This is a genomic window from Rhodococcus sp. 21391, assembly GCF_016772255.1.
Taxonomy (GTDB): Bacteria; Actinomycetota; Actinomycetes; order Mycobacteriales; family Mycobacteriaceae; genus Rhodococcus_F; species Rhodococcus_F opacus.
In genome coordinates this window covers 114830-227434 of the sequence record NZ_CP063783.1, presented here as the reverse complement: position 1 = coordinate 227434, position 112605 = coordinate 114830, and the positions used below count along the sequence as shown (strand labels likewise).

106 protein-coding genes and 25 pseudogenes (1 of these 131 running past the window's edge) are annotated in these 112605 nt (G+C 66.1%); 62 read left to right on the top strand and 69 right to left on the bottom strand.

Annotation, left to right across the window (positions count from 1 at the left end; genetic code table 11):
- The gene (locus GO592_RS43205) for an IS3 family transposase (RefSeq protein WP_237737277.1) occupies positions 1–987 on the top strand (it extends 467 nt beyond the left edge of the window). Within the gene, positions 1–987 belong to an annotated coding region that runs on past the window's edge; the region does not span the whole gene.
- Between the two features lie 12 nt (positions 988–999).
- On the opposite strand, the gene GO592_RS43200 is transcribed toward GO592_RS43205, so the two are convergent.
- Positions 1000–1947 (bottom strand): Lsr2 family DNA-binding protein, encoded by a 948-nt coding sequence (locus GO592_RS43200; protein WP_202715293.1) that lies wholly within the window; start codon positions 1945–1947, stop codon positions 1000–1002.
- Between the two features lie 576 nt (positions 1948–2523).
- On the opposite strand from GO592_RS43200, the gene GO592_RS43195 reads away from it, so the two are divergent.
- Both GO592_RS43195 and GO592_RS46860 read left to right on the top strand, forming a co-directional pair.
- Positions 2524–3972, top strand: coding sequence for a patatin-like phospholipase family protein (locus GO592_RS43195; protein ID WP_007298114.1), 1449 nt, complete (start codon positions 2524–2526; stop codon positions 3970–3972).
- A 27-nt stretch (positions 3973–3999) separates the two neighbouring features.
- Positions 4000–4194, top strand: a complete 195-nt coding sequence (locus GO592_RS46860; protein WP_039951636.1) for a hypothetical protein — start codon at positions 4000–4002, stop codon at positions 4192–4194.
- Positions 4195–4895: 701 nt separating this feature from the next.
- On the opposite strand, the gene GO592_RS43185 is transcribed toward GO592_RS46860, so the two are convergent.
- Complete coding sequence (locus tag GO592_RS43185; RefSeq protein ID WP_082324938.1) at positions 4896–7745, bottom strand: FAD-binding and (Fe-S)-binding domain-containing protein; 2850 nt, start codon at positions 7743–7745, stop codon at positions 4896–4898.
- Between the two features lie 52 nt (positions 7746–7797).
- Here GO592_RS43185 and GO592_RS43180 point away from each other — a divergent pair, with 52 nt between their 5' ends.
- Positions 7798–8529 (top strand): GntR family transcriptional regulator, encoded by a 732-nt coding sequence (locus tag GO592_RS43180; RefSeq protein ID WP_007298117.1) that lies wholly within the window; start codon positions 7798–7800, stop codon positions 8527–8529.
- Positions 8530–8568: 39 nt separating this feature from the next.
- Here the strand turns inward: GO592_RS43180 and GO592_RS43175 are convergent.
- The 14 genes and pseudogenes from GO592_RS43175 to GO592_RS43110 all read right to left on the bottom strand — a co-directional run.
- A pseudogene (locus GO592_RS43175) lies at positions 8569–9215 on the bottom strand (integrase); the annotation flags it as partial.
- A 142-nt stretch (positions 9216–9357) separates the two neighbouring features.
- Positions 9358–9882, bottom strand: coding sequence for a hypothetical protein (locus GO592_RS43170; protein ID WP_007298119.1), 525 nt, complete (start codon positions 9880–9882; stop codon positions 9358–9360).
- 52 nt (positions 9883–9934) lie between these two features.
- Positions 9935–10582: a hypothetical protein gene (locus tag GO592_RS43165; protein ID WP_007298120.1), complete on the bottom strand. Its 648-nt coding sequence runs from the start codon at positions 10580–10582 to the stop codon at positions 9935–9937.
- Entirely contained in the window at positions 10579–11286 is a 708-nt protein-coding gene (locus GO592_RS43160; RefSeq protein WP_039951640.1) for a hypothetical protein, read from the bottom strand. Before GO592_RS43160 ends, GO592_RS43165 begins: the two co-directional genes overlap by 4 nt.
- Positions 11287–11334: 48 nt before the next feature.
- Entirely contained in the window at positions 11335–11868 is a 534-nt protein-coding gene (locus tag GO592_RS43155) for a hypothetical protein (protein ID WP_007298122.1), read from the bottom strand.
- 10 nt (positions 11869–11878) lie between these two features.
- Positions 11879–12532 (bottom strand): hypothetical protein, encoded by a 654-nt coding sequence (locus GO592_RS43150; protein ID WP_007298123.1) that lies wholly within the window; start codon positions 12530–12532, stop codon positions 11879–11881.
- Complete coding sequence (locus tag GO592_RS43145; protein ID WP_005570098.1) at positions 12529–12984, bottom strand: hypothetical protein; 456 nt, start codon at positions 12982–12984, stop codon at positions 12529–12531. Before GO592_RS43145 ends, GO592_RS43150 begins: the two co-directional genes overlap by 4 nt.
- A 106-nt stretch (positions 12985–13090) precedes the next feature.
- On the bottom strand, positions 13091–13504 hold the full coding sequence (locus tag GO592_RS43140) for an SCP2 sterol-binding domain-containing protein (protein WP_005253633.1): 414 nt from the start codon (positions 13502–13504) through the stop codon (positions 13091–13093).
- A 263-nt stretch (positions 13505–13767) separates the two neighbouring features.
- Positions 13768–13944 carry a hypothetical protein gene (locus tag GO592_RS43135; protein ID WP_007298125.1) on the bottom strand — a complete coding sequence of 59 codons (177 nt, stop codon included), beginning with the start codon at positions 13942–13944 and terminating at the stop codon, positions 13768–13770.
- Positions 13945–14066: 122 nt separating this feature from the next.
- A complete protein-coding gene (locus GO592_RS43130; RefSeq protein ID WP_007298126.1) occupies positions 14067–15053 on the bottom strand; it encodes a dihydrodipicolinate synthase family protein in 987 nt (328 codons plus the stop codon).
- A 220-nt stretch (positions 15054–15273) separates the two neighbouring features.
- Positions 15274–16089 (bottom strand): 3-(cis-5,6-dihydroxycyclohexa-1,3-dien-1-yl)propanoate dehydrogenase, encoded by an 816-nt coding sequence (gene hcaB / locus GO592_RS43125; protein WP_007298127.1) that lies wholly within the window; start codon positions 16087–16089, stop codon positions 15274–15276.
- A gap of 5 nt (positions 16090–16094) precedes the next feature.
- Positions 16095–16367 carry a hypothetical protein gene (locus GO592_RS43120; protein WP_005253629.1) on the bottom strand — a complete coding sequence of 91 codons (273 nt, stop codon included), beginning with the start codon at positions 16365–16367 and terminating at the stop codon, positions 16095–16097.
- A 13-nt stretch (positions 16368–16380) separates the two neighbouring features.
- Entirely contained in the window at positions 16381–16899 is a 519-nt protein-coding gene (locus GO592_RS43115; protein WP_007298128.1) for an aromatic-ring-hydroxylating dioxygenase subunit beta, read from the bottom strand.
- Between the two features lie 3 nt (positions 16900–16902).
- Complete coding sequence (locus GO592_RS43110; RefSeq protein ID WP_007298129.1) at positions 16903–18309, bottom strand: Rieske 2Fe-2S domain-containing protein; 1407 nt, start codon at positions 18307–18309, stop codon at positions 16903–16905.
- A gap of 229 nt (positions 18310–18538) precedes the next feature.
- On the opposite strand from GO592_RS43110, the gene GO592_RS43105 reads away from it, so the two are divergent.
- On the top strand, positions 18539–18934 hold the full coding sequence (locus tag GO592_RS43105) for an SCP2 sterol-binding domain-containing protein (RefSeq protein ID WP_007298130.1): 396 nt from the start codon (positions 18539–18541) through the stop codon (positions 18932–18934).
- A gap of 470 nt (positions 18935–19404) precedes the next feature.
- Here GO592_RS43105 and GO592_RS43100 read toward each other — a convergent pair whose 3' ends face one another.
- Together GO592_RS43100 and GO592_RS43095 are read right to left on the bottom strand one after the other, a co-directional pair.
- The gene (locus tag GO592_RS43100) at positions 19405–20076 is read right to left on the bottom strand and encodes a V4R domain-containing protein (RefSeq protein ID WP_007298131.1); all 672 of its coding nucleotides are present in this window, start codon (positions 20074–20076) and stop codon (positions 19405–19407) included.
- On the bottom strand, positions 20073–20762 hold the full coding sequence (locus tag GO592_RS43095) for a GntR family transcriptional regulator (RefSeq protein ID WP_007298132.1): 690 nt from the start codon (positions 20760–20762) through the stop codon (positions 20073–20075). The genes GO592_RS43100 and GO592_RS43095 overlap by 4 nt, the downstream gene beginning before the upstream one ends.
- 476 nt (positions 20763–21238) lie before the next feature.
- Between GO592_RS43095 and GO592_RS43090 the strand changes: the two genes are divergently transcribed.
- Both GO592_RS43090 and GO592_RS43085 read left to right on the top strand, forming a co-directional pair.
- Positions 21239–21499 carry a rubredoxin gene (locus GO592_RS43090; RefSeq protein WP_007298133.1) on the top strand — a complete coding sequence of 87 codons (261 nt, stop codon included), beginning with the start codon at positions 21239–21241 and terminating at the stop codon, positions 21497–21499.
- A complete protein-coding gene (locus GO592_RS43085) occupies positions 21496–23301 on the top strand; it encodes an FAD-binding protein (protein ID WP_007298134.1) in 1806 nt (601 codons plus the stop codon). The genes GO592_RS43090 and GO592_RS43085 overlap by 4 nt, the downstream gene beginning before the upstream one ends.
- A gap of 24 nt (positions 23302–23325) precedes the next feature.
- On the opposite strand, the pseudogene GO592_RS45670 reads toward GO592_RS43085, so the two are convergent.
- The 5 genes and pseudogenes from GO592_RS45670 to GO592_RS43065 all read right to left on the bottom strand — a co-directional run.
- Positions 23326–23688, bottom strand: a pseudogene (locus GO592_RS45670) (hypothetical protein); the annotation flags it as partial.
- 159 nt (positions 23689–23847) lie between these two features.
- A pseudogene (dmpG, locus tag GO592_RS43080) lies at positions 23848–24633 on the bottom strand (4-hydroxy-2-oxovalerate aldolase); the annotation flags it as partial.
- Positions 24615–24827, bottom strand: a complete 213-nt coding sequence (locus tag GO592_RS45665) for a hypothetical protein (RefSeq protein ID WP_007298137.1) — start codon at positions 24825–24827, stop codon at positions 24615–24617. The gene GO592_RS45665 and the pseudogene dmpG (GO592_RS43080), both read right to left, overlap by 19 nt.
- 448 nt (positions 24828–25275) lie before the next feature.
- Positions 25276–26238: a 3-carboxyethylcatechol 2,3-dioxygenase gene (locus GO592_RS43070; protein ID WP_007298138.1), complete on the bottom strand. Its 963-nt coding sequence runs from the start codon at positions 26236–26238 to the stop codon at positions 25276–25278.
- Between the two features lie 54 nt (positions 26239–26292).
- Entirely contained in the window at positions 26293–26805 is a 513-nt protein-coding gene (locus tag GO592_RS43065) for a flavin reductase family protein (RefSeq protein ID WP_007298139.1), read from the bottom strand.
- A 438-nt stretch (positions 26806–27243) separates the two neighbouring features.
- Between GO592_RS43065 and GO592_RS43060 the strand changes: the two genes are divergently transcribed.
- The 7 genes and pseudogenes from GO592_RS43060 to GO592_RS43030 all read left to right on the top strand — a co-directional run.
- Positions 27244–27879 (top strand): GntR family transcriptional regulator, encoded by a 636-nt coding sequence (locus GO592_RS43060; protein ID WP_007298140.1) that lies wholly within the window; start codon positions 27244–27246, stop codon positions 27877–27879.
- A 572-nt stretch (positions 27880–28451) separates the two neighbouring features.
- The gene (locus GO592_RS43055; RefSeq protein ID WP_007298141.1) at positions 28452–29312 is read left to right on the top strand and encodes an alpha/beta fold hydrolase; all 861 of its coding nucleotides are present in this window, start codon (positions 28452–28454) and stop codon (positions 29310–29312) included.
- Positions 29309–30805 (top strand): 4-hydroxyphenylacetate 3-hydroxylase family protein, encoded by a 1497-nt coding sequence (locus tag GO592_RS43050; RefSeq protein ID WP_007298142.1) that lies wholly within the window; start codon positions 29309–29311, stop codon positions 30803–30805. Before GO592_RS43055 ends, GO592_RS43050 begins: the two co-directional genes overlap by 4 nt.
- Positions 30802–31566, top strand: coding sequence for an SDR family oxidoreductase (locus GO592_RS43045; protein WP_007298143.1), 765 nt, complete (start codon positions 30802–30804; stop codon positions 31564–31566). Before GO592_RS43050 ends, GO592_RS43045 begins: the two co-directional genes overlap by 4 nt.
- A gap of 10 nt (positions 31567–31576) precedes the next feature.
- Positions 31577–32056: a cupin domain-containing protein gene (locus GO592_RS43040; protein WP_007298144.1), complete on the top strand. Its 480-nt coding sequence runs from the start codon at positions 31577–31579 to the stop codon at positions 32054–32056.
- A 7-nt stretch (positions 32057–32063) separates the two neighbouring features.
- Positions 32064–32945, top strand: coding sequence for a VOC family protein (locus GO592_RS43035; RefSeq protein WP_007298145.1), 882 nt, complete (start codon positions 32064–32066; stop codon positions 32943–32945).
- A gap of 476 nt (positions 32946–33421) precedes the next feature.
- Positions 33422–33664: pseudogene (locus tag GO592_RS43030) on the top strand (phosphoadenosine phosphosulfate reductase domain-containing protein); the annotation flags it as partial.
- A gap of 291 nt (positions 33665–33955) precedes the next feature.
- On the opposite strand, the gene dmpG (GO592_RS43025) reads toward GO592_RS43030, so the two are convergent.
- Genes dmpG (GO592_RS43025) through GO592_RS43015 form a run of 3 tightly spaced genes read right to left on the bottom strand, consistent with a single transcriptional unit; the run spans position 33956 to position 36791 of the window.
- Positions 33956–34984, bottom strand: coding sequence for a 4-hydroxy-2-oxovalerate aldolase (dmpG, locus tag GO592_RS43025; protein WP_007298147.1), 1029 nt, complete (start codon positions 34982–34984; stop codon positions 33956–33958).
- Positions 34981–35964 carry an acetaldehyde dehydrogenase (acetylating) gene (locus GO592_RS43020; protein ID WP_007298148.1) on the bottom strand — a complete coding sequence of 328 codons (984 nt, stop codon included), beginning with the start codon at positions 35962–35964 and terminating at the stop codon, positions 34981–34983. Before GO592_RS43020 ends, dmpG (GO592_RS43025) begins: the two co-directional genes overlap by 4 nt.
- A 5-nt stretch (positions 35965–35969) precedes the next feature.
- Positions 35970–36791, bottom strand: coding sequence for a 2-keto-4-pentenoate hydratase (locus GO592_RS43015; RefSeq protein ID WP_039951648.1), 822 nt, complete (start codon positions 36789–36791; stop codon positions 35970–35972).
- 148 nt (positions 36792–36939) lie between these two features.
- On the opposite strand from GO592_RS43015, the gene GO592_RS43010 reads away from it, so the two are divergent.
- The gene (locus GO592_RS43010; RefSeq protein ID WP_007298150.1) at positions 36940–37707 is read left to right on the top strand and encodes an IclR family transcriptional regulator; all 768 of its coding nucleotides are present in this window, start codon (positions 36940–36942) and stop codon (positions 37705–37707) included.
- A gap of 446 nt (positions 37708–38153) precedes the next feature.
- Here the strand turns inward: GO592_RS43010 and GO592_RS43005 are convergent, their stop codons facing one another.
- Positions 38154–38384, bottom strand: a complete 231-nt coding sequence (locus GO592_RS43005) for a hypothetical protein (protein WP_007298151.1) — start codon at positions 38382–38384, stop codon at positions 38154–38156.
- A gap of 637 nt (positions 38385–39021) precedes the next feature.
- Here GO592_RS43005 and GO592_RS43000 point away from each other — a divergent pair.
- Positions 39022–39243, top strand: coding sequence for a hypothetical protein (locus GO592_RS43000; protein WP_007298152.1), 222 nt, complete (start codon positions 39022–39024; stop codon positions 39241–39243).
- Positions 39244–39528: 285 nt separating this feature from the next.
- Here the strand turns inward: GO592_RS43000 and GO592_RS42995 are convergent, their stop codons facing one another.
- On the bottom strand, positions 39529–40611 hold the full coding sequence (locus tag GO592_RS42995) for an IS630 family transposase (protein WP_109335496.1): 1083 nt from the start codon (positions 40609–40611) through the stop codon (positions 39529–39531).
- Between the two features lie 294 nt (positions 40612–40905).
- Between GO592_RS42995 and GO592_RS42990 the strand changes: the two genes are divergently transcribed.
- Positions 40906–41553 carry a ScbR family autoregulator-binding transcription factor gene (locus GO592_RS42990; RefSeq protein WP_007298977.1) on the top strand — a complete coding sequence of 216 codons (648 nt, stop codon included), beginning with the start codon at positions 40906–40908 and terminating at the stop codon, positions 41551–41553.
- A gap of 423 nt (positions 41554–41976) precedes the next feature.
- On the top strand, positions 41977–42153 hold the full coding sequence (locus tag GO592_RS42985) for a hypothetical protein (protein WP_157234286.1): 177 nt from the start codon (positions 41977–41979) through the stop codon (positions 42151–42153).
- Positions 42154–42193: 40 nt separating this feature from the next.
- On the opposite strand, the gene GO592_RS42980 is transcribed toward GO592_RS42985, so the two are convergent.
- The 6 genes from GO592_RS42980 to GO592_RS42955 form a co-directional block, all read right to left on the bottom strand.
- Complete coding sequence (locus GO592_RS42980; RefSeq protein ID WP_007298976.1) at positions 42194–43840, bottom strand: flavin-containing monooxygenase; 1647 nt, start codon at positions 43838–43840, stop codon at positions 42194–42196.
- A 151-nt stretch (positions 43841–43991) separates the two neighbouring features.
- Positions 43992–45137, bottom strand: a complete 1146-nt coding sequence (locus tag GO592_RS42975; protein ID WP_007298975.1) for an acyl-CoA dehydrogenase family protein — start codon at positions 45135–45137, stop codon at positions 43992–43994.
- Between the two features lie 148 nt (positions 45138–45285).
- Positions 45286–45936, bottom strand: a complete 651-nt coding sequence (locus tag GO592_RS42970) for a helix-turn-helix domain-containing protein (RefSeq protein ID WP_039952089.1) — start codon at positions 45934–45936, stop codon at positions 45286–45288.
- A gap of 21 nt (positions 45937–45957) precedes the next feature.
- Entirely contained in the window at positions 45958–46065 is a 108-nt protein-coding gene (locus GO592_RS42965) for a sigma 54-interacting transcriptional regulator (protein WP_109336064.1), read from the bottom strand.
- A 307-nt stretch (positions 46066–46372) separates the two neighbouring features.
- Positions 46373–46537, bottom strand: a complete 165-nt coding sequence (locus GO592_RS42960; protein WP_157234285.1) for a hypothetical protein — start codon at positions 46535–46537, stop codon at positions 46373–46375.
- A 373-nt stretch (positions 46538–46910) separates the two neighbouring features.
- The gene (locus GO592_RS42955; RefSeq protein ID WP_157234284.1) at positions 46911–48539 is read right to left on the bottom strand and encodes a long-chain fatty acid--CoA ligase; all 1629 of its coding nucleotides are present in this window, start codon (positions 48537–48539) and stop codon (positions 46911–46913) included.
- A gap of 201 nt (positions 48540–48740) precedes the next feature.
- Between GO592_RS42955 and GO592_RS42950 the strand changes: the two genes are divergently transcribed.
- The 4 genes from GO592_RS42950 (at position 48741) to GO592_RS42935 (ending at position 52433) form a co-directional block, all read left to right on the top strand.
- Positions 48741–49640 (top strand): SMP-30/gluconolactonase/LRE family protein, encoded by a 900-nt coding sequence (locus GO592_RS42950; RefSeq protein WP_007298973.1) that lies wholly within the window; start codon positions 48741–48743, stop codon positions 49638–49640.
- A gap of 2 nt (positions 49641–49642) precedes the next feature.
- Positions 49643–50617, top strand: coding sequence for an NAD(P)H-dependent flavin oxidoreductase (locus GO592_RS42945; protein WP_174705516.1), 975 nt, complete (start codon positions 49643–49645; stop codon positions 50615–50617).
- 20 nt (positions 50618–50637) lie between these two features.
- Entirely contained in the window at positions 50638–51522 is an 885-nt protein-coding gene (locus GO592_RS42940; RefSeq protein WP_007298971.1) for a crotonase/enoyl-CoA hydratase family protein, read from the top strand.
- Between the two features lie 431 nt (positions 51523–51953).
- The gene (locus tag GO592_RS42935) at positions 51954–52433 is read left to right on the top strand and encodes a hypothetical protein (protein WP_039952090.1); all 480 of its coding nucleotides are present in this window, start codon (positions 51954–51956) and stop codon (positions 52431–52433) included.
- Between the two features lie 250 nt (positions 52434–52683).
- On the opposite strand, the gene GO592_RS45655 is transcribed toward GO592_RS42935, so the two are convergent.
- Both GO592_RS45655 and GO592_RS45650 read right to left on the bottom strand, forming a co-directional pair.
- Complete coding sequence (locus tag GO592_RS45655; protein WP_237737287.1) at positions 52684–52836, bottom strand: hypothetical protein; 153 nt, start codon at positions 52834–52836, stop codon at positions 52684–52686.
- 199 nt (positions 52837–53035) lie between these two features.
- On the bottom strand, positions 53036–53386 hold the full coding sequence (locus GO592_RS45650) for a hypothetical protein (RefSeq protein ID WP_007298969.1): 351 nt from the start codon (positions 53384–53386) through the stop codon (positions 53036–53038).
- Between the two features lie 500 nt (positions 53387–53886).
- Between GO592_RS45650 and GO592_RS45645 the strand changes: the two are divergent.
- From GO592_RS45645 to GO592_RS42910, 5 genes and pseudogenes are all read left to right on the top strand, one after another.
- Positions 53887–54293, top strand: a pseudogene (locus GO592_RS45645) (ExeA family protein); the annotation flags it as partial.
- A gap of 196 nt (positions 54294–54489) precedes the next feature.
- Positions 54490–54840, top strand: a complete 351-nt coding sequence (locus GO592_RS42925; RefSeq protein ID WP_007298967.1) for a type II toxin-antitoxin system RelE/ParE family toxin — start codon at positions 54490–54492, stop codon at positions 54838–54840.
- Positions 54837–55142, top strand: coding sequence for a helix-turn-helix domain-containing protein (locus GO592_RS42920; RefSeq protein ID WP_007298966.1), 306 nt, complete (start codon positions 54837–54839; stop codon positions 55140–55142). The genes GO592_RS42925 and GO592_RS42920 overlap by 4 nt, the downstream gene beginning before the upstream one ends.
- A 421-nt stretch (positions 55143–55563) precedes the next feature.
- Positions 55564–55773: a hypothetical protein gene (locus GO592_RS42915; RefSeq protein ID WP_007298965.1), complete on the top strand. Its 210-nt coding sequence runs from the start codon at positions 55564–55566 to the stop codon at positions 55771–55773.
- 225 nt (positions 55774–55998) lie between these two features.
- Complete coding sequence (locus GO592_RS42910) at positions 55999–56283, top strand: hypothetical protein (RefSeq protein WP_007298964.1); 285 nt, start codon at positions 55999–56001, stop codon at positions 56281–56283.
- Between the two features lie 267 nt (positions 56284–56550).
- Here GO592_RS42910 and GO592_RS42905 read toward each other — a convergent pair whose 3' ends face one another.
- Together GO592_RS42905 and GO592_RS42900 are read right to left on the bottom strand one after the other, a co-directional pair.
- Positions 56551–57138: a hypothetical protein gene (locus GO592_RS42905; RefSeq protein ID WP_007298963.1), complete on the bottom strand. Its 588-nt coding sequence runs from the start codon at positions 57136–57138 to the stop codon at positions 56551–56553.
- Positions 57139–57722: 584 nt separating this feature from the next.
- Positions 57723–57989, bottom strand: a complete 267-nt coding sequence (locus GO592_RS42900; RefSeq protein WP_157234283.1) for a hypothetical protein — start codon at positions 57987–57989, stop codon at positions 57723–57725.
- Between GO592_RS42900 and GO592_RS42895 the strand changes: the two genes are divergently transcribed.
- Positions 57988–58479 carry a hypothetical protein gene (locus GO592_RS42895; protein WP_157234282.1) on the top strand — a complete coding sequence of 164 codons (492 nt, stop codon included), beginning with the start codon at positions 57988–57990 and terminating at the stop codon, positions 58477–58479. The two genes, GO592_RS42900 and GO592_RS42895, sit on opposite strands and share 2 nt — an antisense overlap.
- Before the next feature lie 226 nt (positions 58480–58705).
- On the opposite strand, the gene GO592_RS45640 is transcribed toward GO592_RS42895, so the two are convergent.
- Entirely contained in the window at positions 58706–58957 is a 252-nt protein-coding gene (locus GO592_RS45640) for a hypothetical protein (RefSeq protein WP_237720511.1), read from the bottom strand.
- A 73-nt stretch (positions 58958–59030) separates the two neighbouring features.
- Between GO592_RS45640 and GO592_RS45635 the strand changes: the two genes are divergently transcribed.
- The 4 genes from GO592_RS45635 (at position 59031) to GO592_RS42875 (ending at position 62982) form a co-directional block, all read left to right on the top strand.
- A complete protein-coding gene (locus GO592_RS45635) occupies positions 59031–59165 on the top strand; it encodes an excalibur calcium-binding domain-containing protein (protein WP_237720510.1) in 135 nt (44 codons plus the stop codon).
- Between the two features lie 621 nt (positions 59166–59786).
- Positions 59787–60362, top strand: a complete 576-nt coding sequence (locus tag GO592_RS42885; protein WP_007298959.1) for a TerD family protein — start codon at positions 59787–59789, stop codon at positions 60360–60362.
- 107 nt (positions 60363–60469) lie between these two features.
- Positions 60470–61612 carry a DUF475 domain-containing protein gene (locus GO592_RS42880; protein ID WP_237737286.1) on the top strand — a complete coding sequence of 381 codons (1143 nt, stop codon included), beginning with the start codon at positions 60470–60472 and terminating at the stop codon, positions 61610–61612.
- A 185-nt stretch (positions 61613–61797) separates the two neighbouring features.
- The gene (locus GO592_RS42875) at positions 61798–62982 is read left to right on the top strand and encodes a TerD family protein (RefSeq protein WP_202715312.1); all 1185 of its coding nucleotides are present in this window, start codon (positions 61798–61800) and stop codon (positions 62980–62982) included.
- Positions 62983–63466: 484 nt separating this feature from the next.
- Here GO592_RS42875 and GO592_RS45630 read toward each other — a convergent pair whose 3' ends face one another.
- Complete coding sequence (locus tag GO592_RS45630; RefSeq protein ID WP_007295665.1) at positions 63467–63955, bottom strand: Lsr2 family DNA-binding protein; 489 nt, start codon at positions 63953–63955, stop codon at positions 63467–63469.
- Here GO592_RS45630 and GO592_RS45625 point away from each other — a divergent pair.
- Positions 63924–64160 carry a hypothetical protein gene (locus GO592_RS45625; RefSeq protein WP_007295664.1) on the top strand — a complete coding sequence of 79 codons (237 nt, stop codon included), beginning with the start codon at positions 63924–63926 and terminating at the stop codon, positions 64158–64160. The genes GO592_RS45630 and GO592_RS45625 overlap by 32 nt on opposite strands.
- A gap of 65 nt (positions 64161–64225) precedes the next feature.
- Here the strand turns inward: GO592_RS45625 and GO592_RS46855 are convergent.
- Positions 64226–64297: pseudogene (locus GO592_RS46855) on the bottom strand (Lsr2 family DNA-binding protein); the annotation flags it as partial.
- Between GO592_RS46855 and GO592_RS45615 the strand changes: the two are divergent.
- Positions 64266–64514, top strand: a complete 249-nt coding sequence (locus GO592_RS45615) for a hypothetical protein (protein ID WP_007295663.1) — start codon at positions 64266–64268, stop codon at positions 64512–64514. The pseudogene GO592_RS46855 and the gene GO592_RS45615 sit on opposite strands and share 32 nt — an antisense overlap.
- A gap of 26 nt (positions 64515–64540) precedes the next feature.
- On the opposite strand, the pseudogene GO592_RS45610 reads toward GO592_RS45615, so the two are convergent.
- A pseudogene (locus GO592_RS45610) lies at positions 64541–64669 on the bottom strand (Lsr2 family DNA-binding protein); the annotation flags it as partial.
- 1382 nt (positions 64670–66051) lie between these two features.
- On the opposite strand from GO592_RS45610, the gene GO592_RS42865 reads away from it, so the two are divergent.
- Both GO592_RS42865 and GO592_RS45605 read left to right on the top strand, forming a co-directional pair.
- Positions 66052–66300: a maleylpyruvate isomerase N-terminal domain-containing protein gene (locus GO592_RS42865; protein ID WP_237720336.1), complete on the top strand. Its 249-nt coding sequence runs from the start codon at positions 66052–66054 to the stop codon at positions 66298–66300.
- Positions 66267–66392, top strand: a pseudogene (locus tag GO592_RS45605) (signal protein PDZ); the annotation flags it as partial. The gene GO592_RS42865 and the pseudogene GO592_RS45605, both read left to right, overlap by 34 nt.
- 91 nt (positions 66393–66483) lie before the next feature.
- Here the strand turns inward: GO592_RS45605 and GO592_RS45600 are convergent.
- Together GO592_RS45600 and GO592_RS42855 are read right to left on the bottom strand one after the other, a co-directional pair.
- A pseudogene (locus GO592_RS45600) lies at positions 66484–66675 on the bottom strand (trypsin-like peptidase domain-containing protein); the annotation flags it as partial.
- Between the two features lie 378 nt (positions 66676–67053).
- Positions 67054–67982: pseudogene (locus GO592_RS42855) on the bottom strand (ferritin-like domain-containing protein).
- A gap of 334 nt (positions 67983–68316) precedes the next feature.
- Between GO592_RS42855 and GO592_RS42850 the strand changes: the two are divergent.
- The gene (locus GO592_RS42850; RefSeq protein WP_007295660.1) at positions 68317–68847 is read left to right on the top strand and encodes a helix-turn-helix domain-containing protein; all 531 of its coding nucleotides are present in this window, start codon (positions 68317–68319) and stop codon (positions 68845–68847) included.
- A gap of 12 nt (positions 68848–68859) precedes the next feature.
- On the top strand, positions 68860–69429 hold the full coding sequence (locus tag GO592_RS42845; protein ID WP_007295659.1) for a PIN domain-containing protein: 570 nt from the start codon (positions 68860–68862) through the stop codon (positions 69427–69429).
- 264 nt (positions 69430–69693) lie between these two features.
- Here the strand turns inward: GO592_RS42845 and GO592_RS42840 are convergent, their stop codons facing one another.
- Complete coding sequence (locus tag GO592_RS42840) at positions 69694–70113, bottom strand: hypothetical protein (RefSeq protein WP_202715311.1); 420 nt, start codon at positions 70111–70113, stop codon at positions 69694–69696.
- A gap of 1351 nt (positions 70114–71464) precedes the next feature.
- Positions 71465–72073 carry an Rv1733c family protein gene (locus GO592_RS42835; RefSeq protein ID WP_007299853.1) on the bottom strand — a complete coding sequence of 203 codons (609 nt, stop codon included), beginning with the start codon at positions 72071–72073 and terminating at the stop codon, positions 71465–71467.
- Between the two features lie 451 nt (positions 72074–72524).
- Here GO592_RS42835 and GO592_RS42830 point away from each other — a divergent pair.
- From GO592_RS42830 to GO592_RS42775, 13 genes and pseudogenes are all read left to right on the top strand, one after another.
- Positions 72525–74137, top strand: a pseudogene (locus tag GO592_RS42830) (CYTH and CHAD domain-containing protein).
- A gap of 123 nt (positions 74138–74260) precedes the next feature.
- Positions 74261–74375 (top strand): annotated as a pseudogene (locus GO592_RS42825) (universal stress protein); the annotation flags it as partial.
- A 351-nt stretch (positions 74376–74726) separates the two neighbouring features.
- Positions 74727–75005: pseudogene (locus GO592_RS45595) on the top strand (erythromycin esterase family protein); the annotation flags it as partial.
- A 153-nt stretch (positions 75006–75158) separates the two neighbouring features.
- Entirely contained in the window at positions 75159–75278 is a 120-nt protein-coding gene (locus GO592_RS45590) for a universal stress protein (RefSeq protein WP_237720574.1), read from the top strand.
- Positions 75224–75670: pseudogene (locus tag GO592_RS46850) on the top strand (hypothetical protein); the annotation flags it as partial. The gene GO592_RS45590 and the pseudogene GO592_RS46850, both read left to right, overlap by 55 nt.
- 17 nt (positions 75671–75687) lie before the next feature.
- Positions 75688–75984 carry a universal stress protein gene (locus tag GO592_RS45585; protein WP_007299850.1) on the top strand — a complete coding sequence of 99 codons (297 nt, stop codon included), beginning with the start codon at positions 75688–75690 and terminating at the stop codon, positions 75982–75984.
- 37 nt (positions 75985–76021) lie between these two features.
- Positions 76022–76270, top strand: a complete 249-nt coding sequence (locus tag GO592_RS42805) for a hypothetical protein (RefSeq protein WP_005568244.1) — start codon at positions 76022–76024, stop codon at positions 76268–76270.
- Entirely contained in the window at positions 76258–76764 is a 507-nt protein-coding gene (locus GO592_RS42800) for an MgtC/SapB family protein (RefSeq protein ID WP_007299848.1), read from the top strand. Before GO592_RS42805 ends, GO592_RS42800 begins: the two co-directional genes overlap by 13 nt.
- Positions 76761–77225 (top strand): DUF4010 domain-containing protein, encoded by a 465-nt coding sequence (locus GO592_RS42795; RefSeq protein WP_007299847.1) that lies wholly within the window; start codon positions 76761–76763, stop codon positions 77223–77225. Before GO592_RS42800 ends, GO592_RS42795 begins: the two co-directional genes overlap by 4 nt.
- Before the next feature lie 133 nt (positions 77226–77358).
- Positions 77359–77694, top strand: a pseudogene (locus tag GO592_RS42790) (universal stress protein); the annotation flags it as partial.
- A 273-nt stretch (positions 77695–77967) separates the two neighbouring features.
- On the top strand, positions 77968–78204 hold the full coding sequence (locus GO592_RS42785) for a universal stress protein (protein WP_237720575.1): 237 nt from the start codon (positions 77968–77970) through the stop codon (positions 78202–78204).
- A 423-nt stretch (positions 78205–78627) separates the two neighbouring features.
- Positions 78628–79275 carry a response regulator gene (locus tag GO592_RS42780; protein ID WP_007299845.1) on the top strand — a complete coding sequence of 216 codons (648 nt, stop codon included), beginning with the start codon at positions 78628–78630 and terminating at the stop codon, positions 79273–79275.
- A 9-nt stretch (positions 79276–79284) separates the two neighbouring features.
- Positions 79285–81005 (top strand): annotated as a pseudogene (locus GO592_RS42775) (GAF domain-containing protein).
- Between the two features lie 619 nt (positions 81006–81624).
- On the opposite strand, the pseudogene GO592_RS42770 reads toward GO592_RS42775, so the two are convergent.
- Positions 81625–81739, bottom strand: a pseudogene (locus GO592_RS42770) (thiol reductase thioredoxin); the annotation flags it as partial.
- Positions 81721–83088: pseudogene (locus GO592_RS42765) on the bottom strand (AAA family ATPase); the annotation flags it as partial. The pseudogenes GO592_RS42770 and GO592_RS42765, both read right to left, overlap by 19 nt.
- Here GO592_RS42765 and GO592_RS42760 point away from each other — a divergent pair.
- Positions 83054–83275: a hypothetical protein gene (locus tag GO592_RS42760; RefSeq protein ID WP_007297721.1), complete on the top strand. Its 222-nt coding sequence runs from the start codon at positions 83054–83056 to the stop codon at positions 83273–83275. The pseudogene GO592_RS42765 and the gene GO592_RS42760 sit on opposite strands and share 35 nt — an antisense overlap.
- Positions 83276–83289: 14 nt before the next feature.
- On the opposite strand, the gene GO592_RS42755 is transcribed toward GO592_RS42760, so the two are convergent.
- The 5 genes from GO592_RS42755 to GO592_RS42735 all read right to left on the bottom strand — a co-directional run bounded on the left by GO592_RS42755 (position 83290) and on the right by GO592_RS42735 (position 89702).
- Entirely contained in the window at positions 83290–84096 is an 807-nt protein-coding gene (locus GO592_RS42755) for a family 1 encapsulin nanocompartment shell protein (protein ID WP_007297722.1), read from the bottom strand.
- On the bottom strand, positions 84093–85145 hold the full coding sequence (locus tag GO592_RS42750; RefSeq protein WP_202715310.1) for a Dyp-type peroxidase: 1053 nt from the start codon (positions 85143–85145) through the stop codon (positions 84093–84095). Before GO592_RS42750 ends, GO592_RS42755 begins: the two co-directional genes overlap by 4 nt.
- A gap of 727 nt (positions 85146–85872) precedes the next feature.
- Positions 85873–87135 carry an ATP-binding protein gene (locus GO592_RS42745; protein ID WP_039951368.1) on the bottom strand — a complete coding sequence of 421 codons (1263 nt, stop codon included), beginning with the start codon at positions 87133–87135 and terminating at the stop codon, positions 85873–85875.
- A gap of 744 nt (positions 87136–87879) precedes the next feature.
- Positions 87880–88299, bottom strand: coding sequence for an Hsp20/alpha crystallin family protein (locus tag GO592_RS42740; protein WP_016884958.1), 420 nt, complete (start codon positions 88297–88299; stop codon positions 87880–87882).
- Between the two features lie 251 nt (positions 88300–88550).
- On the bottom strand, positions 88551–89702 hold the full coding sequence (locus tag GO592_RS42735; protein WP_237720435.1) for a serine hydrolase domain-containing protein: 1152 nt from the start codon (positions 89700–89702) through the stop codon (positions 88551–88553).
- A 521-nt stretch (positions 89703–90223) separates the two neighbouring features.
- Here GO592_RS42735 and GO592_RS46845 point away from each other — a divergent pair.
- Positions 90224–90526: pseudogene (locus GO592_RS46845) on the top strand (transposase); the annotation flags it as partial.
- A 309-nt stretch (positions 90527–90835) separates the two neighbouring features.
- On the opposite strand, the gene GO592_RS42730 reads toward GO592_RS46845, so the two are convergent.
- Positions 90836–91321, bottom strand: coding sequence for an Hsp20/alpha crystallin family protein (locus GO592_RS42730; RefSeq protein ID WP_050998625.1), 486 nt, complete (start codon positions 91319–91321; stop codon positions 90836–90838).
- Positions 91322–91770: 449 nt separating this feature from the next.
- On the opposite strand from GO592_RS42730, the gene GO592_RS46840 reads away from it, so the two are divergent.
- The 4 genes and pseudogenes from GO592_RS46840 to GO592_RS42720 all read left to right on the top strand — a co-directional run.
- Positions 91771–92037: a biotin/lipoyl-containing protein gene (locus tag GO592_RS46840; protein WP_420228099.1), complete on the top strand. Its 267-nt coding sequence runs from the start codon at positions 91771–91773 to the stop codon at positions 92035–92037.
- Positions 92010–92264 (top strand): annotated as a pseudogene (locus GO592_RS46835) (2-oxo acid dehydrogenase subunit E2); the annotation flags it as partial. The gene GO592_RS46840 and the pseudogene GO592_RS46835, both read left to right, overlap by 28 nt.
- Before the next feature lie 79 nt (positions 92265–92343).
- Positions 92344–92622: pseudogene (locus tag GO592_RS46830) on the top strand (2-oxo acid dehydrogenase subunit E2).
- A 66-nt stretch (positions 92623–92688) separates the two neighbouring features.
- Positions 92689–92929: pseudogene (locus GO592_RS42720) on the top strand (acyl carrier protein); the annotation flags it as partial.
- 158 nt (positions 92930–93087) lie between these two features.
- Here GO592_RS42720 and GO592_RS42715 read toward each other — a convergent pair.
- A pseudogene (locus GO592_RS42715) lies at positions 93088–93736 on the bottom strand (response regulator transcription factor).
- Positions 93737–93830: 94 nt separating this feature from the next.
- A complete protein-coding gene (locus tag GO592_RS42710) occupies positions 93831–94874 on the bottom strand; it encodes an Acg family FMN-binding oxidoreductase (RefSeq protein ID WP_007297761.1) in 1044 nt (347 codons plus the stop codon).
- A gap of 562 nt (positions 94875–95436) precedes the next feature.
- On the opposite strand from GO592_RS42710, the gene GO592_RS42705 reads away from it, so the two are divergent.
- The gene (locus GO592_RS42705) at positions 95437–95682 is read left to right on the top strand and encodes a hypothetical protein (RefSeq protein ID WP_007297762.1); all 246 of its coding nucleotides are present in this window, start codon (positions 95437–95439) and stop codon (positions 95680–95682) included.
- A 346-nt stretch (positions 95683–96028) separates the two neighbouring features.
- Here GO592_RS42705 and GO592_RS42700 read toward each other — a convergent pair whose 3' ends face one another.
- From GO592_RS42700 to GO592_RS42690, 3 genes and pseudogenes are all read right to left on the bottom strand, one after another.
- The gene (locus tag GO592_RS42700) at positions 96029–96469 is read right to left on the bottom strand and encodes a DUF1931 family protein (RefSeq protein WP_007297763.1); all 441 of its coding nucleotides are present in this window, start codon (positions 96467–96469) and stop codon (positions 96029–96031) included.
- A gap of 13 nt (positions 96470–96482) precedes the next feature.
- Positions 96483–98206: pseudogene (locus GO592_RS42695) on the bottom strand (FAD-dependent oxidoreductase).
- Positions 98184–98453, bottom strand: coding sequence for a ubiquitin carboxyl-terminal hydrolase 14 (locus tag GO592_RS42690; protein WP_202715315.1), 270 nt, complete (start codon positions 98451–98453; stop codon positions 98184–98186). Before GO592_RS42690 ends, GO592_RS42695 begins: the two are co-directional and overlap by 23 nt.
- Before the next feature lie 111 nt (positions 98454–98564).
- Here GO592_RS42690 and GO592_RS42685 point away from each other — a divergent pair, with 111 nt between their 5' ends.
- On the top strand, positions 98565–99965 hold the full coding sequence (locus tag GO592_RS42685; protein ID WP_007297767.1) for an IS1380 family transposase: 1401 nt from the start codon (positions 98565–98567) through the stop codon (positions 99963–99965).
- 164 nt (positions 99966–100129) lie between these two features.
- On the opposite strand, the gene trxA is transcribed toward GO592_RS42685, so the two are convergent.
- The 9 genes and pseudogenes from trxA to GO592_RS42640 form a co-directional block, all read right to left on the bottom strand.
- Positions 100130–100582, bottom strand: a complete 453-nt coding sequence (gene trxA, locus GO592_RS42680; protein ID WP_007297768.1) for a thioredoxin — start codon at positions 100580–100582, stop codon at positions 100130–100132.
- A gap of 14 nt (positions 100583–100596) precedes the next feature.
- The gene (clpB, locus tag GO592_RS42675) at positions 100597–103230 is read right to left on the bottom strand and encodes an ATP-dependent chaperone ClpB (protein WP_202715309.1); all 2634 of its coding nucleotides are present in this window, start codon (positions 103228–103230) and stop codon (positions 100597–100599) included.
- Positions 103212–103541, bottom strand: a complete 330-nt coding sequence (locus GO592_RS42670; protein ID WP_009479959.1) for a chaperone modulator CbpM — start codon at positions 103539–103541, stop codon at positions 103212–103214. The genes clpB and GO592_RS42670 overlap by 19 nt, the downstream gene beginning before the upstream one ends.
- Complete coding sequence (locus GO592_RS42665) at positions 103538–104464, bottom strand: DnaJ C-terminal domain-containing protein (protein ID WP_202715308.1); 927 nt, start codon at positions 104462–104464, stop codon at positions 103538–103540. The genes GO592_RS42670 and GO592_RS42665 overlap by 4 nt, the downstream gene beginning before the upstream one ends.
- A 6-nt stretch (positions 104465–104470) precedes the next feature.
- Positions 104471–105031: a nucleotide exchange factor GrpE gene (locus GO592_RS42660; RefSeq protein WP_007297862.1), complete on the bottom strand. Its 561-nt coding sequence runs from the start codon at positions 105029–105031 to the stop codon at positions 104471–104473.
- A gap of 8 nt (positions 105032–105039) precedes the next feature.
- Positions 105040–106920 (bottom strand): molecular chaperone DnaK, encoded by a 1881-nt coding sequence (gene dnaK, locus GO592_RS42655; protein WP_202715307.1) that lies wholly within the window; start codon positions 106918–106920, stop codon positions 105040–105042.
- 3 nt (positions 106921–106923) lie between these two features.
- Positions 106924–107427: a general stress protein gene (locus tag GO592_RS42650; protein ID WP_007297288.1), complete on the bottom strand. Its 504-nt coding sequence runs from the start codon at positions 107425–107427 to the stop codon at positions 106924–106926.
- Between the two features lie 856 nt (positions 107428–108283).
- Positions 108284–108500, bottom strand: a pseudogene (locus tag GO592_RS42645) (Hsp70 family protein); the annotation flags it as partial.
- 3 nt (positions 108501–108503) lie between these two features.
- Positions 108504–109010, bottom strand: a complete 507-nt coding sequence (locus GO592_RS42640) for a general stress protein (RefSeq protein WP_007297289.1) — start codon at positions 109008–109010, stop codon at positions 108504–108506.
- A gap of 566 nt (positions 109011–109576) precedes the next feature.
- On the opposite strand from GO592_RS42640, the gene GO592_RS42635 reads away from it, so the two are divergent.
- The 3 genes from GO592_RS42635 to GO592_RS42625 are packed head-to-tail and all read left to right on the top strand — an operon-like array spanning position 109577 to position 111428.
- On the top strand, positions 109577–110461 hold the full coding sequence (locus tag GO592_RS42635) for a universal stress protein (RefSeq protein ID WP_032491937.1): 885 nt from the start codon (positions 109577–109579) through the stop codon (positions 110459–110461).
- Positions 110462–110472: 11 nt separating this feature from the next.
- Complete coding sequence (locus tag GO592_RS42630; RefSeq protein ID WP_007297291.1) at positions 110473–111087, top strand: hypothetical protein; 615 nt, start codon at positions 110473–110475, stop codon at positions 111085–111087.
- A 50-nt stretch (positions 111088–111137) separates the two neighbouring features.
- Complete coding sequence (locus GO592_RS42625) at positions 111138–111428, top strand: hypothetical protein (protein WP_007297292.1); 291 nt, start codon at positions 111138–111140, stop codon at positions 111426–111428.
- 537 nt (positions 111429–111965) lie between these two features.
- Here the strand turns inward: GO592_RS42625 and GO592_RS46825 are convergent.
- Positions 111966–112097, bottom strand: a complete 132-nt coding sequence (locus GO592_RS46825) for a hypothetical protein (protein ID WP_007297293.1) — start codon at positions 112095–112097, stop codon at positions 111966–111968.
- Between the last annotated feature and the right edge of the window lie 508 nt (positions 112098–112605).

The window sequence follows — 112605 nt, the reverse complement described above, 5'->3', positions numbered from 1 at the left end:
TCGACGAGAACAGCAAGCGCAGTGACCGGTGTAGTCCGATCGACCGCGGTCCGGCGTCGCGCCGCAGCCGCCGCACCGGCACCTTCTGCTCGAGCCCGACCTACGCATCCGCCGGCGAACAAGCTCACCCCGATCGAACGCCGCCGCATCCTCGACACACTCAACAGTGACCGGTTCGTCGATCAGGCGCCGCTCGAGGTGTACGCGCAACTCCTCGACGAGGGCGTCTACCTGTGTTCGGTGTCGACGATGTACCGCGTCCTGCGGGAGAACGCACAGGTCAGCGAACGCCGCAGGCTCGCCCGGCACCCGGCGAGAACCTGCCCGGAGCTGGTCGCGACCGCCCCGCGGCAGGTGTACTCGTGGGACATCACGAAGCTCGCCGGGCCGGACAAGGGCCGCTACTACGACGCCTACGTGATGATCGACATCTACTCGCGGTACATCGTCGGTGTGCACGTCCACGCACACGAATCGGGTGTGCTGGCACGGGAGTTGATGGAGCAGATCTTCGCGGTGCACGGCATTCCGCAGGTCGTGCACGCCGACCGTGGCACGTCGATGACCAGCAAGTCCGTCGCGTCACTGCTGTCGGACCTCGAGGTTACCCGCTCGCATTCGCGGCCGCGGGTCTCGAACGACAACCCGTATTCGGAGGCGGTGTTCAAGACCCTCAAGTATGGACCGAATTTCCCCGAACGGTTCGGATCACTGGGTGAAGCAAGGGAATTCATGATGCAGTTCACCGAGTGGTACAACCACGAGCATCGCCACACCGGCATCGGGCTACACACTGCCGCCGGCGTCCACTTCGGTTTGGCGGCGGCGAAGGCCGCCGAACGTCGGCAGGTACTCGAGGCGGCACGGGCCAGGCATCCGTACCGCTTCGGCACCACGACCACACCGAAGATCCTCGACCTGCCCGACACCGTCTGGATCAACCGCCCCGCCGACGATACTGCGGAGGCCGAAACGTCAGCCGCTTAACACCCGGTGGACTCAACTCCCTTGACAAGTTCCGACAGCCGGCAACTTTGCCGCAGCGTCATGGAAGGCACGCACGATTGCGGCCGAAATCCGACCGCGGAAGGACACTTCACGGCCCTCCTTGATCGCCCACTCTCGAATCTCCTTGGCCGTCTTCTTCGCCGGAGCCGTGCCCGCCGCCGCTCCCTCCACCGGAGCCTCCTCCTCGACAACCTTCTCCGCGGCCTTCATCTCCCCGGCAGTCTTCCCCGCTGCTGTCTTCCCCGCTGCCGTCTTCTTCGCCGGAGCCGTACCCGCCGCCGCTCCCTCCACCGGAGCCTCCTTCTCGACGACCTTCTCCACGGCCGTCTTCTTCGCAGTCGTCTTCGTCGGCCCTGTCGTCTTCACCGGAGACTTCTTCGCGGCCGTTTTCTTCGCGGGAGCCTTCCCCGCGACTATCTTCTCTGCGGCCGCCTTCTTCACCGGCGCCGCTTTTGCCTGAGCCTTCGTCGCCTGAGCGTCATGGAAAGCTTGCTCGATCTCGGCCGAAATCCGGCCGCGGGGAGACACTTCGCGACCCTCTCCGATCGCCCACTCTCGAATCTCCTTGGTCGTCGTCTTCGCCGGAGACTTGCTCACCGCCGGTACCTTCGTGGCGACAATCTTCTCCACAGTCGTCGACTTCGCCCCTGCCGCTTTCGCCGGAGACTTCCTCGCAGACGCCTTCTTCTCAGACGCCTTCTTCGCAGCCGTCTTCTTCGGCCCTGTCGTCTTCGCGGCCGTCGTCTTCGCGGCCGTCTTCTTCGCCGGCGCCGCTTTTGCCTGAACCTTCGTCGCCTGAGCGTCATGGAAAGCTTGCTCGATGTCGGCCGAGATGCGACCGCGGGGTGACACTTCGCGACCCTCTCGGATCGCCCACTCGCGGATCTCCTTGGTTGTCCCCTTCGCCGAACCTTCGGAATTTCTCGGTGATACCGCCATCGTGCTCTCCTTCTACGTCAGGGCAATCGTCGAACGCACACAGTAACGGCAGGCTCGTCCCGGAAATGAGGAAGCTCACCGGACTAACAATTCACCGTCTCAAGACATTGTCCATGTGGGCAGAGCAAACAAGATCCTCGTCGAGCTCAAAATCAATCGCACCGAGCTTCATGCAGGACGAGCACGACTCACCCCGACAGGGACTATTCTCCACCGAAATCCCGAAATTCCTTCGGCAGCTGCAGTATTGGAGTGGTCGACACTGCCGAGTCCGGTGTTCACGGTGCCGAGCAGGGTGTGCGCCTGACGGCCTTACACCTACTCACCGAAGACTGTGCCGCAATTCCGGCGGTGCAGCGCCTCCCGGACTCGGGTCACAGCGGCACCGAACCTTACCTCGCGAAGGCCGCGCGCCGGCCACATCCCCAGCAGCCCGGAGAACACCGCCGTGGCCGTGCCACCACACTCGGAGTGTGGTCACCCACAGCCGGCATCATTCTCTTCCGCACCGCACTCACACGGTTCACCCGAAACCGACTGCGGCGGCGTGCACGCAAGTGATGAAGGGGATCGACGATGGAACCGCACGAACCGCACAACCTCAATCCAGGGCCAGGCCCCGATCCGTCCCGGGTCGCCGTGGTGGTCGCCGGTGCCGGAGCGCGCGGAGCCTACGAGGCCGGCGTTCTGTCCGTCGTCGTGCCATTCCTGCGCGCGGCCGGCATCACACCGGATCTGTTCATCGGCACCAGCGCCGGAGCGATCAATGCGACGCTGTTCGCCGCCGGCGCCCACCTGCCAGCCGACGAGCAGGCCGCCGCCGCCCTCGCGGTCTGGCGGAGCGTGGACATCGACGACGTGTTCCGGCCACTGATGTACAGCGGACCCGCCACGATCGCACGCTGGACCGGTCAGCTCTGCGGAATACCGGGGATTCGCCTGACGAGTCTGGTCGACACCACGCCACTGGCCCGGACCGCCCACCGATTGGTCGCCTGGCGACAGCTCGCAGCGAACCTCGACGACCGACGGACGTCGCTGGCGGTGGTGACTACCTCGGCCGCCGACAACCGGACGGTGGTCTTCGTCGATAGGAACGGTGCCGACCCGCTCCCGCCACCGGACGCCAACCGCGCGATCGACTACCGCGATGTGCGGGTCACCGCCGAGCACGTCCGGGCCTCCGCCGCGATTCCGGCACTGTTCCCCGCGGTCGAAGTATCCACCCCCAACGATGCGCGAGGCTGGTACGCGGACGGTGGGATCCGGCTCAACGCCCCACTCAAACCGGCGCTGTCCCTGGGCGCGCACAAGTTGGTCGTCGTCGCCACCCACCCGGCGGTCTACCCCCCAGTGCCCAACACCGGCGAGGAGCCGGGACCACCGGATGTCGACGACATGGTCGTGCGGGTGCTCGATGCCGCTCTGGTCGATCGGATGGTCGAGGATCTGCGCACCCTCGGCAAGATCAACGAACTCGTCGCCGATGGTCGCCGGACCGGCACCACCACTACGTCGATGTGCCCTACCTGTTCTTCGGCCCCGAGACGCGCGGTTGCCTCGGCACCCTCGCCGCCGAGACATTCGACGACCGGAACCGGTGGCCGGCCGGCGCATGGCGCATGCTTCGCAATCCGGACCTACTTCTCCTGGGACGACTGCTCGGTGGCGACGGCGCCCGCCGCGGAGACCTCCTCAGCTACCTGCTCTTCGACCGCGGATTCATCAACGCCGCAATCTGTATGGGACGACGGGACGCACACCTGCTCCTGGCAGGCACAGACCAACCACCCTGGCTCACCGGAGCGCCGAAGCACGTCCCGCCCCAGCGGATCTCCGTCCACGCCGCAATGCAGACGCACGGCGCAGGAATCGGCGCCGAGACCACCGACACTGCCTGATCGGATCCTTATCTGCTCGCACTTCCCGGCGAGGTCGACCTCGGGCGCGGCGGTCGCGTCGCGGACGGTGGCCACGAACTGTGCCAGCTGGCCGGCGCTGACCGTCATGTCCTCGGTTCCGTAGTTGTCGCCCCCAGGCTCGCCGCCGTAATTGAGCGCGAACACGCAGTACCCCGCGGCGGCCAGTCGCGGACCGAGCGCCGCCCAGTCCGAGTACGCGTTCGAGTCCGTGCCGTCCACCAGCACCACTGGTCTCGGATGCACGGCGGTGGGGGTGCAGGTGAAGTCGTTGACGCCGGGCGGAACCGATCCCGGGTGCTGCCGCGCGTACCGGGCGGCATCGTGATGCGTAATGTGGGCGGGACCGGCTCGGTCCGGGACCTGCCACACCGAAATCGCCCCGGGTAGGTCCGGAACCTCCTCCGCCGCCGCGACCGGCGCCCAAAGAACGCTCATCGCCAGCCCCATGCCCAACGCAGCGCCCGCGCGGCCGTTCACCTCGTCTGTCGATGTGCCCGCATCCTGTCGCCCCCTGCCCTACATTCGCGACCCGAATATTCGTGCCGACAAACCTAAGCACCGCTGAACCGAATCAGCTCCGGGGACAGTGTGGAATATGTTGAGCGCAAACACCATTAGGTCGAATCGTCCAGTTCCGCTGGGTCGCGTCGACCGGAGCGCCGGGGTCCCTCGCTCCCGTGCTGCTCTTCCTGGTGCCCGCGTTCGTGTTGCTGGTCAACTGCCACACGATCGACTCCCGGCACCGCCCGAGGAGAATACGATCCGGATGCCCCGGGAGTGCCTTATGGCGCGACCGAGGTCCGCAGGATGCCCGACGGCGTCGGTCTCAGGACGCGGCTCAGCTGATCGAGCGGCACCGGCGTTTCGACCACTTCGTCCCACGGGTAGGTGTGTCGGGTGGCGTCGAGGAATCCGACAGCCTCGGCGAGGTGCCGAGGCTCGTAACTGTGACGTTATTCGATGGAAGTGGGCCGAGTGTGAGGGTCATGTCTCACCCGCCGCCACCCTTGTGTGCACCCCCGGGGGTCAGTCCCGTCGGCGCGCAGCGTCGGCGTCGAGCTGCGCGGCGAGCAATTGCGCCAAGTGGTCACCGCGACGATCGGTCAGATCCGACAACTGGGTCCGGCAGGAGTAGCCGTCGGCCAGGATCGTGGTGTCCGCGTCCGCCCCGGCCACGGCGGGCAGGAGGTGCTGCTCGGCGACCGCCACCGACACCTCGTAATGCCCCTTCTCCACCCCGAAGTTGCCGGCCAATCCGCAGCATCCGCCCAGCCGCTGAACCTGCGCGCCTGCCCTCTCGAGAAGCTGAGCGTCCGGACTCCATCCCATCACCGAATGATGGTGGCAGTGCGGCTGCGCGACAACGGACTTGCCTTCGAGAGACGGCGGTTCCCACCCTCGGTCCGTCAACAGTTCCGCGAGGGTGCGGGTTGCGTCGGCGACCGGTTCGGCCGCCGACCTACCGAGCAGTTCCGCGGCGTCCGAGCGCAACACACCCGTGCAGGACGGCTCCATTCCGACGATCGGAATTCCGGCCGCGGCACTACCGGACAGTGCATCCACGGTGTGGCCGAGGATCTTCTTCGCCGCGGTGAGCTGCCCGGTGGAGATCCAGGTGAGCCCGCAACACTGCTGCTTGTCGGTCAGTTGCGGCCGGTAGCCGGCGGCCTCGAGCACCTGCACCGTGGCGTGCCCGACCTCGGGGGTGAAGTAGTTGGTGAACGAGTCCACGAACAGCAGCACCGGGTCACCGGTCGTGACGCGGTCGTTCTCCGTGGCCTTGAACCAGGACCGGAACGTCTGCTTCGCGAACGGTGGGATGGTGCGGCGCTCGTCCACTCCGGCCGACGACAACGCCAGCGGTCCGATGCCGGGAACGCGCATCGCGGCGTTGACCAGACCGGGCGCGTGGCTGGCGATCTTCGCCCAGCGCGGAAGCCATCCCAGCGAGTAGTGCGAGGCGGGGCGGATGCGGCCCTTGTAGCTCTGGTGCAGCACTTCGGATTTGAACGCGGCCATGTCGACACCGGTCGGGCAGTCCGAGGAGCACCCCTTACAGGACAGACACAGGTCGAGGGCGTCGTGAACCTCGGGCGATCGCCAGCCACCGTCGATGTCGGTGCCGTTGATCATCTCCTGCAGCACGCGCGCCCGGCCGCGGGTGGAGTCCTTCTCCTCCCGGGTCGCCTGATACGACGGACACATCACTGCCCCGGTGGCGGTGTTGTCGGCCCGGCATTTTCCGACGCCGGTGCAGCGGTGCACCGCCTGGGTGAAATCTCCGTCGTCGTGGTGGTAGGCCAGGGCCAGGTTGCGGCGCAGGAGTGGGGCTGCGGGAATGCGCAGGTCCGCGTCGACCGGGTGGGGGTCGACCACCACTCCGGGGTTGAGGATGTTGTCCGGGTCGAAGACGTGCTTGACGGCAGCAAAGAGTTTCATCGCGTCCGGTGAGTACATCAGCGGCAATAGTTCGCTGCGGGCGCGGCCGTCCCCGTGCTCACCGGACAGGGATCCGCCGTAGCCGGCGACGAGTGTGCTCGCCGCGACCAGGAAGTCCCGGAAGATGCCGTCGCCGCCGGGCTTGTCGAGCGGCCAATCGATGCGCACGTGCATGCATCCGTCACCGAAGTGCCCGTACGGCAAGCCGGTGACGCCGAATTCGTCCATCAGGGCGTCGAAGTCGCGTAGGTAGTTGCCCAGCATGGCCGGTGGCACGGCCGCATCCTCCCATCCTGCGTGTGCGGGAAGGCCGGCAGGACTGCGGCCGGCCAGTCCGGCACCGTCGGCGCGAATCCGCCACAGCTGGGCGGTGCGGCCCTCGTCGGTGACCACGAGGCTGTCCACGGCTCCGCAGTCCCGTCCGACCTGCCGGGCCCTGGCGATCGTCTCGTCGAGGTCGTCGCCGACGACCTCGACGAACAACCAGGCCGCCCCCGCAGGCAACGGCGGAACCGCATCCGGGCCGCGGCGCTCGCGCACCACCTCGACGATCCGGGAATCGATACCCTCGCAGGCGGTCGGATCGAACTTCAGCACCAGCGGGGTCGCGTCACCCGCCGACGCGATGTCGGCGTACCCCAGCACGACCAGGACGCGGTGGGCGGGCTCGGACACCAAGCGGACCGTCGCGCGGGTTGCCACCGCGAGGGTGCCCTCCGTGCCGACCAGCATGCGGGTCACGTCGAACCGATTTTCCGGCAGCAGGTGTTCCAGGGCGTATCCGGACACCTGACGGCCGAATTGCCCGAGCTCGGTGCGAATGGTCGCCAAACCGGCGCGGGTGACCTGCTGTAGTGCACTCAGCGCCGGGGAGGCCGTCACCTCGCCGGCCGAACCCAGTTGCAACGACTCCCCGGTCCCGGTCAGAACGTGCAAGCCCTTCACGTTGTCTGAGGTCCGGCCGTATCCGAGCGTGCGCGAACCGCAGGCATTGTTTCCGATCATGCCGCCGATGGTGCAGCGAGTGAACGTCGATGGGTCGGGCCCGAATCGTAGGCCGTGCGGTGCAACGGCCTGCTGCAGCACCGTCTGAATCGTGCCCGGCTCGACGGTGGCGGTCTGTGCGTCCCTGTCGATCGACAGCACCCGGTTCATGTGCCGGCTGAAGTCGAGAATCAGTCCCGTCCCGACGGCGTTACCTGCAACGGAGGTGCCGCCACCGCGAGAGGTCAGCGGCACGCCCTCTCTGCGGCACACCGCGAGGGCGGCAGCGACCTCGTCGGCATGGCGCGGCCGCGCGACGACCAGCGGTCGCACCCGGTACAGGGACGCATCGGACGAATAGGCAGCGCGGGTGGTGCCGTCGGAGAGAACATCGCTCACTCCCGAACTGCGCAGCTCAGCGGCCAGTGATTCAGCGGAGATCATTCGTAGCATGCTACATGCACCTAGCATGCTACGAACAGCCCCGTGTTGTTACAGTGATCGGGTGGCAGACGAAGCGCTCGAACTCGAACCGCTCACCCCGTTCGCGGGACGACGGATGGAGCAGGCGATCGCGGCGGTGCGGGCGGCCATCGACGACGGCCGCATGAAACCGGGAGTGAAGTACTCGGTCTACCAACTCGCCGAGGGTCTGGGCATCTCCCGAACCCCGGTGCGGGACGCTTTGCTGCGCCTGGAAGAAGTGGGAGTCATCAAGTTCGAAGCACGCCAGGGCTTCCGCATTCTTCTCCCCCAGCCGAAGGAGATCGCGGAGATCTTCGCAGTCCGGTTGGCCCTGGAACTACCCGCGGTCCGCAAGGCCGCAGCCGTGGCCGACCCCACGCTCTCGGATGCACTGCAGCGGCAACGACGCCTGATGCAGGACGCCGCCGCCGGCGGCGACGAACACGAGTTCGCCCATCATGATCTCGGGCTTCACGACCTGATTCTCGACGCCGCCGACAACGCCCGAGCCCGCGCGATCGTCAAGACCCTTCGCGAGACCACCCGGCTGCTCGGGGCCAATACCGCCGACAAGACCAGAACACTCACCGACATCGACGACGAGCATGCACCCATCATCGATGCCATCATCGCCGGCAATCCAGTCGAGGCAGAGGCGGCAATGCGGGCACATCTGGAGAACACAGGAAGACTGCTGGTGACACAATCTATCCGCAGCGTTGGCGACCCGGGCCTGTCCACGGAAGAGATCTGGGCTACCGTCAATTCCTGACGGTAGCCGTCCCCAGACGGGGCCTACCGTCCCGCGACCGTGCCCGGTCTGGCGCATGATCGCGTGCGCGGCGGCGCCGGTGCGGAAGGCCTGGGTGACGAAACCCGGCCCGCAGCGAGTGCCCACCGAGTTGGGCGACGATGTTCTCGTCGTACCCGGCCTGGGCGGCGCGGCGGCGGATTGCCGCATGCACCGACGCCCGGACAGGGCGGTGCCCCCGAGGCTGCCATTCTTGCGGATCGACCGGAACAACGGCGACCGGGCCCTCATCCGCGGCAGCGCGCCGCGGCAGACTTGGTTGTCGAACGGCGGTGCGGTGCGCAGCAACCGGATCACCCCGGGACGGTTGGCGGTGTCGAAGGCGGCCCGACCTGCGCCCACCGGAAGTGTGCGCACGGTGGGCCACTGGGGCGCGAGGTGGTGAACGGCAGCGCCTTGACCGCTCCGGCGCCCTCCTGGTCGGTCTTCGATTGGCGCAGGCGGATGTCGATACCGTCGAGCCGGTGCACGCTGATGTCGCCGCAGTTCAGGGCGACGAGTTCGCTGCGCCAGAAGGCGCCTTCGAACCCCACCAAAATCAGGGCACTGTCACGCCGCTCGTACACCTCGGCCGCCCAGCCGGTAACAGCCCGCCGGACCGCGGAGACGATGGTGACGATGTCGTCGCCCAGCAGCGGCGCCCGCGGAATAGGTTGTGAGCGTATTGATTCGAGGATGCGCTCCTGCGCGACGAGCACGGGAGAGGGGCGCACACTCGCTTCACCGGGGATGCCTACCGCAGAAGCCGGTGAGCGCGACCTCTCGGACTGCGTATCGGATCGTCGGACCTCAGTTTCCTACTTTCGGCAGGGGGAGCGCGATGCGCAGTTTCGAGTCGATCGTCTGGCTGAGGGCGAGTGATTGGTCGAGCAACGGGCCCAAGGCTTGAACCTTCGTATCGGCCGCGGTCAGGGTGTTCACGATGTCCGCGGCCGGGGCGGCCGCCGCGTTCGCCTGATCGGTCGCGGACTGGCCGGCATCGATGATCCCGCCGAGCGGGGCGTCCGCGGACTTCAAGGCGTCCCCCAGAGACTGCAAGTGATCACCGAGCGAACCCAGAGTCTGGTCGGCTCTGGCGAGGGAGTCGAGTACCCCCACCACCTGGGGTAAACCCTCGTGGAGGGCCTGATCAGCGGGGGGCAACTGCTGCGCACCGTCCAGTGCCTGGTCGGTGGTGCCATCGACGATCTTCGCTTGTACCACTCCTTCTTTGAAGATGTCGTTCGAGATACTCAGATCGCGCGTCACGATCAGAATGCCAGCGAGAACCGCAATGGTAAAGGACAGGGCGATCGCCCAGGAGAGCCGAAACATCAAGTTCTACCTTTCACTCGCTCAGTGGTCGGCCACAAGCCGGTGCGGGCGGTCATGAGGGCGGTGCGGGTGCGACACCAAGGGCGGGGAGGTTCAGGTCATTGACCGGGGGGCCGATTACCGCGAGGAGGGGGCCGAACTCCTGCACGTGTGCGGCCTCTTCCCGAACGATTGCGAGGGTCGCAGAGATGGCGGAGGCTTTCGGGCCGAGCGCACCGAGGGATCCCTGGACGGTGGTCAGTCCGTGGTTGATCGCCTCCAGCTGGGTGGTCACCGATCCCACCGCAGTGGACAATCCGGCCACCGTCGGGCTCGCGGTGTCGGCACGACCGGTCACCTTCACGATGAGGTCGGGCAGAGGCGCCGCGATCTCGCTGACGGTACCGGTGGAGGCGTTCAGTGTCTTGGCTTGACCGGAGAGTTCGCTGGCCTTGTCGGTGAGTCCTTCGAGATCGTTCGCGAGCGGCGTCAGGGTCTGGATGTCGGAGGCCAGACGCGCGTGCTTGGGGACGAGAATCCCGGTCAGGGTGTCGAATTGGCCTGCGGAATCGATCAGCTCGAGACTGAGTTTCGACGGCCGCCCCAGCGGATCGCTCACATCACGCAGCGCGGGAAAGAACCCGTTGAGGGCGCACAGAACGACCGCCGACCCCGCACCCAGCACGAGTACGATCGCGGTCCACAACTTTTTGGTGATCATCGGTTCCCTCCGGGGGCAGGAATGAAGGCGTCGGTGGCGGGAACGAGCGCGAGCTTGTTCGTCGTGCGGGTGAGTTCCGCGTTGAGCTGGTTCACCAGGTCGAGTGCCTGGGTGAGTTCGTTGTCGACGCCGGTCACGGTCGTGTTCGCGCCTGCCGATATCTGGTGCAGGGAGGCCGCCGAGCCCTGCAATGTGGTGGCGACCCCCTCGAGCTGGCCGGCGATCTGTGTGTCACCTTGGCCGGCGGCGAGCAACGTGCGCGCGTTCGGCAGGAGGGCGTCGAGGTGGTCGACGTCGGTCGCGGTCGCAATGTTGAGCTGGGTCAAGACTCCTGTCAGTTCGTCGAGTTGTTTGCGGGCGGTGGCGGGCGCGGTCAGGTCCGCGCGTTGGGCGAAGAAGTCGTTGGTGAGGCGGAAGTTGTCCACGACGGTGCGCGCGCTGTGTTGCACCTGCAGCCCCTTGTGGATGGAGGCCACCACCAGTGCGAACAGGACGACGGCGATGACCGCGGCGAGGCGGCCCAGCCACTCGGTTGCCACCGAGAACCCGGTCGCGTCGGGGATCGCGGGCACCAGCACATCCGGCCGATGCGGCTTGGTGCCTTTCCGGTAGGGCAGCGCCGCCGCGGGCACATCGAATCGCTGATATCTGGTCAGGCCTCGGGGTGGGAAGGCGTCGGGAGGTAAATCGTTGCGCTGCTGCATATCACGTCCAGTGGAAGTAGTGTCGGATCGTCGACGGTGAAAGGGTGCTCAGCCGGGAAGTGGAAGCATCTGGTTGATCGTTTTCGCCGCCTCGACCGAGACCCTCAGGTCACTCACCAGCCCCTGCACGATCACCAGCAGCTGGTTGCCTTGCTCCCCGAACGCTTCCGCGGAGGACACCAACGGGAGCACGGTGTTCTGGACCTCGCCGAGGATGGACTGGATGTTGGTGAGCTGATCGTTGGTCATCTGGGCACCCGAGGTGCTGCTGGCCAGCATCGCCGCCGCCGGGGCGATCGCCTCATCCAACTTCGTCAGCAGTGGACCGAGCGCGGAGGTGGCATCGAGCGCGGTCTGTGCCGTGTGGGTGAGCTCGGTCAGTTGCCGGAGTTGGCCGGTCACTTTGTCGTTGACGTCGACGATGTCCTGGGAAGCGGCGATGCTCGTCACGTTGGCGCGCTGCTGGTTGTCGAGGCGGGTGTTCAGGTTGAACACCACGAACGTGAGCAGGCCGAGTACACCGACCGCCACGATCGCCAGAACCATCCGGGCGGGACCGCCGCGGCGTCCGAAGAAAATCACAGAACTTCTCCTATTTTCCTGACAGGTCGTTCGCGGATTCCTCCGCGGAGACCCGGGCATCGTGCACCTTCGCCGCTGTCGAACGGGCGTCGTCGAGGATTGCCCCCAACGTGGCGCTGTCGGCCGCGAGGGCCGCGGTAGCGCCGTCGACGGGAGGCTGCAACGAGTTGATGTGCGTTGTCAGAGTGTCGAGGGAGGCGACGAGGTCGGTCACGTTCGCGCCGGCCTGATCGAGCGTCGCCTGCACATCGCCGCTGATCTGACCGGTCAAGGTATGGAGCTCGGTAGTGACGGTCGCATCGGTGATGAGAACACTCGCGAGCGCGGTCTTCATCTTCTCCAGCGACGCGAACGCGGACAGGGTCACCTTCTCGTGCTCGACGATCTTGTCCAGCGCAGGGTTGTAGTTGCCGGCGGATACCACCGCCTGGTCCAGGCGGTAGGGGGTGGCGGTCAGGTTGTAGATCCGCGGGCCCAGGTAGAACACCGAGACCGGGATCAGGGCGAGCAGGAGCAACCCTCTGACGATGTTCGTGGCCTTCGACGCCCGAGGCGGTCCCCCGCCCTGCACGACGTCGTCGTCCGCATAGGGCAATTCGAACTGCATCGTCCGGTCCTCGGAGGCGTGACTGGCCGGGCGGCTGCGGCCCGAGAGCGAGGTCATGGTTCGATCACCGAGACCAACGCAATGGTGCGCAGCGCGGTCACGGTGTGGGTGAGCAGACCCTTCACGACGAGCTTGTGCTTCAAGATTTCCCCGAGCACCGTCATGCCCCGGCCGGTGAAGAAGCCCACCGGGATGAGCCCGCCGGCCTTCATCGGCAACTGTGACACATCCAGGATCTGATCGACGGTGGCGATGACGGTCACGGCTGGTTTCCCGACGACGTCGTTGTAGACGACCGCCTCGTCGGTGCCGAACACGATTGTGCAGGCGCTGTCGGTGTCCGTGCTGATAATGGAGACCGGTCGAGCGATCTTGCGTGCGAACTTGATTCGCGACGGAAAGTTCTCGAGGTTCTGCCCGAGCAGCATCCCGACGATGTTGGCGACGCCATTCGCGTCCTCACCATCGAACAAACTGACTGGGTACGTGCCGGATTCAACAGTAGTCATGAGGTGGGCCTTTCAGAGCAGGGTGACGGCGTTTCGTGCGGTCCTGCACGGACGACTCACCCGGATGAGGGGTCGGGCGCGTGCCCCGTGCGAGAGTTTCGTGGGATCAGACGTCCCAGTCGGTGGGGACCTGACCCCAGGTAAGCAGGAAGTTGTTGAGTGCTCCCGCGTTCTCGATCGCCGCGGACATCGGGCCCTTGGCGAACTTGATCTGCCCCTTCATCAGCAGCTTTCCGCCTTCTTCCTTACCCGCGGCGGCGGCCTGCCAGGTCTCGAGGCTGCCGTTGATGATCAGCCACAGCTCACTCTCGTCGAACGTCCGCGGCGTAAACGAGACGACCTTGCCCTCTTTGAATTCGAGATGGCAGGCGACATCGTCCCGGCCGATGACGCCGAATTCCAACTTGTTGGTGAACGTGTCAGGATCCTTGAAACCCTCGTACACCGCATCGTTGGCATTGACCGCGTCGAGTGCTGCGTCACACCACTCCTGTGAGAAGAGCTTCAGCTTGTCGGTCATCGATCCAATCTCCTTGTCCTTGATGGCCAGCGCGGCAATTACGCTGGTCGTGCTGCGCGGATTGTGCGGACCTGCCGTGCCACCGAAGGGGACACAGCGCCTCCCTGGACCCACCGTTCAATCACCCTGAGACCGTTCATACCAGCGGAGGCATCACGGCCTCGACCTTCTCCGTCCAGCTTGAGCATCGCCGACCAATTGTCGCGATCCAGGCAGTGGTCGGCGTACTGGGTCGTGCTGTTCGAACTCGGAAGGTCTATCTCTCAATCGACGATGGACACAGGGCCCTCCTGCTGTTCGCTCGCAGCCATGGCCACCCATCTCGTAGTGGCCTGCGCGACCGCGATATTCGTGAGCATGCGTTGGATCGTCTCCGTGAAACGGCGGGGCGTCAGCAGTCTGGCGCATGCGATCGCAGCATGAAGGATGAGTACGGGCATCTATCGAACCTTCCAGGCTTTCGGCGAGGTCCCGAGTCGAGGCATCGGTTACGTCGCGAACGCGGTATCTGCTGGGGGAAGCTGGACCAGGCGTACCATTAAAGAACCTCTAGCACGGGCCGCTAGTTCGTGGTGGTGATTTCGTCGACGAGACGGCGCCACCGACGTCCGTTTTCGCGCGCCCCCTCGGCATAGGCCTCGGGTGCTGTCAGAAATGGGGGACGGGCGGGCCCGGCGTTGATGTAGCCAGCCTCGTCGAAGCGGAGCTTCTCCAGGGTGACGTTGTACTTGGAGAACTCGGGGAAGTTGGTACGGGCGAGGAACGGCTCGTAGGTCCAGTCGATCCGATGGGTCAGATGTCGCGCCTCATCGAGGTTTCCGGACGCGAGTGCGTCCCGGAGGGCGAGCACGGGCTCCGGGCCGCACAACGCGCTGCTGCTCCAGCAACCAAGCGCCTCGTCCGGGTAGAGGGTGTGGGTCGCCAGCCAGTCGCTTTCGAGCGGCAGCAGCCGCATCTTGCCGTCGACCGCGGCGATGTCCACCGCGAATTTCGGGGTGACCGCAATGTATTTCGCGCCGATGACCTGGGGCAGCGTGGCGAGCTCGGCGTAGACCGGTGATGGGATCGGCCCTTTGAATGCTTCAGGGTTGTCGTAGAGCACGATCGCCATGTCGGGGAACGTGTCGGCGATATCGCGGTAGAAGGCGGCCATCGTGTCGGCGCCGAGTCCGCCCCACATCGGACGACCGAGGAACACCCCCTGGATCCCGAGACCTTCCAGGAAGCGGATCCGGTCGACGGTGTCACGGGTGTTCAGTGTGGTCGCCCCGATGAACAGCGGCAGGTCGGGGGCGACCTCGGACACGACTTCGGACACGCGCCGTGTGAATGCCTGCCACTCGGTGAGGGTCAGGGTTGCCATCTCGCCGAGCGTGCCGTTGGTGATGATGCCGTCGACGCCGTCGGCGATCAGCCGCCGGATCATCCGGTCCGTCTCCTCGAGGTCGACCGTGTCGCGCCCGGTGAGCTCCCCCGCGCCGGGGAGGGCCGGGGTCGGCGTGACCGCGACGACGCCGCGCAGGTCATTGACTCCGAACTTCTGTGCCATGCCATCTCCGATGTGAAGGTGTCGTTTCCAATGTCGTCGTTGACGTCCTAACGGTTCGGGACGCGCCCCTCCACGGTGGCCGCTGAAGGTCAGGAACGGCCGGGCTGGGCAGGAATGATCGCAGCGGACACCAGCCCGACGGCGGGGACCGTCACCGGGCTGGTGGACGTCCGAACCCGTCACGGCGCGTGGGAGGAGTGGCCCGCCCACGCGCCGACCCTCACGGCGCGAGACCCGCCATCCGCGTCATACCGCGGACCCCGAGACCGCCGTCGCTGTTGATGATGGTGCCGGTCACCGCCGGGGTACGCTCCCGCGAGGCGAGAAGCGCGTATGCCCATGAGTGATCCTCAGGCTGGGCGACGATGCCCAGCGGATTGATGCCCTCGATCAAACCCTCGATGTCCGGCACGTCCTTGAGACGTTGGCCCTCGTTGGCCAGAGCGGGGATGCCGCGCAGCTCGGTGATGGTGCCGCCTGGTGCCACGCCGTTGACGCGCACCTTCGGCGCCAGCTCGTACGCGAGCTCGGTCACGAGGCCGCGGACGGCGAACTTCGACGACACATACAGCGGGCCGCCGCCACCGGGGTAGAACGCAGCGTTGGAGAGGGTGAGGATGATGTCGCCCTCGTTCTCGATCAGCTCGTCGAGCGCCGCCTTCACGCTGAGCAGGTTGCTCTTGACGTTGACGCCGAAGAGTTGATCGAACGCCTCGCTGATCTTGTCCTTGGGCAGTTGCGGAATCTCGGTGAAGTAGTCGAATACGCCGACGACGCAGACGAGCGTGGTGAGCGGCCCGAACGCGTCCACGACGTCGGCGACGGCGCGTTCGTTGTCGGCCATCGACGTGGCGTCGCCTTCCGTCACCACGACGGCGTCGACGGGCAGTGCGTTACGCAGGTCCTTCACCTTCTCCGGGGAGATCTCGAGGATCCCCACTTTTGCACCCTGTTGCACGTAGAGCTCGACCACAGCGCGGCCGATACCCGATCCGCCGCCGGTGACGAGCGCCACCTTGCCGTCCAGGAATCCCAAGGGAATCAGTCCTTTCTGAATAGAGCCGACAGGGGGCTCGCTTTGAGTTCCGAGCCCGGTCCGTAGGGCGTGTCGAGCAGCGCCGAGTACATGTCCGGCGTCTGCCAGGTGAGGCTCTCGAGTTGCAGCGGATCCAGATGGGTCTGGAATCCGAGGCGCGGCGAGGTGATGACGAGACGCTCACCACTGCCGGTGCGGGTGTAGCCGACCTGGATCACCGTGAACTCGTTGGCGATCTGGATTATCGGTTCTCCGCGGTCGTTGTGGATGATGCTCATGTAGGCTCCTCCGTCACATGATCAGGGCGAGGTTGTGTGTCATTATCGTGGTCTGATCAAGCAGCACAACACGTTTGGCGAGACGGAAGCCGTCGCCCGCGCGCCGGAGCACGTCCTTACGCTCGCCCGAGAGGACGTCGTAGGTAGCAACGTCACCGCGGGTGCGGTAGAGCAGCAGGTTCGAGGTGACCTCGAACTCGTCCTCGCTATCGCCCGGCGCGACTTGAACGTTGGTGACGAAGTGCCGTGAGCGCGACGGCGGGTCCTCTGCCCACGCGTACTCGGTCTCGAGGCGCAGCACCCGCATCTCCATCGAGTCCGCGTCGTCGTCCATGTGGGCCATTCCCTCGACGACGTCGGTCACGGCCTCACGCTCCCGGGTGACCCTCAGGGGCACAATGTAGCTCAGGTCCTCGGCGACGAGGTCCAGCCATTCCCGGTACTTACCGGCGTCGAGCAGCCCGGCCTCCATGTAGAGCCATTCGGTGATCTCACGGACGGTGGTGTCCGAGATCTGTGTCTGCGTACTCATGGCCTACGCCTCCGCTTTCGCTGGGGTCTTGGGGGCGGCCGGCGCCGACGTCTCCGCCTTGCCGTTGCTGTTGCTGTTGCCGGCGTGCAGCGGTGTGTCCGCGAGCATGAGCTGCATCCAGTATTCGAGGAAGTTGCGCTGGTTGGCCTCGGCGTAGTCCAGCGGGTAGGCCTCCCCGGGTCCGGGCCAGTTCGGGTCGGGCTCGAGAACGCCGCGCCCCATCTGGTAGTTGAGCTCCCCTGTCTTGGCGAACTGACCACCCAGAACACGGGTGATACTGCGCCAGTTCTCGGCGTCGTCCTGTTCGAAGGCGCCGGAGATCCCGAAGGTGCGCAGGTAGGCCTTGTAGCTCTCGTCCTTGAACCAGTCGGGCGCCTCCTTTTCGACGAGGAAGAACGACATCACCTCCATCTTGTCCGGTCCGAGCGGGTGCCACAGGCGCAGCGTCAGGAACGGCGTCGGCGGGGAGAGGTGATCCTTGGCCATCAGGAAGTTGCCGATCGACAGATTCGGGAACACGGTGCCATGGATGAAGGCATTGGGCCGGAAGATCTCGACCTGCTCCGGCGTGAGCCGACGCCCCAATTCCTCGACGATGTTCTCCGGCATGCCCATGAACTCCGGCAGCGGCATACCCGGCGGCGGACCGATGATGCCCAGGCCGTGACCGTGCTCGGTGTGGACGTGCTCTCCGTAGAGCGCGAACTGCGGGTCGGGCGGGGCGAGCCCCAGCTCGACCATCGAGCGGTGGGTCATCATGGTGTGGTAGGCGTCGCCGACGAAGTTGTCTGCGCCGAGCTTCCAGTTCGCGTCGACCACCCACCGCTGCGGGGCGCCGACGACCTGCAGCCCGGCGTCACTGCGGTCCAGAACAATATCGAGGTAGAACTTCATATCGCCGAGGTAGTCCTCCAGCGAATCGGCGTTCGGGTCCAGCGAGCCGAAGATCAGGCCCTTGTAGGTGGCCAGGTTCGGCATCGGCCGCAGGTTCCAGTCGGACTTCTTCAGCTGATTGCCGTACGCGTCCTTGCCGGCCGGCACGCCGACCAGACTTCCCGTGTTGCTGTAGGTCCAGCCGTGGTACGGGCACCGGAAGTGCGAGGCGTTCCCCATCTCCGCGCGGCACACCTGCATACCGCGGTGGCGGCAAGCGTTGAGGTGCCCGCGGATTTCGCCGTCCTCGTCGCGGCAGACGATGAACTGATCCTCGGAGATGTACCGCACGACGTAATCGCCGCGCTCGGGGATCTCACTCTCGTGCGCGAGAAAGACCCACGCGTGACCGAAGACCCGCTCGCGCTCGACGTCGTGCACCTCGGGATCGTTGATGATCGAGGCGGGGACGGTCCAGTCGGACTTCACGTCGTGCAAACCCTTCTGGAGGGTCTGCCGGAGTTCGTTGCTCAGCATGCTTTCGGCTTTCTCGAGTCAGACATTCTCTTTCTCCTTCTGGAAGTGCGGGCCTACGAACCCTGAAAGTGCGAGCCTGCGAAGCTAATTCGATCCCGCGCAAAGCCAGCCACTTGACTGACGTTCTAACATGTTAGTATCTTTGCTCACATCGGTCAACATAATTTTGTGTCGCAGGTCACCGACGACCGGATTGTGTGTCGTGGGCCACCAACAAGGAGAGCGCAACATGACAACACCCGTCCTTTCACCCGAGTGGATGCAGACATATGGCGAGCTGTGGAACAACACCGAGGCGACACGCCAGGGACTCAAGAAACTGAGCATGGTCATCGAGTACCGACTCGCCGAGGACGAGAGCCGCGCAGGTCAGATCCAGGTGGTTCTCGGCGAGGTCGTCCGGGCGGGCGCCCCGGCTGACGGCGTCAAGCCCGAGTTCGTGCTGACAGCCAATACGGACACCTGGCAGCGCCTCGGCCTGGGCGAACTCCCGGCAGCCAAGGCGATGGTCACCCGCGAGGTCAAGTTCCGCGGCCCCATGGCGGTCGCTATGGCGAACCTTCCCTCCCTGGAAGCAGCGATGAAGATGATGGGCCAGATCGACGGCACCGACTGGTCGGTGTAACCGGAAAGCCTCGCGCACGAGGGTGAATGTCCGCCCTGCATCGAGCATCCGACGCCGCCGCGGAACAACAGATGAGGACCGTCCCGGTCGACGTGCGACCGGGACGCCGCCCTGGGCTTGGTCACATCATCAGCATTGGACATGCGCGGGTCGTGTACGGACGGCACTCCACCGATGATGCCGAGGGCGCGTTTCCTCGCCCTGCCGCAGCGAGATTGGGACCCGCTGCCGCCCTTGATCATTCCAACCTGAAGCGACGGGCGGGCCGTGCGGACCTCTCGTGGCGTAGCGCGTGCCCGTGCTCGTCGGCTGCCCACATCGTTCGTCTTTCCCTGGCGCGCGCCGCGGTTGGACGCTGCTGCGTCAGGGTGAAAGGCGTGTGGTCAGCGCCAGTACCCAGGGCTCGCAAGAACTGCGGCGCGCGCAAGGGGGGTCGCCGCTCGTCAGCCGGCGACCTTGCCGACGCGTCGTCAGACGGACGCGGCGCGGGGCATACTGGCCGGCATCACTTTGTACTGCTTGGTCGGGCGGTGCAGGCGCGGATCGCGCATCCACAGCGACACACGATCGCGGTGGGCCATCGCGAAGCGGCAGTACGACACACCCTCTGCCCGACAGGCGATCTCTTGCACATCGATTGGGAGCCCTGTCGCCTCCGAGGCCCAGCCCGCGGCGTATCCCGCCTGGAGATGGCAGGCCCGGCCGCGGTGCCCGTCGTTCAGCACCTCCCGCGCACTGAACGAGTTGTCCGACTCCCACAGCACGAGGAAGTCCTCGTCGAGCTTGGGCTCCCATAGCAGCAGTTGCACGTCTCCGTAGCCCGCCCATGCGAAGTGAAACGGGCCGGTAAGCACGCGATACTGCGGTTCGGTCATGCCGATCTTGCGGTCCGCGAAGAACGCCGCCGCGTGGCTGAGCCCGATGAGACGACCGAACCGGTACATCACCGCGGGTGCCAGCTCGGCACCGAGGATCTCGACCAGCTCGCGCGGCAGGTCGCTGGCCACGACGTGGGTCGGGACCAGGGCGTGTGGAACGCCGGCGAGCGACACCTGGGCATGGCCCGGGTCGCGCGTGAAGCGCTCCTGGTACTCACACATGTCGTCGAGGGCACGAGCGATCAATGCCGACAGCTGTGTCATGGCTTCTCTCCTCCTCGCTGCGGGGCGGCACCCTCCAGGTAGACGACGAAGCGGTCGCCGCACCGACGGGTGTGCTGCTCTGCGAGGGTCCGGGCACGCTTGGCGGTACGTCGCTCGAGCGCCTCGAAGATGGCCCGATGCTCGGTTCTGGATTCCGTCATCGACTCCCCCATCTGGTCGCCCGTGAACGGAAGCCGCGCAAGCTGATAGCGCAGCAGTGACCACACGCCCTCGACGGTCTGGATGAGCCGCGGCATGCCGCTACCCTCGATGATCTTCAGGTGGAACTCGTAGTTGAGGTCACCGTAGGCCACTTCGTCCCCATGATCAATGGCCGCTTCCATCCGCTCGAGCACGCCACCGAGCTCAGCGAGCTGCTTGGCGCTCATCGCTTTGGCGGCCACCTCGGCGGCAAGGCCCTCGAGCACGCCACGTATCGCGAACAGCTCGGTGACGGTCGTGGAACTCGGCCGAACAACCCGACACCCGACCTGGGGGATGATCTCCACGAGTCCCTCTGACTCCAGCCGCTTGAGGGCCTCGGACACCGGCGTGCGACTGATCTGCAGCTCCTCGGACAGAGCGTAAGTCGAGAGCGTGTCGCCCGGCTGCCAGCGACCGCGGAGGATCTCCGCGGTGAGCTGCTCATACGCTTGACCGCTTCGATTGAGGCGCTGACTGACCATGGGATCCTAGGTGTGCGAAGTGATCGATTCACTCCAGTGTATTGCACCGGTGGACGCGCAGCCGATCCGACTAGAATGTTACTACGCTAGTTGGGTACGGTTGATGCCACTGCGGTGTGGTGGATTACCCGAACCCATGCCGACGGCTTGGCCGACACCATGAACGGAACACGCGCCGGAACATCAAGCTCTGCAACGCTTCTTCGATAGGCCGCGCCGCTACGGACAACCGAGCCGAGGGTGCGTGGCGGGGTGTGATCTCGCCGAGGCCAGGTGATCGAGGGCCCCCCGGGTGATCGACGTCCGCGAGCAAGCATCCGTGCGCCCGCCGGCACCGCCGCACGATGCCTGCCGAGTCCCCACCCCCGATCCGTGGACCAGCCGTGTCCACCGATGGGGAGGTCTGTGGCAAACCGCCTTCCACTATGTCCAATAGCGCGCTAGCATACTAGTATCAAACGCACCGTGGAGGGTTCATGAAGATTCTGATCGCGACGGACGAGACACAGGCGGACCCGGCAACCGAGCTCTGGATCTGCGAGGTCTGTGAAGACGTGTACGACCCCCAGCTGGGTGACCCGGACGGTGGCATCCCCCCGGGAACTGCCTTCCAGGACATCCCCGACGACTGGGTCTGTCCGGTCTGTGGGGCGCGCAAGAAGGAATTCCGGAAGCTCAGGCCGGGCGAGGAATACCAGGATGTGAGCGAAGACCTCGTGACGGGAGAGCAGGGATGAGCACTTCCGGCCGCGTCCTCGTCTGCCTCAAGCAGGTACCCGCCCCGGGGGTGGTCGCCTTCGACGAACGCACCAAGCGCATTCGCCGCGATTCCGGCGCCGCGATCACCAACCCCGCCGATCTGTGTGCTCTCGCGCACGCGCTGTCGCTTCGCGACGCGCTCGGCTGGGAGGTGGCCGTCGTCACCATGGGGCCGCCCGCCGCCCAGGCCACCCTCGTCGACGCACTCCGCCGAGGCGCCGACCGCGCCGTCCATCTTCTCGACCGGCGTTTCGCTGGCGCCGACACGCTGGCGACGGCGCGCGCGATCACCCGGCTCGTCGAACGTGAAGCGCCGGACCTCGTCCTCACCGGCCGCTGGACGCTTGACGGCGCCACCGCACAGGTCGGGCCGCAGGTCGCCGAACTGGCCGGGCTGCCGCAACTCACGCAAGTCGTGGCGCTGCACACCGGCGACGACGGTCGCCTCCGGGCCGAGGTGGAAACCGACGTCGGCACGGAGGACTGGGCCATCGAGCTGCCGGCGTTGGTGTCGGTCGGACGTGGAATCGAGCCGCCCTGGGTCGTCGACGCCGCCGACGCCACGGCCATCGAGACGGTCACCGCCGATGATCTCGGAGGAGGGCCCCGCGACTTCGGGACCCGCGGCTCGCCGACCTTCGTCGTCGAGATCCGTCCCGGCCGCAGCATGCGCTCCACGGAGCACGGCGCCGACGCCCCCGCCGCCGCCAGCATGCTGGCCGCCGCGTTCGCGGCGGCCCGCGAGGACCTCTGGCCCGCGACCTACGCTGCCGGTCCGGCATCCCCGGCGCGGGAGATCTGGGCGGTCGCCGAGCCGCTGCCGGGTGGCGGGCTGCACCCCACCAGCCTCGAGGCCCTCGCCTGCGCCCGCTCGATCGCTGCCGAGCTGCACTCCACGACCGTTGCCGTCCTCCCCGGTGCGCACAGCAGCGACGCGCCGCGCGTCCTGCACGCGCACGGGGCGGACCGGGTGATCGTGCTCGGTGACGCCGGGCTCGAGGAGTACGCCACGGAGCCGTTCACGAGCGCCCTCAGTGCGGCGATCATCGCCGGCTCGCCGTTCGCGGTGATCGCCCCGTTCAGCGCCCGGGGGCGCGACTACGCGCCGCGCGTCGCGGCCCGGTTGGGCCTCGGGCTCACCGGGGATTTCGTCGCGCTCGAGGTACGCGGCGCGGACAGCGACGACCCGGACCTGCTCTGGCTCAAGCCGGCGCTCGCGGGGAGCGTGCTCGCGCCTGTCATCGCGCACACCACCCCATCGATGGGCACACTGCGCCCCGGATCCTTCCCGGTCGCCGCCGTCCGAGACGAGGGCGATCCGCAGGTCGAGGTCCTCGAGCCGGCCGCCAAGGCCGCCGACGACCGGTGCACGCCGATCGAGCGGCGCGTCGAGAATCCCGACGCTCCCCATCTGACAGCGGCGCGGGTGGTCATCGGCCTGGGCCCCGGGCTCGACGCGGCGACGCGCCGGGCGGCCGAGCGGTTGGCTCAGGCGACTGGCGGCGCGGTGGCGGCCACCCCAGCGGCGGTGGCCGCGGGCGACGCACCGCGGCAGATCGAGATCGGGCCACTCGCCCGCACGATCGCCCCCTCGATCTATCTGGGCCTGGGGAGACACGACCCCGGGACCCTCCGTGCGGTGACCGGAGCCGGGCAGATCGTCGTGGTGGACCCCGACGCCAAGCTCGACGAACTGTCCGGCCTCGCCGACGCAGTCGTCACCGCGGATATCGAACCGGTACTTGGTGATCTGTTGGAGCTTGTCGCGGCGGTGCACTAATCCCTCCTCCGGAACTGGCTCACCGTCCCGGTCGGCGCCGGTGAACGGATCGGGCAGCATCGCCAGCCACTTGCGCAGCAGCGCGTCGAGCCGTGCCCCGGTGAGCCGGTCGCAGATCGCCTGCAGCGCGGCCGGGTCGTCGACCGCGGCGAACGCGTTGTCGAGTGCAAGTGCGGTGAACCCGAGCCCGGCCCTCGCGGCCTGACGCTGGGCCCAGTGGCGGCCGTTGATACAGAGTTTGGCGTTGCAGGGGAAGGACGAGCAGAACTCGAGGAAGAACGGGCCGAAGTCGGCGGCGACGCAGTAGAAGTAGTAGTGGTTGACCATGCCGGTGGACCTGACGATCCACGGATAGCTCCGACCGTCGGCGTCGCGGCTTTTCTCGGTGATGGTGGGCTCCGGTGGGTCGGGCGGCCAGTAGGCCCACCAACCGCTACGACGATTCATACACCCAGATCGCCACTACGACCAGGGTCACCACCCCGACCCGCCGGTGCCCCTGAGCGCAGCCGCCATCACACGACTCGTCGGGCGGGCGAAGCCCCGTTAGGTCCAGGCCGAGAGGTCGAGTGCGATGTCGACGATCATGTCTTCTTCACCGCCGACGAGTCCGCGCCGCCCGACCTCGACGAGGATTTCGCGGGTGTCGAGTACGTAGGTGGTGGCCGCACGCTCCGCGTGCCGGAGGAAGCTGCAGTAAACGCCCGAGTAGCCCAAAGTGAGTGTCTCCCTGCCCACTTGCACCGGACGGTCCTGCAGCGGCCGGACGATGTCGTCAGCCGTGTCCTGCAACTTGAACAGGTCGCCGGTGTGCTTCCATCCGGTCAGGTCTGCGACGGCGATGAACGCTTCGATGGGGGTGTTGCCCGCTTCGAACTCCTTGCCCGGCCAGGGATGCGTCGACCCTGGCAGCTCCTTCCTCGACCGCAACCACGGAGTTAGCCACGGACAGTGTCAGATTCTGGTGTGCGTGGATTCCGATCTCCGTCTCGGGATCGAGGACCTCTCGGTAGGCGCGCATCCGCGCTCGTATGTCGTTCATGGTCAGACGGCCACCCGAGTCGGTGATGTACACGCAGTGCACGCCGTAGGCTTCCATCAGCTTGGCTTGCTCGGCGAGGTGCGTCGGTGACGCCCTGTGGCTCATCATCAGAAACCCGGAAACGACCATGCCCAATTCTCGTGCCGCGCTGATGTGCTGCGCGGAGACGTCCGCCTCGGTGGCGTGTCTGGCGACGCGGACCGATCTCACGCCGAGTGAATGCACGAGCTTCAGATCGTCGATGTTCCGATACCAGGCAGCAACAGTGTGGTCAGCCGCGCCGTCGTGACAGCTTATTCCCGTACCCGGCGAGTCTTTCTGCGTTCGCGATGTGCGCTACAGCTGAGGTGACGTCGAAGACGATGTCGATGTCTTCGAAGCCGGGCATGCCGATGAGACCGTCGACACCGGCAGCGGTAGCGGGCACTCCGAGACGGGTAGCCCGGGCCAGTCCGCCGGATCCGGCCCACGGCGGCTGCAGCATCCTCGATGGTGAGGCCCGGGCCCGCACGATCCTCCTGGAGGATGCTGGAGGATGAATGCCTCCTCGGGTTCCACACGTGGGGTGATGAATCGGTCCGCAGGAACGCACCGATCGGACTCGACGATCATCTCGTCGAGCAGGAATCCGAAGTCCGGCTGGTCGACCCCGAGCTGACGCTGCATCACCTGCGAGGTCAGCCCCACTTTGTGCCCGCGCAGCACGCTGCCCGAGCCGAGCAGGTGAGCGCGCAAGCTGGTCTGGATCCAGGTAGGCCCCGTCGATGGTCAGCCCGGACAGCGTTCGGAGAGCGGGGAGATCGGGATACGCCTGCTTGCGGCAGCGAGGAGATCGCGGCGAGAGCGCCGAGGTCGGCTGGCTGCGCCTGGTCGATGGTGTTCCGGCGTGTCGGCGTCATTCAAGCGCGCACCGTTCCGGCAGTGACCGCTGTTTACGTGAGGCCGGCGGTCGTGTGAACGGGTACGGCCGTGGTCACGGCGAACCCGGCGATGTACTCGGGAATGGGCCGGTAGTACTCGGAGGTCACCGTGTACTGGCCGGCGGCCGCTTTCAGGGCATTGTGGGCCGCGACCCAGGTGCGCACTTCGTGGGCGGAGTTGCCTGCCGTGGCGGCCATCTCCTTGGCGGTCCACGCATCGAGCCGTTCCAGCTCCCCGGAGGCCAGGATGTCAAGAAGTTGCCGGTCCCACTCCGGGGCGAGGTCCATGATGCCGGCCTCACCCCTGGTGAAGGCCTTGGCGGTGTCGATAACCCGCTGCTGGCGGACCGCTCGCGCCGCGGCGGTGGGGTGGCGGCCACCCAGCAACATCTTCCTTTGTTCCCCGGTCGCTGCCTCGAGCCGCGGTACCGGCGGGTCGTGGGACAGACCACCGGACCCGAGGAGCAGAACGTTCCCGTCGAAATTCTTCAGGAATGTGCCCACGGCCTCGCCGAGCAGGCGGATTCGCTTCATGGGCGCGAACGGTTCCGCCACGGAATTGACAAAGATCGGGATCACCGGCTTCGTCGCGATGCCCCCGAGCAGGATTTCCAAGGGCTGGACCGCACCGTGGTCGACTTCCATCGCCAGGGAGACTGCAATGTCCACGCCCTGGTCCAGCACCGACTGCGCCATCTGCTCGGCAAGCGCCGAGGGCACGTCGAGCCGGCCGGCGGAGCTGCCGAAGTCACCCACGCCCGAAGCCTCGAAGCCGATGCAAAATGACGGCATGAGCTTGTAGAAGAACCCGTTGTAGTGATCGGGGGCGAAGGAAACGACGAGGTCGGGGTCGTAGTCTTCGATGAACTTCCGGGCCTGCGCGAAGGCCCTGTCCACCTCTGTGCGGACCTCGGGCGGGGGGTCGTTGAACTCCAGCAGCGGACTGTGTGACGTGCAGACTAGCGCGAGCGTCATTATTGGTTCCCTTCGGTGAACAATATGGTCTTCGCCTCAGCGGCGGGCCAGCACTCAGCTGGCGAGGGTGAGCGGGCCGGTCGGTTCGAGGCAGAAGCCGGACCAGGCGTCGGAGTATTCGGTGTCGTGCGCTGCGCGCAGTAGGTGTCGGTAGCCGCCGGAGTAGAAAACGAGTGGGTCGCCCGGGGTGTCGTCCAAATGGTGGACCTTCCCGATGAAGAGGGTGTGGTCCCCGGCGCGGTGGGCGTCGACCACCTCGACACTGATGCGAGCCAGGGCGCCCCGTACCAGGGGGGCACCGGCGATCTCGTCGAAGCTGAAATCTGGAAGGAGGTCGGGGCGCCCGCTGAAGTGCCGGCTAACGGTTTCCTGGTCGGCACCGAGAAAGCTCACGCCGTAGCGGCCACTGGCGAGCAGCATCTCGTGCATCTTCGCCTTGGTAGCAATGGACACCATCGCCAGAGCGGGGTCCAAAGACACCGACATGAATCCGTTGGCGGTCATGGCGTGGATGCCATCGGCGTGTTTGGTACCGATGATCGTCACTCCGGTGGTGAAGCGCCCCATGACATTACGGAAACGCCGGGGTTCCACAGGGGGCGCCGCGTCCGGGCCGGTAGTCGTCGATGTGCTCATTGCTCCGCCTCTCGTACTGAGATCTTAGTATGTCAGCTTAGGGGTGTGTGATCGACCTGACAAGCCTCTCCGTCAAAGGCGACCGGATAGCTGTTCCAGTCCACCGGCGATCTACGTCGTCGTCGACCGCCGGTAAGGCAGCCCCACGGTCGGCCGCATTCACATAGCCCAGAGGGCGTTTTGATGGATCCCTCTGGGCGCCATCTGTTCCGTCGCCGCGCTCGGTCGGACCGCATCATCGAGCGCCTCGAGTAAGATCGTTTGAGCCGTATTCTCGAGCGAGATATGGTATTGAAATACTAGAATCTAACAGGGTCAATCCTCATCGGTTTGGTCCCGTGCAGTGATCGTCGAGAGGCTGGATGTTCCATGACCATGACCGCGTCGGGGAGCAAGACGGACCAGATCTACGACGCCCTCCGCACCCGGCTGATGCAAGGGCATTATCAGTTCGGGGAGGTCCTGAGCACCTACGAACTCGCTCAGGAGTTCGGCGTGAGCCGCCGGCCGGTCATGGACGCTGCGATGCGGCTGGCGTCCGAGGGATTCATTTCCATCATCCCCCAGGTGGGGTGCCGGGTGATCATCCCCGACGAAGACAGGGTCCGTGAGCATTTCGCCCTGGCCGGAATCCTCGAAGGTGCGGGCGCCAAGCTGGCAGCCCTCAACGCCACCGAGGTGCAACTGGCCGACATCGATGCTGCACTTGGCCGCTGCGCCGGCCCAGCCGAGGCGGACGATGCGGCGGCCTTCGCGGCCGCGAACCGCGACTTCCACTCCGCCGTGCTGGCAGCCAGCGGCAACCAGCGACTGACCGAGCTCGCCAAACACGCCTGGGATCTGAGCGATTTTTACATCCAGAAGAACCGAGTCAGCACGGACCTGCGCAGATCTCAGAGTGAACACTCCGACATTGCAGGGGCGATCTCGCGCCGGGAACCAGGGCTTGCGCGAGAGCTCATGGAAGGGCATCTCTCGCGATTCTGGATGGGCGTTCACATCTAGCCACTCGCCGGTCACGTCCCGGCAGGCGAGGCAGCGGGTCACCCTCGACAGGGTGTAAGCCCGCGGCCCAGCCGTAGCCGGGCGGCGAAGCGCCATCAGGCTCCGGGGTGCCCGAGAAAGACCGACCCGAGCGGCGTCCCCGCCCCGTGAGTTGAATCCGGCCCCAATGGCGCGTGCCCGTCAGGGCGAACACGGGGAGATCGACGGCGATGATCTCTGAGGCGACCGCGTAGATCGTTTCGAGAGCAGGACGCGAGTAGCGCGCACACTGCCCCGTGCGCCGCATCCGCCCGCGGACACCGAGCCGGGGCAGGGCACGGAGCCGCTCCGCTCTCTGCACCAGCATGTTTGGGGCATCGCTATGTCGGTCACCGCATCCGCCTGGCGGCTCCACGCGACACTGCGGCGGAAAAACAGCATCTTGTCATTGAGATCTTAGTATGCCAGCATGTTACGTGTGATCGCAGTCACTGGTCGGATATCAGTCAGGTACCGGGGATAGGCATCCGGCCGGCGAAATGTATCGAGGCGGCATGACTGCCGCCGAGCCGGCTGCAACAGGAAGGATTGCCGTGGAAGAGCATGTGAGCATCTGGGGAGACCTCGCGGGTGTCGACCTGGTTCAACGAACGGTCGATGTCGACGGAGTCGCCACGCGGGTCGTGGAGGCCGGGAGCGGACCGAGCCTGATCCTGGTGCACGGGACGGGCGGGCACCTGGAGGCGTACGCGCGCAACGTGCGGGATCTGGCCAAGGATTTCCATCTGGTCCTGTACGACATGCCCGGGCACGGTTACTCGGACAAGCCCGACCGGCCGTACACCATCGACTATCTCAGCGATCATCTCGTGGCGTTGATGGACGCGCTGTCCATCGACCGGGCCGACCTCTCGGGCGAGTCCCTTGGCGGCTGGGTCGCGGCCTGGACGGCCGCGCACCACCCCACTCGCGTCCGCGGGATGGTCCTCAACACACCCGGGAACATCACCAACAAGCCCGAGGTTATGGCCGGCCTGAAGGAATCGAGCATGAAGGCGGTTCGTGAGGCCAGCCCGCAGACCGTGCGAGCCAGGGTCGAGTGGCTCTTCCACGACACGTCCCTGGTCACCGACGAACTCGTGGGCCTGCGGCTGCGGATCTATTCCCAGTCCGGCTTCGAGACGGCGATGGCCAACATCCTTGCGGTGCAGGACTGGGAGTACCGGCGCCCCTTCGTGTGGTCACCGGCATGGTGTGACCGCATCCTCGCCCCGACCTTGCTGCTGTGGACCGACCACGACCCGACCGCCGCCGTCGAAGAGGCCTCCCTGCTCGAAACACTCATCTCGGGAAGTCGACTGGAAGTCATCGAGGGGGCCGGGCATTGGCCGCAGTGGGAGAAACCGGACGAGTTCAACGAGGCACACATTCGATTCTTGAAAGGAAAGTCATGACCGCACGAAACGGCGGAGCGTACCTCGAGAGGTTGCGCACGCACAGTCCCGAGTTGTGGGTGGGATCCGAGAAGATCGTCGATGTCGTCGGGCACCCGGCCACGGCCGGTGCCGCCGCCGAGATCGCCCGCCTGTACGACCTCCAGTTCGAGGACGGCAACGAGGACATGCTCTTCGAACCCGCCGACGGCGACGGCCCGGTCGGAGTGCAGTTCCTCGAGCCGCGCTCCCGCGAGGACCTGGAGCAACGACACGCCATGCACAAGAAGTGGGCGGATTCCACCCTGGGCATGATGGGTCGCACCACGGATTTCGTGAGCGCCATGCTGATGGCCTGGAACGCCAATGCCGACTTCTTCGGCGACAACGCCGACAAGGTACGCGACTACTTCCGGCACGTGCGGGACAACGACCTGTTCCTGTCCCACGCGATCGCGGACCCGCCTGTGGACCGGTCCAAGCCGGCGTCACGGCAGCCCGACCCCTACACCTATCTCGGGGTCAAGGAGCAGACCGCGGAGGGCCTGATCGTCAGCGGCGCAAAGATGCTGGCGACGGCCGCACCCTACTCCGACGAGATCCTCGTCTGGCCGTTCTCGCTGCGCAAGTTCGCCCCGGAGGAGAAGCCCTACGCCATCGCCTTCGCCATCCCGACCGACGCACCCGGCGTGCGGCTGATCTGCCGGGAGCCGTTCGGCGGCGGCAACGCGTTCGACCAGCCGCTGTCGAGCCGGTTCGACGAGATGGACGCGGTGGTCGTCTTCGACGACGTGCTCGTGCCCTGGGACCGGGTCTTCATCAACCAGGACTACGAGCGGGTCAACCGGATCTGGGAGATCAACTCCAACGCTTTCACCGGAGCCCAGACCTCGGTCCGCCTGATGGCGAAGCTGCAGTTCGTCGCCGGGCTGGCGAAGCGGGCCACCGAGGTCGTCAAGACGGACCAGTTCCCGCAGGTCCGGGACGCCCTCGGGGAGATCAGCACCTACATCGAACTGACAAGGGCCGCGATCCTCGCATCCGAGGCCGGCGCCACGCCCAACCAGGACGGTGTCCTCTTCCCCGACCTCCGGCCGCTGTACGCCATCCGCAACTCCGGAAACCGCTGGTATCCACGGGTGCGCGAGATCCTCCAACAGATCCTCGCCGGCGGACTGCTCTATCAGCCAGCCGACGTCAGTGCGTTCGACTCCCCCATCGCGTCGGACCTGGCCAAGTTCTACCGCGGCCCCGACAACAGCAGCGTCGAACGCATTTCCGTCTTCAAGGTGGCAGCGGATCTGGCGGTCTCCGCCTTCGGCGGACGCCATGAACTCTATGAACGCTTCTACGCCGGCGATCCGATGTTCCTGCGCATCAACACCCAGTTCAACCAGTACGACTGGACGGAACCGCTGGGACTGATCGACGGCCTGCTGGCCACCTCGGCCGAACACGCACGGACCGCCGGCTCCGCAGAGCCGGACCGCACCGATGGGGGCGCCGCGGCATGACCGTCACGGGCAAGCGGGCGCTGGTGACCGCCGGGTCGAGCGGGATCGGTGCCGCCGTCGCGGCATCGCTGCGGGCGGGCGGCGCGGAAGTCTTCATCACCGGAACCCGACCGCACACGGCCGACGTCGCCCGGGACCTCGGGGCGGCGGGCTGGGCGATCGCGGACTTCACCATGCCCGGCGCCGCCACCGGCGCGGTCCGGTCTGCCCTCGACACTCTCGGCGGTGTGGACATCCTCGTCTCCAACACCGGCGGCTCGCGGGCCGCTCCGGCCACCGAACTCGCACAAGCGGACTGGGAGTCGGCCTACCGGTTGATCCTCGACAGTGCCATCTCGCTGACCAACGCGGTCCTGCCGGGCATGTTGGCCTCGGAGTGGGGTCGGCTGATCTACCTCACCTCGGTTGGTGTGGTGCGGCCACTGCCCCGCCTGCACACGTCCAACGTGATGCGTGCCGGCGTGGCGGCGCTGGCTCGGTCCCTCGCGGGTGAGGTTGCGCCGAACGGGATCACTACCCACGTCATCGCCCCGGCGCACGTCGATACCGCGCGGCGGAGGGCGTTGGTGGCGGCGGCCGCCACGTCGGCGGGTACCTCAGTGGAGGAAACAGAGCGGCGGCAGCTCGCCGCCGAGCTCCCCGTCGGCCGCTGGGGGCGTCCGGAGGAGGTCGGTGAGCTCGTGGCCTATCTCTGCTCGGAGCGCGCCAGCTTCCAGACCGGGTCGACGCACGTCGTCGATGGCGGAATGACCTCGATCTAAGGCGGAAAGAATGACGAATTTCGACGTGTGGATGGAAAAGCTGCACGACATGAAGGATTTCGACCCGGAGCGTTCGCTGCCGGACGGCCTGGTCACCGGCCCGGACAGCGCGCGCTGGCTCGAGGAGGAGATCACCGGCAACCCCTGCCGGGTCGGGGTACTCGCGGACGTGCCGGCGAAGTCCATGGAGTTCTACCTCCAGGAGATTCCGGCCGGAACCGCGACCGACCTTCAGCGGCACTTGCACGAATCCGTGCACTGCGTCGTTGACGGCAGCGGCTACTCCGAGATCGGCGGGAAGACCCTGCGCTGGACGGCAGGGGACTTCGTCTACACCCCGCCCTGGGTCTGGCACCGGCACTACAACGACGGCACGACGAACGTCCGAATGATCCTCGTAGAGAACTCGCGGATGCTCGACAGCCTCGGCATCAACCGGCGGGAGAGCGCCGGAAACATCCCCTACCACGACAACATCGACAGGAGTTGATCCAATCATGGGAATCTCACAGGTGTCCCACGCCGAACTCGCCGTAGGCGACCTCGAAGTAGCTGTCGGCCTTCACGTCGACGTGCTCGGTATGAAGGAACTCGGCCGGTCCGACGGTTCCGTCCGCCTCACCGCGGGCGTCGACGAAAGGTGCGACCTGGTACTGACCTCGGGTGGCACCGGCGTTCGCCGGTTCGCGCTGAGGGTGGACTCGCGCGACGATCTCGAGTACTACGGCAAACGCCTCGCCAACGCCGGCGTCGAACACAGCACCCGCAGCGACGAGGATCCCGGCGTGAGCCAGTCCTTGCAGTTCCGGACGCCGACCGGCCACGTGATGGAGCTGTCACTGCTCACCGACGCTGAGGGGCCGCAGTACATTCATCCGGCGCGAGCCGCCCATCGCGGCGGGATCCGGGCACTGGACTTCGACCACATCACGCTCCAGGCGCAGGACCCGAAACCGTTGGTCGAGTTCATGGTCGACATCCTGGACTTCCAGATCTCCGACATCTTCGCTCCCGCACCCGGCGTGATGGGTGCTGCCTGGCTCCGTGCCAGCGACCTGCACCACGACGTGGCAATCATCTCCACACCCGAGCCCGGAAAGTCGCTGCACCACTACGCCCTGGGAATGGAGTCCTTCGACCACCTCAAGGTGGCCGCTGACGAACTCGCACGACACGGTGTGCCGATCGAGACCGGACCCGGCCGTCACGGTGTGGGCGCCAACCTCTACACATATTTCTGGGTCGCGGGAAACCGTTACGAACTGTCCGCCGAAATGCCCCGGGTGCGCCCCGGTGCACCCGGAATGTGGGACAACTTCCCGAAGGCGTTCAGCCCCTGGGGCCTGACCCCACCCGAATCGTTCGGACACGCCTCCTAGGCCCAGGGAACCGGTGCCGCCGTTGACCTTCCCTGTCAGCGGCGGCACCGGCACCAATGCCTTATACAGGTCAATCAATACATCAATGGGCGGATCCCGATCCGCCCATTCCACGGTGAGGAGACCTGCGAGCTGGCGGACTTCTCGATCCAAGGATTATTTACCGCGGTAAACCACTACTAACGATATCCGACCGACGTGCTGGATCGCGTCAAACAACTATTCACGGTGCACGCGTCCGGCCATGATGGCCCGTAAATCTCCAGCCGGTCGACCATCTGGGCCCACTGATCGGGGCGACGATGCCACCGTCAGGCTGCAATAGATTTCCCTACTCGCTCATGTGGTGGTGCCAGCGCACAAAGCGCTGCCGCCTGTAGGTCACCGACCACGGAGCGAATCAGTTCTGCGATCTCGAACGAAGTACGGTCCACCTCTCAACAGTGAATGCACCTGACCCCGGCCTGGACCTGGCGATGCTCCGCGGCCTGCGGGCACCGTCGGCGAAGGCCGGCCCGGGCGCCGTCGCAGACATCCTGACCCGGATCGAGGCGCACCTCGCACGGCACGACGGCTACGTCGCGTTCTCCGGTGGCAAGGACTCCCTGATCGTCCTCGCCCTCGCCCGCCGCGTCGAACCGGATGTGCCGGTGGTGTTCTTCGACTCCGGCCTCGACTACCCCGAAACCTATGACTATCTCACCGAACTCGCCCGCACCAGGAAGCGCGTCTGAATAGTTGGTTCGGTGAGGTCGAGGGACTGCAGACCAGTCTCAACGCCGCGGCCGCGCAGCTCACGGCGGTTGACCGATCCGCCTTCCCAACGGCTGAACTGGGCATTCCAATCCTCGGCGGAAAGGAGTGAAGAGTCCGGCCGCGAGGAAATGATGGGGTCCACGCCGATCATGTGGGTGACCGCCATGCGACCTCGCTATGCCACGGTGCCGCCCGGCCGAGGTATGGGTGCCAAGTGCACCGAACACAGCGGACGCGGTCGGCCCGGGGATCACTCAGCTCGCCGCACTATCCGAGTTCGTGGCGAGGAGGTCGAGTGTGATGTCGACGATGAGGTCCTCCTGTCCGCCGACGAGGCCGCGGCGGCCGACCTCGAGGAGGATGGTGCGCACGTCGATGCCGTACCGCTGGGATGCGGCTTCGGCGTGCCGGAGGAAGGACGAGTACACGCCGGCGTAGCCGAGGGTGAGGGTTTCCCGGTCGACGCGCACGGGCCGGTCCTGGAGCGGCCGGACGAGGTCGTCGGCGGCATCCTGGAGGGCGAACAGGTCGCTGTTGTGCTTCCAGCCCTGCAGGTCGGCGACCGCGATGAACGGTTCGATCGGGCAGTTGCCGGCGCCGGCGCCGTGCCCGGCCAGCGAGGCGTCGACCCGGGTGACGCCCTCCTCCACGGCAACAACGGAATTGGCGACCGACAGCGACAGGTTCTCGTGGGCGTGGATGCCGATCTCGGTGTTCGCGTCGAGCACGTCCCGGTAGGCGCGGACCCGGTCGCGGACGCCGTCCATGGTCAACCGGCCGCCTGAGTCGGTGACGTAGACGCAGTGCGCGCCGTAGGACTCCATGAGCTTGGCCTGGGCGGCGAGCTCGGGTGCGGTGGTCATGTGGCTCATCATGAGGAAGCCGGAGACGTCCATGCCGAGTTCCCGGGCTTTGCCGATGTGCTGGGCGGCGACGTCGGCTTCGGTGCAGTGGGTCGCGATCCGGATCGACCGCACGCCCAGTTGGTAGGCGTGTTCGAGTTCGGCGATGGTGCCGATGCCGGGCAGCAGCAGGGTGGTCAGCCGGGCGTGGGTGAGGTTGGCGGCGGCTGCTTCGATCCATTCCCAGTCGGTGTTGGAGCCGGGACCGTAGTTCAGCGATCCGCCGGCGAGTCCGTCGCCGTGAGCGACCTCGATGCCGTCGACACCGGCGGCGTCGAGCGCGGCCACGATGCGGCCGACGTCGTCGGGGGTGATGCGGTGGCGGACGGCGTGCATGCCGTCGCGGAGGGTGACGTCTTGGATGAACAGCCTGGTGGTCATCGGGTGGCTCCCTGGGTTGCCGTCGGCGCGGCGATCGTGTCGGCGACAGACTCGGCGTAGCGCACTGCGGCCGAGGTCATGATGTCGAGGTTTCCGGCGTAGGCCGGAAGGTAGTGGGCGGCGCCTTCGACTTCGAGGAACACCGTCACCTGGTGGGTGGGGGCCGCCGTGTCCCCGGAGGCGAGCAGGGTGTGGACGGGTTGGCCGTCCGGGACGGGGGTGATCTGGACGTGTTGCTTGAGTCGGTAGCCGGGCACGTAGGTTGCGACATGGTCGACCATGGTCTGGATCGAGTCGCGCACCTTGTCGTGGGTGGCCGGGTCGGGGGCCGAGATCAGGCACAGGACGGTATCGCGCATGATCAGCGGCGGGTCGGCCGGGTTGAGGATGATGATGGCCTTGCCGCGGCGGGCGCCGCCGACGGTTTCGATGGCGTGGGAGGTGGTTTCGGTGAACTCGTCGATGTTCGCGCGGGTGCCCGGGCCCGCGGACTTCGAGGCGATGGAGGCGACGATTTCGGCGTAGGCGACCGGTGTCACGCGGGAGACGGCGGCGACGATCGGGATGGTGGCCTGACCGCCGCAGGTGACCATGTTGACGTTGGTGGCGTCCCGGTGTTCGTCGAGGTTGACCGCCGGCACCACGAACGGCCCGAGGGCGGCCGGGGTGAGATCGATCAGCCGTTTGCCGAGCGGTTCGAGCAGGGCGGCGTTGGCGGCGTGTGCCTTGGCGGAGGTGGCGTCGAAGATCACGTCGATGTCGTCGAAGTTCGGCAGCTGAAGCAGGCCCTGGACGCCGTCCGAGGTAGTGGGGACGCCGAGGCGGCGGGCGCGGGCGAGCCCGTCGGAGTCGGGGTCGATGCCGACCATCGCGCCCATCTGCAGGACGTCGGAGTGGCGGATCACCTTGATCATCAGGTCGGTGCCGATGTTGCCGGATCCGATCACCGCGACGGTGACCTTACGGGTGTTCTCGCTCATGGTGCTCACTCCTGGGTGAAGGTTGCGGTGACCGATCCGAGACCGGTGATGTCGGCGCGGACGGTGCCGGTGGTGCCGATGACGGCCATCGGCCCGAGGGCCCCGGACAGGATCACCTGTCCGGCCAGCAGTGGTTGGCCGAACTCGCGTGCCGTGCGCGCGAGCCAGGCCAGTGCTCGCAACGGGTCACCGAGGCAGGCGGTGCCGGTTCCGGTCGACACCTCGGTATCGTCGATGAACATCTGCATCTGCGCGGCGACCGGGTCGAAGGAGTCGAGGGTGCGACGATCGGCGCCGAGGACGAACAGCCCACTCGACCCGTTGTCGGCGACCGTGTCTCCGAAGGTGATGTCCCACCCGGCGATTCGGCTGTCGACGATCTCGAGGGCGGCCACCGCGTAGTCCACAGCGGCGCGAATCTGGGCGTCGTCGAGCGGCCCGTCCACCAGATCGCGGCCGAGGACGAACGCGATCTCCGCCTCCACCTTCGGCTGCAGCAGCCGAGACAGCGGAATCGGGCCGACCTCCTGGCAGCGCATGTCGTCGAACAGCACCCCGAAGTCCGGTTGGTCGACGCCGAGCTGCTTCTGGACCGCCGGCGAGGTCAGCCCAATTTTGCGTCCCACCACCGTCGCTCCGCCGGCGACCCGGTCTGCCACGATCCGCTCCTGCACAGCATATGCAGCCTCTACGTCATCGGAGCCAATCAGGTCTCGAACCGGAGCGCAGGGCGTCCGGGTGTACGCGGCGGTGCTCAACCGCTCAGCGGCGGCCACACGATTAGCCGCGGTGACGGGCGGCGCGCTAGTGCTATTCGATGGACTCATCTGACTTCCCGACTGGTTGGAGAGGAAACGAATGAGATCCACTGTCGTCCGCGGGTCGATCCATCACCAAGCACAGCGTTCCACTGAGCCGAACGCGACGCAGTATCGTGGATCCTGCCGCTAGAAGAGAGCGGAGGAGGCATCTGCAGTGTCAGATCGAGAGTTCGACCAAACAACAGTCCTGGGCAAGGTGATGGCGGTGCTACACGCCTTCACCATCGACGACGCCACTCTTCCTCTGGCCGAGTTGGCGCGACGCACGTCTATTCCCAAAGGAACCCTGCACCGAATCCTTTCCGACATGGCGGCTGTGCGGCTGTTGGACCGGAGTGGCACCAACTACCGGCTCGGCGGCGACCTCTTCGAACTGGGCATGCGGGCATCGGTCGAGCGGAGCCTGCTCGAGGTGGCGATCCCGTTCATGGAGGACCTCTATGTGCGCACTCACGAGACGGTGCACCTGGGGGTCCTCGACGGTACCGAGGTGGTGTACCTGTCGAAAATCGGGGGGCACCGGCAAGCGACCGCACCGTCAAGAATCGGCGGCCGTATGCCGGTGCACTGCACCGCCATAGGAAAAGTGCTGTTGGCTCACGGCGACAACACATTGCGGGAGAAAGTGCTGTCCGGTTCACTCCCCCGCCACACCCCGCGCACCGTCGTCCTACCCGGCCCGTTGCGCACTCAGCTCGACCGGATCGCCACCGAAGGCGTCGGTTACGAGTACGAGGAATCGGCCGCCGGTATCGTGTGCGTGGCCGCACCAGTCCGCGAAGGCGACGACGTTGTCGCCGCGATCAGCGTCACCGGCCCCTCGCACCGCTTCCGGCCCGACACCCACGCCGCATCCGTTCGCGCAGCGGCAGAGGGGATAGGGGTCACCCTCGCTCGACGAAATCGCCTCCTAGTCAAATGAATGACGAGCCCACCACCAAGCCCCTTCGTTCGCCACACACCGACGATGTCGGTCAGTAGGGAGTCGAGGTCGGGCCATCGCGATGTCGGGTAATACTGTGACGTACGCGAAATGCACGTACGCCCCGAACTCCTCAGCGCCAACCACGACCAAACGCTGCCAAACTTGGCCACCTGGCGTCTCGACGGATCCGCACATCATCACAGCTGCGGCGCGCACCGGAACGGACATCGAGCTGCGGAATCACACGTCCGTCGCACCGTTCGACGTTGCGGTCGAGGAGTGGTTTCCCGCGGCTGCCGAGTTCGCCGTCACGGTCGATGCTGCCTCTTTGCACACCCTGATGCATGCATGGGCGGGGCCTCCCGCTCCACATGTTCCCGGCGAATGTTGGGATCTCAAGGTCCATCCTGGCGTAGGAGCACCTCGGGACGATTAGTGGGAAATCAGATCGTCGAGAATCGATCTGCACGGGCAATAGGTGATTGCCACGGGTAGAGCGGTTCCGCGTTCGCCGGCACCGGAACCGCCATTGCGAGGACGAGGACACCGAGCACCGCCGCCATCAAGACCCGCACACCACGATCGACGGGTCCGCGGCCCGTGCCCGTGTCTCGGCAGTGTGGGGTGCGGTCGCTTCGCATGCCATCCGGCCACCACTCGAACAGTGCGGCCATGGCCGCATCCGAGGAGCTCGTCCTGCAGGTTCGATCACTACCGCCCGGTAATGTGACACACGCCACAGCTAGGGTTGCGGAGATGCCTTACCCTGCTGAGAAACACGCCCCCACAGGTTGCCCCCACGAATCGACACACAGAGTGAGTCGGAACCCGCGCCCACTCGAGGAGGTGCGGTCGCCATGACCACAGAACAGCTGGTCCGCAACACCATCATCGCGGGCCAGGTCGCTGCCGATATCGCCAGCCAGTCGCCCCGAGACATTGTCGGGGCGCTGTTCTCGTTCGGCCTCGACGACGGGAACGTCGACCTCGACGCGGTCGAGCGGATCCGAGCGGGCGACTTCGACGATTGGGTTCTCGCCGCCACCCGGTCCGGCCTTTTTGCTCCGCGTGAGATCGACGCGCTGGCCAGGTCATGGCACGCCAACCCCCGGTCACTGTTCGAGGCGCTCCTCGCCGACGCCGACGACCTGACCCGCAGGCGCTACGAGAACGTCTGGGACTCGCTCGACGAGGCAGACTCACGCGAATACGCCTGGCGGTGGCCACCGACGGTGCAACGCCTGACAGTCAACGCACCCGCCCGCAATGAGCAACAAAGCGGAAGAGAGCAGCATGGGAGGACGACACCCGATGACGAACTCGACCGTTCCAGACCAGTTGCTGCACGCCGTACAGGACCGCACCACCGAGATGCGCCGATGGTTGGACACCGACAACAACAGCGAAACGCTGATGGCGCACCTCCAACACGAGCCGGTCGACGCAGCGTGGCTGCGCACCTATCAGCGCCTGGGTCGCGACCTCATGTCGGCCGTCGGAAACGCGCAGGAGCAGTTGCCGCGCCGTCGATGAACGCCGACCAGGCCTGTGCGCTCGAACGGGTACGGGACACGCGCGCGGTCTGTCGAACTGTCACGCCCGCCGAGCACACAACGGTTTTCAGTTGGGCCGACTGACAACCACCCCTCAGCAACGGCCGAGACCTGAAGTCCCGTTCATCAATCCATCGGGAGTCGGGCGACCACTGCTCAAACTCTGTCAAGGCGAGGGTGTCGTGTTCGTCGTAGTCGGCGAGCAGTGTGATGAAGTCCCACTCCCGGCCCTCGCGTCTCCCGGAACTAGTGGTGTGTCTCTGATTTAGCTGATCTTTTCCAGTGCGACGCGGCCGCGCGCAACCTTGGCGAGGATGGATTCGGCGGTCGCGGTCCATTCGTACGGTCGGGGGCTTTCATTGTGGGCATCGAGGTATTCCTCAATGGAGACGATGAGGTGCGGTACGGAGTGAAAGACCCCGCGCCGCAGAGCTTTATCAGTCAGCTCTCGGAACCAACGTTCGACGAGATTAAGCCACGAGGAGGAGGTGGGAGTGAAGTGCAGGTGGAACCGTGGATGCTTATCGAGCCAAGCCCGGACCTTCTCGTGCTTGTGGGTGGCGTAGTTGTCCAGGATCAGATGGATCTCCAAGTCCTTGGGCACCTCACGGTCGATGGTGCGCAGAAATCTCAAGAACTCCTGGTGACGGTGGCGCGGCAGGCACTGGCCGATCACCTTGCCGGTAAGGACGTCGAGCGCGGCAAACAAGGTGGTGGTGCCGTGACGCTTGTAGTCGTGGGTCATCGTCTCGCCGCGGCCCTTGATCATCGGGAGCGAGGCCTGGGTCCGGTCGAGGGCTTGCACCGACGACTTCTCGTCCGCGCACAACACGATCGCCCGCTCGGGCGGGTTCAGATACAGACCGACGACGTCGACGAGCTTGTCCTCGAATCGCGGATCATTCGACAGTTTGAACGTCTCGACCCGGTGCGGCTTGAGTCCGCGAGCAGACCACACGCGCTGGACGGTGTCCTTGGAGACCCCGACATACTCTGCCATCGTCCGGCAACTCCAATGAGTCTCGCCTTTCGGGCGGTAGTTCTGCGTCAGGTCCACGATCTCCTCGATCTTCTCCTGCGGGATCGAGGGCTTGCGACCACGACCCTTGCGCACCTCACCCAACCGCGCCATGCCGTCCTCGGCGAACCGCACCCGCCAGTTCGCCACCGATCCCGGCGATACCGACAACGCCTGCGCGATAGCAGTGTTAGCCATGCCCTCGGCCGCCATCAACAACGCCTTGGCCCGCACCACCTCCCGATGTGCACCCGACTGCGAGCGCGCCAACGACTCGAGTACAACGCGCTGCCCATCGGAAATCTCCAAAGCTGGTACCGGGTTCCTCATGTACGGATTCTATCGAATCGATCAAGAATTATTTGCGAGACACACCACTAGCGGGGCGGGTCATCGGTGAGCCCTCCGATGTCGGGGCGCCGACACCTTGCGCCTGAATCCCCCGTTCCTGGGGTGCGCTGGGGACGACGTCCTGGGGCCAGTCGGCCTCAGAGGGGGCCACGCCGAACATCATGCGACGAACCTCCACATCGGGTATGCATATGCAGGGCGTCGTTCAATCCCATTCAGGACGGTTCACGACAGCCGTCCCGTCGATGATCTCGGTACTCGAAGGGCAGGCGAATGGCCACCCAGAAGCGGGCGGAAGTCACTCGTCGCGCATTGCTGTACGCCGCGGCCGAGGTGTTCACCCGCCACGGCTACGCAGACACGAAGCTGAGCGAGATCCTCACCCAGGCCGTGGCCACCAAGGGGGCGCTGTACTTTCACTACGCCTCCAAGGAAGAACTCGTCCGCGCCGTCATCGAGGAAGGCACGAGGCGGTTCACTGCCGTGTGCACCCCGTATCTCGACTCCGCCACGCCGGCATTCGAGGCCATGCTCGGGATCTCCTTCGTCACGGTCGACGCCGCCCTCAACGACGCGGTGATGGGGGCAACCTTCCGCCTCATCACCGAAATGGGCGACTACCGCAGTTCCGAGACGGACACCTTCGCGACCTGGATATCCACCTACCAACTCCTGGCCCGCCGAGCAATCGACGAGGGTGACCTGCGCGAGGACACTGATCCGGACGCTGTCGGTCAGCTCCTGGTGGAACTCTTCGCCGGGGCACGCCTCCTGGCGACGGCCACCGACAACCCCGCCGCCCTGCCGACGCGGACGGCGATGGCGTGGGATCTGCTGCTCCCGGTGCTGGTGACCACCCCGAAAGTCGACTACTTCCGACAATTCCTCACCCGGAGGCTGCCCACGGTAGGCCTGCCATGAAGGGTGCTGCGGCAGGAAGCTTCGTCTGAAATGCGGCCTGACCGCCACCGAACGCAGCCACGGCAACCGCAGACCGGACCTCGCGCACTGGTCCGCGCCACCCGACGCGGGGTCAGTGGCCGCGTTCGCATTGATCCGATTTTCTCCCCACCGCGATCACTCGGATATTCCTGTGGCACACCACCGTCTAACAAAGTCCTACTGGGAAGGCACGCCGGGTCCCGCATGTGGTCGGCTACATCCCGAACCGGCCTGCCGGCAAACTAGTGGAATTGGATCGCTTCCACGACATCGCCGAACTGTTCTTCGACATCGTCGAAGGTGAAGAACAGGCCTGGATTTCCGAGCCCTGGACAACCTCCCTCGCTTCCGATGCGCACTACCTACTCGCCGTGGACAAGGGCGGTCCTCCATCGTCGACTCGTGGTCACGTCCGTCCGCGACGGCCGGCAGCTCGACTATCGTGTGGTCGCCTTCGGGGACAATCCCCAGAATCTTCCGGAGCGGACCGGTTCGGCATCGGTCCGACACCCGGCAGAGGCCGCGGCGATCCTCGTCGACCCGCCGCTCCCAACGCACGGTCGGGACGACGCCGCGTGAGCCACGGAGATGCACCGTGACCCACGCGCCCACACTTCGGTCAGTTCGTCTCGAAGGCGGCGTAGCCGTTGGCCTTGATCTCGTCCCACCGCGCGAAGTACTGGGGAACACCGCCCGAGTAGTTGAGCATCTGCGCAGGCTTACCGGGCACATTCGCGCCCCAGTACCACGAGCGGGCTTTCGTGAACATCGAGTTGACGAACAGTTCGTCGACGTGTGCACGCCACTGCTTCTCCGATTCTTCGGTGTTCTCGAATCGTGTAATGCCGTTGTCGCGCAGGTGCTGGAGGAACTCGACGACGATCTCACCTTGGTACTCGGCGGAGGTCGGGCCGTTGCAGAAACCGGATGGACTCTGGGGGCCGTAGAGGAACATCATGTTCGGGAACCCGCGGGTGGACAGGCCCATGCAGGTGTCGACGCCGGACTTCCACTTGTCCTGGATACTCAATCCGTCGACGCCGGTGATGTCGATGGCCATGATGCCGCCGCTGTTGTTGTCGAAGCCCGTGGCCAGTACGAGCAGGTCGCATTCGATGACGCCGTCGTCGGTCTCGATCCCGTGGGGCAGCACCCGGCGGATCGGGGTCAGGTTGGAGTCGATTACCTCGACGTTGCTCTGGTTGATGACGTCGAAGTAGTCCTGCTCGAGGGAGGGGCGCTTGACGCCGTAGGGGTGCGGCGGTGTCTCGGGCGCCACGATCGCGGCCTTCTTCGGATCGGTGACCCGCTCGAGGACCTTATTGCGCCAGAAGTCGTAGAACGTGCGGTTGGCGTCCTCGTCGACGAGGATGTCCTGGAAGTTTCCGAGCCACATCTCGAAACCACCCTCCGCCCACATCTTCTCGTAGATCGCGTCGCGTTCCTCCATGCTCAGGTCGGCGGCGTTCTGCGGCAGAAAGTCGAAGTCGAATCCAGCAAAGGCCTTGTAACGTGCCTCGAACCGCTCGGGCAGTCCCTTCCGGAACTGTTCGTTGTCGTCGTGCGTGAGTGCACGTTGTTGCATAGGAATCGCCAGGTTCGGGGTGCGTTGGAACACCGTGACGTGTTCGGCGACGTGACCGGCTTCCTGGACGACCTGCACGCCGCTGGACCCGGTGCCCATGACGACGACCTTGCGGCCCGTCATGTCGACGCCCTCCTGCGGCCAGCGAGCGGTGTGGTAGCAGTCGCCGGCGAACGAGTCGAGCCCCTCGAGGTTCGGATACAGCGGCTTGGCACCGAATCCGGTCGCGACGATCACCTGACGCGCATTCTGCACCTTGCCGTCCGCGGACCGCGCGGTCCACTGCCGGGTCTCCTCGTCCCATGTGCAGGACTCGGCGAAGGTGTCGAACACGACGTCGCGGGTGAGATCCAGTTGTGAATCGACATATTCGAAGTAATTTCGGACTCCGTCGTGCCCTGGATACAGTTCAGCGAAGTCGTACTTCTTCCACAGGTCTTTGTGCGAGAACTGGTAGATCTGCCCGGTGCTGTCGGTGCGCGCGCCGGGATAGCAGTTCCACCACCAGATTCCGCCGAGTCCGCCAGCGGCGTCCCAGACCTTGGCGGTGAAGCCGAGGTCACGAATCCGGTCCAGCGCATACAGGCCGGAGAAGCCTCCACCGATGATCAGGACGTCGAGCACGTCGTTGTTCGAGTGTTTGCCGGTGCGGGTGGCCGTGTCGGCCTGGGATGCCGTCATGTCGTTCCTCCTCGAGATTTCCCGGGACGTGTATTCCCGCCCGGACACTTAAGACGTTAGAAGCGATCGTGTGATGTGAAGTGTCCGAAATCGAATCACGGACACACGCCAGGTTGCATCCACATATTCAGTGCCAGAACGTTATCCGGGTTCAGAATCCGAGATCGCGGCCGATCAGTTCCTTCATGATCTCGTTCGAACCCGCCCAGATCCTCGAGACGCGCGCATCCCGCCACGCCCGCGCCACCCGGTACTCATTCATGTAGCCATAGCCACCGTGCAGCTGCACGCAGTGGTCAATCACCCGGTTCTGCACGTCGGCGGTCCACCACTTCGCCTTCGCCGCATCGACGGAGGTGAGCTCACCGGCCGCGTGCGCCGCGACGCACTGATCGACATACGCCTGCGTGACCTCGATCTGCGTCACCAGGTCGGCGATCAGGAACTTGTTGTGCTGGAAGGTTCCAATCGATTGGCCGAACGCCGTTCTCTCCCGGCAGTAGTCGACGGTCTCGACGAGGATCTGCGCAGCATGTGCGAGGTTGGAGACGGCACATCCCAATCGTTCCTGGGGTAGGAACGACATCATGTGAATGAACCCGCGATCGAGCTCACCGATCACGTGGGCGTCGGTGACCCGCACGTTGTCGAGGAACAATTCTGCGGTGTCCGCTTCGTCCTGGCCGACCTTGTCGAGTTTACGGCCACGCTCGAATCCGGGCAGGGACGTCTCAACGCCGAAGAGAGTGATGCCCTTGGCCTTCTTCTCCGGCGAGGTCCGCGCCGCGATCACCACCAGATCCGCCGAATACCCATTGGTGATGAACGTCTTCGCACCCGACAGCAACCAGCCGTCGCCGTCGCGAACTGCAGTGGTCTTGAGCGCAGCCAGGTCCGAACCTCCGGCGGGCTCGGTCATGCCGATTGCAGTGAGCACCTCACCCGAGCACACTCCCGGCAGCCACCGAACCTTCTGCTCGTCGGTGGTCAGCTGCACCAGATATGGCGCCACGACGTCACAGTGGATACTGACACTCGACGCCAGAGCTGCGTTGACCTTGGCTAACTCCTCGATGAGCACCGCGTTGAAGCGGTAGTCGCCCGCGTCGCCACCTGTGTACTCGGCCGGGACTTCGAGACCGAGCAGATCGTGTTTGCCGGCTTCGAGCCAGAAGTCCCGGGGCAGCGCTTTATCGGCCCGGATGTCCTCGGCGCGCGGTTCGAAATACCGCACCAGGAACTGACGGACGGAGTCCCGGTAGGCCTCGTGGTCGTCGCCGTAGACTGTGCGTTTCATCGTTGATCATCCCTTCGGGTCGGTCCGACGTCACCGCCTGATGAGGTGGCGCGAGGAGCCGGGTAACCGAGGGTCGCCCGTCCTGCGCCCATCGTGTCCGCTCCGAGCCGGACTGGGATGTCCCGATATGCGACAGGGGCTCCCGAGGTCAGGATCCGAAGCGTTCGTTCTCCAGACCGAGCGCGCGAATCTCGCGGTACAGCGTCGACCGCGCGACCCCGAGCCGATCTGCGGCGAGGGACTTGTTGCCGTCGGCTTCGTCGAGGGCACGCACGATCGTTTCCCGCTCGCTGCGTTCGAGGGAGGTGAGCTGTCGACCCGACCCGAGTGCGCGATAGTCGTCAGGGAGGTGCTCGAGTCTGATGTCGAACCCCATCGACCTCGAGACAGCCGTCGACAGCACGGCATCGAGCTCGCGGACGTTGCCCGGCCAGTGGTGGGCGATCAGCGCTCGATGCGCGGCCGGCTGCAGTTGCGGCGTGGGACGCTCTGGGAGCTGGGCGGTGAGGAGCTCCCGCGCGAGGTCGTCGAGGTCCTCGATCCGCTGCCGCAATGGCAGCACGGACACGCTCCGGCGCACGTGGGTGTGGAGCTGGTGGCCACCGCCCGGTGCGGTCGCGGTCGCAGTCGCGACCGGCGGCGCGGCCATCTCGGCGGCGGCGTCCAGCAGCCGGCGCGTGGGAGCGACCGCGTCGCCCGATACCTCGTCCACGTGCTCGACGATCCACGGGGCATTGTTTGACAGGCGTGCGCGCAGGTCCGCGACAGCGGTCGGAGTCAACGTGGAACCGTCGATCACGAAGACATCGCCACCGCGCCCCTACCGCTGCTGGATGTGCCGGGCGACATGCGACTTGCCGACCCCGGACTCGCCGGTCACCAGGACCGGACCCACCGTGCCCGCGATCTCGCCGATGCGGCTTTGCAGCCGGTGGCCAGACTACGGCCGACGATCCGCCCCACGGGCTCGACGGAAGGACCCCGATGCGACGCGGGAGCTACGGCCGTCCGAGGGCGGAAGTGCGCGGAGGAAGCCATCGGACGCAGTTCGAGAATCGCACTGAGCGAATCTCCCGATTCGCCTACCCGACGGGCATGAACCCGCACGTCGATGCCCTCAGCGAAGCGCAGTGGGCCCTCCCATTCCTGCCTGGTGCCCAGGTGGCTGCTGATCCAGTCCCAGATCATCATCTGGTCGGTCGAGTCCATCAGCCGCGACGCCGTCGGAGTCGCGATCACGGTGTCGCGGCCATCGCCACCACCGCGGCGTTGCCGCGCACCCGGAAGGCTTTGCGTTCCTCGAGCGCGGTGCCGATGCCGTTGGTACCCGCGTACTGTTCGGAGAACATGAAACCCGGCGCGACCTGGGCGCGGTCGAGACGCCCGAGCAGGGATCTCACCCCCCGTGCGCCGGTCGACGATGGTGGCGTCCTGATCGGCCAACAGAATCGTCACCGGCACATCCGCGAGCTGCTCGGCCAACCGATCCACCACGGGGCGTGCAGCACGGACGAGCTTCGAGTCGGTGCGCGTGTCGTCGACGAACCGCAACCGAGAGCCGTCCGCCGCCGCCCCGATCGCACGGCACCGGCGCCACGACTGCTCGATCTCCGGCCGCAACCCCAATGGAGCACCCTCGTGCGCGTCGATGTCACGATCATCCACCAGCGCGCGGATCCAGTCGGTCACCACACATCACCATCTCGGAACACATCGCAGCCAGTACCCCCATTATGTAACCGAGGTCACATCAGCTGTGAGTGTCCCAGAACGCTACACCTCGACGCCCGCGCGCCACCGCTGCCGCATCCGCGCCTTGTCGAGCTTGCCCACCGACGTCTTGGGGACCTCGTCCACCCGCACGAACGTGTCCGGAAGCCAGAATTTCGGCAGGGTCGCCGCCAGATGCGCCCGCAGTCCGTCGTCGGAGACGTCGTCGGTCAGCCGGACCCACGCGACGGGGCGTTCCTGCCACGTCTCGTGCGGCACCGCGATGACAGCGGCCTCGAGCACGGCCGGGTGCAGCAGCAGCGTGTTCTCCAACTCGACGGAGGAGATCCACTCCCCGCCGCTCTTGATGAGGTCCTTGACCCGATCGCGGATCTCGACCTGACCGTCGGGGTGGATCACCGCGACGTCGCCGGTCCGCAACCAACCGTCGTCGAACGCGTCGCCGGTACGGTCGTCGTCGAGGTACGTGCCGGTCACCCACGGTGAGCGAGCTTCGAGCTCACCGGTGGTGAACCCGTTCCACGGTAGACTTCGCCCGTCCTCGTCGACGATGCGCACCTGGAACAGCGGCAGGGGCCGCCCCTGGCTCGCCGGGACGTGACTGAAGGTCCCCATCGGCGAGGTCTCGGTCATACCCCACCCGTTGACGGTCGAGACTCCGTGCGCGGCCCACCAGTTCACCAGCCCCGACGGCGGTACCTGACCGCCCAGCCACAGGGTGTGCACGCTCCCGAGGTCGTAGCGGGCGGGCTCGGCGTCGAACCGCTCGCGCATGAGCGCGGCAACGGCCGGTGCACCGACGACCACGTCCGGGGTCTGCTCCGTCGTGATCCGCAGCAGCTCGGCCGGCGAGGGGTGCGGCCCGGGAAGGACGAGACGGGCGCCCTGCAGCACCCCCGCGTGTGGAACACCCCAGCTGTGGACGTGGGACATCTGCGTGGCCAGCAGATACGAGCGTGACCCCTCGATCGCGACACCACCGGACGCACTGATCGCCAGGGCATGCAGCACGGTGCTGCGGTGGCTGTACACCACTCCCTTAGGCAACCCGGTGGTACCGGAAGTGAAGCAGATCGACGCAGCGGTGGTCTCGTCGAACTCCGGAAACTCCTCGATCGGTTCGGCATCGTGCAGGAGCCGATCAAACGACCACCACGTCACCGTCGCAGACAGTGCGCGATCGAGGCCGTCGAGAGTGCCGAAAACGACCACGTGCCGGATGCGCGGCAGGCGCGGGAGGACTTCGGTGAGCACCGGCAGCAGGTCGGCGTCGATCAGGACCACCTCGTCCTCGGCCTTGTCCATCGTATAGGCGATGTGGTCGGGCGACACCCGGTGGTTGACAGTGTGCAGGATCGCCCCGGACGCCGGAACGGCATAGTAGGCAACGAGGTGTCCGAAGGTGTTCCACGCCAGCGTCGCAACCCTCGTCCCGAACCCGATTCCCAGGTCGTCGAACGCACCGGCGAACCGGCGGGTGGCCGCGCCGAGATCGCGGTAGGTGAACTCCCGGTCGCCGCGGCCGGCGTCGCATGAAACCCCGACCCGGTCGGCGAAGACGTTCTCGGCGTGCCACAGCAGCGAGCTGATCAGCAGTGGACGATCCATCATCGTGGCGAGCATGGCGGTATTCCTCCGGATCCGGTGGGTGAGCGTGCGACCAGCGTCCATGCCGAACCGCCCTGCAGACCGTCCGAATTCGCGACAGCACCCGGATCCACACGCCGCTCTGCAACGCACTGTTGCGTTGTGGGACACCCACACCACAGCGCACGTCGCGAGACTGGGCTCACACCACCCGTACGTGTCAATCGACCTTCGACGGATGGCACGGCACGTGGCACGAGCAGAACCCAGGAAAGAGGTACCGACATGTCCGATCCTCAGCTCACCGAGATCGCGGCGGGCTTCACCTACACCGAGGGACCCCGCTGGCATGAGGGCCGGCTGTGGTTCGTGGACTTCTACACCCACTCGGTCAACGTCGTGAACGCCGACGGATCCATCGAACGGGTCTGTACCGTCGACCACCAGCCCTCCGGTCTCGGCTGGCTCCCCGACGGACGCATGCTCGTCGTCTCGATGAAGGACCGCAAAATCCTCCGCAGAGAACCCGACGGCTCGCTCGTCGAACACGCCGACATCTCCGCCCACTGCCGCGGCTACGCCAACGACATGGTGGTCGCCGCGAACGGACAGGCATACGTCGGCGAATTCGGGTTCGACCTCATGGGCGGCGCCGACCACGAGCACGGCGTCGTCGTCCTCGTCGACACCGACGGCACCTCCCGCGTGGCCGCCGACGGGCTGTCCTTCCCGAACGGCATGTGCATCTCCCCGGACGGAAAGACGCTCTACGTCAACGAACTGTTCGGCAACCGCATCTCCAGGTTCGACATCGCAAGTGGCGGAACACTCGGCCACCGAGAAGATTTCGCCTCCTTCGGAGACCTCGGCGACGAACCGAACGTCGAGAAGCGGCTCGCGGCATGCACGATCGCCCCCGACGGCCAGGCCCTCGACGCCGAGGGCGCTATCTGGATCGCCGACTGCGTCAACCAACGCGCGGTCCGATTGGGTGAGGGCGGAGTCGTCCTCGACGAGGTGAGCACCGCACCGCTCGGCGTGTTCGCGGTCGCCCTCGGCGGAGACGACGGACGAACCCTGTTCCTCTCCGTCGCACCGGATTTCGACGAGGCCAAGCGCAGTGCCGCACGGGAGGCCAAGGTCCTCTCGACGACCGTCGACGTTCCGCACGCAGGAAGGCCGTGACCATGCTGAATACACGTTTCACCGAGATTTTCGGTGTCGAACACCCCGTTGTGTGCGGGGGTATGACCGGCGTGGGCACCGCGGAGCTGATCTCCGCCGTCGCCGAGGCCGGCGGACTCGGGTTCCTCACCGCATTGACCCAACCCACACCCGAAGCACTCACCGCCGAGATCGCCCGGTGCCGCGAGATGACCGACAAGTCGTTCGGCGTCAACCTCACTCTTCTCCCGACGGTCAATCCCGTCCCCTACGACGAGTACCGCGCTGCAATTATCGACAGCGGCATAACTATCGTCGAGACCGCCGGCAGCAATCCCCAGGAGCACGTCGCCGCGTTCAAGGCCGCAGGAATCAAGGTCATCCACAAGGCGGTGGCAGTTCGGCACGCCGTGAAGGCCCAATCAATGGGCGCCGACGCGGTGAGCATCGACGGGTTCGAGTGCGCCGGCCACCCCGGCAACGAGGACATCCCGGGGCTCATCCTCATCCCCGCCGCGGCCCGCGTCCTCGACATCCCGATCATCGCCAGCGGCGGGTTCGCCACCGGGGACGGGCTCGTAGCAGCACTCGCCCTCGGGGCTTCCGCGATCAATATGGGCACCCGGTTCGTCGCGAGCGACGAAGCGCCCGTGCATCCGAACGTCAAGGCCCAGATCGTCGCCAACGACGAACGCCAGACCATCCTCGTGTTCCGGGAGTTCCGCAACACCGCTCGTGTGGCCCGGAATTCGATTTCCGAGGAGATCGCAACCCTTTCGGCCCGGCCGGGCGCAGAATTCGCCGATGTCGCGCACCTCGCATCCGGGGTACGCGGACGCACCGAGGTGTTGCAGAACGGCGACATGGACGGCGGAATGTGGTGGGCTGGCCAGTCCCAGGGCCTCATCGAGACCGTCCTGCCCTGTAAGACGATCATCTCGGACATCGTGAGCGACGCCGAAGCCGCCATCCGCAGGATCGCCGCCGACCTCACCTGACATGTAGGCAAGGAACAATCATGGAATACACCACCATCCGCCACGAGATCGAGGACGGCATCCTCACTGTCGTGCTCGACCGTTCCGACCACCTCAACGCATTCACCGTCGAGATGGCCGACGAACTCGAGCACACCTTCGTGTCGGTGAACGATAACGACGAGGTCCGAGCGGTGATTGTCACCGGGGAGGGACGCGCGTTCTGCGCCGGCATGGACCTGTCGAGCGAAGGAAACGTGTTCGGTCTCGACGAGTCGAAGACGCCGTCCCTCGCCGACATGCACGATCTCGGCGACCCGGGGCTGCACCGAATCCGCGATACCGGTGGCCGTGTCACTCTTGCGATCCACGCCTGCCGGAAACCGGTGATCGCCGCGATCAACGGTGCGGCCGTCGGGATCGGAGCGACCATGACGTTGGCGATGGACGCGCGCCTGTTGTCGAACAGGGCGCGGTTCGGGCTGGTGTTCGGCAAACTCGGGATCGTGCCGGAAGCGTGCTCGACGTGGTTTCTGCCCCGGCTCGTCGGCATGCCCGCGGCACTCGATCTGGTGTACCGGGCCGACATCCTCGACGCCGACGCCGCACACGCAGTCGGGCTGGCGCAGGCCGTTTACGAACCCGATGCGCTGCTCGGTGCGGCACGAGCGCTGGCGGACGCGTGGACACGCGACCGGTCGCCGGTGTCGGTGGCACTCATGCGCCAGATGATGCTGCGCAATTCCGCAGCGCCGCACCCGGTAGAAGCTCATCGCGTCGATTCCCTGGCCATGTTCTACACCAGCATCGCCGACGGGGCCGACGGCGTGCGCGCCTTCCTCGACAAGCGCCCACCCAGCTTCCGCGGAAAGGCATCCGAGATGCCGCCGTTCTACCGGGAGTGGGTCGATGCCCCAGTCCCGTGAACACCCCACACTGGCCAGCCGGACGGTGTGGATGATGCGATCGTGACGTTATGGGTGCACGCGGGCATCGCAGCATCGGAGGTCATCTGTTGCCACGGCGAAGCACCTCAGTGTGCTGCGCGGGCTCAAGACCCGGTCCGGTTACACCGATACGCCGACGAGCCGTACCGCATCGAAGCGCGCTGAGCGTGCCGCAGAAGCTCTGATCGAGGCGGCCCGTCGCGCGCACGCTGAGGCCGGAACACGCTCAGGCCGGAAACTGAACATGAGGCTCGATACTGGCAGCACTTGCAACGGCGCCCCCGTAAATCCAGGACGATATGTGCGTGCCCGGCTCCGGGTCGTGACATTTCCAGCCGCCTGCCGCCGCCACACCGAGGGCCCAGGTAGAAAAACCAGGTGTGGCGGAACGCTCGGATCAGGAGACCCCGATGCCACGACCATCATCATGGGTGAGGACGACGGCCTCCGCCCTCGGTGAGGAGCTGGCACGCATCGGTCTGACCGTCCCCACCGACCGACTCGAGGCCCTGCTCACCGACCGAGTCGCCGCCGTAGCGGAACAGATGCACATCACCGAACGCACCGCCCGCCGGTACTTCGATCCTCACGCACTGCGCACCCTCGCCCGTGAACTGGCCCTGCGCATCAAGGAAGAGGCACCCGGCGTCGACCTGCTGACACTGCCCCGCACCATCGCCGTACCCTGCCCACCCTCGGTGCGACAATCGCCGCCCTCGTCGAAGTCGCCGCCGCCGCCGGTGCCGACACCGGTCCCGACGAGCCGGCGATCGAGAACACCGTCGACCTCGTGCACCACGGCTGCACACTCCCACCAGGCGTCGCCGAGGACGTACGCCCCCACCTGCGGAGGCACTGAGCGAAGACGCCGCCCAGGCTACGGGCACTGATCCCCGACACCGGCCGACGGACCGGCCCGGGCCTGTGGGCGGTTCCCGACGATCATGGTGAACACCGGGCTCGTCGCGAGTGCATTCGTGTCGCAGAAACGATCGAATGAGACGAATCGAGCCACCGCACAGCTATGCAATCGACAGATTACGGAGATCGACGCAAGTACCGAGAACGGCGTTGGCTGTTGCTCGGCTCACGGCCCATTAAGTCGGACGTTCCCCTCGACGTCGGGTTCGTTCGTGGCGGTCACATCGGTCCCGCAGCCACCGAGACGTGGAAGTTCCCCGCACCCACGGACCGCTCGAGGGTCCGAATGACAGCAGCCGAATTGTCGTAGGGCCCGTTGAGGTAGAACGGCTGACCGTCCTTACCGAACTCGATCTGACCCGTCCCCCTCACCCAGGAACGCGGCGGCATCACCATCGAAGGCGTCCGCGGGCTCGAAACCGAGTCCGCGCGCATACGTCGCCGCCCCCAGGATCAGTTCACGGCCGAGTTCGATCGGAATCTCACCGCTGGACGGTCGAACGCCGCGTAGTACTGCGGACGGCGGTGGGGATCCTGCCCGCATCCATGGTTTCGGGCTCACGGGTGTTCTTCACCCCAAGGCAGTGCGCGTCGGCCAGGTATAGCCTCGCAGCGCCGCCAGACCACGCCGTCCCTCTCGTGCCACCAACAGCTGCGCGAAGTCTTCGGCCTCACCGGCGGGAGCATCCAGTTCCGGCCACTCCGGATGACCCTCGAGGCCCAGCCAGACACTCCAGCCGCAATTGACCCAGCACCCCAGCACCCGCCCCAATCCTCGGGACGCGTCGGCCTCGGCAGCGATTCGTCGCACCAACGGCGCCACCACCGACGGCCGCATGCCCAGAGCACGCGCGATCACCTTCGGCGGGACACCATGCTCCCAACGCCGCCGCACCTGCTCGACCAACTCCGCATCGTCCATGGCACCCCATTGTGCTTCACCGATCGGGAAGCTTCCGCGTCCGCACCTATCCGCTCGTGCCGCTGATCGAGCGATCACCGCACCCCACCGAACAGCCAGGACCACATCCCCGCATCACGCACGCAGGCCACGGCAGCATCTCCACCATGCCGCTGATACCGCCGTGCCGGTTCCCGGCGGTCCAGGTTCTGCCTGCTCCCGTCGTCCCGATCATGACCGGATCGGGGCCGGATCAGGAACCGGACGGGCTCGCCGCTGGGGGCGTGCCTGGGAGCTGGACACGGCCCTGTGGGCGTGCCGGGCCCACGCCCGCCAGGACGGCCTTGAGCGCCTCCGCCTCGTCGTGACCAGGATCGCCCGCGCCGCACCGACGAACTCTGCGATCGAAGCCACGTCCGTGCCCGATCGAGCGGCAGTCGGCAGAGGGTGCCTCGCTGTCGTGTATTACCTTACTGCGGAAGAGCTCTCGACTTCAGCTCATGAACCAGAAGCAGCAACGCATCGGAAACCACCAGCTCGAAGCGATCCGCCTGCTCACCAACCACGAGATGGACTCTTCGGTCCCCGTTCGCGGTCGTGCTGGTCGGCCAACCTACCCTGCGGCACTGCCTCCGACTCGGTGTGCTCGCCGCGCTGGACCAGCGCATCGCCGTGCGCTACACGATCGCCGGGATGAGCGCAGCCGACACCGCCGACTACATCGGTCACCACTGTCGCATCGCCGGCCGCGACGACACCCTGTTCTCCGACGACGCGATCGGGCTCATCCGTGGGCGCCTCACGCGGACACCCGCGCGCGGTGAACAACCTCGCATTGCACGCGCTTACCGCCGCCTTCGCCGCCGACCACACCATCGTCGACGAGAAGGCCGCCCGCATCGCCATCAGCGAGAGCGCCGCGGACTGAACCCGACCCCCATCAACCCGACCACCACCGCGTCAACCTGACGACCACCCCGTCACCACGCCCACCACGGCCCCGCCCACCACCCCCGAGCGGGGCCGTTCTCGCACCGCATCGTCGTCACCTTCAACGACGCGCAACACCTTCGGGCCTCCACCTCGCACAACAGCATATATTTGTACTGATATAACCTAGGGAGGTGTACCGAGGTGACGAGAAACCGATCCGATGGGTGGGTAGCGCACTTGACGACCTGCGCGATCTGCCCGCCGCCGCACAGGACGATCTCGGCTACCAACTCGGCCGGGCCCAACAGGGGCTCGATCCGGACGACTGGAAACCGATGAAGGACGTCGGGCCCGGATGCCGCGAGATCCGGGTCCGCACTCCGGACGGCGCCTTCCGAACGTTCTACGTCGCCCAGTTCGGCGAGGCGATCTACGTACTGCACTGCTTCCACAAAAAGACACAGAAGACCTCGAACGCAGACATCAACCTCGGCCGACACCGCTACAAGGCAGCCCAGGCATACGCACAGGAGACATCATGACCGACAAAGACATTACCGAAACCACCTCCGTGTGGGAGGCGATCAGTGACACCCCCGGCGAGGCCTACAACCGGCAGCTGCGCGCCGACCTGATGACCGCGATCCGCGCACAGATCGACCGTTTCGGCTGGTCCCAGGCCGTGGCCGCCGACAACCTCGGCGTTACCCAACCGCGGATCTCGGACCTGCACCGCGGCAAACTGAGCAAGTTCTCCCTCGACGCCCTGGTCAACCTCGGCAGCGAGGTCGGCGTCCACCTCGACGTCCACATCGACACCGACCGCACCCTCACCGGCCACTGACCACGGCACGCCGCCAAGGACCACTCGGTCCGTGAGGCTCGGACACGCCCGGGGCCGCCGAAATCGACCTCGAGCATCATCTGCGGGGCGACTCCCTCCCGTCACCGAGCCTCACCGATCAGCTGATAGCGATGGCGCCCGGCCGCTCGCCGGCGCCCCTTGGGCGCGTCGACCCAGACATGCATCGCCTGCCGCCGCCATGACGTTCCTCGCTAGGACCGCCCCCGCATCAGCGCGGCCGGGAACCGGACCTGTTCGGCGAATGAGACACCCTGATGGCGAACCTGCCCCGCCGTCGCCGCGCGGGTTGAACCAGCCACCGCCAAATGCGGAGCCGAACATCCGCACACACCGGCCACGGCGGACGGCGGCGCGCTGAGCGGGAAGGTACCGGTTCCGGTTGGCGCGCAGTCCTATTCCGATGCTCACGCCCGACCAGTCGCGCCTGCTCGACGTCAAACCGACGTTCGCCACCCTGCTGGGACATGACCTGCACGAGATCGCCGGCCTGCACGTCCACCAGGTGATCCACCCGGATGACATCTCCATCGGCTCGCCGCGAACGCAGTCGACGCACATGAGAACCCAGGAACCGCAACGCGGAAACTCGGATAGGCGAAAATTCGAATGAGGACAGTCCCCGGCCCGAGGCCGAGGACTGTCCTCGCGTTTTGAAGCCATCTTTGTCCGTCAGTAGGTTCCTTGCGAGTGCGGGCATCTGTGGTCCGCCCTCAATGAGAAACTGTTTGAGCCCAAGTTCGGCGGATCTGCTCACCGCAGGTGCAACGACTTCCTTGGCCGAATCGACTCGTCCCGCCGCAAAAAGGCTGGAAGCGAGCAGCATTTGGGCTTGGAGATGCGCTCTCTGCCGTTCGTGCGGGATTCGCTGCGCGTGTGCCGCCGCGCGGGTACACGCGAGAGCGACCTGCTGCGGGGATCCGTCGTGAAGAAGCAGACGTATCGAGGAGTCTTCTCGAAGTTCCTCGGTGATCACGGCGATGCCATCGTGTTTCGGCGTCTGCTCGAGAGATTCGGTATCGGCGGATTCGCTGCGGATTCGCACGGCGAAACTGCCGGAGGCATCGACAAGGCCGCACCGTATTCGTTCGTTCTCGATCCGCGCTGCCAGGCGCGGGAGTGAAAGCGTCGCGGAAATCCCGGCTCCCTCGTCGAGGCGTCGTGCGGCGGCGGCGATGTCGACGCGTAGCGCGACACATGACACCGACTGCCTCTACCCGGCGCCACATCCGGCGGAAACTCGGCGTGCTGCCGCTGGCCTGAACTCGCGTCCATCGCCACGGATCCGCCCTGGCCGGCGAATCATCACCCGCGGCCATCACCGCAACTCGGTTACGCCCCTACCGGACGAACGTCAGCCCGTTCGCGGTGCAGGCGGGCACCTCATTTGCTAGTTGGGGCACCGATCGACGTCCTCGCCATCGACATTCACCGTGGCCTTCCAGTGCCACTCGCTACCGAGAGCGGCCACCGCTGCGGAGGGCAGTACCGCCGTCACCTGACCGGGCACGCTGACATCCGGTGCACCCGAGAGATTCTGCTGCTTGGCGCCCGCGAAGGTGAAGTAGGCGATCTGGTTGCCGTCGAGGGTCTTGTAGCCGAGCTGAACAGCATTGTTTCCGCCCCGGTCTGCCGCCGAGAGCGACCACAGCACCGTCCCCGTGGCGGGGAGGTCACCCTGATAACTCCACACCACCCGCGCCACCGTACCGGCATACCCGGGGACCCCGAGGTGCACCGACACCTCCGTCAGATCGATCGGCGCACCGACCTCAGCGCTGGCACAGGAGCTGTCGACCTCACGAACCACCACCTGCCCGGGGACATCCGGCGCGGGCTGCGCCACCACCGATGTCGTCGCTGTCGTCGAGGACGCAGGCGCGCGCGTCGACGAGGAGGGTTGACTGGTCTCGGAGTCGGCGTTGCCGCAGCCGGCGAGCACGAGGATAGCGAGCGAGACCGAAGCGGCACGTTTCATGAGCAATGCATACCAGGCTCTTCATCGCTGTTCCGGTCCACAGGTCCGCTCGCGACGGAACATCGTCTCCCCGGCTCTCGTCCGCCAGTGTGGACTCGACTCGCGGATCGTCAACTGTGTCATTCAGGCGGATGACAGGCGGGCGCAGAGGAAATCGTGCACGTGCGGGCATCGATGGCGCTGAGGTCGACGCACTTTCTGGGGCGTCGCAGTTCGACGGCCGGTGTGGCGGGGGGGAGGCGATCATCCACGTCCACTGAACCGTCTAAGCTGCCTCGGATCTCGGTGACGGCACCAGCAGTAATAGAGGAGTTCGTGGTGACCACAAGGCGGAAGTTCGGCTGGGGACTCGGGGCGGTTGCAGTGTTGGCACTGTTCGGCAGCTACATCGACGAGGACTCCCGATCGGACAGATCCGTCACTCAGGCCGCCACACCTTCGGTTCGCACGACCACCGCCGCGCACGTTTCGGTGTCGCAGCGGCCTGAGTGGCGGGGATCAGTTCTCGAATACGACGTGGCCGCAGGGTCCGGACCTGGTCTATTCATCGACGTGGACGGACAACGAACCCGTGTCGATCTCAGTCATGTCGGAGCGGTGAGTTGCGGCGGATATGCAGCGCTGGAGTCGAATCGTGCTGCGGTGTTGGGTCGGTTGGCGGAACTCGCTCCGATCGGCAGCGGCGTGCGGGTTGTACGTTCCACCTCGTCCGCTGGGGGAAGCCTCACGCCCGGCGGATACGTGTATCTGAGCGCCTCCGAGGCCGGTCCATCGGAGGAGACCGCCACCGCCCCCGCCTCGACGACCACCTCCACCTCCACGGTGCCCACCACAACGCGTATGTCATCCATGACACCGACCACTACCCCGGCGACAACCACCCTCGCGGCGGCCCAGTCCTCAACCGACTCCGATGTGCTCCTCAACGAGATACTGCTCGCCGAGGGGTTCGGCACACTCGACATGCCGGACATCAACCTTTCCGCTCTTGCCCCGATCCCCCTCGACCAGCAGCTCGCATCGGCCGAGAAATCCAACGCGACGGCCATGAACGCTGCGCGCTGGACCAGACTGTTGACGGCATATCGGCATGCGTGGGGCACCCGCTCGGGGCTGCAAGCGCTGTGCCGCGACGACGATGACACAGCGATCGTGAAAGAGGGCCAGAAGGCCGAACTGGACCGGTTGCGGGCCGGACCCGACGGCCGGCTCTACACCAGCGACGACGACCACTCGATGTACAAGTTCGACGAGAACGGGAACATTTATGTCGAGGCGCCCGCCTACACCGGCGGCGGCGGCGGCGGTGGTGGTTTTTGCCGCCGTAGCCGTTGGTGCTGAGACTGCGCGGGGCTCGGGTGTGACGCGAACCGTTGCGGTGTCCGAACGAAGTCCCGCTGCGGTCATCGCGATCGGGCCCTCCGAGAGATCAGCCCGCCACCCTTGCGCACTCACCGTGACCACGCCGACACGGAAGGACGGCGGCGGCTCGGCGACCCGCCGTGAGCCCGCTCCCGTGCCGGCGATGTATACCGGCTGACCGATACACATGATCCGGTTTGTCTGATTACATGCCCTGGGTGAAGAAGACGACCTTTGCGATCACCCTGATCGCCGGCGCTGTGCTCGTGACCGGATGCGGAAGCAGCAAGACCCAGTCCAGCACCACACCGACCACGACAGCGTCCGTTGCACGAGTCGTCGACGCATCGAGTGCCAGACCGACCACGTCACGACCGGTACCGACAACAACCACGGTTGCCGCTCCGGTCAGCACCTCACCGGCTGCCGTGCAGCCTGTCGCCCCGGTAGTTCCCACGACCACTATTGCCGTGGCGCCACCACCGGCACCGGTCGTGATTCCGACGAGCCCGCCTGCGGCCGTTCCGCCCGTGCCGAAATCGACGGTCAGCTACGGATCTTGCGATGAAGTGCGAGCCGCCGGCGCGGCACCGATCTACAAGGGTGAGCCCGGATATTCGACGAAGCTCGACCGCGACAAGGACGGAATCGCCTGCGACAAATGACACGTCGCGGAGCTCCCTGAAACGTCGCCCGCGCTCAGCGTAGTCGGCGGCGCCATGTGAGGGCCGGACGCACACAGAACCGCAGTGTCAGACTTGCCCGCGCCAGCTGAGCTAATCCGCACCACCTCCGCTGATACCAGCGTCGGCCCTTCACGCCCCTGAGTGCCGTCGCCCGGCCACACGCGGATAAGTGCCGCTGATGTGGACGACATCCCGTCCATCACTGTTCCCGGTGTCCATCCTGCAACCATCGCGGTTCCGCTGCTCGGTGATATCTCAGGTCCAGTTCACCCCAGACGAAACGGCGCATGCACGTGCCTCGGTAGGCAGATTGCCCGCCGACCGTGGATGCCCGCTGCGTGCCGGCCGAGTCATTTACTGGGTATACAGACAGCGCGCAAGCCTTCTGGTAGTACCAGAACCAAATCCAGTCGAGGGGTCGGGATCGCTCACTACTCAAGGCAGACAACCGTTCACGCGCCACGCGAACCTATTTGCACCGAAATCGCGCGTCCACTCGCATGCCCGAATCCCCACGATCTATGGTGAGCGTGCTCGAACATCTGCGGGGGTGGCACACATCTGTTGGCACGCCCCTATCCCCTGTGTGAAAGGACCTCCATGGGCGTCACCCTTGCCAAAGGCGGCAACGTTTCCCTCGACAAGCAAGCCCCCAACCTGACCGCGGTCGCGGTCGGGCTCGGCTGGGACGCGCGATCGACCACCGGCCACGAATTCGACCTGGACGCCAGCGCACTGGCGACCGGCGAGAACAAGAAGGTCCTGTCGGATCAGCACTTCGTGTTCTACAACAACCTGCGATCCCCCGACGGGTCGATCCAGCACGAAGGCGACAACCTCACCGGCGAGGGCGACGGCGACGACGAGGTGATCAACGTCGACCTCAAGGCCGTGCCGCCGAACGTCACCAACATCTTCTTCCCGGTCTCCATCCATGAGGCAGAACTGCGTGGTCAGAGCTTCGGGCAGGTCACCAACGCGTTCATCCGCGTCGTCGACCGGGCCACCGGCAACGAACTGGTCCGCTACGACCTCACCGAGGACGCCTCCGCCGAAACCGCCATGACCTTCGGTGAGCTCTACCGGCACAACGGGGAATGGAAGTTCCGCGCCATCGGCCAGGGCTACGCGTCCGGACTGGCAGGTATCGCCCGCGACTACGGCGTCAACATCTGACCCGTCTCAAAGGTTTTCGGGGAGGACCCGCATGTCCGGGTCCTCCCCGGTGTTCGCCCGCCCTGCAGTAGCCACCCTGCATGCCCACTAGAGAAAGGCCACGCTTCGTGGTTCTGCGAATATTCGGTCTCTCCTTCGCCGTGACGGTGATCTCCCTGATCATCGCGGCGATCTACGGAGGCCCCCAGGCCGTCCTGCTCGTGGTGATCCTGTCGATCCTCGAGATCTCGCTGTCCTTCGACAACGCCGTCATCAACGCCACCGTGCTGCGCCGGATGAGCGAGTTCTGGCAGAAGATCTTCCTCACCGTCGGCATCGTCATCGCGGTGTTCGGCATGCGCCTGGTCTTCCCCCTCGTCATCGTGTGGCTCGCGTCCGGCCTCGGCCCCGTCGCCGCCCTCGACCTGGCACTCAACCCGCCCGCCGACGGTGCCGCGTACTTCCCCGACGGCAGCGCCAGCTACGAAACCCTGCTCACCGACGCCCACCCGCAGATCGCGGCGTTCGGCGGCATGTTCCTGCTGATGCTGTTCCTCGGTTTCATCCTGGAAGAGCGGGAGATCACCTGGCTGTCCTGGCTGGAGAAGCCCCTCGCCCGCGCGGGCAAGCTCGACCAGCTCGCCGTCATCATCGCCGGCGCCCTGCTGCTGATCACCGCCGCGTACATCGCCCCCGAGGACACCGTCTCCATGGTGATGATCGCCGGCGTCCTCGGCATGGTCACCTACATCGCCGTCAACGGTCTCGGTGAGCTGTTCAACACTCCCGAGGGAGACGAAGACGGCGAACTGGTCGAAGGGTCCAAGGGCGGACCGACCGAGCTGGCCAAGGCCACCGGTAAAGCCGGGTTCTTCCTGTTCCTCTACCTCGAGGTCCTCGACGCGTCGTTCTCCTTCGACGGTGTGATCGGCGCGTTCGCGATCACGTCCGACCCGATCATCATCGCCCTCGGCCTCGGCTTCGTCGGCGCGATGTTCGTCCGTTCCATCACGGTGTTCCTGGTCCGCAAGGGAACCCTGTCGGACTACGTGTACCTCGAGCACGGCGCCCACTGGGCCATCGGCGCACTGGCCGTGATCCTGCTGGTGTCCATCGGCTACCACGTCAACGAGAACGTCACCGGCCTCGTCGGTGTCGCCCTCATCGGTGCCGCCTTCATCTCCAGCATCATCCGCAACCGCCGCGGCCTCGAACCGGTCGAGGCGACCGTTGACCGTGACGACGAACCGGAGAAGGTCACCGTCGGTTGAGGCGAGTTCTCAAGACCCGCTGAGCCGTCCCAGACGACGACCGGGACACCGTTCACCCCGCCGCGCCGCCGGCGCGGCGGGGTGAACCCCGACACGGTCGCCCCCTTTGCCCGTGGGCGCCGACCAGCAGCCACACCCGGTGCGGGTGGCACCCTTCAACAACGCAAAATGCAGGAGCGAAACCCATGACTTCGCTTGTCCGCGGCCAGAACACCCCACTGACCTCACCGCAGCTGACCGTCAGCGTCGCCGGCGTCTCCCCCGGGACCGTCGATCTTATGGTTTTCCAGGTCACCTCCACCGGGAAGGTGCGAAGCGACAGCGACTTCGTCTTCTTCAACCAACCCGCCTCCCCCGAGGGAGCGGTCCGGCTCACCGGCCCCAGCACCGTCGCGGTAGACGTCACCAAGGTGCCGTACGGGATCGACACGCTACGCCTGGCCGTGAGCATGGACGACTCCGCTCCCGGCAGTCTCGCCGCCATTGCCGGTCTCGGGGTCACGCTGGGTTCGGTCTCGGCCCCGGCCCTGGGCCTGACCACCGAACGGGCCGCCGTCCTCGCCGAGATCTACCGGCGCGGTGAACAATGGAAGATCCGGAACGTTTCCGCCGGCTGGGACAGCGGCCTCAAGGCCCTCGTCACCGAACACGGTGTCACCGTCGACGACGCCCCCACCCACCCGCCTGTCCCCACCCCTGCGCCCACTCCCCCAATCCAGCTACCCAATACCGTGATTCGCCCTCCCGCGCCCACCCCGCCTCCGGCGCCGCAGCCGCGGGTCCAGCTCAGCAAGATCACCCTCACCAAGGCAGCCCCCACCGTGTCCCTCGCCAAGGGCGGCGCCACCGGAACGATGCGGATCAACCTCAACTGGACCCGCGGCCGTCGCGGATTCCTCGGCAACGGCGCGATCGACCTCGATCTCGCCTGCCTGTACCAACTCAACGACGGGTCCAAAGGCGTCGTCCAGGCGCTCGGCAACGCGTTCGGTGACCTGCACTACCCGCCCTACATCGCCCTCGACGGCGACGACCGCTCCGGCCTCAAAGCCGGCGGCGAGAACCTGCACATCAACCTCGCCCACCTCGCCGACTTCAAACGCATCCTCATCTTCGCCTACATCTACGACGGCACCCCGAACTGGTCCGCCGCCGACGGCGTGGTCACCCTGTACCCACCCCACGGCCCCGAAGTAGAAGTACGCCTCGACTCCCCCGACCACCGCACCCGATCCTGCGCGATCGCCCTGCTGAAAAACGAAAAGAACGAACTCACCGTCACACGAGAAGTGCGGTACATCAACGGCACCCAATCCGAAATCTCCAAATCCTACCGCTGGGGCCTGAAATGGACCGCCGGGCGGAAATGACTACGCTCGAGTGACCGATCGAGGAGTGATCGCCGCCGGACGGACAACCCCCATCCGACGACCACACCACGATGTCAGCACGAGTGCCGGAATCGACTACCGACTGAACCGAAGCCGATCGGCCTCGCCTGACCGCGAGAAAAGACCACACAGCGACACACCGCCCGGGCAGATTCGGCCACCGATAGTGGCCGTTTTGGTGCGGGAGACAGTTCTCGGCACCGACACTCACCCAGCAGGTGCCAGCGGAACTCCCATCGGCCACTCGGTGCACACTGTCGACCAGCAGTCGTGAATGCAACCTCCCGTACCAGTCGCACCGACCGTCCGCCCGCGTTCATGGCTGTGACACCGGCGCGCTCATCTTCGGTGAGCCTGGCTTCGAAGAGACAGGCAAGGGTTCGTCCACTGAACGTCCGTCGGATTCAGAGAACCCGGCAACCCGGAGTCGGTGGGTCACGCTCAAGAGCGGACACCACTCGGTTCAGCCGCCCACAGCCGGCAACTTCGCCGCAGCGTCATGGAAGGCACGCACGATTGCGGCCGAAATCCGACCGCGCAAGGACACTTCACGGCCCTCCCCGATCGCCCACTCTCGAATCTCCTTGGCCGTCGTCTTCGCCGGAGCCGTGCCCGCCACTGCTCCCTTCACCGGAGCCTCCTTCTCGACAACCTTCCCCGCGGCCGCCTTCCCCGCGGCCGCCTTCCCCGCGGCCGCCTTCCCCGCGGCCGCCTTCTTCACCGGAGCCTCCTTCTCGACAACCTTCTCCGCGGCCGTCGTCTTCGCCGGAGCCTCCTTCGTGACCGTCTTCTTCGCCGACGCCGCTTTCGCCTGAGCCTTCGTCGCCTGAGCCTCATGGAAAGCTTGTTCGATCTCGGCCGAAATCCGACCTCGGGGAGACACTTCGCGACCCTCTCCGATCGCCCACTCGCGAATATCCTTGGTCGTCGTCTTCGCCGAAGCCTGGCTCACCGCCGGTACCTTCGTGGCGACAATCTTCTCCGCGGCCGTCGCCTTCGCCCCTACCGTCTTCGCCGGCAATTTCCTCGCAGACGCCTTCTTCGCAGCCGTCTTCTTCGCCCCAGCCGTCTTCTTCGCGGGAGCCTTCTCCACGGCCGTCTTCCTCGCCGGAGCCTTCTTCGTGGCCGTCTTCTTCGACGGCACCGTTTTTGCCTGAGCCTTCGTCGCCTGAGCGTCATGGAAAGCTTGCACGATCTCGGCCGAAATCCGGCCGCGGGGAGACACGTCGCGACCCTCTCCGATCGCCCACTCTCGAATATCCTTGGTCGCCGTCTTCGCCGAAGCCTTGCTCACCGCCGGTACCCTCGTGGCGACAAACTTCTCCGCGGACGTCGACTTCGCCCCTGCCGTCTTCGCCGGCGACTTCCTCGCAGACGCCTTCTTCGCAGCCGTCTTCTTCGGCCCGGTCGTCTTCGCCGGCGTCTTCTTCGCGGGAGCCTTCTTCGCGGAAGCCTTCCCCGCCACTATCTTCTTCGCGGCCGCCTTCTTCGCCGGCACCGCTTTTGCCTGAGCCTTCGTCGCCTGAGCCTCATGGAAAGCTTGCACGATCTCGGCCGAAATCCGGCCGCGGGGAGACACTTCGCGACCCTCTCCGATCGCCCACTCGCGGATCTCCTTGGTTGTCCCCGTCGCCGAACCTTCGGAAATCCTCGGTGATACCGCCATCGTGCTCTCCTTCTACGTCAGGGCAATCGTCGAACGCACACAGTAACGGCAGCCTCGTCCCACAAACGAGGAAGCTCACCGAACTAACAATTCACCGTCTCAAGACATTGTCCATGTGGGCAGACCACACACGATCCTCTTCGAGCTCAAAATCACATCGCACCGAGCTTCATCCAGGACGAGCACGACTCACCCCGACAGGGACCATTCTCCACCGAAATCCCGAAATAGCTTCGGCAGCTGCGGCATTGAAGTGGCCGACAGTGCCGAATTCGGTGTTCACGGTGCCGAGCAGGGTGTGCGCCCGACGGCCCACCACCTACTCACCGACGACTGTGCCGCAATTCCGGCGGTGCAACGCCTCCCGGACTCAGGGTCACAGCGGCACCGAACCTTACCTCGCGAAGGCCGCGCGCCGGCCACATCCCCAGCAGCCCGGAGAACCCCGTCGTGGCCGTGCCACCGCATTCGGAATGTGGTCACCCACGCCCGGCATCATTCACTTGCGCACCGCACTCACACGGTTCACCCGAAACCGACTGCGGCACCGTGCACACGAGTGGAGACAACTCGGCGCAACACCGCGATGATCAACCGGCACCGGGACGGCTACCCTCGCGACAACAGTGGGGCGCGGCCGGCCGAGAAACCGCGGGTGCTCACTCCGATCAGCCGGCGTCAGCCCGTACGTCGCCGCGCTATCCCCATGTCGGATCGAAAATCGTGACCGCGGCGGCGAGCACCCTCCCTCGGGCCTATCCGTCGGCCGGACCGCAACCGCCGTCAGCGTCGGTGGTTTTTCGTCCGCCGACCAGCACAAGCGCGAGCTCATTGCATCCGTGCCGGCACTCGTAATACAGCCCCCGCGCGACGATCGTGCGGGTCAAGATGTCTGTCGCGGCTCGGCGGGTCTGCGCGTAGTCCCACCCACGTGCACGCCGTCAGCTAGGCGCCCCGGCCGAGCCCGATGATGTTCTGCCGGCCACCCGGACCGCCACCCTGACCTCCTCGTCGAGCACCAGTTCCGTCCACGACTTGTCGGCCAACCATCGCGTGCGGACGATCAGGTCCGGTGGCCTGGCCGCGCAGTATTGCCTCGGCAACCACGGCCCCGACGGACAGACCGATATACACCGCGGTCCACTCCCCCATCGCACCGGTTCCCTTCAGCGCTGACAAGGTCTCGGGGCACATCGTCACGGCTCGGCACCCGGCCCCGAAGCCCCCGTGTCGGGGGCGGAAGATCTCCCGGTTCAGGCGCAGCGGCGGCCGGTGCGGGTCGCCGCGTGCGCAATGAATGCCCTCTACCAGCACAGATTCGGTGAGGTGCGGTTGACGTACGGTGTGGGGATGGGATCGCCCATACCAGTCTGTACGCGCGCGTGGCGCAGGACTTCACCGATCGTCTCCTGGGCTGCCCGCAGGACCGCTGGAACTCTGCCTCCCCCTGCCCAGGCTGGACCGCCTGGGACGTCGCCGCCCATGTGGTGGGTAACCACCGACGGGCCTGCGCAGGGCTCAGGGGAAACGGCTACCGGGTGCCTACCGCCGGGGAGGACGTGGTGGCCGCATGGCTGGATGCGACGGCCCGGGTAGAGCGATCTCGCCGCGTAACTCCGGGGGTGCGCTGATCGACGGACAAGGGCGGGTCGTGGGGATGAGTCAGGCCTACATTCCCCCGTCGGCGGGTGCGGTGGCTCTGGGCTTCGCCATCCCCGCGGCGAATGTCTCGATGTCGCGGACCAGGAGGCCGACCCAGGGATCTGACGGTGCAATCCTGAGATGATGCCCGAGGTGACTGTGGCCTCGAACCCCAGTGGACTGCCCACGACTACGGCGAGCGCACCGACCTCCGGCAGCGCTGTCTCGAACGTCGCCGCAGTCAGATCCGTGCGGTCCGCTTGAAGGACCGCGACGTCGGTCACGCGATCGACGGCCCGCACGTTCGCGGACACCTGTTGCCCGTCCGCGAATGCCACACTCACCTCCCGGGCACCCTCGACCACGTGGGCGTTGGTGACGATGGTGCCGTCAGTCTTGTAGACGATGCCGCTGCCCACGCCGGACCCGGTGAGCACGGTCACGACCGAGGCCTCCACCTGCCGGACCAGTGCCGGCAGGTCTACGGCAGGCCCGGCTGAGGGCGTCGAGGTGGTGGGAGCCGAGGCGCCGCATCCCGCGAGGAGGAGGACTACGACTATCTACATCGCCGACAGCCCGGACGAACGCGCCAGCAGTCTCGGGTACGAACGGGTGCGATCGCCGAAACCATCTGCCGGGATCTGCCACTCGATCCCTCCATCGTGGGGATCGTGCCCGCCAGCGCCGTGGCAGGTCGCACCCTGACCGCCCTCACCGTCACCCGCACCCTCACCGTCGCAGCACTACACGCCCGCACCTCTTCGCTTCTTGTGCGCTTCCTCGTAGGCGACGATGGCGCGGATGTCGGCCGGACCGGTCAGGTCCTTGACCGCGGCCACCGCCTCGGAGACGTTGAGATCGTCGTAGCCGGTGATGGGCAGCTCGCCGGGTTCGAGGACTCCGGTGGTGGTGCGGGTGGAATGGATGGCATCGGTGACCGCGTCGGCGCCTTCGCCGCGGGTGACCTTCTCCGCGGTCTCAAGGGCCGCGTCCCGGGACGCGGCGAGGGTCTTGCCGGCGACGTCGCCGGCGTGCGCGCCCCGGTTCAGCAACTCACCGAGCGCCGGTGGCGTGGCGCGGACGGCGTCGAGGGCCCGGTCCAGACCGCGAGCCGACCAGGAGACCGGCACGTTGACCAGCCGCACCGCGGTCCCGGTGGCCGCCTGGAGCGGGGTGCGGCGCAGCGCCGCCGGCCCACCCAAGGCCTCCTCCGCGAGGACGGTGGTCAACCAGTCCACGGTCGCCGAGTGGGCAGCGATCAGTCGGAAGCCAGATTCTCGACGTCCTTGTTCCCGGCCGCGACGGCGAGGGCCTTGATGTAGCGAGCTCGGTCGAGGAGTTGGTGCTCGAGCGCGAGATCACCGAGCAGGGCCTCATCGAACGGCTGGGCCTGCTCGCCCATCGCTTGACCGCGGCAGCGGCGCGTCCGAGGAACGGTCGATCAGTTCCGGGACGCCGCTGAATTCGCGGATGGCGGCCTCGATGGCCTCGGCGCGGGCGCGCCCGTTGTCGGCGTTCTCGGTCAGTTCGCTTCGGTGCGGGCCTGGGTGGTCCGAGTTTCGGCGATCTGGAGTTCGGTGTTGGTCAGGTCGAGGACTGCGCGCAGCTGCGCCAGAAAGGTGGTGGTGTCGGATGTGCTCTGCGGATTCTCGGCCTTCGGCGTTGACAGCATTGGGTCGGCGCAGGGTGCACCGCTACCGCGACTCCCCGGCCTACCGTCCGATAACCCTCCGGTCTGGCCCCGGAACACCACTATCGGGCGAGCTGCAGCTCTTGTTCCGCCCACTCACTCCCGCGACACCCCCGGCGCTCCACTGCCGTAACCAGTGGGGGACATGCCACAACACGGGGTCAACAGGCCCATCACACCGCGGGTGTTTGTGGGCGATGAGCTTGGTCGCCCCTGTCTTGGGCAGGACCCGGAGTGCGATTTCGGGGTCGGGTGGCCTTTGCATATTCGAAAGAAACGAAAGGTGTTACGATGTTTTCGAAATGGAGGTTCACCCATGGTGGCACGCGCACTCGAACAGCACACGTTTCTGCCGCAGGCGTCCGACGAGTTGGCGTCGGTATCCAGTTTCCTCGCCGCGCATGAAGCCCGGCACGGAAACACTGTGGAGCCTCGCTACATGCTGGCCGGTGCCGACGAACACGATGTGGTGGTCGTTCCACGCGAGGTGCACGAAGTCCTCAAGCACGTCGTCGATGCGCTGCAGGCCGGTCGCGCGGTCACCGTCGCTCCGCAGACCACCAAGCTGACCACTCAGCAGGCGGCCGACGTGCTGGGTGTGAGCCGTCCGACGGTCAAGCGTCTGATCGAGGTCGGAGATCTGCGGGCAGAGAAGGTCGGTACGCGCCACCGTCTGCTGCTGCGTGACGTGCTCGATTACCAACGCGAGCGCCGGGCCCGCCAGTACGAAGCCCTGGCGCAAACGACGGTCGAACTGTCCGACGAGGACGATCCGGCAGTAGTGCGCGAGCAACTACGCGAAGCCCGCAAAGTCGTCGCGCAGCGCCGGCGAGCGGCCCGCGGCTGAAATACTCGACGGATGTTTGCAGCGGTCCTCGATACCTGTGTTCTGTGGCCGAGTCTCCAACGAGACTTCCTGCTGTCGCTCGCCGTGGAGGGTCTCTACCGTCCACTGTGGTCCGATGCCGTCCTGGAGGAGCTCGAGTACCACGAGGCCCTGAAGTTGGTGAAGCGTGGATCGGCTCCCGCTGCTGCGGAGGCTGCGGCAAAGAAACTGATCGCAACCATGAACCGGGCTTTCGATGACTCGATGGTCGAGGGTTGGGAACCGCTGGAAGGAACTTTCGGGCTCCCCGATGTCGACGACGAACATGTGGTCGCCGCGGCGGTCATCGGCGGTGCCGGCGCTATCCTCACGGATAATCTGAAGCATCTTCCGAGAGATTATGTGCCAGCTGCGATTCAAATAGTGTCGGCGTCCGAGTTCGCCGCCGACACAGCAGCGGTGTCCCCTTTCAGGGCGCTGGCGGCCGTGGAGACAATCTCCGCGCGTTTCCACAACCCACCGCGGGATGTCTCCGAGATCCTCGCGCTTCTCCGGACTCGCTACGGAATGGATGATGCCGTCGACATCATGGGTGGCACCTAATCGACTGACTGGGGCCGACCGCCACCGCCGCGGCGATTCCCTTTGTCCATGGAATCGCCGCGGCCGTCAAAGTGTCCTGACACGACGGTGTCCCCCACCGCAGTAAGGGCCACCCGTCACAAGCGGCGCGCAAGGCTTGAAACCACTTGGTGGGGCTGCCTACCGGGTTCACGCCCCGGAGACCTCCTACACAAGCCACTTCCCTCGGCTAGGTAGCTAAAAGCGGCGTAGCCAGATTATTGAGTCAAGTTTGCGGTGTTCGGGTCATGTTTGCGTGCTTGATGTTTCAGGCTGCGAGTTGCGCTGTGGCGGTGAGGGTATCGACGGCGGTGCGGTACGCGGTGGCAGCTGCTCGCAGGCGTCCGGGAGTTGTTGTGGGGGTGGCGAGTTCGCCAGGCCGGTGCGTAGGACCCGGTCGTGGACACAGGTGAGGAACTTCGCGGTGTCGAGTTCGAGGTCGGTGACTTGGTAGCGGTGGGTGTGCTCGATCCGGGTGATGAGGTTGCGAGTTTTGAGCCGGCGCAGGTCGTAGGTCATTTGCCCGGTGGACACCGTGTCCGGGTCGAGTCCGCGCAGCTCGCCGGTGAGGGTGCGCAGGTCCTTGTTGGTGAATCCGTTCGGGTGCAGCCGGAAGACCAGCAGTGCGGAGAGCAGGGCGTGGCTGCACTGGTCGGTGAACCGCAAGCCCGGGACGCGGGTGCCGGTGGGGGTGGTGACCGGACCGGTGACGGCGGTGAGGGCGTTGGCGCCGGTGATCGGGTCGTGGCTGAGTCGCCCGGCGCGCAGCAGGCGTCGGTTGGCGTGGAAGCCGATCTCCCGCAGTGCGGGCAGATGTGTCGTCGTTTCCCGAGGTGGAAATCGCGGGTGTCGTTGATGGTGGTTTCGGTGCGTAGGGCGCGTCCCTGTTGTGGTACTGCTTGATGGTGGTGTGTTTGTAGTCGACGTGCAGGCTCGGGGTGACGCCCTCGGTCATCACCCGGGTGCGGAATCGTCCCGGGGTGGCACGGGGTCCGCGGCGCATCAACCTGCGGTCGAAGACCAGCGTGACCTGATCGGGGCGGCCGAGGTCGAGGTTGTCGCGGATGACCTGTTCGAAGAAGACCCGCCCGGAGACCGGGGCGTCGAGCATCTGGGTCAGGGAGAACTCCGCCTGCAGCACCGACAGGTCGTAGCGGTAGCCGGCATCCCGGTCGGTGTCGGTGAACGGGTCCGGCAGAATCGCCAGCCACTTCCGGAGCAGGGCATCGATCCGGGGACCGGTCAGCCGGTCACAGATCGCCTGCAGCGCGACCGGATCGTCAACGGCGGCGAACGCGTTGTCGAGTGCGGTGAACCCGAGCCCGGCCCTGGCCGCCTGCCGTTGGGCCCAGTGGTGGCCGTTGATGCACAGTTTGGCGTTGTACGGGAAGTACGAGCAGAACTTGAGGAAGAACGGGCCGAAGTCGGCGTCGACGCAGTAGAAGTATCCGTGGTCCTTTCTGCTCTGATCAGGGCGGCGTCGGTGCCGAGACGTGTCGTTGTCCGCGGCAAGGCGGTGATGTCTAGCCGCGCCGGAAGTCGAAATCCGCCGGGCCCGCGGCAGGTGTTCCGCGTCGAGCTCGAGGTCGCCGTCATCAGCGAACACGAGTGGGCCGTCGTCGAGCACGATCGCCCACCGGCGGACCAGCGCCCGGCCCCCGCCGAGTTGGTCCCGAACGGCGGGCTCGTCCGCGTAGTCCTCGATCACCACGCCACGAACCGGGTGCGGATGCTCAGAACCGGTACCGGTACGGACTACGACACGCGATCCCACCACCACCGCCTCACCCCCCGGTTCACGTGTAATACCTGGCATACCGATCAGGTGTGCGGCGGGCCCGCCGGAGCGGTGTGCGTCTGTCGTCGAGGTGTTCACGCGCGAATGTCCTACTCTCGTATCGGTGGATCCAGCTGCGCCGGAGTCGTTCTCGTTCGTCTCGGCCAGATCGTGAGTGCTGCGGTCGGGCATTGTCGGGTTGATCGTTGCTCCTGCGTCACGCGGCTTCGAGTAACGGGGTCAGCTGACGGGCCATCCTGGTGTCCGGCCGAATTCGTTCCATTCGCGATCCCATTGCCGCATCCGGCGCCGTGAATTCATCCAGCGAATGCAGGACAGCAAGAGGAAGGCACCGCTCGCGGCGGCGGCCCACACGCACAGTGCTGCGCTCACCGCGACGGTGGCGTTTTCCTGCCCACTCCTCGGCTCGGCCGCGAGGTTGCCGTTCGAGTCGATCCACACGTCGATGGTGTCGCCCGACTTCGCGTCCGGGGGCGTCGGTACATCACCCGAGCGCAGGGTGCCGTCCGGTGCGGTCCAGTGCGCCGACGCATGGTTCTGGGGTTCCCGGTAGCTGGTACGTGTCTCTGCCACCGATCCGGGCCGCGGGTCGGCGACGAGAACGGCAGCTTGTCGGTGGCTGCGCTGGCGGTCTGCGTGGGATTGTTCGCTCAGGCCCGTGTATGTCGCTGTCCCGAAGGCGGCCGCGCACGGCACCATGATCAGTACGAACACGGTCGCGAGAAGAGCCGCGGCGGCATCGACGCGGTCGCAGCGTCGCATGAGTGGGTTTCGGCTCCACGGTGCCATTCGCCACCAGCGCAGCGGGAGTGCCTGATTCGTGTCCATCGTGTACCTCCTCCGTTGGCTCGGTTCCGAGTCTTCCGCGGAGACCGCGCCCGGCGTAGGGAACAAGGTCATCGACACTCGTTGCTTGTCGGAGGACTTCAGTCCTCTGCGTCCTTCGCACACGATGAGCGGGGTACGGCACGGTAGGCGTCGCAGCGCCGCGCTCGTCGAACCGAGGGCATTCCCTAAGTCGCCCCCTGGTTCCGATGACAATCGGACTGGGCATCGTCCACGCCATCATGTGGCGCCGCCCACCGATGATCCGGTGGCGCCCGTACCGAACGCAATGCGCGGTGCCGGGACGAAGTCCTCGCAGACCCGAGTGTGCACAGGCGAGAAGACCAGCGTCCATCGAACGAGCGACCTTCGACCCTGCGCGTCTCAGCGGGGTTATCGGGATCGTGGTACCGAGCCGGCACGACCGTGTGAACGTGGCAAAGGAGGACACGAGATGGCCGAAAACCATGGACCGCAGTCCTGGGGTCAGGGCGCAACGTACACGCGAGAGGACGACTCGGTGGGCAGTCACCGCCACTTTTCCTGGTCGCCCGAACGTGTGGGCCGGAGAGCGACGACTGGACTCACGACGTCGCTGCGGCGGGAGCGGGAAGACAAGTACGACGTGAACCTCGGCTTCGTGGTACCGGACCTCGACGACCTGGTTCCGGCCGGAGGCCGGGTGGAGCGGGACACCGTCACCCTCGACAGCGTGTACTTCGACACCGCCGACCGGGATTTGCTGAGCCAGCACCTGACGCTGCGGCGCCGATCCGGGGATGTGGACGCCGGCTGGCACCTGAAGGTGCCCGCGGGCACGGCGCGCACCGAGCTCCGGCTGCCGATCACCGAGGGTGAATCGGTGCCCGACGAGTTGGCGAAGCTGGTCGTCGGTGTGGCACTCGGCAAACCCGTGCGGCGGGTGGCCGAAATCTCCACCACCCGACACCGGCATCGCCTGCTCGACGCGGACGGCAACCTGTTGGCGGAGGTCGCCGACGATACGGTGCAGGCCACAGCGACCGCCGGCGACGAGGGGGCCGTCGCCAGCCAGTGGCGCGAAGTGGAGGTCGAGCTCGGTGACCGCGGTGACGACAAGCTCCTGCGGGCGATCGGCACACGGTTGACCCGTAGCGGTGCGCACCCGTCGCGGTATGCGTCGAAGCTTGTCCGGGCGCTGACGCCGGACCGCGGTCGCGCGGACGCCAGCGAAGGCGACGGCGGGGATGCCGGTGTGGAGACTGTTCGAAAGCTGCTGACCGACTACCTCGAGCGACACGCTCAGGCGATCGTCGCCGGTGACGTGTGGCTGCGCCGCGGGCTGGACCCGATCCATTCCACCAGGGTCGGTATCCGGCGGTTCCGCAGTACCCTGCGCGTGTTCCAGAAGGTTCTCGACCCGGCCGCGCGGTCGCACCTCGACGAGGAACTGTCCTGGTACGCCGGGGTACTCGGTGAGGTCCGTGACCGGCAGGTCCAGCGCGCCCGGTTCGCCAAGGCGGTCGCCGACCTGCCGAGCGAGCTGGTGATGGGCCCGGTCGCCGCCCGCATCGACAACGACCTGCTCGCCGAGCAGCGCCGGTATCAGGACGAGGTGATGGCGACCCTCGACACGGGCCGCTACCGTGCGCTGCTCGCCTGGCCCAGTGGCGCACGGCGCCTCCGCTGACCGACGAGGCCTCATCCGGTTCCCGGGTGCTCGAGAAGGCCGCCCGGAAGGCGTGGAAGAAGGCCGACAAGAGGCTGGCCGCCGCCCTCGACGACGGCGGGGATGAGGCCCTCCACCGGGCACGGAAGGCCGCGAAGCGGGCCCGTTACGCCGCCGAGCTCACCATCCCGATCTTCGGTAGGAAGAAGAGCAGAAAGAAGGTCGCGAAGTACAAGAAAATTCAGGAGGTACTCGGTGAACACCAGGACAGCGTGGTGGCCCGCGGCGTCCTCCGCGCGCTCGGCGCCCGCGCCGGGGCCACCGAGGGCGAGAACGGATTCACCTTCGGACTGCTCTACGGACTCGAGCTGCAGGCCGCCCAACGCGCCCGCGACGAAGCCGAAGAACTCGCCACCTGACCAGCGCGACGGACGGCCGGGACGAGTGCGGTCGGCCACGTCGGATGGCTAGCCGGGCCGGATCACGCATGTCGTCGAGGGTGACCACTGACAGGGGTCGTTCTCTGTCTCGAGCAGTTAGGGGCCCGGCTCGTCGTCGTGGAAAGCCACGGCCACAATCGGCTCGCCGGATCCCTTCAGGGATCGACGAGCCAGAACCTCCTACACCATGCCCTCGGCCCTGGTCATGATCTGCCGCCCGCCGGCTAGTTGCGACAGACGGTGTTTCCCCCGATCCGCTCTTCGGGCCTCCACCGACGGCCGGGGTCGAGGTCGTCATACCCGCGGCGAGAAGGGCTTTCGGCTCTACCCCCATGCTCCGTTCCCGATGGACGGGGCCAGTCCGGTCACGCGCCGACCTCGCCGAGGGAAGCGGGCCTGGTGCGCACCCACAAGAGGAGATGAGAACCATGCGCCGGCCGCTTGCGCTCGTGCTGGCCCCGAAAGTGGCCTTCGACCCTGTCACCCACGGGCCGAGGACGACACGATCGACAACGACAACGACACCGCGCGGTGCGACGCCGGGCGGTCAGCTCGGGAGGAGGGCCCGATGAAAAATTCCGGACACACATCGACAGTCAGACCGGAACACATCTTTCGAGACCGGCGAGAAGCTGGACGCGTTCTGGGCGAGTTGCTCGAGGCGTACCGGGGAGACCCACGCGTCGTCGTCCTCGGCCTCGCGCGCGGAGGTGTACCCGTCGCGTGGGAGGTGGCGGCTGCCCTGGGTGCACCCCTCTATGCCTTCGTCGTACGCAAGCTCAGGGTTCCCGGCCGCGAGGAGTTCGCGATGGGGGCACTGGGCGGCGACAGTCAACAGGAAGTAAGTTGCCGTTGCCGTTCCGATCAGCCAGTAGTGCAGGGTTGGCTGGCCGCCGAAGTCGCTATTGGTGGGTCGTCCGCACTGACACCCCTGAATGCGAACACGATTCACTCATCCGCGCGGTGAGGACGAGGCTGTAACCTCGGGGAGGTGATGTCCGTGGTCGACAGGCGCCGCATCGTCGTCGGCGTCGACGGCTCGTCGGCCGCGACGCAGGCCGCGCGGTGGGCGGCGGTGGTCGCTGCCCACCGCGGCGTTCCCTCCACCTGGTTCACGTAGTCCCGTTGCCCACGGTCTTCTACGGCGAGTCGCACGAAGCCCCGGCCGAAGCCTTTCGTGCCGAAGGCGAACGGATTCGTCTCGAATGCGCTTTCGGTCGTGCGCAACGATCAGCCCACCCTTCCGGTCGAGGGTTCGCAGCTGCCCGCCGGGACGGCCGGCGACGCTTCCATGGTGGTGATCGGTTCGTCGTATTCCAGGCGCGTCGAGGGATACCTCAACGGCACGGCATTTGCAGCTCACCCACCAGGCCCGCTGCGTGCTCACGGTATGGCGCGGAACGAGCCGAGACGCGGTGCTCGAGGGCCGTCGTCGTCGGGGTGGACGACAGCGAATGCAGTACCGCCGCCGTGGGCCAGGCGTTCGAGTTCGCCTCGCTTGTCGGGTCTTCGGTCATAGCCGTCCATTCGTGGCAACCGGGGTTCCTCCCCGCGTCGGCACCTTCCACGGCCCCGTCACCGCCGACCCGGTCGCCGCCGCAGAGGAGGCCGTCCTCTCTGAAAGCCTCGCCGGATGGCGGAACCAGTATCCCGACGTGGCCGTCACCGAAGTCACCGAATGCGGTGCTCCGGCGGAGGCCCTCCTGCGTTGGTGCCGCGACGCGCAACTCCTGATCGTCGGGAGCCACGGCCGCAGCCCCCTCGGGAGAACACTGCTCGGATCGACCAGCCAGGACATGCTGCACCGGGCCCCATGCCCGTCATGATCTGCCGTCACCGACAGGCGCCCGATACGTTCCCATAATGATGGGCGTTGAGACCGTGGATCTCTCCGAGCTGCACGCCTACGGCTACGCAGCGGCCCTGCTGATCGGTCTCGGCCTGGGCATCGAGCGGGAACATGCGGCGCAGGCACAGCCCGGCCCCCGACTCGGGTCGACCCGAGCTACCCCGGTGCCCGCACCTTCCCGCTCATTCCCCTCGCAGGGGCTGTCGCCGGGCATCTCGGCACTCCGGTCGTCACCGCCGGTCTCGTCGGCGTGGCGGCGCTGATTCTGGCGTGGTACTGGGTCCGGGCGCACGCTCCCCGACCGGACGCCGGAACCACCACCGCGTTCGCCGCCCTGGTCGCGTTCCTGCTCGGCGCGCTCGCCTGGCATCACCCGTCGCTCGCCGTGATCGTGCTGGTCCTGCTCGCCGTCAAATACCCCATGCACGAATTCGCCGAACGCATGATCGACGAGCGCGACATCACCGACTTCTGTGTCCTGCTGGCCATCGCGTTCCTCGTCCTGCCTCTGCTTCCCGACCGAGACGTCGGGCCCTACGGTGCGTTGAATCCTGCAACCATCGGGTCGACTGATCCTCGTGCTGAGCCTGATCGGGTGGGTCGGATATGTGGCCACCCGAATCCTCGGTCCACGGTGGGGCTGTTGATCGTCGGCTTCGCGGGCGGTTTCGTGTCGGGCGCCGCGACCACCGCGGTCATGGGCCGCATAGCCCGGCAGCACCCCGATTCGCCCGCCCCCCTGCCGCCGCCCTGGTGACCAACAGATCCACCATCGTTCTCGCTGTCGCCATCACCAGGGTCGTCATTGTTGAGGTCTCGTCCCGGCTCGCGCTCGTCTTCGGTGACGCCACAATGATGATCGCCGCAGAGACTGCATTTCTGCTCCTCCGGCGGCGCGGGCGAACCCCCGAGGGCGGTGATGGCCAGGAGCAGTATCTGTCGGCCGGGCTGTTGGACCGGCCGATCTCCATCCCGGCGACCCTCTCGCTGGCAGGAATACTGCTGCTGCTTCTCGTCGTCACCCGAGGCGCCGCCGACGTCTTCAGTGGCGGCGGCGCGGTCGCGGCGGCTGCCGTGGGCGGCCTCGCCGACGCACATTCCGCGGCCCTTACTGCAGCCTCGGCCACCGGAGAATCGTTGTCGGTCGACGCCGCAACGATGGCGGCGACGCTTGCTGTGGCACGAACCTGCTCACCAAGCTCACGCTCGCAGCAATAGCCGGGTCCGTGTCGTTCGCCCTCCGACTGGCGGCCTGGCTCGCCCCGCCAGTCGCCATCACGGTAGTAACGGTGTGGGCGTTGCTCATTCGCTGACAACCCGAACCTCACAATCGATCACTCGGGACGTCGCAATGGTCGATCCATCGATTGTCGTGGGTGGACGGGGCCTCGTCGTCGTTGAACGCGGTGTGGTGGGCCGGTCTAGAGGCGGCACTTCGCAGGGCGCCGCTGCTGCTGTCCTGTGTCAGTTACCGCCGTCATGGACGCCGTGCCCGCGTCATGGAAAGGAGCTGCAATCCAGGGCACAGCATGAGCTCGCCGCAGCCGTCGAAGTCGCCGGGGCAGGGAACGCCGGCGGAGCGGTCGAGATCCGCGCCGAGTTGTCGCATCAGTACGCTCCCGCGGCGCTCGTCGCGCGGTCCGAGAGTGCGGCGATGGTCGTGGTCGGCCGCCGCGGACTCGGCGAGTTCACTGGCGGTCTGGTCGGCCCCGTCAGCTCGGCCGTGGTGCGCCACGCACACTGCGCACAGCTCATTCCCGGCCTCCGGCGGGACGAGCCCGCAGACCCGGATAGCCTTCCGAACGGGACTTTCGAAGGACACTCGATGACGGCAGCCTGTTCGCACGCGAGAAGACCAGCGTCCATCGAACGAGTGACCTTCGACCCTGCCCGTCTCAGCGGGTTTATCGGATCGTGGTCTCGAGCCGGCATGACCGTTACCGTGGCAAAGGAGGACACGATGGTCGAAAACCATGGACAGCCGTCCTGGCGTCAGGACGCAGTATGCACCCGAGACGACGATCCCGGGGATGTGAAGTATCTACGCCCCCGGGGTCTGGCATTTGCCCTGCTGTCGGGCGCCGCCGTCGCCAGCTTGGTCGTCGGTCTCGGGGCGTGGCTCGCGACTCCGCTGGTCGGAGTATCTGCAGCGGCGACTCTCATCGGCACCGCATGCCTTGCAGTAGCAATGGTGTGATGCCACCTCGACCACGTCGACGAAAGCCCTGGCACTCCCCGTTACCGTTTAGGTGACCCCGTACCGGTCCCGAGTACCGAATCCGGCACATAAATGGACTGCGGTGCGGCAATAACGAAGTATGGCCTACCTGCTCACGCGCCTCACCGCGCTCACCCGCGTCACCGACCCCGGCAAAGCAGGTTGGCAATCGGAGAGTTGCTCCCGGAATCGGGCGTCCGGAACAGGCCCCCATCCGTCCGAGGGGCGGCGACCGAGCGAGCCCGGAGGGGCTCCCCCTCGCCCGGCAGACTCCGCCCTGACATTGAGCGCACACGCCCGCATGAGGTGTTACTGATGCTGAGCTCGACGACGAAGTCAACTCCTCCGCCTGTTTGTATCGGTCGGCGGCGTAATCTGTGACGCGGGGACTGGAGGTTCCGTATGATCAAGGTCTTTCTCGTAGACGATCATGAGGTCGTGCGCCGCGGCATAGCGGATCTCCTCACCGCTGATCCTGATCTGACAGTAATTGGCGAGGCCGCGTCCTACGCGCAGGCGATGGCGCGGGTGCCTGCCCTTCGGCCCGATGTCGCTGTCCTCGACGTACGGCTTCCCGATGGCAACGGCATCGAGCTGTGCCGCGAGTTACACGCGCGGATGCCCGAGTTGCGATGCCTTATCTTGACCTCGTTCACCGATGAGCAAGCCATGCTCGACGCCATCCTCGCTGGTGCGAGCGGGTACGTCGTCAAGGACATCCGGGGCATGGAATTGGCGGCGGCAGTACGCGAGGTCGGGGCGGGCAAGTCCCTGCTCGACAGTCGAGCCGCCGCCGCTCTGATGGACAAGTTGCGCGCGACCTCGAGCGAAGGGAAGGGGCCGTTTGGCCACCTGACCAATCAGGAGCGGACACTACTCGCGCTCCTCGGGGAGGGGCTTACCAACCGCCAGATAGCGGAGCGGATGTTTCTCGCCGAGAAAACAGTGAAGAACTATGTGTCACGGCTACTGGCCAAACTCGGTGTCGAGCGCCGAACCCAAGCCGCCGTCCTGGCCGCGAAGATGCCGCCGCCTCGCGCCGAGTCGTAGGCGCCTGCGGTGACCCGGCAACCAGACGAGCACAATCGCCCGCCGCTCCTCGGCAGCGTCTCCGAGCTTCGACTCCGCGAGCTCCTGACCGAAGTGCAGGATCGCCTCGAGCAGATCGTGGACGCACGAGACCACGTCGACGGCCTGCTCGACGCCGTGCTCTCGGTGATCTCGGGACTCGATCTCGACAACACGCTGCGCACGATCGTCCATGCCGCCATCAAGCTGGTCGACGCCCGCTACGGTGCACTCGGGGTCCTCGGCCCGGACGGCGAGTTGAGCGAGTTCGTGTTCGAGGGCATCGACGACGAGACACGCGCCCGCATCGGGGAACTTCCGCGGGGGCGAGGCTTGATCGGATACCTCATTACCAACCCGAAGCCGATGCGGCTCGACGATCTCTCCGTCCACCCCGCCTCGGCAGGGTTCCCACCCCACCACCCTCCGATGAAGACCTTCCTCGGTGTCCCCATTCAGACGCGCGACAAGGTCTTAGGAAATCTGTATCTCACCGAGAAGGCGAACCGCCGGCCCTTCAACGACGACGACGAAGTCGTCCTCCGCGCGTTGGCTGCCGCGGCGGGAATCGCGATCGAGAACGCCAGGTTGTACGACGAGTCACGAACGAGGCAGGCCTGGCTCGAGGCCACTCGTGAAATCGCCACGGAATTGCTCGCCGGCAGTGACACCACCGACGTGTTGCAGGTGATAACGGACGACGCACTCGCCCTCACCGCAGCGGACAGCGCCTTCCTCGCCGTCCCCGAAGATCCCGACACTCCGTCGCACGAGGTCACCGAACTCGTCGTGACGGCATCCGCCGGCACGGTACCCGGCCGCCTCCTCGGCAGAACCATCCCACTGGAGGGTCGACATCTGGTCAGGCATTTCGCCACAGAACTCCCCTGCGCGTCACCGAGCTGGCGTTCGACCCCGGCTTCGAATCGGCCACTCCATTCGGCCCGGCCCTGGTACTGCCCCTGCGCGCGGCACAATCGGTGACCGGGGTGCTGGTAGCACTGCGCAACGCCGACGCCGCACCGTTCACCGGCGAACAGTTGGCATTGATGTCCGGCTTTGCGGATCAAGCGGCCGTCGCCCTTCAGCTCGCCCACAGCCAGCGGCGGATGCGCGAGCTCGACGTGCTGTCCGACCGCGACCGCATTGCGCGTGACCTTCACGATCACGTGATCCAACGGCTCTTCGCGGTCGGACTGTCCCTCCAGGGCACCTTGCAGCGGGCGAAGTCGTCGGAAGTCAGACAGCGGTTGGGGCAGTCGGTGGACGATCTCCACGACATCGTGCGCGATATTCGTATTGCGATCTTCGATCTTCACTCTGGTGCGGATGGAACGACCCAATTTCGACGCCGGCTTCACGAAATCATCGCCGAGGTCACCGCCGACTCCGGGTTGCGCACCACCGTGCACATGTCTGGTCCGCTGTCCGTGATCGACGCCGCGCTGGCAGACCATGCAGAAGCTGTGCTTCGAGAAGCTCTGAGCAATACGGTCCGCCACGCTGCCGCCGGCACGATCACGGTCAGCATCTCCGTCTACGACGATCTCGTCATCGAGGTCGCGGACGACGGCACCGGCATTCCCGAGAACGTCGCAAGAAGTGGACTCGACAACCTTGCTGCCCGCGCACGCGAATCCAATGGGCAGTGCACCATTGGCACTACTCCGGGCGGCGGTACCACCCTCCGGTGGTCCGCCCCCCTCCCCTGACCGACCGCATGAGCCATCATATTTTGCTCGACTACACGGCATGCGCCCCTCGCCGCTGCTGCATCAGGGACCACGCCGAACTCCACACTCAGACACTCAACTTGGTCTTGGTCGATTCGACTGGCGGCGCCGGGGCAGCGACCGACGTCAAGTCCGCGGAGTGGTGAAAATGCAACGTCCCATCGTCGAGGAGAACTCCCAACCGCGCCGCACGCGCGGATTCCCGTCGTCGAGTGGCACATTCGCATAGTCGACACCGGCGTCATACATGATCACACCCGTCCGTGCGGGATCGGATGTCGCCGAGATGCGATCGACCCTTCCGGCGGTGATCCGCACGCGCGTGCCCACCGTCAACCCTGCGCTCGCCATCTCCTGTTGCACCACCGCACTCGCCTCCGGCGTAGCCAACACTTGCTGGTCTGAAGGGAACATCTATCGTCGGGCAGCAGATAATTTTGTGTGACGAAGATGCCGCTCCTGGTTGAAAAGGACCTGCCCATGGACACTGGCAGTCTGTCCAAATTGACCCATCATCCAGATATTGCCCGCCAGTGGTCCTCGAGCTGAGCGAGTTGGGGTCCGGACCGGACTGCGCTCGGACCGATCCGCGCGATCCGGGCGATCCGGGGCAGCGGCTCGTGGCAGTTCCCGCAGCGGGGTTTTCCGTCCCCGGCCGCCGGCACCTTGTTGACCTTGCCGCAGTGCGGGCACTTCACCTTGTCGGATCCCATGACGACACCTCTCCTCGGGCCGCCGCGACGGCGGGTTCCGCATACGCGACGGCGAGCTCGCCGCCGTCCACCGTGACACTGATGGTGCCACCCGGTTCGATTTCGCCCCGCAACAGCGCACGACCGATCTTGGTCTCTACCTCGTGGGCGATGTACCGTCGCAGCGGCCGCGCACCGTAGACCGGGTCGAAACCGTGTTCGGCGATGAGCCGGCGTGCTTCCGGCGTGATATCCAGGTGTATCTGGCGCTCCGACAACCTGTTCCGAAGATCGGTGAGCTGCAGCTCGACGATGTGCTCGATCTGGGGCAGCGTGAGCGGGGTGAACAACACGATGTCGTCGACCCGGTTGAGGAACTCGGGACGGAAGTGCCCGCGCAGTTCCGCCAGCACCCAGTCCCGGGCGTCCGGCTTGATCTCGCCGTCGGCTGTGACTCCCTCGAGGAGATGCTGGGATCCGATGTTGGAGGTCATGATGATCACGGTGTTCCGGAAATCGACTTGCCGGCCTTGAGAATCGGTGATCCGGCCGTCATCGAGCACCTGCAGCAGGGTGTTGAAGACGTCGGCGTGGGCCTTCTCGATCTCGTCGAAGAGCACCACGGAATACGGCTTGCGGCGCACCGCCTCGGTGAGCTGGCCACCCTCGTCGTACCCGACGTACCCGGGGGGCGCACCGATGAGCCTGCTCACCGTGTGCCGCTCCTGGTACTCGCTCATGTCCAGGCGCACCATGTTGTCTTCGCTGTCGAAGAGGGCACTGGCCAGCGTCTTTGCGAGCTCGGTCTTTCCCACGCCCGTCGGGCCCAGGAAGATGAACGAACCGATCGGCCGGCGCGGATCACGGATACCGGACCTCGCCCGGATCACCGCGTCTGCGACCAGTTGCACCGCCTCGTCCTGACCGACGACCCTCTCGTGCAGAATCTCGTCGAGCTTCAACAGCTTCTCCCGCTCGCCTTCCTGCAGCCGGGCGACCGGGATACCCGTCCATGCGGCCACGATCTCTGCGATCTCGTCTTCGGTGACCACTTCACGCAGCAACGGATTCCGGCCCTGCCTGGTGGCCAGCTGTTCCTCCGCCGCCTCGAGCCTGCGTTCCAGCGCGGTGATCTCGCCGTATCGCAACTCGGCGGCCCGATTGAGGTCGTAGTTGCGCTCCGCCTCCTCGGCCTCGTGGCGCAATCGTTCCAGCTCTCCCCGCAGCTCCTGCACCCGCCGGATCGCCTGCCGCTCCGCCTCCCACTGAGCGTGCCGGGCGTCGGCCTCGGCCCGCAGATCGGCCAACTCCTTCCGCAGCTCTTCGAGGCGCGCCTTGCTGGCCGCGTCCGAGCAGCTCGAGCAAGCTGCCCGCCGGACGACCGCCGAGTCCTTCTCGAGTTGGCCGGCGACGCTTCCATGGTTCGGAGTGCTTGCAGCACACGACAAATCCGTACGGGTCCTGCCCCGGGGTCATCAGCTGACCGGGCAACTGGCACTGCCGTTCACGATGGTGACGTACACCTTCGGTGGGCTGTACCTGCTGTTCGGCGGCTGACGACCCGGCGTGCGTCAGCGTGCGAGGACGACCGCCGCCTCCGCGGTGAGCGAGGCGAACGTGAACGTCTCTTCGAGGTAGAGCGTGACGTCGGTGGCGGTGTGGCTGTCGTAGCCGATCGACAGGTCCGTGCCGAGGGTCAGCTGGTTGTCGCCGCCGCGCGTGGACAGCACGTACCCGCCGCTGATGGCGGGCGCCCAGATGATGTCGCCGGTGACCAGGTCGCGCAGGTGGTGGAACACGGGATGTCCCTCGTCGCGGGTCTCGCTGACCGCGGTGTACGCGTCGGCGTCGAGTACCACCGAATACGGTCCCTCGACACCGGCGAGTCGCAGCGCCGACAACGCGGACGCGACGGCGTCGGGGATGAGCAGCGGATCCTCCGGCAGACTGAGAACCGGGTTGTCGCTGGACGGACCGAGACCGCGGATGCCCGCCTCGTCGAATCCCTGGAAGATCGACTGGTCTTCCGCGAACGCGACGGCCTTCGCGGCGTCCTTGACGGGTTGCCAGTCGGAGTCGAGGGAACCCCGGGCGACGTCGTCGACCTCGGCCCGGCTGAGGGTGAACGGGAATCGGAGTTCGACGAGCGGGTTCACCTGCCGCTGCTGCGCCCGGATCCTGCTGTCCGACGTCTTGATCGGGGTGACCCGGCCGAGGTTGTGGGCCGAGTAGGAGTATCCGAACGGTCCCGCGACGTCGACGACGCGTCGACCGGCGACGTGGCGCTTGAACGTGCGGGCGGCCTCTTCGCCGATCTGCTGCCAGGCAACCTCGGTGACGGGTGCCAGGTTGCGGTGCAGATTGCTCGAATCACTCATTGCGATACTCCTTTGAGACCACCGATTTTCAGGGACAGGTCGTACGGGCCGGCCGCGGCGGGCTCGACCGGGTCTTCGGGTGCCGACTCCGCGTCGGCCGGCTCGTCGCCGAGCGATTCGAGCACGTCCCGGCTCGGCACGAAGAACAATGTGCCGGTGGCCGCCGTGGAGAAGTCGAGGACGCGGTCGTAGTTGCCGGGCGGCTCGCCGAGAAACATGCGTCGCAACATCAGCTCGGTGACGGCGGGGTCCTTGGCGTACCCGATGAAGTAGGTGCCGTATTCCGCCTCGCCGAGGCTGCCGAATGCCATGTTGTCGCGGAGGATGTCGTGTTCGACGCCGTCGTCGTCGACGATGGTGTTGAGGGTGACGTGCGAATTGCTGGGCTGGGCGTCGTCGTCGAGTTCGACGTTCTCGAGCTTGGTGCGCCCGATGACCCGTTCCTGTTCCTCGGTGCTCAGCGTGTTCCACTCGCTCATGTCGTGCAGGTACTTCTGCACGATCACGTAACTGCCGCCCCGGAAGCCGGGGTCCTCGTCGCCGATCAGGGCGGAGTCCGCGGCGTCGTCGTCGGTGGGATTCTCGGTGCCGTCGACGAATCCGAGGAGGTCGCGGGAGTCGAAATAGCGGAAGCCGTGCACCTCGTCGACCACGGTGGCGGCGGAGCCCAGCGCGGAGACGATCTGGCGGCCCAGTTCGAAGCACAGGTCCTTGCGGGCGGCCTTGATGTGGAACAGGAGGTCACCCGGCGTGGAGGGCGCGCTGTGGACCGGCCCGGACAGCGGGACGAACGGATGCAGGTGCGCCGGCTTCGACGACGCGCTCACGCGGTCCCAGAACTGCGCACCGACACCGACGACGCAGGACAGGGAGCCGGCGAGTTCGCGGAATCCCACCGCCTTGAGCGGTCCGTCGATCCCGGAGATCACCTCGCACACCGTCGCGCGGTCGGCGTCGGAGTCCCCGGCGACGAGCACCAGGAACAGGGAGGCGGCGGTGGGCGGAGTGAGGACTGCTTGAGGTGCCAACCTCGCGACTGGGCCGGGCATCATTGCATGATATCGCGCAGCCCCTGACGCCGAAGGCATCGCGAAGCGCAGGCCCGTGGCCAGCCGGCAGGAGCCGGTGGAGCGTACCCTGACGTGCTCGATCACTGGCGCAGGACGCATACAGGGCTCGCCAATCACCCTGAACTGATCGTGAAGCCGCCCCGCCAGTCGCCATCTGCGGCAATAACAGTGTGGGTACTGCTCATCCGGTGACAATCAACGGGTCTCGACTGATCGCTTCGAGGAGGTTGCAATGGTCGATCCACCGAGTGTCGTGGGGCGCTGAGGCTGCGGATCGGGATCATAATCCTCAGTTCAGCGACCATCCGGCGTTGGTCTGACCGGAGACTACGACACCACACCGGACCTCACTGACCTCGCCGATCGTAGGGGTGGCCCGATCGGGAGTGTGACAAGGCGAAACTGCTCACCTTCGAGCGAAAATGCTCGGCCTCAACGTTTCCGGACATCCGCTGAACGGGTCAACGATGCGTTGGCTTCGCTGGCAGATACACCGATTCCCACAATCCTGGAGGGCCGGATCCGACACGGTCAGCAAATCGTTCTGGGCGGATAGTCGCTGCGATCGACCGGCGGGTCAACAAGAAAGGTGACCCGTGGGCGAACGTCCAAATCGAAGATCTCGACGCGAGCACCGAGCTTCTGTTCTTCCCAAACACCGGGTCGGCCACCGACCGACCTCGCTCGCGCCGAAGCGCGAAGGCACTCAGGTGCGGGCGTAGTGCTCGATGTCTTCATCGAACGCCTGCAGCATCTCCGGGGTCAGCGTGGGTCGAACCGTCGCGATCACATCGAGATAGTCCTGGGTGCTGGCATGGCAGCGCACGCCCGAATCGACGCTGCATTCGAACGTCGCCTGCGCGACCATGCGCGCCGCGTGGGCGACATCCGCGGGGGTATAGCCCTCTGTCGCCGCGACGAGCGCGGCAACATCGACCTGCTCGTTACCCAAATAGCGCTCCCACAGGGCATACCGGGCCTCGGAATCGGGTGCACCGATCGGGAGAACGTAGTCGAACCGCCCGTGGCGCAGGAACGCCTCGTCCAGCTCGCGCACGGAATTGGTCGCACACACCAACAGGCGACCCGCACGCTCGCGGAACCGGACGATGGATTTCAACAGTTCGTTGACCACGCCCACCGTGGTCGAGCCCGGTCGGCGACGGGCCGCCACCTCTTCGACCTCGTCGATGAAGACCACGACACGGTCGAGTTCGGACAACGACGCGAACGCCTCCCCGATTCCTGCGGCAAGTCCTCTCTCGCTCGACGCGAGGCGTGAGGGAAACAACTCCACGAACGGCCACCCGAGCCGGCTCGCGGTGGCGCGCGCAAACGTGGTCTTCCCCGTCCCGGGTGGACCGAACAACACGACAGCCCGCGGTGGTATCACCCCGTGCTCGGCCGCCAGGGCGGGTTTTGACAGCGGCAGCACGATCCGCCGTTCGATGAGCGACTTCTCCCGGGTCATGCCCGCCACCTGTTTCCACAAACCCGCAGGCGGAACGCCGCCACCGAGTTCGGTGAGCACCCCGGCAGTGCGCGGCGAGACCGTCTCGACCTTCTCGTAGTGCGTGATCCCAGTTCGGGGTTCGAAACCCGAGTTGGTCAGCGCCCTCGCCCCGGTCTCACCGTCGGGCAGAAGCGCCGTGATGCGCCGCACCCCCTTCGCTAGCAGGCGGAACTCGAGCTCGGACAGCAGCGCGCTGCCGAGGCCTCGTCCCCGCCACTCGGGGTCGAGGGAGATCCGCATGATCCATGCGCGGTCGTCGTCGACGCGACTGACCGCCGACCCGACCATGCGCCCGCCCGCGACCGCGACGACGGCCGGGTGACGGTTCAGCAGGCTGCCCACCACGTCCGACATCGCGAACACCGGAGGCTGGTCGGTGGTTGAGGAACTCGCGTCCATGCGGACGACTGCTTCGAGATCCTCCGGCGCGAAATCGCGGATTCTCCAGGCCTCCATGCGGCACTCCCAATCTGTATGATGCGGGCGGCCGAAAGACCACAGCATACCCGCGGTGACCCCGTGGCCGATCGACGTCAGCGAACCTGGTGACAGGTCCGCCGCAACCGGCCGGTGCCATCGCTGCAGACATCGCAGCGTGTCGGCACCCAACTCGTAGATCTCGAAACACTCCACCGGCGCAACCGACTGTCCCACCGCGATCCATCGCAGATCGCATGTGGCCGCACTGGTTCGCACCGCGCCTCGTCGGCGACGTCAAGTATCGCGCAGACATCGGAAGAAGCTCCGGCATCCAAACGGGAAAGGACTGCGCAACGACAAATCAGCCGACGAGGTGGGTCTCCCCGGCCGCCATTGACCAGGAAGAACGTGCGAAGCCGCCGACACCACCCGGTATCAGCGGTTCCCACCCTCCAGGCGCGACCCCGCTCCCCTCCTTGTTCCGGAGGGGAACGCTGCATGGCGCGGGCCGCCGGCGGCGGGGCCGGGAGCGGAGTCCACCCCCGCGCGGACGCCGGGAGCGGTGGTGGCGAGCCGAGCCGATCGGTGTTCACCACCGTGAGCAGGGCAACGGCCTGCGGCGTGAGCGTGTCGGCGAGGATGCCCTCCGAATCGGCCACGAACAGGCCGAACTCGTGCCAGAGCCACACCTCGCACCCATCCGGCTCCGAAACCGTGGGACCGATGTTCGCCAATGTCATCGTGCTCACCCCCACTCACTCCCTCCCGTGCGGGTCGGGGTCAGGCGTGGATCGCCTTCTTCTCTCCGCTGCCGCTGATCTCGATCCTGCGCGGCTTGGCCTTCTCCGCGACGGGGATGATCAACCGCAGTACCCCGGCGTCGTACGTGGCTTCGACCTTGTCGATGTCGAGATTCTCACCCAGGAACAACTGCCGGCGGAACACACCCCGCGGCCGCTCGGACGCGAGCATCTCCTGATTCTCGTCACGGGCGGGTCGCTCGGCATGCACCGTCAACACGTTGCGTTCGACGTCGAGGTTCAGGGAATCGACGTCCACCCCGGGCAGATCGAACTCGACGATGAACCGATCATCCTCACGCCAGGCATCCATCGGCATCACCGCCGGTCGTGCCGTGGTACCGAGGATCTGCTGAGTCAACCGGTCGAGGTCGCGGAACGGATCCGTGCGCATCAACATTGTTTCCACCTCCAGAAACCTCTCTGTTTGTTCACAGTATCTACAGCATGCGCTGTAGATTTGTTATAGCGTTCGACATAGAACATGACAAGAGTCATGGCGAAAAAATTCCCAGACCCGACACCCGCATCTCCCCCGCTCTTGCTGACATCACCACGGGCCGAGTCCCCGTCGTGCGACCCGATGCCGGGCTCGGCGAGCACCGCGTAGCGCGAACCCCTGGCCCGGGCCATTGGTCACGTCCGTCCGGACTACAACCGTCGCGCGATCGATTCGGCCTGCGCACCCAATTTGGCCAGCCGCAGGTCGGCGAACGGGGTGAGGTTGTTGCCCATCCGGTTGGTCACGAACGCCACCGACAGGCCCGTCTGCGGATCGGCGAAGGCACCGGAGCCGCCGAGACCGTAGTGACCGAAGGCGTGCGGTGACTGCGTCCGGCTGGCGACGAACGCGGAGTGGTAACCGAGTCGCCAGTTCATTCGGACACCCAGCACGTAGTCGCGGGCCGTGGTCTGCACCTCACCGATCTGGTCGAGGGTTTCCTCGCTCAGGAACCGGATGCCGTCCACCAAGCCCTTGTTGGCGATCGCCGCATACATCCGGGCGAGGGCGCGGGCGCTGAACACACCGTTCCAGCCGGGCATCACGTAGTCGTGGATGGCGGGGTTCCGGACCAGTTCGTCGAATCCTTCCGGCATGCCGGCGGCGGCGATGTTCTTCAGCACGGGAGTGCGCGACAAGGCGAAGGAGGCTGCCTCCCAGGGTATTCCGAAGGGAGTGATCCGGGGGAACAGTTTCGCGATGCGGCGGCGCTCCTCGTCGGGCACCTGGAACCAGAACTCGCGGATGCCGAGGGGTTCGGCGATCTCGGTGCGTACCAGGTCGGTGAACGACATCCCGGTGACCCGCGTCGTGAGCTCGGCGACGAGCGCACCGAAGGTCACGGCGTGATAGCCGGGCATGACGGACCGGCGACGGTCGGGCGTCGCGGACGCCAGGGCATCCGCCACGCCGTCATGATTCAGGAGCGCCAGCCGGCCCGGAACCAGGCCGCGCACGCGATGGAGCCCGGCCCGGTGGCTGAGCAGCTCGCGCACCGTGACGGTGTCCTTGCCCGCGCTCGCGAACTCGGGCCAGTACTCCGCGACGGGTGCATCGTAGTCGAGCAGACCCCGGTCGACGAGACGGTGGAGTACCGTGCTCGCCACGCCCTTGCCGGTCGAGAACGACACCGACACCGTGTCGGACTGCCAGCGCGTGTCCCGGGTGGCCCATCCCGACCAGATGTCGACGACGGGTTCACCGTCCAGGTAGACCGCCAGCGCACCGCCACCGTCCGAGGTCTGGCCGAAGAGCCGGAAGAACCGGCCGGCCAGTTCACCGAAGCGCGGGTCGACGACCATGACAGTCGGCGTGGGCAATTCCGGGCGGGCGATGTCCCGGCCGTTCGATCGACTCCTGTTCGAGAGTTCGTGGGCGTGTGTCATAGCGTGCGGCCCACCGTTGTCGATATTGATCAGGCGTTCCATCGAGGCTCCTTTCTTCGTCCGGTCAGGGCCACCCATGACTCGAGCCCCAGCTGCGCTGGTTCGGAGATACCTCCTCCGATCGCTCGGTTCCCGAGCCTTCCGCGAGGATCGCAACCGGCGTAGGGCACAAGGTCAGTGACCCTCGTTGCCTGCCAGAGGACTTCCGACCTCTACCCGACCCTTCGCGCGCACCATGAGCGAGGGGTACGGCGCGGGATGGAGCAGTGCCAGGCTCGTCGAACCGAGGGTCATCCCCTCGAATCCGCCCTCTCCCTGCTTTCGATGACCATCGGACGGGGCTTCGTCCGCGCACATCACACGAGTTGCCGCACGCCGGTGATCCGGCGGCGCCCTACTGGACGACATGCGCGCGAGCGGTATGACTGTGCCGCCGCGCCGAGATCGGCGACGTTCACCGGTACTCCGCCCGTACCGGCTGTGTTCGTGGGCGGGTCTGACTCCACGCCATCACGAGTCCGATACCACCGTCCGTCGCGGGCACATCACCACGGACACGCGTCTCGCGGTCCGTAACGAGAAGGGTGCACGAGTGACCAAACAGGGCTCGAAAGGTGCGGTGGGCGGCCATCGAAGCGATTCAGCTGCACCCGGGCACGGCGAAGATCGTCGACGATAAGAACGTCGCCAAGCTCGCCGCGGCGAGAAAGCTGCTCACCCTCACCAACTACGGGCTACGGGCTACGGGCTACGGGAAGGGCAAAATCGTGCCCTGGCCGGCAGCAGGCGGCGGCCTGAGCACCTCGGACGCAGCACCCCGCGTGGCCATGGTTTGTCCGACCCCCTTCGGGCGTGGTCCCGGCTTGATCGACCCCGGGATGCTGCACCGCACCACTCCAAACAGCAGACCGACTGCCGTTCCGGCGAGGCCGAGCGCGGGCGCCGTTCCACTGAAGCGGGATCGTGATCGAGTGGAAGAACGAAGGTGCTCGGCGCCGCGCTCGGGCTGCTGTCTCGCTCCGTTTCGGCGAGACGCGAATCGTCGGCGGTCAGGACTTTTTACCACCACGGTCAATGGGCACCTCCTTCGCGGGACCTTGCGTGACTTCCACGTGCTTCTCCGCCGTCTGCGATTCGGTGACCGGCACGGTGACGGTCAAGATTCCGTCGGTATAGGTGGCGTTGATGTCGTCCTCTTGCGCGCCGGGGGGCAGCGGCATCGACCGGTAGAAGCTGCCGTAGCGGAATTCCGACCGGGTGCCTTCTTCCTGTTTCTCGGTGCGCTCGGCCGTGATGGTGAGTTGTCCGTCACGGACGCTGATGTCGATGTCCTTGGCGGGGTCCACCCCGGGCAGTTCGGCCCGGAGGGTGTAACGATCGTCGTCGACGTGTTCTTCGACCCGGATGAGGTGATTTTCGAACGGCCGCCAGATCGGCAGTGACTCGAACCCGGCCACCACATCCGACCAATCTGGTAGCGCGGCCAGAGTCAACATCGTGGACCGATGTGGGCGTCGGGGGGACAGAATGCTCATGACTACTCCAATCCAATAGAGAGGTGGAAGGTGACACTTCGATTGGACTCCTCCACCGCGCCGTAACAGTAGGGCCGACAGTCCTTGCCCCGAGGACCTCGGTCCCAGGTCCCCGATGCATGGCGGAAAGCCGGCGCCCAGCCTCGGGGAGGATCTGCTCACTCGGTGCCCGGTTGTTGATCATGCGCGGCCAGAGCGCTCCGCCGCCCACGAGAGCCGGGTCGCGCAGTCGTGGTCGACGAAGGTTGGCGCCGCGGCAGTCTCGCATCCGCTCGATGGCCGAATCGTCGAGACGGCGTTCTACGACCTCGACGCACCACCGCGACGTGTATGCAGTGCGGAGGTTCCCATGCCGTACGCCAAACACCTGGAACAGGCTGCGATTCCCCAGGTGGAGACGATTGTTTCCACCGCTTGGGATCGGCGATCGGTGAGGTTAGGGATGCCTCATGTTTGTTTTCGCATTGCCCTCTCTCGGTTCCGACCTGGACGAAGGAACACTCATCGACTGGCTGGTCAAGCCTGGAGACGAAGTCGATCGCGGGCAGGCCATCGCGACCGTCGACACGGTGAAAGCGGCTGTGGACGTGGAAATCTGGCGAAAGGGCACGATTCTCCGGCTGCTCGTGCTGCTGAAGGCCGGGTCGGCAGCCGCAGTGCCTGGCGTGACGGTGAACAGGACCGCGACATGCGTCGGGCGATCGCAGCATCGATGAGTCGGTCCGGGCGCGAGATCTCGCACTACTACCTGGCGCACCGGGTGCCCTTGCAAGCCGCGGCCGCCTGGATGGAACGGGAGAACGCCGGTCGCCCGGTCACCGAGCGGATTCTGATGGCCGCCCTGCAACTCAAGGCGGTCGCACTGGCGGCGCAGCACTTCCCGGAGATGAACGGGTTCTGGCACGATGGCGAGTTCCGGCTGCAGACACCCGTCCAGGTCGGTGTTGCGATCTCACTGCGGCAGGGCGGCCTCGTCGCCCTGACGATCCGCGACACCGCACGAGAAGCCACTCGGTCAGCTGATGACCGAGCTCACCGACCTGGTGGCGCGCGTCCGCGCCGGATCGATGCGCGGCTCCGAGATGTCCGATCCGACCCTGACCGTGTCGAACCTCGGCGAACGCGGTGTGGGCTCCGTGTTGGGGGTGATGTAGCCGCCGCAGGTGGCGTTGGCGGGCTTCGGCAGACCCGCCGACCGGCAGTGGCTTGTCGACGGGAAGCTCGGGGTCGTGCCGGTGGGCACGACGAGCCTGGCGGCGGACCACCGGGTTTCCACGGGCACCGTGGTGATGTGTCAGTAGAGTCCAGTTCCTGTCCGAGATCCGCGAAACTGCTGCAACATCCGGAACGATTGTGAGGATTCGATCGTGGACACTCAGGACATCGGTGCCGTGGTGCTCGCCGCACTGCAGAACATCGCACCCCGAAGTCGAGGGCGACGACGTGCTCGCGGACCAGCCGCATCGGGATCAGGTGGATCTCGATTCGCTGGATTGGCTGAACTTCCTCGTCAGGCTGCATTCGACCTTCGGGATCGACATACCGGAGGCCGACTACGGAAGGCTCGTCACCCTCACCGACGTGACAGACTACGCTGCCGCCCGGGTGACGCATGAGCCGCCGGGGACCACGCGCGGGGGAGCCGCCGGGGACGTTCGATGTCGGATCCGCAGTGCGCTGCGGGTGATCGCCTCGTACTCGGACGTCGCAGCCACTTCGAGAGGCCGAACAGGTCCGCTCCGGCCCGGGGAGTCAGGCGGAACCGATCAGTTCCGGGGTTGGTTCGGGGGCATCGTGGTCGCAAGGACGGCCGCCTGCGTCCGTCGTTCCACGCCCAACTTCGTCAGCAGCCGTGACACCTAGTTCTTGACGGTCTTCTCCGCGAGAAACATGCGTTCGGCGATCTGCCGGTTGGTCAGCCCTTCACCGAGGAGCGCGAGCAGTGTCCGTTGCTGGTCGGTGAGCCTCGCGAAAAGGGCCGTCCTCCGCGTCTGCGCCCGAGCGGAGCTTCGCCATCAACGCGGCGGCGGCACGACTGTCGAGCAGCGACTTGCCCGCACCCACCTCGTGGACTGCCTCGGTCAGCTCCATCCCGCGGATGTCCTTGACGACATATCCGCTGGCCCCGGCGAGGATGGCGTCGAGCATCGCCTGGTCGTCGGTGTAGGACGTCAGCATCAGACAATGCAAGCCCGGCATCCGGGAGAGCAGTTCACGACACAGTTCGATGCCGTTGCCGTCGGGCAGCCGGACATCGAGCACGGCAACGTCGGGTTTGAGTGCCGGGATCCGAGCCAGCGCCTGCGAATACGACGCAGCCTCCCCGATCACGGCCAGTTCGGGGTCCACGGTGAGAAGATCCGCTATCCCACGGCGGACCACCTCATGATCGTCGACGAGAAAAACGTTGATCATCGGGCAACCTCCAGTCCGCAGGTCGGCGCCATCACGTCACAGATTGCGGCAGGGGCCGGGCCGGTCATGAGCACACGGCGAGGTGCGGGCGCCGTCATCGGTAGCCGCCGCGTCGGGTGCCCACCGAGAACACCGCGTCCGTCGGCCGCCGCGGAGTCTGTCGCGGCGGGCGCCTCTTCTCCGTGACACCCACGCGAATCAGTGCCTGCGGGTATCCACCGTCCGGAAGAAGTTCGCGGATCATCTCTCTACTCGGCCGGCACTCGGTCATATGCGTGAGGGGGCACGTCGCGAGTCCGCCGACCGTGGCCTCCAGAAGCACCAAGGACAGCGCCTCGCCGGCGCGGAGCCAATCCGGCCGGCCGTCACTGTCCGTGCTCAGCACGAGGACGGTCGACTGATCCACCTCCGCCGACGAACCATCGTCGCGGCCGGCGGGAAACCTCCGTCCGATGTCCACTCGGGCACTATTGTCTGCAGTTGCCAGCGCTTCGGCAGGGATATCGCCGGCGGGTATGGAATGCCCCACCCACCAATGCAACTCGGCTTGGTATGCGGAATCGTACTTCCGCGTGGCGGCGGTGTATGCGGTGGCGGCGGCGAGCACCGGGCGCGCGTCCTCGGGCAGCACCGTCAGCGCAACTCCCTGCCGGCGCACGAGCTCGGGCAGTGAACGGGGAAGCGAGCGTTTGGGGCTGACTGGGCCGAACGGTCGGCGGTCGGAGAAGCGGTGCCTGATCGCGGCGAGCAGATCGAAGTCGTGCGATTGAGGACGAGCGTCGCGGTGGAACCGGATTGTCGCCAGATGGCCCGAGTGCGGACCCTCGGGAAAACGTTGGATGTCGGTCGACCATCGCAGAGCGGTGAGCGCTGTCTGCAGGTGGTGCAGGGCCGCCCCGCAACTGATCACCAGCTGCCGTCCGGTCGGGTCCGTCGAGGCCAGCAGCCGGCCACGTTCCGTGTGAAGATCGAGCCGGCCGCCGGCGTACCGCCAGTGCCACGGCTGACTGTTGTGGACCGAGGGTGCCCGGCACGCGAGGTCCACGGCGATGCGAACGACGTTCACGTCGGGGATGGTGCTGTCCACGATCGCTTCCACTTCGGTTCCCCACAAATTCGGGGCGGGAGTCTGGTACATGTCTCTCAGTCTTCGCCGTCCGCGATCGAGCAGTTAGGGCCGATGGTCACCGTGGGAGAGGCCGATTTCCCCGCGGCCTGCGGATCCGCCGGTGGTGTTCGACGACGGCAGTGTGTGCTTGTCCCGCATGATGTCCTCGTTCCAGTGCCGATGGGGATTTCCGTGTGTGCAGATCGGCTGCGGACAACGGTGCGGTAACCGTGACCGCAGGTGGGAGGGCCCGAAAGTCATCTCTCGTGTAGACCGGGTCACCGCGAACCGGTCACCGGCCGCCACCACTCGTTCTCGTGCGATTCCGCCCCAGGTCTCTGCTGCGGGTGTGCGAGGGCTTTGTCTCGGCGTCTTCCCGGGATGATGTGAGGCCGGGATCGACTGGAAGGGCCTGACGCCTGCCAGTGGCCACCACCGTGGCGGACGTACGATTCGGCGCGCCCGCCCGTGTCCCACTCGTACACTTCTTTGCGGTAGCGGTTGCTCTCGTCGTGGGCCAGCCACAGCTTCGAAACTCGGGGAAGCCCGCGAACAGTGGGGTGTTGAGAATGCTCTCGCAGCGGAAAAGGTTGTGCGCGAGCACATTATCGCGCACAGTCCGAAGCCGGAACCCGACAACCAAGGTCACGGGGTCGGCGGTCGCGCCGACATCGACCACGGTTTCGCGGTACACGCGCCCCGAGCTCGCGGCGGCGAAGTGGATGCGCCGGTGCAGGTTCACCTCCGGCAGTTGGCTCCGACGTCGACGAAGCGGCTCACCGTCGATGTGACAACGTCGGCGGAGGCGGCGCGAAAGTGGACCGGGGTTGTTCGCTGATGGAGCGCATGGCGCTGTCGGCGTAAGCCCGGAAGCGCATCTTCGCGAACTACTTTTCCGCCAGGCAGGGTGCGATTCAGGTCCAAAGTCACCATTGGTGGGTCGTTAGCACTGACACCCTGAATGCGAACACGATTCACTCATCCGCGCGGTGATGACGAGGCTGCATCTTCGGGAAAGGTGATGTCACCGTGGTCGACAGGCGCCACATCGTCGTCGGCATCGACGGCTCGTCCGCCGCGACGCAGGTTGCGCGGTGGCGGCGGTCGCCGTCCACCGCAGCGTTCCCTCCACCTGGTTCACGTGGTCCCGCTGCCCGAGCGGGCACGGCCGGCCGCGCCACGCATCAGATCAAGAGATGGAGGATATCGAACACCGTGGTCCATTCGGCGGTACCCGGGTTCTTGACACCGGGAGCGATCGTGACGAAGGTGTGCGCCAGCGCCACGCTCAAGCCTCCGGCGATCAGCGGCAGTCGCTGCTCGGTCTCCTCGGAGAGGGCCACGTCCAAGGGCGGCCGGGCCGTCAGTTGATCGAGCAGAGGCTGTAGTTCGATCTCCTCGTCCAGTTTCTCGAACCGGTGGATGCTCTCCTGCAGCCCCTTGGTGATCGGCAGGTCCCACGGTTCGATCACGTCCCGCAGGTTTGCCTTGGCCGAGGCTTTGCCGATGAGGATCACGTCGTAGATCTTGTCGTCGATGAAATCCGTATAGCGCTTGAGGTCGTTTCGGTCGACCTGCAGTCCAGCCGCTGCCCGGAAGAACCGCTGGAATTTCACGGTGCCCATCACTGGCATGTCGTCAGCTCCTTTCGAAGTATTCATGGATTTGGCGTACCGCCATCGCTCCTTCACCGACCGCGGATGCGACTCGTTTCACCGAGCCGCGGCGGACGTCGCCCGCCGCGAATAGGCCGGGCCGGCTGGTTTCGAGCGTCCTGGACAGCCCGGCGCTGATCGGCCGGTTGCCGTCTCCTCGGGCGTGGACCGCGTCCATGCCCGTGAGGACGAAGCCGTGGTCGTCGAGTGCGATCGCGTCGGCCAGCCACCCGGTGTGCGGCGTCGCCCCGATGAAGATGAACAGGGCGTGCACCCGGATCGTGTCCTGGTCGCCCGTGCGATTGTCCTCGACCACGATTTCGTCGAGGTATTTCTCGCCGTGGACCATACGAATCTCGGTGTTCCGGTGCACGGTAACGCGCGGGTGGTGCTCGATCTGGTCGACCAGGTATCGGGACATGCTCTTTCCGAGGTCATCGCCGCGGATGAGCAGGTGGACGTGGGAGACATGGCCGGCGAGGAAGACGGTGGCCTGGCCGGCGGAGTTTCCGCCGCCGACGATGGCCACCGGATCGGTGCCGCACATCCGCGCTTCCTGGTAGGTCGCGGCGTAGTACACGCTCGTTCCCTCCAGTGCCTCGATTCCCGGGACTGCCAACTTGCGGTATCGCGCCCCGGTGGCGAGCACGACGGCCCGGCCGCGGACCGCGCCGCCGTCCGCCAGCCGGAGCACATGGTTCCCGGCCTCGGATCCCAAACCGGTCACCTCCGCCGACACCAGGATGCGGGCGCCGAACTTTCCGGCCTGGATCACGGCCCGCTCGGCCAATTCGGAGCCGGAGATCCCTGCCGGGAAGCCCAGGTAGTTCTCGATCCGGGAGGAGGTACTGGCTTGGCCGCCCGCGGCGATCGACTCCAGTGTCACCGTGTTCAACCCGTCCGAGGCACCGTACACGGACGCGGCCAGACCGGCCGGTCCGGCACCGACGACCACGAGGTTGCACACGTCCTGGGCTGCGTCCGCGACCGAGTCCGGGACCGGAAGCCCGACGATGCGGGCGAGTTCCGCATTCGTCGGATTGCGCAGCACCTTGTCGCCGTGCCAGATCACGACGGGAGTGTCCTCGGGGCGACGTCCAGGCTGCGCAGCAGCTGCTCCGCCCGTTCGTCCCGCTCCAGATCGATCCACCGGTGGGGCAACCGGTTTCGGATGGCGAACTCGCGAAGCCGCAGCGTATCCGGGGAATAGCAGGAGCCGATGATCCGGAACCCCGAGCCGAGCCCGATCAGCAGGTGCCGGCGCACCAGGTAGGCGCGCAGGATCAGATCGCTGAGCACGGGATCGTGGGCAACCAGCCCGCGCACCCGCTCGGCGGGGAGGACGAGCATCTCGCCATCCTCGATCGCTTCGGCGGTGAAGAACGCCACCTGGCCTTCCAGCAGTCCGAGCTCGCCCAGGAAGCGGCCGGGACCGTGCACGCGCAGTATCCGGCGTTCGCCGTCCCCGTCGCCCTCGTCGAGGACCGCGACCTTGCCGGAAAGGATGACGAAGAAGTCGTTGCTGGGCGCGCCCTCTCGGATCAGCACCTCGCCGGCGCGAACCGATCGACGCGTGCCACCGACCTCGAGCGTCGCGACCTGGTCGTCCGTCAGCCGCGGGAAAGCACCTTCCTCGTCCGGAGTCTCGTCGACCGGCTGATTGACGCCGACGGGTGCGGCGTCCTCAGACGAAGTTCTGGTCGACATAACACCACCGCCAATCTTCACCTGGCTCCATCGACTGGACGATCGGATGGCCGATGGCGTGAGCGTGCGCGCTCGCGTGCTTGCCCGGCGAAGAGTCGCAGCAACCGACGTGTCCGCACGTCAGGCACAGCCTCAGATGCACCCACGGGGTGCCGAGGCGAAGACATTCCTCGCAACCCTGCGGGGTCCGGGGCACCACGGCCCGGATCGCGGCCACGTGTGGGTCCGCATGGACATAAGCCTGGATCCGTGGAGACTGCGCCAGCCGTAAGGGCGTGTGAATGACGAAAGCGCCTCCCGTAGTGGGACAATCAAGATTCTCACATCACGATCGTCCACATACGGAAAGGCACTTTCAGTGCAATCATCGCACACGTTCACGACTGGGTCCGCGGTGTTCGACGAATACAATCTCGTGTCCGTGTCCGCGGCCGGGCTGGTCCCGGTCCTCGAACTGGGCGAACAGGCCGGCCTGTCGGACCTGATCGACACCCATGTCGACCTCGCCTCCACGCGGGTGGCCTCGGGTGCGGCGAACCCGGTGGGGAAACTGACCTCGATCATCGGCGGGATGCTCACCGGAGCCGACAGCATCGACGATGTGGACACGATCCGCGCCGGCGGCACCCCGATTCTCTTCGACCAGGTGTATGCCCCATCGACATTGGGGATCTTCCTGCGCGAGTTCACCTACGGGCACAGCCTGCAGCTCGGGGCGGTGTTGCGTCGGCATCTGATCGGCCTCGCCGCCCGCACCCCGCTGCTGCCCGGCATCGAGGACCGGGCGTTCCTCGACATCGACTCGTTGCTGCGCCCGGTGTACGGGCACCAGAAACAGGGAGCGTCCTACGGGCACGCGAAAATCGCGGGCCGCGCCCTGCTCCGCAAGGGCCTGTCGCCGCTGGTCACGACCCTGTCCACCGCGAACAGCGCCCCGCTGGTCGCGGAGATGCGGCTGCGGGCCGGCAAGACGGGATCCGGCCGCGGCGCCGCCTCCCAGCTGCGCTCGGCGATCAGCACCGCCCGCGCCTGCGGTGCGACAGGCAAGATCATGGTCCGCGGTGATTCGGCGTTCGGCAACAAGGCCGTCATCGGGGCCGCGGTCGCCGCGGGTATCGAGTTCTCCGTGGTGATGACCCGGAATCCGCGGATCACCCGGGCCATGGAGAGCATCGACGAGCAGGAGTGGACGCCGGTGCACTACCCCGGTGCGGTCACCGACCCCGACACCGGGGAGCTGATCTCCGACGCCGAGGTCGCCGAAACCTCATACACCGCGTTCTCCGGACGCCACAAGGTCACCGCCCGCCTGGTCGTGCGCCGGGTCAAGGACGCGAACCACCCGGATGCGTTGTTCCCGATATGGCGCTATCACCCGTTCTTCACCAATTCCGACCTGCCGACCGTCGACGCCGACATCACGCACCGCAAACACGCGATCGTGGAAACGGTGTTCGCGGACCTGATCGACGGACCACTCGCTCACATCCCGTCGGGGCGTTTCGGCGCGAACAGCGCCTGGGTGCTCTGCGCGGCGATCGCTTACAACCTGCTGCGCGCCGCCGGCACCCTCGCCGGCGGCCGCCACGCCGCCGCCCGCGGGGCCACCCTGCGCCGGCACTTGGTCAACGTCCCTGCCCGATTCGCCCGGCCGGCGCGCAAACCCGTGCTCCACCTACCCGCGCACTGGCCCCGACAAGCGGACTGGACAACCCTCTGGGACAACGTCATCGACTACGAACCGCCGCAAGCTGCCTGACCCGGCAACCCGGCCACCCCGGCCCTGACCCAGGAACACCCAACGTGGACGAGCTGACCACCGGTTAGCAGATCAACCACGCCACCAACGGCGTCGCCCGTCGGCATCACCACAGAATCGACCCGAAAATCACCGAGATCACCGATCCACGGATTGAGGATAAGTCATGACTTCGCTTCCTTGCCTGCATTTTCCGAGAGTGCCTGATCGAGCCACGTGCGCAGCTGGGGTACCGGAGCTGCGCCCGCCTGACGAGCGAGGACCTCACCCCGGTCCATCACCAGCAGAGTTGGTACGGCGCGGACGGTGAACCGTTCGGCCGTCTGGGGAGCAGCATCCACGTCGACCTTGACCAGCTTGATCTGACCTGCGCGTTCTCTGGCGAGCTGCTCGAGCGCCGGGCTGACCATGCGGCACGGGCCGCACCAGGTCGCCCAGAGATCGACCAGCACAGGCACCGAGGACTTGTCGGCGACCTCCGCGAAGTCGTCGTCCCCTGCCGCGGCGATCCACGGCAGCGGCTCGTGACAGTTCCCGCAGCGGGGTTTTCCGTCCCCGGCCGCCGGCACCTTGTTGACCTTGCCGCAGTGCGGACACTTCACCTTGTCGGATCCCATGACGACACCTCTCCTCAGGCCGCCGCGACGGCGGGTTCCGCATACGCGACGGCGAGCTCGCCGCCGTCCACCGTGACACTGATGGTGCCACCCGGTTCGATTTCGCCCCGCAACAGCGCACGACCGATCTTGGTCTCTACCTCGTGGGCGATGTACCGTCGCAGCGGCCGCGCACCGTAGACCGGGTCGAAACCGTGTTCGGCGATGAGCCGGCGTGCTTCCGGCGTGATATCCAGGTGTATCTGGCGCTCCGACAACCTGTTCCGAAGATCGGTGAGCTGCAGCTCGACGATGTGCTCGATCTGGGGCAGCGTGAGCGGAGTGAACAACACGATGTCGTCGACCCGGTTGAGGAACTCGGGACGGAAGTGCCCGCGCAGTTCCGCCAGCACCCGCTCCCGGGCGTCCGGCTTGATCTCGCCGTCGGCTGTGACTCCCTCGAGGAGATGCTGGGATCCGATGTTGGAGGTCATGATGATCACCGTGTTCCGGAAATCGACTTGCCGGCCTTGAGAATCGGTGATCCGGCCGTCATCGAGCACCTGCAGCAGGGTATTGAAGACGTCGGCGTGGGCCTTCTCGATCTCGTCGAAGAGCACCACGGAATACGGCTTGCGGCGCACCGCCTCGGTGAGCTGGCCACCCTCGTCGTACCCGACGTACCCGGGGGGCGCACCGATGAGCCTGCTCACCGTGTGCCGCTCCTGGTACTCGCTCATGTCCAGGCGCACCATGTTGTCTTCGCTGTCGAAGAGGGCACTGGCCAGCGTCTTTGCGAGCTCGGTCTTTCCCACGCCCGTCGGGCCCAGGAAGATGAACGAACCGATCGGCCGGCGCGGATCACGGATACCGGACCTCGCCCGGATCACCGCGTCTGCGACCAGTTGCACCGCCTCGTCCTGACCGACGACCCTCTCGTGCAGAATCTCGTCGAGCTTCAACAGCTTCTCCCGCTCGCCTTCCTGCAGCCGGGCGACCGGGATACCCGTCCATGCGGCCACGATCTCTGCGATCTCGTCTTCGGTGACCACTTCACGCAGCAACGGATTCCGGCCCTGCCTGGTGGCCAGTTGCTCCTCCGCCGCCTCGAGCCTGCGTTCCAGCGCGGTGATCTCGCCGTATCGCAACTCTGCGGCCCGATTGAGGTCGTAGTTGCGCTCCGCCTCCTCGGCCTCGTGGCGCAATCGTTCCAGCTCTCCCCGCAGCTCCTGCACCCGCCTGATCGCCTGCCGCTCCGCCTCCCACTGAGCGTGCCGGGCGTCGGCCTCTGCCCGCAGGTCGGCCAGCTCCTTACGCAGCTCTTCGAGGCGCGCCTTGCTGGCCGCGTCCGTTTCCTTGGACAGCGCGGCCTCTTCGATCTCCAGCCGGGTCACCTTCCGGGTGAGCTCGTCGAGTTCGGCGGGCATCGAATCGATTTCGGTGCGTAGCCGGGCGCACGCCTCGTCCACCAGATCGATCGCCTTGTCCGGAAGGAAGCGGTCGGTGATGTACCGGTGCGAGAGGGTCACGGCGGCCACCAGTGCGCCGTCTTGAATCTTCACGCCGTGAAACACCTCGAGGCGTTCTCGAAGTCCGCGCAGAATCGAGATCGCATCCTCGGCGCTGGGCTCGTCGACGAGAACGGTCTGGAAGCGACGCTCCAGTGCCGCGTCGGATTCGATGTGCTTGCGATACTCGTCGAGAGTGGTGGCACCGATCATGTGCAGTTCGCCGCGAGCGAGCATCGGCTTGAGCATGTTGCCGGCGTCGAGAGACCCCTCGCCGCCGACTGATCCCGCACCGACCACTGTATGTAACTCGTCGACGAACAACAGGATCCGCCCCTCGGCCGCCTTCACCTCGGACAACACCGCCTGCAGTCGCTCCTCGAACTCGCCGCGGTACTTCGCACCGGCCACCAGGGAACCCATGTCGAGCGAAAAGATCGTCTTGTCGCGCAGGCCCTCGGGCACGTCACCGCGGACGATCCGCTGGGCGAGGCCCTCGACGATCGCGGTCTTCCCGACGCCGGGGTCGCCGATCAGCACCGGATTGTTCTTCGTCTTCCGGCTCAGGATCTGCGTTACCCTGCGGATCTCGGCATCTCGGCCGATGACCGGATCGAGTTTGCCTGCCCGCCCCTCGGAGACGAGGTCGCGCCCGTACTTCTCCAGCGCCTCGTACGCCCCTTCCGGGGTGGCCGAGGTGACGCGCTGATTGCCGCGCACTTTCGTCAGCGCCATGAGGAAGGCGTCTCGTGTGACCCCATGACTGGCGAGGACCCGCCCCGCCGCACTGGCCGACCCCTCCTCGGAGAGGGCCATCACGAGATGCTCCACCGACACGTAGGAATCCTTGAGTCGCTTCGCCTCCCGTTCCGCGGCGTCGAGCAGCTTGGCCAGGCGCTGGGTGATCATCACCTGACCGGGCGTCGCGCCGGGGCCGCTGACCTTCGGCCTACGCGACAGTTCACGTTCCAGGTCGGATCGCAGGGCATCGACGTTCGCGCCGGCCTGCTCGAGCAGTCGGGGGACCAACCCTTCCTGCTGGTCGACCAACGCGAGCAGCAGGTGCTCTCCGTCGACCTCGGTGTGACCCATTCTGGTCGCTACGTTCTGGGCTTCCTGCAGGGCTTCTCGTGACTTTTCAGTCAGGCTGCCGGTGTCCATGGGGGTGTCCTCCTTCTGCGGGAAGCTGCTTCGAGTTTCTCGATTCGATCCAGCAGATCGAGCACGAGCCCGATTGCCGAGTAGTTCAGGCCCAGACCGGTCCGCAGCCGTTGGATGCGGGCGGCGTGGGCCACTTCGGATGGTTCGAACGACATCTCGCCGCCGGTGTCGCGGTGGGCGTCGAGCAGGCCGAGAGCCACAAGCTTGCGTGCCAGGTCGGGGTGCAGCCCGGTACGTTCGGCGAAGGCATCTGGTGACAGTCCGGTACGGCGAACCAATACGTAGTGGGTGACCGGGGTCGGGGTGCTCATGTCTCTTTCCTCGGATCGAAGTTCGATTCGGTGGCCAACTGCTCGAACAGCTCGCGTTCGCGCGCTGTTGGTTTCGGCGGCACCATCACCTTGATTTCGGCGTAGAGGTTGCCGTTGGCGCCCCGCGGATTGGGCATTCCCTCTCCGCGCAGGCGCAGCTTCCTTCCCGTCGACGAGCCTGGAGCCACTTTGACTTTCGCCTCGCCACCCGGGGTGGGAACGACGACGGTCGACCCGAGGACCGCCTCCCATGGCGATATTGGCAGGTCGACGTAGATGTCCCGGCCCTGGACGCGGAACCGGGAATGCGGCTTGATCCGCACCACGAGGTACAGATCCCCGGGCGGCGCGTCACCGTTGCTCCGGCCGCCTTGCCCGGCCAGCCGGATTCGCTGGCCGTCCAGGACACCGGCCGGAATGTCGACGTCGTACTGCCGTCCGTCCAGTCTGAGAGTGCGTTTGCCGCCCCGATACGCCTCTTCCAGGGTCAGTTCCAGTTCCGCTTCCTGATCGGCGCCGGGAATCGGCCCGTACCCGCCACCGCCGCCGAACATCTGCCCGAAGAGGTCCTCGAAGTCGACGCCGCCTTCGCCACCGACACCGTGACCGAAGTGCACCCTTCTGCCCCCGCCCCCACCGCCGTACCCGCCGCCACCGTACCCACCGGCGCTTGCCCGGACCCGTTCGTCGTAGTCCTCGGGCACACGCCGGAAGTCGGCACCGAATCGGTCGTAGCGTTTCCGGGTGTCCGGGTCGGACAACACCTGGTAGGCCTCGTTGGCCTCCTTGAACTTGTCCTCCGCAGTGGGGTCCTTGTTCACATCGGGGTGGTACTTGCGGGCCAGCTTGCGGTAGGCCTGCTGGATTTCGTCGGCGGCGGCGCCCCGCGGGACCCCGAGCGCTTCGTAGTAGTCACGCGCCATCGGTGCTCACCCCTCGGGGCGGCTGACGACCACCGCGGCGGGACGCAGCTGCCGCCCGTCCTCCCCGTAGCCCGGGCGCAAGACCTCGACCACGGTCCCGGAGGGAAGGTCGGGTTGGGCCACCACACTGACCACTTCGTGGAGCTCCGGGGAGAACGGCACACCGACCTCGTCGTGACGCTCGAAGCCGAACCGCGACAGCACCTGCACCGCCTGATCCCGGATCGCCTTCACACCCTCGACGACGGTCTGAGGATCGCTGCCCGCATGCGCCAGCGCAAGCTCCAAATTGTCCAGAACCGGCAGCCATGCCGCGGAAACCTTCGCCACCTCCGCGGCGCGTTCACGGTCCAGATCCTTGGCATACCGCTTGCGCAGGTTGTCCAGATCTGCGAGGGCCCTGCGCCAGCGGTCCTCGAGTTGAGCCAACTCGGCCCCCGTGTCGGTGCGATCAGGCGCCGTCTCGGTCTGATCCCTGTCGGTACCGTCGGTAGCCGGCTCGGTCTGATCCCTGTCGGTACCGTCGGTAGCCGGCTCGGTCGTCGAATGATCTGCAGACCTTTCCATCGTGTGCCTCAGCTTCGATCGAATTCGGCGTCGATCACGTCGTCGTCATCCGACGACGCAGCCTCTGCGCCTCCAGCCTGATGTCCGTCGCCGCCGGCCTGGACCGGGGCGAGCCCGTAGAGCAACTGCTGCAGCTCCGAGGTGAGTGGCTCTACCTCCGCGGGTGAAGCACCGTCTTTCACGGCTTTCCTGGCGTCGGCGATCAGCATCTCGGCCCGCGCCTTGTCGTGCGGTGGGGCACTGTCACCGAGTTCGGCGAGTCGCCGTTCCACTTGATAGGCAACCGAATCGAGCTCATTGCGCGCGTCGACCGCCTTGCGCAGCGCCTCGTCCTCGCCCCGGTTCCGTTCGGCCTCCGCGAGCATGCGCTCGACCTCACCCTGATCCAGGTTGCCCTGTTCACTGATCGTGATGCTCTGCTCCTTGCCGGTGTCCTTGTCGCGTGCGGTGACGTGGAGGATGCCGTTGGCGTCGATGTCGAACGTGACCTCGACCTGGGCCTCGCCACGCGGCGCGGGGCGGATGTCTTCCAGCCGGAACCGGCCGAGCACCCGGTTGTCGGCGGCCCGTTCGCGTTCGCCCTGCAGGACCACGACGTCCACGGCGGACTGGTTGTCTTCCGCGGTGGAGAACACTTCACTGCGCCGGGCCGGGATCGTGGTGTTGCGCTCGATGATCTTGGTCATCACCCCGCCCTGGGTCTCGACGCCGAGGGACAGCGGGGTGACATCGAGCAACAGCACATCCGAGACCTCGCCCTTGAGCACGCCCGCCTGGACTGCGGCACCGAGCGCCACGACCTCGTCCGGGTTGACACTCATGTTGGGATCCTTGCCGCCGGTGAGCCGGCGAACCAGCGCCTGCACCGCCGGAATACGTGTCGAACCACCGACCAGGATCACCTCGTCGATGTCGTTGGCGGTGACCTTGGCGTCACTCATCGCCTGCTTCACCGGGCTGAGGCAGCGTTCCACCAGATCCGCCGTCAGATCCTCGAACTTCGATCGCATGATCGTGGTGGTCAGGTGCTTGGGACCGTTCGCGTCAGCGGTGACGAACGGCAAGTTGACCTGGGCCTGTGTCACCGAGGACAACTCGACCTTGGCCTTCTCCGCCGCCTCGAAGAGGCGCTGCAACGCCTGCGAATCCTTGCGCAGATCGATGTTCTCCGCACGCTGGAATTCGTCGGCGAGGTAGTCCACCAGGCGTCGGTCGAAGTCGTCGCCGCCGAGGTGGGAGTCGCCGGCCGTGGAACGAACCTCGACCACTCCCTCGCCGACGTCGAGCAGGCTCACATCGAAGGTGCCGCCACCGAGGTCGAAGACCAGTACGGTTTCGTGGGTCTGCTTGTCCATGCCGTACGCCAGTGCCGCAGCGGTCGGCTCGTTGATGATCCGCAAAACCTCGAGGCCTGCGATCCGGCCGGCGTCCTTGGTGGCGTTGCGCTGCGCGTCGTTGAAGTAGGCCGGAACGGTGATGACCGCTTCCTTGACCTTCTCACCGAGGAACTTGCTCGCGTCGTCGACGAGCTTGCGCAGCACGAGGGCACTGATCTCCTCCGGCGCGTACTTCTTTCCCCGCACGTCGAATCGGGCCTCACCGTTGTCACCCGGCACGACGTCGAAGCTGACCGCTTTGGCCTCCTCGGAGATCTCGTCGTAATGGCGTCCGATGAAGCGTTTCGCCGAGTAGATCGTGCCCTTCGGATTCAAGATCGCCTGCCGTCGGGCAAGCTGACCCACCAGGCGTTCACCGCTCTCGGTGAACGCCACCACCGACGGCGTCGTCCGCGCTCCCTCGACATTGGAGATCACCACCGGCTCGCCGCCTTGCCAGCTTGCGATAACCGAGTTGGTGGTGCCTAGGTCTATACCTACAGCGGTCGCCATGACTCATTCCTTTCGATCGGTTCGGCCGGTGAGCAAGCGGACGGCTTCGTCCGCAACCTCGACATCGGCGAGGACTTCGTAGTGACGTGGTTGTAATGACTGGATCGAGGTGAAGTCGCGCCGGCCGCCCTGCAGCGCATACATGAGCAGGCCGAGCAGAGCGCCGACAACGGCGCCGAACACCAACCCGTAGAAGGCGAGCGCGAGGCCCGTGAGCAGCGGCTGGACCCAATCGAGTAACCCGAAGATCCAGCCGAACAGCGCACCCGTCAGCGCGCCCGCGGCGGCGCCGCGCAGAGCGGCCCAGCCGTAGTTCAAGCGGCCGACGATCTGCTCGACCAGCTCGATATCGCGACCGACGATGGTCAGTTTGTCTACCGTGAAATGCTGGTCGGAGAGGTAGTCGACGGCGCTTTCGGCGTCGGCGTAGTTGTCGAACGTTGCTATTACCTGGCGTGCCGGTGGGTGTGGACTTACGGCGGAGGTTCCGCCACTGGACTCTGACATCACGCCCCCTAGGCGTTAATGACTCGGGATTCGCCGAGCCTGTGCGTACCCGTTCGGCGTCCGGTCGGTCGGTTCAACCGGTTGAGCTCACGGACGGCCCAACCGCCTGGAAGTTCTTCATCCGCCTCTGGGCGTCGACAAAACGGGGGACAGTGGCGTCCACACCTGCCCTGGGCATAGATGTCCGTCGGAAACCGCTCGAGGCGACTGGTATCCGCGGACTCCGAGCATCAGCCACTACAGTGGTGCTTCCGCGAGTAGAACTCCCGATGCAAGGAATTCTCCCAGCCGACGCGTTGTGTGACAAGGTTCCGGTAAGTCGAAAAGTAGGTAGCCGATTCCGCCATGCCAGTACAGTCGCGGGAGCACCGAGAATGACAGCTCCTTCATCCTCACGTACAGGATCAGGTGCTCGGTGATTGGAACCGAAGCTCCGGGCGCAGAAGCGAACGAGCGGCGAAATCCATTTTCGGACTGTCGGTTTATCCATCCATTGGATCCATCCAGACCGGATTTCACTGGACGGCGCGCCCGAATCGGTCGAACCCAAGGTTCGCGGGCTTTGACAATTGAAGTAGCACAACATGATACGGCTCGGCTCGCAGTGGTGGCGGCATGTGCACTGCGGTCGATGTCGGTTGTCTGGGGGTATTGAAGCGGTTCGACAGTCGCCGGCCACGGGCGGCGCCAGGGTATGTTGATCTGGTGGGCCCACGCGCGGTAGGTGCATGTAGGAGGGGACCGATGTCGTACGGAACCGGTCGCTGATGCACGTGCCGTCGACCGTACGTTCCTCGATCCGGGCACCGCTGGTCGCGATCGTGGTCCTCCTCCTCGCGGGATCGGCGCCTCGGCTGAACCGTTTCGCCGAGTAGATCGTGCCCTTCGGATTCAAGATCGCCTGCCGTCGGGCGAGCTGACCGACCAGGCGGCTCACCGCTCTCGGTGAAAGCCACCACCGCCGGCGTCGTGCGCGCTCCCTCGGTATTGGCGATCACCACCGGCTCACCGCCCTGCCAGCACGCGATGGCCGAGTTGGTGGTGCCCAGATCGATGCCTACCGCGGTTGCCATGACTCATTCCTTTCGATCGGTACGGCCGGCGAGCAGCCGGGTGGCTTCGTCCGCGACCTCGACGTCGGCGAGGACTTCATAGTGGCGGGGCTGCAATGAGTAGACCGAGGCGAAATCGCGTCGCCCCCGTTGCAGCGCATACATGAGCAGACCGAGCAGAGCACCCATGAGGGCGCCGAAGATCAGCCCGTAGCAGGCGAGCGTGACACTCGCGAGGAGCGGCCGCACCCAGTCGAAAAGGCCGAAGATCCACCCGATCAGCGCGCCGGTCAGCGCGCCGGTCGTTGCACCCCGTAGTGCCGCCCAGCCGTAATTCATCCGGCCGAGGACCTGCTCGACCAGTTCGAGATCGCGGCCGATGATGGCCACCTTCTCCACCGCGAAGTGCTGGTCGGAGAGGTAGTCGACGGCACGCTCGGCGTCGGCATAGTTGTCGAACGTTGCTATTACTCGGTGGGCGGGCTCGTTCGGGCGTACTGCCGATGTTCCCGCACTCGACTGTGTTGCCATCATTGCTCCTATGCGTGAATTTTCTGCGGCGGCGCCGACTCGGCTTCGAACCGGTCAGGGCCACCCATGACTCGAGCCACAGCTGCGCTGGTTCGGGGATACCTCCTCCGATCGCTCGGTTCCGAGTCTTCCGCGAGGACCGCAACCGGCGTAGGGCACAAGGTCAGTGACCCTCGTTGCCCGTCAGAGGACTTCCGACCTCTTCCCGCCCCTTCACGCACGATGCGCGGGGTACGGCGCCGGATGTGGCCGTGCCGGGCTCGGCTAACCGAGGGACATTCCCTCGACGTGGCCCTCTCCCTGCTTTCGCCGACTATCGGACGATTCGTCCGCGTACATCACATGAGTTGCCGCACAGCGATAATCAGGTGGCGCCGGTGCCGGGCGAAATACGCCGAGCGGGATGACGGTGACGCTGTGGATGGGGTCGCACGGCCGCAGGTGGACCTCCGACCCGAAAGCGGTGACCTTCTGCCCTACGGCGACGATCTTCTGGCGGCGACCATCGATATCACTGACAGGCACTTCCGCCGTCCCATCACCCGGTCACGAAAGGTAGGAACATCATGACTGCCGACCGTCCGATCGTCGTCGGAACAGACGGATCACCGTCGGCGCTGCAGGCAGTGTCGTGGGCCGCGAAGGAAGCGGCACTGCGGAACGCTCCCCTGACGGTGATCACCACCACGTTCGTTCCGGGCGCGTACGGGTTTCCCGTCGGCCTGCCCCCCAGCTTCTTCGAAGAAGAGGAACTCGAAGCCAAGAAGAGGTTGGCCAGGGCCGCCGAGGTCGCAGCCGACGCGGTACCCGGTCACTCGCTCGAGATCCACACCGTCCTCGGCACCGAGACACCCGCCGGTGAACTCGTCGAGCGGTCGAAAGCTGCGCGCATGGTGGTCGTCGGTGCGAACCGGCAAGGAATCATCGAGCGAGTGCTCCTGGGCTCGGTCAGCTCGGCCGTTGCCACCCACGCACACTGCCCCGTCGCCGTCATCCACGGCCTGCCCGACACCGACATCAACGCCCTCGCAGGACCCGTCGTCGTCGGCGTCGACGGATCCGCGCACACCGAACCGGCCGTCTCCATGGCATTCGAGGAAGCCGCACTGCGGCATACCGAACTCGTGGCCGTCCACGCCTGGTCCGACGTCGATCTTCACCTCGCATTCGAGGGCGGCGCCGACCCCACGTGGATGCAGGAGGTCGTGAAGAACGAAACAGCCCGGTTGTCGGAAAGACTCGCCGGTCACGCCGAGAAATACCCGGACGTGAAGGTCCGCACAGTCGTCGTCATGGACCAACCCGCACACGGCCTGCGTGAGGAAGCCGAGAATGCGCAGCTGCTCGTCGTGGGTAGCCGCGGTCGGGGCGGGTTCACCAGCTTGCTGTTGGGGTCGACCAGCAGGGCGTTGATGCACTCGGTCAACTGCCCACTTCTCATCGTCCGGTAGCCGCCTCTGGCATGGCGCGGTCCAGTACGGTGAGCGCTCGACGGCTCGGCGGCTGGTTCTCCGTGCCCAGCGACGGCAACACCGGCGGGGATCTACTCGCGCTCGATACAGTGGCGGATTGGCTCCGAGAACGACGCGTGAGCTTCAGCGTTGCCGTCAGCGAGATCGCCCGCTACGCCGACCTGATCAGTTATCCGATGGTGCGGGCAGACACTGTCCACCCCGCCGATGCCGACATCTTGGTATGGATGCGTGGTCCACTATCTGTCGACGCGGAGACGCCGCTGCTCGCGGTCTTCGCCGGCAAACCCCGAATCGCGTGGGGTGTATCCACCACTCCCCCCGATGCTGAGGGCCACTTCGATACCGTGATAGCCCGAGACCGCCCGGGCGAACCCGGTCGCCTGGACCTCAGCTTCCGCAGCCGTACGGCACCCGTCCCAGTCGTCGGCCTGATCTACGCCGGTCCACAGCCCGACTACCGCACCCCATGCGAACCGGTGGTGCGCACCGTCGTACGCGATGCTCTCGCTACCCGAGATAACGCCAAGATCGAGATCGCTACCCGAATGCCGGTCGAGGGAAATCGGCTCCAGACACCGGCGCAGCGCGAAGTGCAGAGGTAGATATTTTTTCGTCGCGGTCCCCGAGGACCGCCCGACAACGAGGAGTGAATATGGCAGGCACCGAAGATCACCCACACGATGAGGGGCGAACCATGCGTGAGCATGCCGGAGAGGCCATCATCGATCGCCGTAACTGGCCGGGATTCCTACTCCTCGGGATAGGGATCGCGTTACTCGCAATGGCTCTGGTGGCCGCCGGCTATGGCATGGAGGGTTGGGCCGTGGTCGCCGGTTCGGTCTGTGTCCTTTGCTTCCTCTCCGGCATCGTCCTGGTCCTTCTCGAGCACCGACGGGTCAAGGCTCTCGAGGGTAAGACGTTGTCGGACCAGGAGGGGCATTAACTGGCGGCCGGCCGAGAAGGTCGTTGATCCTGGTCCTGACCGGACCGACGGGTGCGGTCAGGACCGGCGAATCCTCAAGTACGGCAAGGGCCTCGCCAGTGGGTAGCCTCCACGACCTCGTCGGGTTCACCGTCGAACCGCTCTCAGTTCGGTGCGCGTGCCGACGGACGCGTCGCGCGGAGACTGCTCCCAACCGGAATACAACGAAACCCGTCGGCGCCGGAGGCAACCTCACTCCCGGTCGGCCAGCTTGAAGAAAGTATTGTCGTCGCCGCTAGACTTTTGCTCCTGGTAGAGGAACGCCAGACCGGCCTCGTCGAACTTCTCGAACCACTCGTCCCAGCTGATTTCTTCTAGGCCAAGATGCAGATGCAGGGCCCAAGGTCATTGACCTGGTCAGCTCTTCGAGGACTTCGGTCCCCTCCTCGCCTGATGAAAGACTCGATCGCGGCGGCGTACTAGCCGTCGGTGCACTGTCTAACGATGAGGAGGGGCACGTAGTGGTGTGCAGCAGGGCCGTGCTGGTCGAGTCGAGCGTCATCCCGGCGAAGCCGCCGCGCCCCCGTTTCCGACGACAATCAGCTGGGCCTCGTCGGCCAGTTCGAGGAGGTGACGCACCGGCCGGTCCCGGACGAGGTCTGCCGCACCGAGACGTAGGGAAACGGTCACGCAACCCGGCCAGAATTTCCGTCAGGACCGCCCGCTCCGCAGCCTCCGCCGTCAGCCGGGCTTCGTCATCTACGGAGAAGGGCAGGCCATCCGGCGCCGTGCCAGATCGGCCAGGTCTGCCGACGCCCACCACGCCGCGTAGGCGCGCACGAATGCCCCCACACCCGAGCAGCAGGATCAGGGTCGGCGCGAACACCAGCAGGTAGCGGGCCGGGTCGGTACACACCAGCGAGGTCGGGTCGGCGCACTGGTCCCGGCTCGCCGCCGCCCAGCCCACCGCGGCGCCCCATCACGACCAGGACCGTACCGACCACGTCGGCCGAATACCATCCGGCGGTGCGCAACACCGACCGGTCGGATCACCGTTTCTCCACGTCGCGGGTCATCACCGAACCCTCCTCCGATCCTCCCGCCCGCCCAGGTCCGACACCGAGATCCGCGCGGTTTCTCCAGGTCGGCTCCGCCGGCCGGACGGGTTCGGTGCCGGCGTCGACGCCGTCGTGGAGAT

What these genes read in the sequence shown, in the direction of transcription:
- GO592_RS42945 (WP_174705516.1), top strand. Translation starts at nt 49,643, where the DNA reads ATGCTGAATACACGTTTCACCGAGATTTTCGGTGTCGAACACCCCGTT.
- GO592_RS43140 (WP_005253633.1), bottom strand. Translation starts at nt 13,504, where the DNA reads ATGACCGACAAGCTGAAGCTCTTCTCACAGGAGTGGTGTGACGCAGCA.
- GO592_RS43130 (WP_007298126.1), bottom strand. Translation starts at nt 15,053, where the DNA reads ATGGCACAGAAGTTCGGAGTCAATGACCTGCGCGGCGTCGTCGCGGTC.
- GO592_RS43020 (WP_007298148.1), bottom strand. Translation starts at nt 35,964, where the DNA reads ATGAGCGAGAACACCCGTAAGGTCACCGTCGCGGTGATCGGATCCGGC.
- GO592_RS42905 (WP_007298963.1), bottom strand. Translation starts at nt 57,138, where the DNA reads ATGAAACGTGCCGCTTCGGTCTCGCTCGCTATCCTCGTGCTCGCCGGC.
- GO592_RS43115 (WP_007298128.1), bottom strand. Translation starts at nt 16,899, where the DNA reads ATGAGTACGCAGACACAGATCTCGGACACCACCGTCCGTGAGATCACC.
- GO592_RS42640 (WP_007297289.1), bottom strand. Translation starts at nt 109,010, where the DNA reads ATGGCAACACAGTCGAGTGCGGGAACATCGGCAGTACGCCCGAACGAG.
- GO592_RS42635 (WP_032491937.1), top strand. Translation starts at nt 109,577, where the DNA reads ATGACTGCCGACCGTCCGATCGTCGTCGGAACAGACGGATCACCGTCG.
- GO592_RS42950 (WP_007298973.1), top strand. Translation starts at nt 48,741, where the DNA reads ATGTCCGATCCTCAGCTCACCGAGATCGCGGCGGGCTTCACCTACACC.
- GO592_RS43145 (WP_005570098.1), bottom strand. Translation starts at nt 12,984, where the DNA reads ATGACTACTGTTGAATCCGGCACGTACCCAGTCAGTTTGTTCGATGGT.
- GO592_RS42745 (WP_039951368.1), bottom strand. Translation starts at nt 87,135, where the DNA reads ATGGAGGCCTGGAGAATCCGCGATTTCGCGCCGGAGGATCTCGAAGCA.
- GO592_RS42630 (WP_007297291.1), top strand. Translation starts at nt 110,473, where the DNA reads ATGGCGCGGTCCAGTACGGTGAGCGCTCGACGGCTCGGCGGCTGGTTC.
- GO592_RS43060 (WP_007298140.1), top strand. Translation starts at nt 27,244, where the DNA reads ATGACCATGACCGCGTCGGGGAGCAAGACGGACCAGATCTACGACGCC.
- GO592_RS42850 (WP_007295660.1), top strand. Translation starts at nt 68,317, where the DNA reads ATGGTGGCACGCGCACTCGAACAGCACACGTTTCTGCCGCAGGCGTCC.
- GO592_RS43135 (WP_007298125.1), bottom strand. Translation starts at nt 13,944, where the DNA reads ATGCCCGTACTCATCCTTCATGCTGCGATCGCATGCGCCAGACTGCTG.
- GO592_RS42900 (WP_157234283.1), bottom strand. Translation starts at nt 57,989, where the DNA reads ATGGATGACATACGCGTTGTGGTGGGCACCGTGGAGGTGGAGGTGGTC.
- GO592_RS45665 (WP_007298137.1), bottom strand. Translation starts at nt 24,827, where the DNA reads ATGCTGCAGCCGCCGTGGGCCGGATCCGGCGGACTGGCCCGGGCTACC.
- GO592_RS42780 (WP_007299845.1), top strand. Translation starts at nt 78,628, where the DNA reads ATGATCAAGGTCTTTCTCGTAGACGATCATGAGGTCGTGCGCCGCGGC.
- GO592_RS42660 (WP_007297862.1), bottom strand. Translation starts at nt 105,031, where the DNA reads ATGGAAAGGTCTGCAGATCATTCGACGACCGAGCCGGCTACCGACGGT.
- GO592_RS42670 (WP_009479959.1), bottom strand. Translation starts at nt 103,541, where the DNA reads ATGAGCACCCCGACCCCGGTCACCCACTACGTATTGGTTCGCCGTACC.
- GO592_RS43090 (WP_007298133.1), top strand. Translation starts at nt 21,239, where the DNA reads ATGAAGATTCTGATCGCGACGGACGAGACACAGGCGGACCCGGCAACC.
- GO592_RS42755 (WP_007297722.1), bottom strand. Translation starts at nt 84,096, where the DNA reads ATGAGTGATTCGAGCAATCTGCACCGCAACCTGGCACCCGTCACCGAG.
- GO592_RS43005 (WP_007298151.1), bottom strand. Translation starts at nt 38,384, where the DNA reads ATGGCCGCACTGTTCGAGTGGTGGCCGGATGGCATGCGAAGCGACCGC.
- GO592_RS43120 (WP_005253629.1), bottom strand. Translation starts at nt 16,367, where the DNA reads ATGAGCATCATCCACAACGACCGCGGAGAACCGATAATCCAGATCGCC.
- GO592_RS43100 (WP_007298131.1), bottom strand. Translation starts at nt 20,076, where the DNA reads ATGACACAGCTGTCGGCATTGATCGCTCGTGCCCTCGACGACATGTGT.
- GO592_RS42650 (WP_007297288.1), bottom strand. Translation starts at nt 107,427, where the DNA reads ATGTCAGAGTCCAGTGGCGGAACCTCCGCCGTAAGTCCACACCCACCG.
- GO592_RS42875 (WP_202715312.1), top strand. Translation starts at nt 61,798, where the DNA reads ATGACTTCGCTTGTCCGCGGCCAGAACACCCCACTGACCTCACCGCAG.
- GO592_RS42910 (WP_007298964.1), top strand. Translation starts at nt 55,999, where the DNA reads ATGCGCTCTCTGCCGTTCGTGCGGGATTCGCTGCGCGTGTGCCGCCGC.
- GO592_RS42730 (WP_050998625.1), bottom strand. Translation starts at nt 91,321, where the DNA reads ATGAGCATTCTGTCCCCCCGACGCCCACATCGGTCCACGATGTTGACT.
- GO592_RS43000 (WP_007298152.1), top strand. Translation starts at nt 39,022, where the DNA reads ATGACGAACTCGACCGTTCCAGACCAGTTGCTGCACGCCGTACAGGAC.
- GO592_RS42980 (WP_007298976.1), bottom strand. Translation starts at nt 43,840, where the DNA reads ATGACGGCATCCCAGGCCGACACGGCCACCCGCACCGGCAAACACTCG.
- GO592_RS42785 (WP_237720575.1), top strand. Translation starts at nt 77,968, where the DNA reads ATGGTCGAAAACCATGGACAGCCGTCCTGGCGTCAGGACGCAGTATGC.
- GO592_RS43050 (WP_007298142.1), top strand. Translation starts at nt 29,309, where the DNA reads ATGACCGCACGAAACGGCGGAGCGTACCTCGAGAGGTTGCGCACGCAC.
- GO592_RS42740 (WP_016884958.1), bottom strand. Translation starts at nt 88,299, where the DNA reads ATGTTGATGCGCACGGATCCGTTCCGCGACCTCGACCGGTTGACTCAG.
- GO592_RS42935 (WP_039952090.1), top strand. Translation starts at nt 51,954, where the DNA reads ATGCCACGACCATCATCATGGGTGAGGACGACGGCCTCCGCCCTCGGT.
- GO592_RS42920 (WP_007298966.1), top strand. Translation starts at nt 54,837, where the DNA reads ATGACCGACAAAGACATTACCGAAACCACCTCCGTGTGGGAGGCGATC.
- GO592_RS42805 (WP_005568244.1), top strand. Translation starts at nt 76,022, where the DNA reads ATGATGGGCGTTGAGACCGTGGATCTCTCCGAGCTGCACGCCTACGGC.
- GO592_RS43015 (WP_039951648.1), bottom strand. Translation starts at nt 36,791, where the DNA reads ATGAGTCCATCGAATAGCACTAGCGCGCCGCCCGTCACCGCGGCTAAT.
- GO592_RS43200 (WP_202715293.1), bottom strand. Translation starts at nt 1,947, where the DNA reads ATGGCGGTATCACCGAGAAATTCCGAAGGTTCGGCGAAGGGGACAACC.
- GO592_RS43110 (WP_007298129.1), bottom strand. Translation starts at nt 18,309, where the DNA reads ATGCTGAGCAACGAACTCCGGCAGACCCTCCAGAAGGGTTTGCACGAC.
- GO592_RS42710 (WP_007297761.1), bottom strand. Translation starts at nt 94,874, where the DNA reads ATGTACCAGACTCCCGCCCCGAATTTGTGGGGAACCGAAGTGGAAGCG.
- GO592_RS42835 (WP_007299853.1), bottom strand. Translation starts at nt 72,073, where the DNA reads ATGGACACGAATCAGGCACTCCCGCTGCGCTGGTGGCGAATGGCACCG.
- GO592_RS43070 (WP_007298138.1), bottom strand. Translation starts at nt 26,238, where the DNA reads ATGACGCTCGCGCTAGTCTGCACGTCACACAGTCCGCTGCTGGAGTTC.
- GO592_RS42940 (WP_007298971.1), top strand. Translation starts at nt 50,638, where the DNA reads ATGGAATACACCACCATCCGCCACGAGATCGAGGACGGCATCCTCACT.
- GO592_RS43185 (WP_082324938.1), bottom strand. Translation starts at nt 7,745, where the DNA reads ATGCTACGAATGATCTCCGCTGAATCACTGGCCGCTGAGCTGCGCAGT.
- trxA (WP_007297768.1), bottom strand. Translation starts at nt 100,582, where the DNA reads ATGGGATCCGACAAGGTGAAGTGTCCGCACTGCGGCAAGGTCAACAAG.
- GO592_RS46840 (WP_420228099.1), top strand. Translation starts at nt 91,771, where the DNA reads ATGTTTGTTTTCGCATTGCCCTCTCTCGGTTCCGACCTGGACGAAGGA.
- GO592_RS45650 (WP_007298969.1), bottom strand. Translation starts at nt 53,386, where the DNA reads ATGGACGATGCGGAGTTGGTCGAGCAGGTGCGGCGGCGTTGGGAGCAT.
- GO592_RS43095 (WP_007298132.1), bottom strand. Translation starts at nt 20,762, where the DNA reads ATGGTCAGTCAGCGCCTCAATCGAAGCGGTCAAGCGTATGAGCAGCTC.
- GO592_RS43150 (WP_007298123.1), bottom strand. Translation starts at nt 12,532, where the DNA reads ATGACCTCGCTCTCGGGCCGCAGCCGCCCGGCCAGTCACGCCTCCGAG.
- GO592_RS43045 (WP_007298143.1), top strand. Translation starts at nt 30,802, where the DNA reads ATGACCGTCACGGGCAAGCGGGCGCTGGTGACCGCCGGGTCGAGCGGG.
- GO592_RS43065 (WP_007298139.1), bottom strand. Translation starts at nt 26,805, where the DNA reads ATGGGGCGCTTCACCACCGGAGTGACGATCATCGGTACCAAACACGCC.
- GO592_RS42885 (WP_007298959.1), top strand. Translation starts at nt 59,787, where the DNA reads ATGGGCGTCACCCTTGCCAAAGGCGGCAACGTTTCCCTCGACAAGCAA.
- GO592_RS42665 (WP_202715308.1), bottom strand. Translation starts at nt 104,464, where the DNA reads ATGGCGCGTGACTACTACGAAGCGCTCGGGGTCCCGCGGGGCGCCGCC.
- GO592_RS43040 (WP_007298144.1), top strand. Translation starts at nt 31,577, where the DNA reads ATGACGAATTTCGACGTGTGGATGGAAAAGCTGCACGACATGAAGGAT.
- GO592_RS43195 (WP_007298114.1), top strand. Translation starts at nt 2,524, where the DNA reads ATGGAACCGCACGAACCGCACAACCTCAATCCAGGGCCAGGCCCCGAT.
- dnaK (WP_202715307.1), bottom strand. Translation starts at nt 106,920, where the DNA reads ATGGCGACCGCTGTAGGTATAGACCTAGGCACCACCAACTCGGTTATC.
- GO592_RS42700 (WP_007297763.1), bottom strand. Translation starts at nt 96,469, where the DNA reads ATGGGCACCGTGAAATTCCAGCGGTTCTTCCGGGCAGCGGCTGGACTG.
- GO592_RS43035 (WP_007298145.1), top strand. Translation starts at nt 32,064, where the DNA reads ATGGGAATCTCACAGGTGTCCCACGCCGAACTCGCCGTAGGCGACCTC.
- GO592_RS42845 (WP_007295659.1), top strand. Translation starts at nt 68,860, where the DNA reads ATGTTTGCAGCGGTCCTCGATACCTGTGTTCTGTGGCCGAGTCTCCAA.
- clpB (WP_202715309.1), bottom strand. Translation starts at nt 103,230, where the DNA reads ATGGACACCGGCAGCCTGACTGAAAAGTCACGAGAAGCCCTGCAGGAA.
- GO592_RS43105 (WP_007298130.1), top strand. Translation starts at nt 18,539, where the DNA reads ATGACAACACCCGTCCTTTCACCCGAGTGGATGCAGACATATGGCGAG.
- GO592_RS42995 (WP_109335496.1), bottom strand. Translation starts at nt 40,611, where the DNA reads ATGAGGAACCCGGTACCAGCTTTGGAGATTTCCGATGGGCAGCGCGTT.
- GO592_RS42975 (WP_007298975.1), bottom strand. Translation starts at nt 45,137, where the DNA reads ATGAAACGCACAGTCTACGGCGACGACCACGAGGCCTACCGGGACTCC.
- GO592_RS43165 (WP_007298120.1), bottom strand. Translation starts at nt 10,582, where the DNA reads ATGATCACCAAAAAGTTGTGGACCGCGATCGTACTCGTGCTGGGTGCG.
- dmpG (WP_007298147.1), bottom strand. Translation starts at nt 34,984, where the DNA reads ATGACCACCAGGCTGTTCATCCAAGACGTCACCCTCCGCGACGGCATG.
- GO592_RS42895 (WP_157234282.1), top strand. Translation starts at nt 57,988, where the DNA reads ATGACACCGACCACTACCCCGGCGACAACCACCCTCGCGGCGGCCCAG.
- GO592_RS43160 (WP_039951640.1), bottom strand. Translation starts at nt 11,286, where the DNA reads ATGCAGCAGCGCAACGATTTACCTCCCGACGCCTTCCCACCCCGAGGC.
- GO592_RS42955 (WP_157234284.1), bottom strand. Translation starts at nt 48,539, where the DNA reads ATGGACGCTGGTCGCACGCTCACCCACCGGATCCGGAGGAATACCGCC.
- GO592_RS43170 (WP_007298119.1), bottom strand. Translation starts at nt 9,882, where the DNA reads ATGTTTCGGCTCTCCTGGGCGATCGCCCTGTCCTTTACCATTGCGGTT.
- GO592_RS42990 (WP_007298977.1), top strand. Translation starts at nt 40,906, where the DNA reads ATGGCCACCCAGAAGCGGGCGGAAGTCACTCGTCGCGCATTGCTGTAC.
- GO592_RS42735 (WP_237720435.1), bottom strand. Translation starts at nt 89,702, where the DNA reads ATGGTCGTCGACCCGCGCTTCGGTGAACTGGCCGGCCGGTTCTTCCGG.
- GO592_RS42625 (WP_007297292.1), top strand. Translation starts at nt 111,138, where the DNA reads ATGGCAGGCACCGAAGATCACCCACACGATGAGGGGCGAACCATGCGT.
- GO592_RS42750 (WP_202715310.1), bottom strand. Translation starts at nt 85,145, where the DNA reads ATGCCCGGCCCAGTCGCGAGGTTGGCACCTCAAGCAGTCCTCACTCCG.
- GO592_RS42915 (WP_007298965.1), top strand. Translation starts at nt 55,564, where the DNA reads ATGCTCACGCCCGACCAGTCGCGCCTGCTCGACGTCAAACCGACGTTC.
- GO592_RS43085 (WP_007298134.1), top strand. Translation starts at nt 21,496, where the DNA reads ATGAGCACTTCCGGCCGCGTCCTCGTCTGCCTCAAGCAGGTACCCGCC.